Here is a 113,942-nt window from a genome sequence, read left to right as displayed (position 1 = left end):
TCGCAAAAGTGTCGGGCCCGCTGTCGCCTGATGCTCGCCTCTCTCTCCATAGATCTCAGACAAATCTGCAGAACGCGATCAGGCTGTCGAATGCACTTGTTTTCCATCAGGACGATGAGATCATCATCGTCTTTTCCGCGTCCACTGCGGCTGCCCTTGCCAGAAATATCAACGCAATGATGGACAGGATGTTGCACCTCAATATCCAGGTGGGGGCAAGCGTGGTTTACGATCTGACCGGTTTCCACTCGACGGCGAAAACTCAGGCCCAACGAGCGGCAGAATGCCTCGTGCGGCGCGGACAGTCCGGGATTTTGTCACATCAGGATATGGGGATCGAAGCTCTGCTGAGTGGGCGCGACCGGCATGAAATCATCGACTTTGCCCACGAGGTTCTCGCTCCGCTTCTGCACGATCAGAAACATGAATTTCTCTATGAAACCCTGCGCAGCTATATACGGGAGGGAAAATCCGCCACGCGTGCAGCTTCCTGTCTGAAGATACATAACAATACGCTATATCAACGACTTGCCAGAATCGAAATGCTGACCGGCCGGAAAATTTCAAACGCGGAAGACTTCACGCTGTTAAGCGTCGCCTGCCAGCTTTACTCAACTTACTCTGGCTGAGGTGCCTACGCGCCTTTTCACAAGCCGGATAGCGGGTGTTGTCGGTTCCCTGCGCGCGAGGCCGCGCCCCGCCGCAAGCCGGCCTCCAGGGCAGGACATGAAGGTGAAGATCCCGGAAATCGTTTGGCGAACAGCCCCAGGTGATCAGTAAACCTCGGGAACATACATTTCCGGAGGAACGGGATGGCGGGTGTAGTCGCTGTTGCGTACACGGTTCGGCAGGACGATGTCCGGCTTCGGCACATCTTCGTAAGGAATCTGGCCGAGAAGATGCGCGATGCAGTTGAGGCGCGCCTTTCTTTTGTCGACGGCCTGAACCACCCACCAGGGCGCTTCTGGAATGTGGGTTCGTTCCAGCATTTCTTCCTTGGCCTTGGTGTATTCCTCCCAGCGGGCCCGGCTTTCCAGATCCATCGGGGACAATTTCCACTGCTTCAGCGGATCGCTGATACGCATGTTGAAGCGGAATTCCTGCTCCTCGTCGGTGATCGAGAACCAGTATTTGACGAGAATGATGCCCGAATGCACGAGCATGCGCTCGAATTCCGGCACGGAGCGAAAAAATTCATCAAGCTCGTCGTTCGAGCAAAAGCCCATGACGCGCTCGACGCCGGCGCGATTGTACCAGGAGCGGTCGAAAAGTACCATTTCCCCGGCGGTCGGCAGATGCGCGGTGTAACGCTGGAAATACCACTGGTTCCGCTCCCGCTCGGTCGGCGCCGGCAGCGCCACGACGCGGCAGACGCGCGGGTTGAGACGCTGGATGACACGCTTGATGGCGCCGCCCTTGCCGGCGGAATCTCGGCCCTCGAACAGTACGACCATCTTCAGCTTTTTATATTGCACCCAGTCCTGGAGGCGAACCAGTTCATGCTGGAGCCGGAAGAGTTCGCGGAAATACGTCCTGCGATCCAGCGTCTCATCGGCTGACCGAGGCATGGTTTCGGCCACGAGATCGTCCAGACGGTCTTCATCGAGCTGCATTTCCAGCTCTTCGTCGAAGCTGTCGATGATTTCGTCCTTGATGCGGCTCAACTGGTTGTCTTCGATCATCTTGTATTTCCGCCAGCAAATGGTTGCGATACTGTCATCAAGCACGATCTTACAACAAGCGCATGACAGAGTGGCGGCGATCGTCCGAGAGCTCTTCGCACTCTGGCGGACGACCTTCCGGCAGGGGATGGTCTATGATGCCGCTTCCGCCGAAAACGCGGATTTGATGAGCGTTTCGGTATATTCAGCCGTAGGCTTGTTGAATATGGCGTCCGTTTCTCCCTCTTCCACGATCTTCCCGTTTCTCATGACGATGACGTAGTCCGAGATGGCCTTGATGACGGAAAGGTCGTGGCTGATGAAGATGTAGGAAAGGCCATGCGTCTTCTGCAAATCGCGCAGCAGGTCGATAACCTGTCCTTGAACGGATCGGTCCAACGCGGATGTAGGCTCATCAAGAATGACGACGTCCGGCTTGAGGATGATCGCGCGGGCAATCGCGATACGCTGACGTTGCCCACCTGAAAACTCATGAGGGTAGCGGTTGCGGGCTGCGGGATCGAGACCGACTTCTTTCAGTGCTGCGATTGCTCGCTTGTCCCGCTCCGCCCGGCTCAGCTGTTGCTCATGCACAAACAGGCCTTCGGTGATGATCTCCCCGACTGTCTGTCTTGGCGACAGCGAGCCATAGGGGTCCTGAAACACAAGCTGCAGATGCCGCCGCAATGGCCGCATGGCCTTTCGGTCAAGGCCGGTGATCTCCGTCTTGCCGAAGAAAATACGGCCATCAGCCACGATGAGACGTAGAAGCGCGCGACCGAGCGTGGACTTGCCCGATCCGGATTCGCCGACGATGCCGATGGTCTGTCCCTGGCGAAGGCTGATATTGACGTCGTCCACAGCCCGGAACCAGCTGGATTTCGCCAGGAAGCCACCTGGAATTTTATAATCGATCGTCACGTTCCGGCCGGAGAGGACGACCGGCGCCTCTGTGCCAACGGCCGGTTTGTGTCCACGGGGTTCAGCATCGAGAAGCATCTTGGTGTAGTCCGCCTGCGGGCGATCGAAGATATCTTCCGTCGTACCGGACTCGACAATCTCGCCGCGGCGCATGACGGCGACGCGGTTGGCGAAATGGCGGACCACGCCGAGATCATGCGTGATCAGGACGATGGCCATGCCGAAGCGTTGCTGCAACGACTTCAGAAGGTCGAGGATCTGCGCCTGGATCGTCACATCCAGCGCAGTGGTCGGCTCATCGGCGATCAGAATGTCCGGCTCGTTCGCGAGAGCCATGGCGATCATCACACGCTGGCGCTGGCCACCGGAAAGCTCATGGGGGTAGCTGTCTATACGCCGCTCCGGGTCAGGAATTCCCACAAGCTTCAGGAGTTCGAGGACGCGTGCGCGCGCTTCCTTCTTATTGCCACCCCTATGGTGGAGGATCGGTTCGGCGATCTGCGCGCCGATCCGGTAGAGAGGATCGAGCGAGGTCATCGGCTCCTGGAAAATCATGGTGATTTTCGAGCCGCGAATATTGTTCAGCTCGCTGACCGGCAGGCCGATCAGCTCGCGCCCTCGATATTTTGCCGAGCCCTCGATCATGCCGTTGGATGCAAGCAGCCCCATGATGCCCATCATGGTCTGGCTTTTACCGGAACCGGATTCTCCGACGACGGCGAGCGTTTCGCCCTGTTTGACGTCAAGATCGATGCCTTTGACGGCGTTCACCGCGCCGTCCGGCGTCGTGAAATCGACCTTGAGATTGCGCACGGTGAGGATGGTTTCAGATGTCGTATTCATGTCAACGATCCTTGGGATCCAGTGCATCACGCAACCCATCGCCCACAAAATTGAGCGAAAACAGGGTCAACACGAAGAAGATCGCCGGAAATATCAATAGCCACGGTGCCGACTGGATATTGTTGGCACCTTCGGAAATCAGCGCCCCCCAGCTCGTCAGCGGCGCCTGAACGCCAAGGCCGAGGAAGGAGAGGAAGCTTTCCAGAAGAATGACTTTGGGCACGACGACCGTGACGAACACGACGACGGGGCCGATCGTATTGGGAATGATGTGGCGGCGGATGATCTGCCAGTCGCTCAAACCCAAAGCCTGTGCGGCCCCCACAAATTCGCGCCGTTTCAAGGCAAGTGTCTGGCCACGCACGATACGCGCCATGTCGAGCCATTCGACGGCGCCGATCACCAGGAAGATCAGGATGAAGCTGCGGCCGAAAAACACCACCAGAACGACCACCAGAAAGACGAAGGGCAGCGAATAGAGGATTTCGACGAAACGCATCATCACATTGTCGACACGCCCCCCGATATACCCCGCCGTTGCGCCGTAGAGAACGCCTATCCCGAGCGAGACGAGGCTGGCCAGAATGCCGACGGCGATAGAGATCTGCCCGCCCAGCATCACGCGGGCCAGCATGTCGCGACCGTTTGAATCCGTGCCGAAGAAGAAGTATTCGCGGTTGACGTCGCCTTCCAGCTTCAGCGTTCGGCCCTCGTCTTCGGTGGCCACGACCTTGGTGTTTTCAAATTCGTTGGCGCGGTCGAAATAGCGGGTTGCGCGCGGGTCGATCGCGCTGCTGGAGGTGATGGTTGCCGTGAAGGTCTGCCCTTCCACGGAAAACTCCTTCAGCTCCACGCGCGCCCGGCCGGCAACGCCCTCCATCACGCCCTGGAGGTTGTTCACATCCGGGCGGGGCTCAAGGCTTGGCGCCACCGAGACATAGGATGAAAACACCTGGTCATAGGTATGCGTGAGGAAATGCGGACCGATAAAGGAGAAAAGCGTAATCAGCACGAGCATGATGGAACCGGCCATGGCGGCCTTGTTCCGTCTGAAACGCAGGGCTGCCAGCTGGAACAGGCTTCGGCTTTTCACCAGTGGTTGAGGGGCAACATTGCCGGAAATATCAGTCATGTCTGACCCTCGGATCAAGCAGGCCGTAGAGAATATCGACCACGAGATTGAACACGATGACAAAAATGGCGACGAGAACGACGGTTCCCATCACCAGCGTATAGTCACGATTGATAGCGCCAAGAACGAAGTAACGGCCGACGCCCGGGATGGTGAAGATCGTCTCGATGACCGCCGAACCCGTCAGAAGGGCGGCGGCGCAGGGCGCGAGATAAGAAACGACGGGCAGCATCGCCGCGCGCATCGCATGGAACACGACCACGCTGCGGGCCGGAAGGCCGTAAGCCTTGGCGGTGCGGATATGGTCCATCCGCAAAGCCTCGATCATCGCGCCGCGCGTCAGACGCGCGATAACCGCAAGCTGCGGCAATGCAAGCGCGATCATCGGAAGAATGAGATATCTGAGCGATCCATCACCCCAGCTGCCTGCGGGCAGAAGCCCGAGTATGACGGCGAAGATCAGAGTGAGAACGGGCGCGACAACGAAGTTCGGCACGGTGACGCCGATTGTCGAAATGGACATGATCGAGAAATCGAAGGCGCTGTTCTGCCTGAGGGCGGCCAGGGTGCCGGCAAGAACGCCGCCCACCAGCGCCAGCAGAAGAGCATAGCTGCCGAGTTCCAGCGAATAGGGCAGGCCCTTGCCGATCAACTGCGCGACGGTATTGTCCTTGTAGATATAGCTCGGACCGAAATCGCCGGTGACGGCATTGCCGAGATAGATGAGATACTGACGCCACAATGGCTCATCCAGATGATAGGTTCTCATCAGGTTTTCCATCGTTTGCGGCGGCAGGGGGCGTTCGAGATTGAACGGGCCACCCGGTGCGAAACGCATCAGGAAAAACGAAATCGTGACGACGATAAACAGGGTCGGCACGGCGCTCGCCAAACGGCGCAGGATAAACGAGATCATGGTTTTTCGGGCTCCGGCATGGCACGGTGGTGTCTGCCACCGTGCCAGCGCTGCTTATTCGGAAACGCTCAGGAAGCGGCTGAGGTGTTCGTTGGCAGCATTGTCGACCCAACCCTTGACGCGGCTGGAAACCAGCCAGAGATCGGCCTGCGTCAGAAGCGGGGCGATCGGCTGTTCCTTCATGAGGATGGTTTCTGCCTCATGCAGCAGCTTGGAGCGTGCCGCAGGGTCCTTTTCGTCATAGGACTTCTGCATCAGCGCGTCATATTCCGCATTGTTGAACTTGGAATAGTTGAAGGTCTTGTTGGAGGATACCGAAAGGGCAAGGAAGTTTTCCGCATCCGCATAGTCGGCAACCCAGCCAGCACGCGCGACGTTGAATTTGCCGCCTTCCTGCAGGTAGCCATAGTGCGAGGCGACGTCGAGGTTCACCAGCGACACCTTTGCGCCAAAGGTGTTCTTCCACATGTCGGCGATAGCCGTCGCGACACGTTCATGGTTCGGGTTGGTGTTGTAACGGATTTCGATGGCAAGCGGCTTGCCGCCCTCACCGTAACCGGCGTCCTTCATGAGCTTGAGCGCTTCGTCTTCACGATCAAGCTGCGACTGCGTGGCAAAATCGGCCTTTGCCGGTTCTCCATAGGAATCCATGCCCGGGGGAACCATGGAGTAGGCCGGAATCTGGGAGCCGCTATAGATTTCCTTGGCGAGGAAATCACGGTCCACTGCCATGGAGAGCGCCTGACGGACACGGACGTCGTTATACGGCGCTTCGCGGGTATCGAAGGTGTAATAATAGGTCGCAAGTGTCGGCGAAACGTGAACCTGCTCGCCATAGGACTTGCGCAGGCGGTCTATCTGGTCCGCGGAAAAATTGTAGGCGAGGTCCATTTCCTTTGCTTCGAAACGACGAACGGATGCGGCCTGGTCGTCGATCGGGTAAAAGATGACCTTGTCGATCTTGGTGTTTGATGCATCCCAGAAATTGGTGTTCTTGACGACCGTCAGACTGTCATTGGGAACATGCGTTTCGAGCTTGTAAGCACCGTTCGAGACCATGACGCCCGGCTTTACGAAGTTGGCGCCGTTCTTTTCGTAGCTCGCCTTCGAGATTGGCAGAGCCGTCTGGTGCGCAAGGAGCTCGAGGATGAAAGGTGTCGGGCGCTCGAGTGTGATCTCAAGGGTCTTGTCATCCACCGCCTTGACGCCAAGCTGGTCAACCGGCGTTTCGCCCTTGTTGATCTTCTCGGCGTTCTTGATCGGGTAAAGGATGTTTGCATATTTTGCAGCGGTCTTCGGGTCTTCGACGCGCCGGTAAGAGAAAACAAAATCTCCCGCCGTTACCGGAGTGCCATCCGACCACTTCGCATCCGCGCGCAGTTTGAAGGTGTAGACGGTGCCGTCCTCAGACAGGGTCCAGCTTTCTGCCGTGCCGGGAACGATCTTGCCGGCAGCATCGTAAACGGTGAGACCTTCATAAAGGTCTTTCAGGATGAATTCTTCGATGTTGATCGAGGTCTGTGCCTGATCAAGCGTCTGCGGCTCGCCTGCATTGCCGCGGTGCAGAACTGTTTCTGCAAGCGCGGGACTGGCCCCGATCAGAAGCGATCCTACCAGCAGGGCGGCGCGAGTTGTTGTTGTTATCGACATTGTTTTCTCTCCCCATGAAGATTTTTGAGTCTACAAACAAGGCGATATTGCTCCGAAGCGCAACCACAATAAATTGTGAATTCATGTGGAAACTGCGACTTTCACGTCGGTTGAGGTATCCGGCGACAACATGTCTCACGGCAAAGATGCCAACCCTTCAGTGGCGCCAATGCGGATTCCTTACGCTTTTTCGGCTTATTCTTTGTGGGCTCGCCGGGGAAAATTCCGCTCCATCGAAGCGGCCTTCAGGTCGTCATCCCTGATCCGTCCCGGTACGCACTAATCCACAAGCTCGTAATCGCCAGCTGTCGGCACCTGGCTGGACAGGCGGGGGCGAGGGTTCGAATCCTCTCGAGAGCTCGCGATATTCCGGTATCAAGAACGATATATCGTCGTGTCTCCAGGGCGGGCTTGGTTGCCCTGTCTGTGAAGCACATCCATGTCTTCCTCCAGGTGACGAATTCGCCTTTCGAGGTTTGATATTTCCTCGCCCTGAAGATCGTCCGCTCCCAGGAAGGCGTCTTCCCATTGGCGCCATTTTTGCAACAAGCGCTTTATCATGGTCCTACCCTTCATTGCCGGGGTTGAGGTGCCTTTCGGCCGCAAGGTCCTGAGCGTGAGGTATCATTATACCGTGAACGCGGTCAGCAAGATGGATGATCTCCGCTGGCGGGCGCAGGCCGGTCGCGATGATCGAAACACGGAGATTCGGGCCAAGACCTTCGTCAAAGGTCGCGCCCAGAACGATCTCGGCGCCGGCGTCGACTTCATCGCGGATAACGCTTGCTGCCTCGTCGACTTCAAAAAGCGTAAGGTCGCGGCCTGCTGCCAGTGAAACCAGAACACCCCCGGCGCCGCGCAGGGAGGCACTGCCGAACAGCGGATTGTGCACGGCTGCGCGGGCAGCGGTGGCGGCCCGCGCGGGGCCGGCTGCCTCTCCTGTGGCCATGACGCCGCGGCCCATGTTTCTCGTCACCGACCGGACGTCTGCAAAGTCGAGATTGATCAAGCCATCATTGCCGATCAGATCGACGACGGCGCTGATGCCGGAGTGGAGCACGTCGTCAGCGAGGGAGAATGCCTGTTTCAGGGGCGTTTGGGCATTGGAAATTTGAAGGAGTTCCTGGTTGGGAACCACGATCACGGTATCCGCCACCTCTATCAATTGATCGATACCGATCCTCGCCTGCCGGGCACGGTGATTTCCTTCGAAGCGAAAGGGTTCCGTAACGACCGCAATCGTGAGCATGCCGGCGGCGCGTGCCGCCGCCGCAACGACCGGAGCTGCGCCGGTGCCAGTTCCGCCACCCATACCCGCTGTCAGGAAACACATCTGTGTGCCCGATAGATGGGTCATCAGCGCCTCGATGGATTCTTCGGCGGCTATTCGGCCAATCTCGGGAAGGGAACCTGCCCCAAGACCTCCGGTGGCTTGAAGCCCGAGCTGGACGACATGATCGGCTTTCGAGGCCGAAAGCGCCTGCGCGTCCGTATTGGCTGCAATGAACTCCACGCCGCAGAGGTGACGCGCGATCATGTTGTTGACGGCGTTTCCGCCACCTCCACCGAGACCGACGACTGAAATCTTTGGCGTCCATGCGGCCTTTGAAATCAACGGCACCACGTTTGTCTCCATTATGCATTGATCGCTGTGGTTTGCAGCACTCCTGCCGCGCCGATGTCGTGGTCCCGCGAAATTTCAGGGGATCCAGCGGCGGAAAATGGCGCTGGCGTTCACGCCCCCGAAGCCGAAACCGTTCGTGATGGCGTATTCCATCGAAAGTGATCTCGACCTGTTGGCCACGATATCTATCCCGTCCGCTGCCGGGTCCGGCGTGTTGAGATTAAGCGTTGGCGGAGCCATCTGGTCACGAAGGGCGAGGATCGTGAATATTGCTTCCAGTCCTCCGGCCGCACCGAGAAGGTGCCCGGTCGCAGACTTCGTTCCGCTGACCGCGATCCGTCCGCCTGTGCCGAAAACCTTTTTGATTGCCTCTATCTCACCCCGGTCGCCGGCGGGCGTCGATGTGGTATGGGCATTGAGATGCTGTATGTCTTCCGGGCGAACCCTCGCCTGGTCAATTGCCGATTGCATTGCCCTTGCGGCGCCTGAGCCATCCTCCGGACCTGAGGTGATGTGGTAAGCGTCGGCCGATGTTCCATAGCCCACCAGTTCCGCCAGAGGTGTCGCCCCACGCGCGAGTGCATGGCTAGGGATTCGATCACCAGAATTCCGGCACCTTCGCCCATGACAAAACCATCCCTCATCATGTCGAATGGACGCGATGCCTGGGCGGGAACGTCGTTGAAACCGGTCGAGAGCGCCCGGGCTGCGGCGAAGCCGCCGAGGCTGACGACGTTGATGCAGGCCTCCGTTCCGCCGCAGACGGCAATGTCTGCCTCACCGGCGCGGATCATCCGCGCTGCATCACCGATTGCCTGGACGCCGGCTGCACATGCCGTTACCGGGGCGCCAAGCGGGCCTTTAAGGCCGTGCCGGATCGAAACCTGGCCGGCAGCGAGGTTAACAAGGAAAGAGGGAATGGTGAAAGGAGAGAGGCGACGTGGTCCCTTCTGATCGACGGTTCGCACCGCATCGGTTATCGCCGGAAAGCCGCCGATGCCGGAGGCAATGATTGTCGCAGTCCTGACGCGATCCTCCTCCGACACAGGCTTCCAACCAGCCTGGGCGAGCGCCTCGTCTGCCGCGGCAATGGCAAAGAGAATAAATCGATCGACCTTTCGTTGGTCCTTGTGTGCAACATACCGGTCAGGGCTGAAGCCCGCATCGGGCTCCTCTTCCAGCGAGGGCACCGCGCCTCCCGCCTTTGCAGGAAGGTCCCCGACGATGTCGTCGCCCAGCCTGCGGATCCCCGATTTTCCGGCCAGCAGGTTCGTCCAGGAGTTCTCGACGCCGGCACCGAGCGGGCTGACCGCTCCCATGCCTGTAACAACGATACGGCGCATTATGCTTCCATTCTACTGTTCGATATGTCGCGTTTCTGGCGATGCCAGCAACCGACCGGTTCAATCCTTCGGTGACGACACCATTTCCGACACATGTGCGCGGGCAGCATCCAGAAAACCGTCGGAGAGTTTTTTGTCCGCCACGACACGGGACAAGGTCACCGCGCCAACCATGAGAGACAGCAAAGCCATGGCTTCCTGCTCCGGCCGGGCACCCGCCGGCAGCATTTCCCGGAGAACCTGAAGATGCGCCTTGATGCCGTCTTCGAAAGGCTTTTTTACCTCGTCGCTCTGTCGCGCCGCATCCGCGCCAAGCGCGACCAGCGGGCACCCATCGGCGATCTCGCCTCGATGATCCGATGACAGGTAGAAGTCGACAACCGCCATCAGCGGATCCGGATGTCTGGCCGCAGCGGCCGACCATCTCCGCGTGGCGCTTTCGAGCGCCCGCCGGGAGGCCTGCGCTGCGAGGTCGTCCTTCGACTGGAACTGTTTGTAAAAACCGCCCTGCGTCAGCCCGGCGCCCTTCATCAGGTCCTTCAGGCCAATTCCGTCGAAACCATGCTGGCGAAACAGCCTGCTGGCGACATTGATGACTGTCTCACGGTTCGCCTCGGCCTGGGCTCTGCTTACTCTCATCGTTGGCTCCTTTAGATTTCGATTGACATCTATAATGCATTTAGATTTAAGATGCAATCTAATATTTCCATTCAGGCCGTCAAGAAGGGGTCTATGAGATGAAACGCAAACTGATTTTCACTGCGGCGGCAGTGGTGGCCCTGGCGGGCGGTGCCGCCATTAGCGTGCTGTTGCCGTCGAAGGCGCTCGATGCTGAGGCCGCAGATCCGCGAACTGCCGCGCCGCTTGTCAATCTGGCGACCGCGAGCATCCCGGGAAACGCCAGCCGCAGCTTCACGGGGACGATCGCCGCGCGCGTACAGAGCAATCTGGGCTTCCGCGTCCCGGGCAAGATTGTCGAACGCTTTGTCGAAGTCGGGGAACAGGTGAGAGCAGGCCAGCCATTGATGGGCCTCGATGCCACGGATCTGCGTCTTGCATTAACGGCAAAAAGAAATGCGGTTGCAGCCGCTCAGGCTACTTTCAATCAGGCGCAGGCCGATGAGCGTCGCTACAGCTCCCTCGTCAGGAACGGGATGGCCGCGTCGCCGCAGCGATATGAGCAGGCGAAAGCCGCGCTCGATACGGCAAAAGCGCAATTGGCGGCGGCTCAAGCCGACGCGGAGGTTGCCGAAAACGAAGCAGCCTATGCCGTTCTGGTGGCGGATGCCGATGGAACGATTGTTGAGACGCTCGGCGAACCTGGTCAGGTGGTTTCGGCGGGGCAACCGGTGGTGAGGCTTGCAAAAGCAGGCCCGCGCGAAGCGGTCATATGGCTTCCCGAGACGCTGCGGCCGGAGATCGGGGCCAAGGCCTTCGCATTGGTTTATGGCCGAGGCGGCAAGGAAAATGCCGTACTGCGCCAGATTGCCGACTCCGCGGACCAGCAGACCCGCACCTATGAAACCAGATGGGTACTGGAAGGCTCCGCCGCTGCCGCTCCGCTTGGGGCGACCGTTACCATCGAGATCACCAATCAGGACGCTCAGGATCACGCTGAGATTCCAATCGGCGCCCTTCTCGACGATGGCACGCGCACCGGGGTCTGGGTGATCGATCGGCAGTCCTCTGTCGTGAAATTCCGCGACGTGCGTGTCGAGCGGATGAGTGAAGAAAAGGCGGTCGTTACCAACGTCAGGGCCGGCGAAGTGGTGGTTGCACTGGGTGCGCATCTCCTGAAAGACGGCGCGAGCGTGCGCACGACTGCAGAAAAAGCACAGGCGGCAAATCAATGAACCTCAATCTCTCCGCCCTTGCCGTCCGCGAACGGGCCGTCACCCTGTTTTTCATCGTCCTTTTGGCCCTGGCCGGCATATATGCTTTCGTGAAGCTGGGACGCGCCGAAGATCCGTCCTTTACGATCAAGACCTTGACCGTGACGACCGTCTGGCCGGGCGCCACCGCACGCGAAATGCAGGATCTGGTGGCAGAGCCGCTCGAAAAGCGAATCCAGGAACTGGCCTGGTATGACAGGGTGGAGACGACCACTCGCCCCGGATACGCTTTTCTGACTGTTACCCTGAAGGACAACACGCCCCCGAATGTCGTCGGGGAAGAATTTTATCAGGCGCGAAAGAAGCTCGGCGATGAGGCGAGAAACCTTCCGCAGAGTGTCCTTGGACCTTTCGTCAACGACGAATATTCCGACGTCAGCTTCGGCCTTTATGCCCTGAAGGCAAAAGGCATGCCGATGCGCGATCTGGTCAGGGAAGCCGAAAAGATCAGGCAGGACATGCTCCATGTTCCCGGCGTGAAGAAGATCAATATTCTCGGGGAGCAGCCCGAACAGATTTTCGTGGAGTTTTCCTATGAAAAGCTCACGACACTCGGCGTCTCGCCGCAGGACATTGCCGCTGCCCTCCAGCGGCGCAACACGGTAACGCCCGCCGGATCGATCGATACGCAGGGTCCGCAGGTGTTCATCAGGTTCGATGGCGCCTATGACAGCGTCCAGTCGATCGCCGACACCCCGATCGTCGCTTCCGGCCGCGTTCTCAAACTGTCGGATATTGCAGATGTCCGTCGCGGATATCAGGAGCCGGCAAGCTATGTCATCCGTCATGACGGCGAGCCGGCCATCATGCTCGGTGTGGTCATGCAGCAGGGCTGGAATGGTCTGGAGCTTGGCAAGGCACTCGAGGAGCGCTCCGGCCGGATCGCACAGTCATTGCCCCTTGGCATAACGCTGACCAAGGTCAGCGATCAGGCCGTCAACATTGATGCGGCGGTGGGTGAATTCATGGTGAAGTTCGCCATGGCCCTCGGCGTCGTGCTCTTCGTCAGCCTCATTGCGCTCGGCTGGCGGGTGGGCATCGTTGTGGCTCTGGCCGTTCCGCTGACCCTTGCGGTCGTCTTCATCATCATGCTCGAGACAGGGCGCTTTTTCGACCGCATCACGCTTGGTGCATTGATCCTGGCGCTTGGCCTGCTTGTCGATGACGCGATCATCGCCATCGAGGTGATGGTCGTTAAGATGGAAGAGGGCATGGACCGCATCAAGGCGGCCGCCTATGCCTGGAGCCACACGGCGGCGCCGATGCTGTCGGGTACGCTTGTGACCATCATCGGCCTGATGCCGGTTGGTTTTGCGAGTTCCGCTGCCGGTGAATATGCGGGCAATATCTTCTGGATCGTCGGTTTCGCACTGATTGTTTCCTGGTTTGTCGCCGTCATCTTCACGCCCTATCTCGGGGTGAAGATGCTGCCGGAGATCAAGCCGGTCGCGGGCGGCCATCATGCGATTTACGATACGCCGAACTACCGGCGTCTGCGCGGCGCGATCGAGTTTGCCGTCAAACACAAGTTCCTGACCTGCGGTTTCGTGGGTATCGCCATGGCGCTCTCCATTGTCGGCATGGGTGCGGTGAAACAACAGTTCTTCCCGACGTCCGATCGCCCGGAGGTTCTGGTCGAAGTCCGGATGCCGGAAGGAGCCAGCATCGAAACGACGACGGCGACCGTTGAAAAAATCGAGAACTGGCTGAAGGCGCAGCCGGAAACCAGGATCGCGACCAGCTATATCGGTCAGGGTGCCCCACGTTTCTTTTTTGCCATGTCGCCGGAGCTGCCCGACCCCGCATTCGCAAAGATCGTCGTCCTCACGTCGGATGCCCATCAACGAGAGGAACTGAAGCACCGTCTTCGTCAGGAGATTGCCAATGGCCTCGCGCCCGAGGCCTTCGTCCGCGTGACGCAACTGGTTTTCGGTCCTTACACGCCTTTCCCGGTCGAGTTCCGCGTCAAGGGACCCGACCCGGACGAGTTATACAGGATTTCGGAGCAGGCCCTTGCCGTCATGAACACCGTTCCGGATGTGAGGAATGCCAACCGTGATTGGGGAAACAGGACGCCTGTCGTCCGGTTCGTTCCGGATCAGGACCGCCTGAACCTTATCGGTCTCTCACCCGCGGAAGCCGCACAGCAAATCCAGCTTCTGCTGAGCGGTGTTCCAATCACGCAGGTGCGGGAAAACATCCGGAACGTTCCTGTCGTCGCCAGAAGTGCGGGTGAAATACGCCTGGATCCCTCGCGGCTTGCGGATTTCTCGCTCATCAGCAGAGATGGAAGAGCCATTCCGCTCGATCAGATCGGTCATACGGAAGTCAGGTTCGAAGAGCCCATCCTGAAACGGCGCGACAGGACACCGGTAATAACGGTCCGGTCCGACATCAACGAGGCGACACAGCCACCGGAAGTGTCGCAGCAGGTCATGAACGCTCTTCAACCGCTGATCGCCTCGCTGCCCGCAGGTTACAGCATCGAGATGGGCGGAAACATCGAGGAGTCGATCAAGGCCAATAACGCCCTGGTGAAAGTGTTCCCGCTGATGATCGCCGCGACCTTGATCGTGATCATCCTGCAGGTTCGCAGCCTGTCCACCATGACAATGGTCATGCTGACGGCTCCCCTTGGACTGGCGGGGGTGGTACCGACGCTCATTCTCTTCAATCAACCCTTTGGCTTCAACGCCATTCTGGGTCTCATCGGGCTCGCAGGTATCCTCATGCGCAATACGTTGATCCTGACGGAGCAGATCAAGGAGAACAAGGCGGCAGGTCTTGATGATTATCACGCCGTGATTGAAGCGACCGTGCAAAGAACGAGGCCGGTCATCCTGACGGCGCTTGCCGCGGTCCTCGCCTTCATTCCCCTGACGCATTCGGTTTTCTGGGGTTCGATGGCTTACACGCTTATCGGTGGAACGGCGGTGGGCACGCTCATCATCCTGCTCTTCCTGCCCGCTCTCTATGCGGCGTGGTTCCGGATCAAGCCGCCTCGTAGCGAAGCATCGCCGGCGGCAGTCGAAGACTATCAGCACTCACTCGCTGCCGAGTAGTGCCTCAGTGCCCTTCGCGGCGGCACCTCGCCGCAAAGGGCACCAATCAACCGACCGCGCGATGTCCGGGCCGATCATGCTCCCAGGGATGGCAATCGCGTGAACCTCATCTAAGGATTGTAAAGGAAAAACAGATGCAGCACATAGACGATGCGAGAAAGATCGCCGTCACTCAAAGGTCGGATGCTTCCGTCGGAAGGCGGGCCCTCATCACAGGCGCATCGAGCGGCCTCGGGGTCGAATTTGCCGAATTGCTGGCGGCGCAGAAGGTTAACCTCGTGCTTGCGGCCCGGCGCAAGGAGCCGATGGAAAAACTTGCCGACGACCTTCGCCGAAAACATGGCGTCGACATTCTTGTCGAGCCAATTGACCTTGCCGCACCCGGAGCCTCGGCCCGCTTGAAAGACAGCCTGGACGAGAAGGCGATACAGATCGACATTCTGGTGAACAATGCCGGATACGGGCTGCAGGGGGAGTTTCTGGAAACCCCGATCGAGCGCACCACCGATATGATTCAGCTCAATATCACGGCGCTCACCGAACTGAGTTATGTTTTCGGCCGGGACATGGCGGCCCGGGGATCGGGTGAGATTCTTCTGATCGCCAGTCTATTGGCTTTCCAGCCTGTTCCTACCTATGCTGCCTATGCAGCGACCAAATCTTACGTGCTGTCTTTCGGTGAAGCTTTGCACGACGAACTTCGCACGCAGGGCGTGGTTGTCACCAGCCTTTGCCCGGGACACACGGAAACAGGATTTGATGCGGCTGCGGGTGCCCAGGCCTCACCGATGCTGCGCCTGCTCACCATGAAACCCCGTCCCGTCGCAGAGGCCGGACTTCAAGCCCTGTCGAAAGGAAAGGCGTCTGTTATTGCCGGCTTCATGAACAACATCGTTGCGTTTTCAAATCGTCTGACGCCACGCTCAATGCAGCGGGCTTCGATGCGAAAAGTAATGGCGCCGTAGAAGCGGAAAATGCGGCGGACCGCATTGTCAGTTGTTTGGGAAGCCGGTGTTGATCAGGCCTAGCGTTCAAGCTCCAATGCCTTTTCCAGCACCGGATCCCGGCCGCTCACATAGTCGCTGAAGCTGAGATCGACAGGGATGTCGGGTGCAAGAGAGATATTGCGGGAGCCAAATGCGACGGTTGCCCAGTAACATGTGCGGACATCGTTGCACCCTTGCTCGTAATCCTCGAATTCGGAACTGTAGCGGACGCTTATCCTTGAGTTCGGCAATGTTATCTTATCGCCTTCTGCCCAGAATTGACCGCCATCTCCCATTCTTTCGCCGATCAGGGATACCTTCTCGCCGCCGCTTCCCTTTATCAGGGCGGCGGTGACGATACCTGCGGAGAAGGTCGCGCGTCCCACGAGAACGGAAATCCGCCCTCGGTCGGGCAGGAGCCGGGGCAGGGCCTGTGCGAAGAGAATGCTGTTGAAGAAGTCACCGCCATTGTTGAGACGAAGATCGACAACGATGTGTCCCGGTTGGAAAGGCAGGATGTCCCTGTGGATGATGCCGGCGAATTTTTCGACCAGTGACGTGTCGTCGATACTGCGGGCCGTATCGTTTCTGATGTAGAGCGTGGTCTTGCCGTCATCCAGAAAGGACGCGGTCACATCGCCCCGCCTGGTATACAGGCGAGGTCTTGTCTTTAACGGGTCGAGCACATGCGGCCAGCGCCCTGCCACCTCGTCCGCATCCGGAATGAGGACAGAATAACCCCTGTTCAGCCCCATCCTGCGCTCGTCGCCCGGGTCTTCCCCTCCAATCGGTAAATACACCGTTTCCAGGGTGCCGTGCCCGAGATCGAGCGTCAGCGGGGTTTTTGTGGTGCTGTCGATGACGCCTATGTGCTGGAGCACCCGGGGCGTCACCAGATAACCGGGGCCGAGGAAGCGGATTCTCTGATCCGTTCCGGCAAGATAGGGCTTGAGCCGTTTTTCGGCCTCCGCTGCGGTCAAGGAGCCGATCTTTTCCACACGCGCTCCGAGCAGGCGGGCATAATCCGGATGGGCCTTTACAACGTACAGGCCATCGGCAAACCACCACATACGAATGGGCAGATCGCCGCCCAGAAAAGCGCCGATATTGGCATTCGTATGCCCGTTTCGGGCGATCGCCACGGATCGCATGATCTCCATCGCGAAGGCTTCGGCGGTCAGTTGCCCGATCGTGCTTTCGATGGACGTAACGTGACGCTCGAATGCTTGCCGTTGATCCGGGCTGAAGCTTTTATCCAGCGGAGCCCATTGCTGCTTCAGCACCGACAGATCTTCCCGCATCTGCCGGGGCGTCAGCGGAATCTCGCCGGCATGGCCTGTCAGGGGCAAAAGCAGGATTGCGAGAAGGCAAGGGACAAGGTTACGATGTGAGGTACTTCCCATGGCGTCAACCCTTTATCTCGCACGCCCGCAAATGATGACGTCAGTTATGGTTGCTCAAATCCATGTAGGCGGGCTCGAAGACGTGGCCATCGGGGTCGGCGAAGGTCCGAAGATACATGAAGCCCAGATCCTGCGGCTCTCGCACATCCGCTTGACCGCCCGCTTTTGCCGCGGCCTCAACCATGGCATCGACCTCTTCGCGGCTGTCACGCGAAAGGGCGATCAGCATGCCGTTTGTCGCATGGGCATCGGCGATCGGCTTGGCAGTGAAGGACTTATAATAGTCGTGCTGAAGAAGCTGGAACGTGATTGTGTCCGACCACACCATCGAGCTTGCGTCCTCATTTGAGAACTCTTCGTTCTTCACACAACCGATAGCCTGGTAGAAGGCGGTCGAAGCAGCCAGATCTTTCACCGGCAGGTTCAGGAAAATCGTCTTGGCCATTGTCTTTCTCCTCATGTTTAAACGGGGTTACAGGAAAGTCTGCTGGAAGATCTCACTCGGATGGATGCAGATGACTTCCAGCGGGTCAGTGCCGATATTCTCGAAGCGATGGGGGATATTGGCAGGCCCCACGACGATATCCCCCGACGAGCCGCGCATCCGATGCTCGCCGATGGTAAACTCGGCCTCGCCTTTGCGCACGACCCAGGTCTCGGCATAGGGGTGGACATGCAGATCAGGGCCGCGACCCGGATCGACATTGACGAGAAAGATGGACACGGCGCTTCCGTATTCGCACCCTTCGTAACGTACCGTCCGGCTCTCGCCCGGTTTCGGTTCCTGATGGCGACGGATTGAAAACATCTGATCTCCTCCCTGAGGCAGAATTATCTTCGCGAGAAGATATATTTCCGATTTATCTTCCTGTCAAGATATGTGTCTTCTCGCAAAGATATATTCACGGGGCGGGCGAAGCCGTATATGGTTTTCCAGATTGGTGATGGGGTGGTGAAATGAAGCAGGCGAGGCCGGACGTGACGGCGCAGGGGCCGATCGAAGCTGACGGGGAAGATCATGTCGACCGTCTCCGTGGCCAGTGGGCGCGGGAAGTGCCGGATATCGATACGGAACCCATGGCCATTTTCGGCAGGGCCAAACGGCTCAGTAATCTTGTGGCGCCGTCCATCGAGGCAACCTTTGCCCGCTTCGGCCTTGACCGAGGGGAGTTCGATGTCGTCGCGACTTTGCGCCGGGCAGGGCCGCCTTACCAACTGACGCCGACGGAAATGTACACGACGCTGATGCTCTCGTCGGGCGGTCTGACGCATCGGCTTGATCGATTGGAAAAGTCTGGCCTTATCGAGCGCAGAAAATCGAAGCTGGATGGGCGCAGTGTTATTGTGTGCCTCCTGCCGGCCGGCATCGAGCTGGCGGAAAAGGCGTTTCGCGAAGACATGGCGAATGAGCTGGGTTTTCTGCAGGGCCTCAGTCCGAAGGAGCGCGCCAACCTCGCCGCGCTGCTGAAAAAGCTGGTATTGGCTATCGATGCCCGGTTGTAGTCAGCGAGTTTGGTCGGGTCGAGTAATCTATATTTTTAGTAGATTATAAAATCGGGCAACGATCTTTCAACAATCGCCTGCACAATAAAAGATCGTGCCGTGCAAAAGCGGCCTCCCATCATGCATCCTCCATGAAAATCCGCACTTTTTCATTGGACGGCGATCATGCCACTTTCCCACATCACCCATTTTTCGTTTCTGATCCCCGGCAATTACGATGATGACGATCCATTCGCGGGACTGGAGAGAACCTTGCAGCTTTTCGAGCGGGGCGAGGAACTTGGTTATCACAGCGCCTGGATACGCCAGCGGCATCTCGAGCGGGGCGTCTCTTCGGCAGCGACGTTTCTGGCGGCGGCTTCCCAGCGGACAAAAACCATCGGTCTTGGTACGGCGGTTATCCAGCTCGGTTATGAAAATCCGTTTCGCCTGGCCGAAGATCTTGCAACGGTTGACGTGCTTTCGCGCGGCCGGCTTAATGTCGGGGTTTCCGTCGGCGTACCTCCCTTCGCGCATCTGATCCGGGATTATACCGATCTTGCGCCGGAAGCGGACTATAGCCACGGCCGGGCGGAGAAGCTGGCGCGAGCATTGAGATCGGAACCCCTGTCAAGCGAGACGGAAGCCGGCAATGCCGCCGGGGTTCAACTGCCGCGCATTCGTCCCGTTGCAAAGGGATTGACCGATCGCCTGTGGTATGGCGGCGGCTCGCAGAATTCCGCCCGCTGGGCCGGGCAGGCGGGCTTCAATCTTCTGACGGGTAATATTGTCAGCGGTGAGAACACCGACGATTTCCATACGGCGCAAAGTGCGTTGATAAACCGTTTCCGGCAGGAATGGGCCCATGCCCATACACCGCGCGTTGCTCTTGGCCGCGTGATCCTGCCAACCGACAGCGCAAGCCCGGCGACACGCCGCCGCTACGCCGAATTCGTTGCAGGGCGAAACGGACGCACGCAAACGGCGCACGGGCCACGCCGTACGCTTTTCCTGCCGGATATCGTCGGAACGGCGGAGGAGATCGTCAGAACATTGGCGCAGGACCCGGTCCTGCCGCTCGTTTCGGAATTCCGCCTCGAATTGCCTTATGAATTTGAGGCAGAAGACTACCGGCAGATTATCGAGGACTTTGCCCGTATCGTGCCGCAACTGGCCGATCGGCGGCCTGTTTTGAAAGTGGCAGGCGGCCACTAATCCTGTTTATTCCCGAAAGCTATTCGTAGCCGTGCTGCGGTCTGAAAGAGCCCGCTACGGTCTCCGTGGGCGGAAATTTTGGCAGAGCATCGGGTGGGATGCCCCCCAAAGACCTTGGTCCATTAAAAGTTCGTTTGACCCCATCGTACTGGCTATCGTGTACGCAGGTAGGCAGCCACGCATCGTTTGAATGACGGTTGCGAAAGGCTCTGCGAAATACCGAGTGTGCCATGGACCTGCCGAAGATAAAAACGCTGATCGATTTCGTTGGACGGACGAATGTCACGGAGCTGACGGTTGCGGAAAAAAAAGTGACGGTCCGGATTTTCCGAACCGTTGGTCAGGCCGCAACCAGTGTCGACACGAAATCGGCCGAAGGTGAGATCGCCGGGCCGGCTTCTCCTGCTGATGGCGCATCTTCCCCCGTGGGCGCGAGTTCGACCTTCACCGTCAAGGCGCCGGTTTTTGGTGTTTTGCATCGTTCACCCGCTCCGGGTCAGCAGCCATTCGTCAATGCCGGTGATCGCGTTGAAGAGGGGCAGACCCTCTTCATCATCGAGGCGATGAAGGTCTTCAACACCATTGCCGCGCCGCATGCGGGCCGAATTGCATATTTGACGGATGTCGATGGCGGCGAGGTCGAGACGGGCGATGTGCTGGCGGAGATCGTGTGATGGTGGAGATCTTCAAAAATACGACACCCGCCGAAAAGCGTTTCGATACGGTTCTGATTGCGAACAGGGGTGAAATAGCAGCGAGAATTCAGCGCGCCTGCCGCGAGCTCGGGTTAAAAACCGTCGCAATATGCTCCGAAGCGGACAGGCAGGCATCTTATGTCCAGACTGCCGACAATTTTCTTTGCATCGGCCCTTCCAGCGCAGGCAAAAGTTATCTCAACAGGGATGCCATCCTGCTTGCCGCGCGGCTGACCTCCGCCGGGGCGATCCATCCCGGTTACGGGTTTCTGTCCGAAAATGCCGCCTTTTCCGAGGCGATCGAAAAAGCCGGCCTTGTTTTCATCGGGCCGGATGCCTCATCGATTGCGACGATGGGCGACAAGATCGCTGCGAAACGGGCGATGATTGCCGCGGGTGTGCCCTGTGTTCCGGGCCCGGATACGGCATTGCCGGATGACCCGGCTGCCGTCGAAAGCATTGCGCAGGATATCGGTTATCCCGTCATCGTGAAGGCTGCCGGCGGTGGCGGCGGCCGGGGTATGCGGGTGGTGCCGGATGCCGCTTCCCTGCATGAGGCGATTGCCACGACACGCGAGGAAGCTCGTCAGGCCTTCGGTTCGCCGGCACTCTACATGGAGAAATTCCTCCAGCATCCACGGCATATCGAAATACAGGTCCTGTGCGATACTCACGGACATGCGGTTTGGCTGGGGCATCGCGATTGTTCGATGCAGCGCCGCCACCAGAAGGTGGTGGAGGAGGCGCCGGCGCCCGGCATCTCGACGGATGTGATCCGATCTGTCGGACACGCCTGCGTCGAGGCCTGCCAGCAGATCGGTTATCGTGGCGTCGGAACCTTCGAATTCCTCTATGAGAATGGGTCCTTCTATTTCATCGAGATGAATACGCGTCTGCAGGTCGAGCATCCGGTCACTGAAATGACCAGCGGGATCGATATCGTCCAGGCGCAGATCAGGGCGGCGCAGGGGGAAGAACTGGATCTGCGCCAACAGGATGTGGGATGCGAAGGCCATGCTTTCGAATGCCGCATCAACGCCGAAGATCCGCAGAGTTTTCTGCCTTCCGCCGGTGTGGTGACGGGCCTTTCTTTGCCCCAGGGGCAGGGTATTCGTGTCGATACCCATATCCATGAAGGCTACCGGGTTTCTCCCTATTACGATTCCCTGATCGCCAAGCTGATCGTCCACGCGCCAACCCGCAGCGAGGCTATGGCGAAGATGCGCGGGGCACTTGCCGAGACGTCGATTGATGGCATTTCGACCAATCTGCCGTTCCTGCGCGCTCTCTTCGATGACGATGCCTTTGCGCGGGGTGAAACGGACATTCATTATCTGGAGACATGGCTCAAGCAACGGAGGGTGGCATGACTACGCTCGACCTCGCCGATACCGCCACCATCGCGGCCCTGACCGAAGCCCTGACGGCGGCGGGTGTGGACGGAATTGAAATCTCAACGCCCAAGGGTCATTTGCGCCTCGTCGTCTCCACGGGCAACAGTGCGCAGGCGGCTTTGGTGGTGAAAACCTCAACAGCTGAAACCGCTGCGGCGACGGTGATTGTCAAGGCACCGATGGCGGGCCGTTTCTGTTCCTCTCATCCTTCGGCATTGGCTGAGACCGGTCATCTCCCGCGCGCTGTTACCAGTGCCGATATTCTCGGCTTCATCCGCATCGGCTCGGTTCTGCTTCCCGTATCCTCCGGCCGTCCCGGCGTCGTGAAGAGGCGGCTTGCGGAGCCGGATGCGCTGGTCGGGTTCGGCGACCCCCTGTTCGAAATCGAGCCTCAATCATGATTGCCACGCCGAATATTCTTGCGCCGCTGCATGACATCCTGCCCCTCGCCAAGGGAGAGGCACGTATTTCCTTCATCGGCTCCCGTTCCTTCCTGCTCGAAGCGCCCGGCGAATTCGATCTGCCCGCACAACGCTGGATCTGGGCCTTGTCGCAAACGATCGGCAACTGGCCGGATGTTGCGGAAATCATCCCCGGCATGACCAATCTTCTGACGATCTTCAAGGAAACGCCCGATGACCCCGACAGTGTCGTGGGGCGGTTGCTGGATGCATGGAACAGCGCCCGGAGCGTGGATCTGGCCGGCAAAACCATCGAAATCCCGGTGCATTATGGTGGGGAATACGCGACCGATCTTGCCGCCATCTGCGATTTTTCCGGGCTGAGTGACCGTGAGGTGGTGCGCCTGCATCATGAGGCGACCTATCGTGTCTTCGCATTGGGCAGCGCCCCCGGTTTCGGTTATCTGCACGGTCTCGATCCCCGGATTTACATGCCCAGAAAAACGGTGCCATCCATCCGGATGGAAAAGGGCTGCGTGACCATTGGCGGTATGCAGACCGGTGTGGCGATGCTGACGGGCCCGAATGGCTGGAATTCCCTCGGTCATGCCGAACTGCAGATGTTCGACCCGGCATCTTCGGTGCCTGCCCTGATGGCGCCCGGCGATATCGTGCGGTTCGTGCCGGCGAGGATCGAGCTATGATCGAGATCATCGAAGCAGGCCCCTTCAACACGGTGCAGGATCTCGGACGTCCGGGTTATCGCGACATCGGCGTCTCCGCCGGTGGCGCCATGGACCCGCTCGCCGTCAAAATCGGTAATATCCTTCTCGGCAATGCCGACGATGCCGCCGTTGTCGAGGTCCAGACCTTTCCGTTCAAAATGCGGTTTGAAGCCCGTGCGGCCTTCGCGGTCACGGGGGCAGATGGCCAGGTGTTGCTGGATGGCAGGGAGTTGCTTCCATGGTGCACCCATGCGGCGGCCGAAGGTCAGGTTCTGGAACTGAGACAGCCGCCGCGCCTTGCCCGCGCCTATATCGCTCTTGCAGGCGGTGTGGATGTTCCGGTGCTGATGGGGTCGCGGAGCACGGCGCTGCGCGGCGGGTTTGGCGGCAATGCCGGGCGGCCTCTTGTCAACGGCGACAGGCTGAAGATCGGTGTGGTCCCGGATGCGCTGCCGCTGCCGGCAAGCGGTATTGCCGTTATCGAACCTGCCATTGCCCTGCGTGACGTGTTTGCTCCGGCAGATGAAGGTGTCTTGCAGATCCGCGCGATACCGGCTGGCGAACATGGGTTGTTTGCGTCCGATGGCGAGGCTTTCTGGAACCAGACATGGCGCATTTCATCCCGCAGCGACCGCACCGGCTATCGTTTGTCCGGGGAGCCGATCAAGCCGACGGAGACAATTGAAATGCGCTCCCACGGGGTCGTTCCGGGTGTGGTTCAGGTGCCGCCGGGGGGAGAGCCGATCATTCAGATGAGTGACGCCAACACGGCGGGTGGATATCCCAAGGTTGCCGGCGTGATCGAATGCGATCTGTGGCGGCTTGGTCAGGCGCGGATCGGTAGCCGGTTGCAATTCGTGCGCTCCACCCATGCGGAAGCGCGAGCCGTCGAACAGGTGGTTGCCGCCTATGTCGAGGATGTTCGGCAGACATCACGGATGGTCAAGCGGGCGCTGAGGGCAATGGCCTGACGGCAGGTGAACGGATCGAAGGAGAATGTGATGAAGATCGATCTGAATTCCGATATGGGCGAGGGTTTCGGTCCTTACCGGTTGTGCGATGACGAGGCGATGATGAAGATCGTGTCATCCGCCAACATTGCCTGTGGTTTTCACGGCGGCGATCCTGACACGATGGTCCGCATGGTGCGTCTGGCGAAAGCCAATGGTGTCGGCATCGGCGCCCATCCGGGATTGCCGGACCGCGCCGGTTTCGGACGGCGGGAAATACCGTTCCAGCCCGACGAGTTGCGCCAGCAGATGCTTTACCAGCTCGGCGCACTGATGGCGATTGCCGGGGCCGAGGGCATGAAGGTCGGCCATTTCAGCTTTCACGCCGCGATGGGCAATATGGTCAATCGCGTTCCCGCACTGGCCGGTCTGATGATGAACGCAATTGCTACCGTCGATCCGGGGCTCGTGGTGTTCGTTACGCCCGAAAGTGAAATCGAAAGGGCGGCGAAACGCGCCGGCCTCAAGACGCTGGCACTGTTTCTGGCGGATCGTGCCTATGATGCCGACGGCAAGCTCGTGGCGCGGGGATTGCCCGGTGCATTGGTCAAGGACGAGGCGTCGGTGCGTGCGCGGGTTCGACGGTTCCTGACGGATGGTCAGGTCGAGGCCATCGATGGCACGATCATCGCCATGCCTGCGCGCTCGATCCTCGTCCACAGCGATACGCCCGGTTCTCTGGAGCTTGCACGCATCATCCGCAGTGAAATCGAGGCTTCCGGCGCCACTCTTGCGCCTGCGGCCGAACTTGCGGCCTGACCGGGTCGCTGTCTGTTGTTTCCATCTCATCGAAAGATTACCCAGATGCCTTCCACCGCCGATCGCCTGAAAAATGTTTCCATCTCCGCTTCCGCCGCCATGACCCAGCGTGCCAGGGAACTGGCCGCGAAGGGGATCAAGGTCGTGAGCCTTTCCTCCGGCGAGCCGGATTTTCCAACCCCCGCCCATGCCATCGAAGCCGCGCATGCCGCGGCGCTGAATGGTGAAACGAAATATCCGCCGATGGATGGAACGGTGGCGATGAAAGCCGCGATCAGCCGGAAATTCAAGCGCGACAACAACCTGACCTATGATGCCAGCCAGATCGTCGTCTCAGCCGGCGGCAAGCAGGTGATCTTTAATGCCATGCTGGCCACCTGCAATCCGGGTGACGAGGTGGTCATCCCCGCGCCGTCATGGGTCAGCTATGCCGATATCGTCAAATTTGCCGGTGGCGTTCCGGTGCCTGTGCCCTGCTTCGAGCAGGCCGGTTTCAAGTTGCGTGCGGAAGATCTCGAGGCGGCGATCACGCCGCGTACCAAATGGCTTTTCCTGAATTTCCCCAGCAATCCGACCGGTGCAGCCTGCTCGCGGAAAGAGATGGCGGCGATTGCCGAGGTCATGCTGCGTCATCCCCATGTGTGGATATTGACCGACGATATTTACGAACATCTCGTTTATGACGGCTTCGAATTCGGCACGATCGCCGATGTGGAGCCGCGGCTTTACGACCGCGTGCTAACCATGAACGGTGTGTCCAAAGCCTATGCCATGACGGGCTGGCGGCTTGGTTATTGCGCCAGTGGCTCGAAGGAACTCATTGCCGCCATCAGCAATGTCAACGGCCAGAATGGCGGCGGCATCACCACCGTCACACAGGCGGCAGCCATTGCCGCACTGGATGGCCCACAGGATCTGCTGGCGGAAAGAGCCGCCATCTATCGGGAGCGGCGCGACTTCGTCCTTGGCCAGTTGGCCGAGATCGACGGCCTGCGTTGCCACAAGCCGGAGGGTGCCTTCTACATCTATCCGAATATTTCCGGCCTCATTGGCAAAACCACCAAGGGCGGACGCAAGATAGAAAGCGACGTCGATTTCGTCATGGCGCTGGTGGATGAGCATCACGTCGCCACGGTGCAGGGTGCCGCCTATGGCATGAGCCCCTATTTCCGCCTTTCCTATGCCACCAGCACGGAGATGCTGCGCGAAGGATGCGCGCGTATCGCCCAGTTTTGTCAGGACATGCGCTGATTGATGCAACATATCTCCCGGTCCGGTGTGACGAGACCGGGAGATGTTTACAGTTTCAGCTTCTCGGTCAGTTCCACAAGAATGTCCTTCACGGCAAAAGCCGGCTCGGACAGGGAGTTCTGATCGGATGTGCAGAGGGACAATGTCTCTTCTATGCGCGGCGACAGAAGCCGGCAGACGAGCGGTTCGCTTGTTTCCGAGACGATACGGTCGGCTATCGCCTTTGGCATGATAGTGGCACCAAGGCCGCTTGCGACGGCGCGGGCCAGCGTCCTGACGATCTCGACTTCCGCAACGACCTTGAGATTGATCCGGCTGCGCGTAAATGCGGTGTCCACCGCGCGGCGCACGAAATTGTAGCTCGGCGGCAGCAGCATCGGCAGCCCGTCCAGTGCACCGATGGGCACAGGTTTCATATCCGCTTCGATTGCGAAATCGCGGTGGGCGACAAGATAGAATTCTTCACTGAGGACAGGCTCGAAGCGCACGCCCTTGATCGGGCCGACGCCGTGAATCAACGCCATTTCCAGACGGCCGTTCATGATCATCTGGCTGTAGGTCTGTCCGACACTTTCCGTCAGGTGGATCAAAATGCCCGGATGCCGTTTTCGCGTCTCCGCCAGCAGCTCGACGGAGAGCGTGGCGGCACTGCTGAAAGGCACCAGCCCGACCGAAACACGTCCCGCAAGCGAATTGCCCGCCGCTGCGGCATCGACCTGCGCCTGTTCCATCTGCCGCAGGATGATTTGCGCATGGCGGTAAACCGCATGTCCCGCATCCGTCATCGTCACGCCCTGCTGGCTGCGAATCAGCAGTTTCTGACCGAAATGCTCTTCGAGCGCGGCCAGCTGCTGGCTCAGCGCCGGCTGGGCAAGGTGCAGAATATCGGCCGCACGCGTGATGCTGCCGCTATCCACGATGACGATGAAGGATTTGAGACGTCTGATATCCATTGCGATGATGACGATTTCGGTTGTGCTGCGGCAAATCTACAAGGTCGCCCCCGTTTTGCAATGCGAACCGGGAACCGGAATTGTCCGCAAACCTGTGCGAAGCGGATTTCCTTAGGCTTTTTGCCCGGAAACCATGGCGCTTCGGGCTCCATAAAAGTTGCTTATTACTCCAAAAGTAATCGGTCTTAGGCAAGCAAATAAAGCTTCGCTAATCTCTATGGCAACGAAAAGGGGATCAGAATGCCATTTTCCGATTACAAGACCGCTTTGGTCACTGGCGCATCATCCGGTATCGGTGCCGCAGTCGTCGAGCGGCTGCGCCGCGAAAACATTGAAGTCCATGCCATCGCCCGCAGTGCCGATGCATTGAAGGAACTCGCCGAGCGGACCGGCTGTATCGCGCATGTCATCGACGTGACGGATCGTGCTGCGATTGCCGATCTCGCAAGCCGGGTGCCGTTTGATATTCTGGTCAACAATGCCGGCGTCGATCGCCCGAAGAAGTTTCTCGAGGCGGATGAAGCCGACATTGATCTTCTGGTCGACGTCAATCTACGCGCCGTCCTTCATATCTGCCGGCTGATCGTTCCGGGCATGGTTGAGCGCGATCGTGGCCACGTCATCAATATCTCATCCATCGCCGGGAATTATAATTTCGGCGGCAATTCCACCTATCACGCCGTGAAGGCTGGCGTTGCCATGCTCTCGAACCAGCTGCGGATCGACGCATTCGGCAAGCGCGTGCGCGTGACGGAAATCTGCCCCGGCCGCGTGGCGACGGATATCTTCAACCACGTCCACGGCAATGATCCAAGCGTACGAGAGCGCTTCATCGACGGTTTCGAATTGCCGAAGGCGGAAGACATTGCCGATGCGATCGGTTTTGCCATTGCTGCGCCGGTCGCGGTCAATATCGGCCATATGGAAATTACCCCGACATTGCAGGTCATGGGCGGCCTTCAAACAGCCAAGCCCCAGGCCACAGCCGAGGACGGCGCAAAGAAGGAGCAGAAGCCGTGAGCGGCTTTGACCTTTCGGCTATCCTGAGCAATCAGGAATATATCGCGATGCTGGTGCACGGCATCGAGATGACCTTCATCATCTTCATAGGTTCGTGGTCGCTTGCCATGTCGCTTGCGCTCATCCTGCTCTGCATCCGATTTTCGCCTTCCCGCTTCGGGGATCGGCTTGTCGCGGCCTATGTTTCCTATCACCGCAACGTGCCGACACTGGTGCAGTTGATGTTGTGGTACTTCGGTATTTTCACGCTGTTGCCTTCCGGCCTGACAGGCTGGTTGACGGACCATAATGCTGAAGCGATCTTCGCTGTGGTCGGTCTCGGCCTGTGTCAGGCGGCTTATTTCAGCGAGGATCTGCGTTCCGGTCTACGCTCGGTCAGTCCGGGGCAGATGGAAGCGGCAAAGGCGCTGGGACACAGCTATCTCTCGGCTATGCGTTTCATCATCATGCCGCAGGGTGTGCGCAATGCGCTGCCTCCGCTCATCAATCACAGTGTCTCCCTGTTCAAGAACAGCAGTCTGGCGCTTGTCATCGGCGCGTCTGAATTGACCCATGCGGTCAAGGAAATCGAAAATCTGAGTTTCCAGACCTTCGAAATCTATCTCGTCGGCACGGTTCTCTATCTCTTCTTCTCGCTGTTGATCATGGGGGTCGGTGCCTATCTGTCCATGCGCCTTGATCCGGCCTGGAGGGCGCGCGCATGATCGGGGATATCGTTACCATCATTCACGATTACTGGCTGCTGCTGCTGATCGGCCAATATCCGAATGGCCCTCTCGGCGGGCTCGTGAATACGCTCATTCTCTCCGCACTCGCCATCGCGCTCGCTTTTCCGGTGAGCATCCTCATGGCGCTGGCGCGTTTGTCGGCATGGCGCGTCCTGCGCTGGCCGGTGACGGCATTGGTCTATGTCACGCGCGGCGTGCCGTTGCTGATGCTCATCCTGTGGACCTATTTCCTCATCCCGCTCTGGACCGGTGCCGACGTGCCCAGTTTCGCCATCATGCTGGCAACGCTTGTCGTCTATCAGGGCGCATTCCTGAGTGAAGTGGTAAGGGCCGGTATCGTCGCCCTCGGTGTCGGGCAGATGGATGCGGCAAAAGCGCTTGGCCACAGCTACGGCAGTGCGATGCGCTTCATCATCCTGCCGCAGGCGCTCTACAACATGATCCCCAGCATGATCTCGACCTTCGTGGCGACGATCAAGGACACGACGCTCGGTTATGTCATCAACGTGCCTGATCTCACCTTCGCAGCGAGCCAGGTGAACAACCAGCTTCTGACGCAGCCCTTCCAGGTATTTCTCATTCTTGCGGTGGTCTATTACGCCCTCTGCTGGAGCCTGACCTATCTCGCAAATGCCGTCGAACGCCGCATCGCCCGCCGCCGTGCCGGCGTGGCGGGCCGCCCGCATCAGCCGTCCTTGACGCAGGCCAAAATCTTAACGGAGCAGCCATGACCACGACCGCATCATCGACGCCCCAGCAGACGATCCGCATCTCGAATGTCTGCAAGAGTTATGGCGACTATCAGGTCCTCAAGAATATCGACGCCGAAGTGGCGCGCGGTGAGGTGGTCGTCATCTGCGGCCCTTCCGGCTCCGGCAAGTCGACCCTGATCCGTACCGTCAATCGCCTGGAGGAAATCAACAGCGGTTCGATCACGCTTGATGGGCAGGACATTCACGCCGCCACGCGCACCAAGGAACTGAACCTTCTGCGCAGCCGCATCGGTTTCGTGTTCCAGAACTTCAATCTGTTTCCGCATCTTTCCGTTGTCGAAAACGTCACGATTTCGCCAATCCGCGTAAAGGGCGTCTCGCCGGATATCGCACGGCAAAAGGCACTCGCTCTGCTTGAGCGTGTCGGTCTCGCCGACAAGGCTGGCGCTTATCCCGGTCAATTGTCCGGCGGGCAACAGCAGCGTGTGGCGATTGCCCGTGCGCTTGCCATGGAGCCGCCCGTCATGCTGTTCGATGAACCCACAAGCGCGCTCGATCCGGAAATGGTCGGCGAAGTGCTGGCCGTGATGAAGGGCCTGGCGGCGGAAGGCATGACCATGCTCTGCGTCACCCACGAAATGGGCTTCGCGCGTGAAGTTGCGGACCGCATCTGGTTCATCGACGCCGGCGAAATACTCGAAAGAGCGACACCGGAAGAATTCTTCAAGACACCCCGCCATCCGCGCGCGCAGCGGTTCCTCGCCGATCTGCGTCACTGATAACAGCCAATAATATAAAAGGAGAACAGCAATGAACTGGAAATGCCTTACACTTACCGCCGCAGTTTTGGGAACGGCTGCCGCTTCGCCCGCCGCAGCGGATCAACTCGATACCATCACGGCGAACAAGACGCTGCGCTGCGCGACCTTCGCGGATGTCGTTCCCTTCGCCGCGCCGGATCCGAAAACCCGCGAGATGGCCGGTTTTGATGTCGATCTCTGCAAGGCCATCGCGAAGGAACTTGGGGTCAAGGCGGAGATCAAGCCCGTATCTGTCGAGGCCCGCGTTCCCGAAGTGAAGCTCGGCCGCGTCGATATCACCGTTGCCAATCTAGCCTATACCCAAAGCCGCGCCGAGCAGATCCAGTTCAGCGATCCCTATTATCTCGCCAAGGAAATGCTGATCGTTCCGGTTGACGATGCCGGCAAGAAAAAGGCCGATTATGAAGGCCAGCGTGTCGCTTCGACCAAGGGCTCGACCTCGGAAATGTCGATCAAGCTCAACAAGTCGGAGCCGTTGACCTTCCAGGATACGGCGTCTGCCTATCTCGCCGTTCAGCAGGGCAAGGCGCGCGGCATGGTGGCCAACACCATGACGACCACAAAATTCGTCAATGAATCCAAGACCAAGGGCAAGCCCATGCGGATGATCGAAGAGCCGATGCTCTATCAGCCGATCGGCATCGGCATGGCGAAGGACAACCCGGCCCTGACCGCCAAGATCAATGAAATTCTCCGCAAGCTCGATGCCGATGGCGAGATCAACACGATCTGGAACAAGTGGCTCGGCCCGGATACGGAATACAAGATGACCCGCACCGACAAGGTCGTCCCGCTTTCCGAGCTGAAGTTCGACCCGATCCCCTGATCTGCCGGCTTAGCCCGCAGCAGCGATTTCAATATTCACCTGAACTCAAATGCAAGCGGCGGGACGTTCCCGCCGCCAGCCTTACCGTGGGAGGTTTTATGATCCACATCAAAGATATAGCAGAACGGCCAAGCAAGGCGGACATCGAAGCGCTTTCGAAGTTTTCGCCCGCCACCATCCATGAGGCGCAGGGTCGAAGGGGTGCTTTGTCCTCTCGTCTCAAGCCAGTCGATTACCGGATGAAGCTGTGTGGTCCCGCTTTCACCGTCAGATGCGCGCCGCGTGACAACATCATGCTGCAGCTTGCGATCAACTACGCCAAGCCCGGCGATATCATTGTCGTTTCGTCCGGCGAATATGAGGAAGCGGGTTCGTTCGGTGATGTTCTGGCCAATGCCTGCCTCGCAAAAGGTATCGGCGGTTTGGTGACGGACACGGGCGTGCGCGATACGCTGCAATTGCGAGACCTCGGTTTCCCGGTGTTTTCCCTCAGCGTCTGCATCAAGGGAACCGTCAAGGAAACCATTGCGGCAGTCAATGACAGCATTATCGTTGGCGGCGAAATCATCAATCCGGGCGATATTGTCGTTGGTGATGCCGATGGTCTGGTCGTGGTCCGTCGCGCGGAAGCGCAGGAAGCCGCACGGCTGTCGCAGGCCCGCGAAGATGCCGAGGCTGGTTTCATAGAGGCCTATAAACAGGGCAAATCGGTAATCGAGGTCAGTAATCTGGAACCGGTGCTGAAGGCCAAGGGGCTGGTTGTCGACATCTGAACGTGAAGGGCGGGCTCGGCCTCATGGGCCTGAGCCCCGCCGGCGGCCGACTGGGCGCCGGTACGCGACATGCCGCCGGCGGGCTTCAGTCTTGGTGGTCAGCGGCGTCGTGCTTCACTGAACTGGAGCGGTTCCCGGGCCAGGCCGTTAGCGCGACGTCGATCAAGGCCTTCAATCTCACCGTACATGCACCATCGCAGGCCTGCGCGGACATGCCCTGAATGATGGCGCCATAAAAACGTGCAAGCGTGTCCGTGTCGGTTTGTTCCGGAAGTTCGCCTTCGCTGACGGCGCGATCGAACCGTGCCTTGAGAATCTGCATCGACGCCTCGCGCAACGCGGCCGTTGTGCGGGCGACGGAGGCGTTTTCTTCAGAATGCTGGAGAACTGCGGTCGAAACGATGCATCCGCGCGGTTTGTCGGGCTGCGTGTCTCCTTCAGCAATGTCATATAGATAGGCGGCGAGCGCCTCGTGGGCCGGTATCGGTGCCTGCAATATTTCGGAGCGGCGCTGGCTTTGCTGCGCAATGCTGTGATCAAGCGCCAGACGGAACAATTCCTCCTTCGAACCGAAGGTCGCATAAAGAGACGGCGGCGTGATCCCCATCGCATGGGTAAGATCCGCTATCGAGGTTCCCTCGTAGCCACGCTCCCAGAACAGCCGGGCTGCGATATCAAGCCCCGCATCCCTGTCGAGCCGGCGCGGCCTGCCGCGTTTTCGCATCGTTTCAGACATTATTGTATCGATCGCTATAAAAATATTGACAGATCATGAGTGCCTCTTATTATATCGATCACTAGTTAAATCGCAACGGAGTGATCCATGTCTCAACGACTATCGAACAAAGTAGCCCTGATAACGGGAAGTTCACGTGGTATCGGCCGCGCCGCCGCGCTGGCATTTGCGAAGGAGGGGGCAGCCCTTATCGGCGTTCACTACGCTGCGAATGTGGAGGCGGCACAGGCAACGATCCGCGAGATCGAGTCCCTCGGCTCGAAGGCAGTCGCCCTCAATGCCGATCTTCGCCAGGGGAAGGTGGCGACAGACAGCCTTTGGGAGCAATTCAAGGAGTCCGCGGTTGCCTTCACGGGCTCGCCATCGCTGGATATTCTGGTCAACAATGCGGGTATCGCGCCGGCTACGCCGTTGAAAGAGACGACCGAAGCGGCGTTCGACGAGTTGATGACGATCAATTTCAAGGCGCCCTTCTTTCTCATTCAGGCTGCGGCTGACCATATCCGCGATGGCGGCCGCATCATCAATGTCTCGACCGGTTTCACCCGCATCGCGGCGCCGACGCATCCAGCCTATGCGGCATCCAAGGGGGCGCTTGAGACTTTGACGCTGGCGCTTGCCCCGGAATTCGGACGGCGCGACATTACGGTCAACGCGGTACTGCCGGGGGTGACTGAGACCGACATGAACGCCGGATGGCTGGCGGCGCCGGAAGCCCGCGCGGGTGCGGAAGCCCTGTCTGTATTTTCCCGTCTCGGCCATGCCGACGATATTGCGGACGTCATCACATTCCTCGCATCGACGGATGCCCGCTGGACCACGGGACAGATGATCGACGCGACAGGCGGTGCGCGGCTTTGAGCCGAGGCTCTGCAAATAACCCCGGACGAGCGGCGTCGGGCGGTTTCGCCCGGTGCCGCGAGCGAGGTTTTGCTTGATCCGCATCGCCTGATGATCGTGAAAACAGGGAAATGCCGGATTGTGAGGGTGGCAGCGCTACCTGTTGTCATCCACTATTTTTGCTGCTTTGCAACATCATATGCAGGTGACTAAGTTGACCCGTCTCTTGGGAGGGTGGCAGTTCGTGTCAACATCTACGAGGATCCTGGATGTCATCCACTCCCGATCTGGAAACCGTCGCCCGCCGTGGCGGCAAATTTCAGCGCATGGCGGCTCGCATACCAACCTACCTGACCGACCTGCGGGAAAATCCGGCCTGGCTGCCAATGTTCATGCTCGCCCGCACGATGCCCTTTCGCAAAGCACACTGGCTGACCGCCCGCCGCGTGCCTCGTTCCGTGGAAACAGTGCCCTCGATGTTCGGGAACCTCAAGCCCGAAGTCGTCGCGGACGAGTTGCGGCGTACCGGAATTTTTACCGGTCTGCCGCTGCCAAAGGATATCCAGCAGGAGCTTTTCAGGTTCGGCTGTGAAACGCCCTGTTTCGGCAATTTCGAACGGAAGCTCGAATTGCTTGCCGGAGAGCATGCGGAGGCCGAGCAGCGTTTCGGGCGGACCATCCTGAGCGGGCATCATTTCGAGAGGGTGATGCAATGTGATGCCGCACTGGCGGTTCAAAGAGATCCGCTGCTTCTCGATATTGCCAGACACTATCTCGGTGGTGAAGCCAAGCTGATCACGACACGAACCTGGTGGAGCTTTCCAACAAAATCAGCATCGGAAGAGGATTTGAGCCGCGCCTCCTTTAAATATCATTTCGATCTCGATGATTGGCGCATGCTGAAATTCTTCTTCTACCTCTCGGATGTCGATAGCGATGCCGGCCCTCACATCTATGTCCGCGGCAGCCACAATCGCCGGCGGCTGAAGCATCAGCTCACACTTCTCGTGGGCCATCCCGCAGAGGAAGTGCTGGAATATTACGGGTCCGAGAACGTTGTCGAATTGACCGGCAAGGCGGGAACCGGCTTCGTTGAAGACCCCTTCGGCTTTCATATGGGGACACCTGCCAAAACCACGCCACGCCTGATGATGGAGGTGGGCTTTGGTGTCTCCAGGCCGTCAAAGCGGCGCTATCATGGCGAGCCGGTCGTCCGCTAGGTCATTCGCCAACCGGCAGGCAGATGACATTCAGCCTGCATTCATTGCCACTGAAGAGAATAGATACTCGCCGCGCCCGCCAGCGCGGAAAGGCTCCGGGTACGAAAGACGAGTCTGTGTACCCGGAGCCTTCACGGACATGCGCGCGCGGTTTAGACCCTCGCCACCTGTTTACTGGTTGATTTGCGGCTCCACGAGCTTTGCAAGTTTGCGCAGGGACTCCTGCCAGCCCAGATAGCAGGCGTCGGCGGGAATGATGTCCGGCACGCCCTGCTGCTCGATGTTCACCTCGGTGCCGGATGCAACGGCCTTCAGGCTGACGGTGACTTTCATCTCGCCGGGCAGGTTGGGATCATCGAACCGGTCCGTATAGACAAGACGTTCTCCCGGCACGAGTTCAAGATAGGTGCCGCCGAAGGAATGGTTGTCGCCGGTCGTGAAATTTCGGAAGGACATCCGGTGGTTTCCGCCGACTTTCGCGTTCAGTTCATGAACGGTGCAGGTAAACCCGAATGGCGGGAGCCAGCTTGAAATTGCGTCCGGTTCGAGGAAGGCGCGATAAAGCTTCTCGGGTTTGGCGGCGAAGACGCGGTGTAGACGAATGGTGCTAGGCATGGTTTCTCCTCCTGTTGATGCATTGTCATTCAACGTGGTCGATCAGTCTCCGGGCTGAAGAGCAGCCGGATATAGCGGTGAAGGTGGTCGAGGCTTCCGACGGCCTGCTGTGGGTCGCCGCTCGCCTTTGCCAGAATGAAAGCGCCCTGGATGACGGCCTGGATGTGCAGGGAAAGGCTTTCGGCGGTAAATGTCCTTGCGACGCCATATTGGTCCATGGCGGCCTCGATATCGGCAACCAGCGTGCCGGCATGACCCGAAATGCTGTCCCAGCATGCCTCGCGGATCGCATCGCTGGTTTCATAGACCTCCTGCGCCATCGTGCCGACGAAGCACGTAAAATCCGGCAGCTCGCCCTGGATCAATTGTTTGCGGAAAGCGACATAGTTCAGCAGGCGCTCCAGCGGGTCAGGCGCATCATGGTAAGGTGCGGTTTCAAACACCGCGCCGGTAACATGCGACCAATGATCCGCTGCCGCGACGGCCATCTCCTCCTTGCTGGAGAAATGGTGAAAGAATGCGCCCTTGGAAAGGACGGCTTTCGCGCAGACATCGTCGATTGTGGCTGCGGCATAACCCTTGGTCCGAATGACGGCGAAGGCCGCCTCCAGCAAGCTCGGTCTGGTTGATGGGTTCTGCTTCCGTGCCACGTTAAGTCTCCCTTGGGCAATTAAATACAGACTAGTTGGTATTTAATCAATGGAAATTTTTCACCGAAGAGATATCCCCAACCGAAACGGCTCGTGCGCTCGCCGGTATCGACATCAGAATGCTTTTGGCGGTCGGCAGCGGGGGCACCGAAAACGCATGTGCATGGGGAGACATCCGACCCGCCGGCGCGTTGTGGTGGCGCCCTGATTTCGAGGGATCAAACAGCGGGGCCGCGCATGAGGCTGCGCAATGATGGGTGTCGCCGGGAAGCGTGCGATATTACGGGTTAGCAGTCTTCGGCAAAGCCGGGCCATGGTCGAAGCACTCGATCAGCATTTCGGTCAACACCCGGATTTTTCGCGCAGGATGCTGCCCGGGCGGTCTGACGACATATATTCCCGCAGGCGGCGGTGGAAAACGTTTCATGACCGGAACCAGCGCGCCCGAGCCCAGATGATCTCTTATGAGATCGACAGGGAGCACGGCGATACCCAGGCCGGCTGCTGCGGCGACAGCGAGAGCCGCTCCGTTGTCGGCCTTGAAACGTCCCTGCGGGCGAACGGTTATCACCTTGTCCCCATCCATCACCTGCCAGACTTCCGTTCCCTGCATGAGAGCCTGATGGGCGACGAGTTCCTCCGGGGTCTCCGGAGAACCATGGACCTTGATATAGTCCGGGCTTGCAACGAAGGTCCCGTGGAGGGGACCGACGCGTCTTGCGACCAGGTTCGAGTCATGAAGAATGCCGACCCTGATCGCACAATCATATCCTTCCGCGATGAGGTCGACGAAACGATCGCTGTAACAGGTCTGGATCTGGAGTTGAGGATGCCGGAGCGCCATTTGCGCGATCACTGATGCGAAATGCGTCGGGCCAAAGGAAAGAGGCGCGGCAATCCGCAGGCGTCCACGGAGTTCACCGGCCGGCAGGATTGTCTCCCTCGCCACATCGATTTCGGCCGAAATCCTTGCCGCATAGTCCCGGAATGTTGCGCCAGCCTCTGTCAGAGAAGCGCCGCGGGTGGATCGCGCCAGAAGCTGCACCCCAAGCTCCGCTTCAAGCCGCACGAGCCGGCGGCTGACCATCGACTTGGAGACGCCCAGTCGCAGCGCGGCGGAGGTGACACCACCTGCGTCAGCGACTTCGACGAATGTCCGGAGATCTTCGATATCCACTCGGTGTTCCTCATTCTGCGACACAGCTTAGCATAGACAGGGACTACCGCAGCATAAACAGGAATGACAAGTTCGTTCTGCGGCAGCGTCTCGAAGGGCGCATGCCTCTTGAGCAAATGCGCTTTCAATAAATCGCCAACACAGGATGAAACCATGACCTTTCGTAACGGCCTTGATTCCCTTCTCCGTCCCGAAGATTCCGTCCTTGTTCTGATCGACCACCAGCCTTACCAGCTGGCGAACCTGAACAGCCACGATCCGCAAGCGGTGGTCAACAGCACAACTGCGCTGGCGAAGCTGGCAAAAGCCTTCGATGTTCCGACCATTCTGACCAGTGTCATCGCGGCGCGCGGCGGTCTTCTCTTCAAGCAGATCACCGACGTATTTCCGGGCCAGGAGGTCATCGATCGCACCTGGGTGAACACCTGGCAGGACGAGAATGTGGTGAACGTCGTCAAGGCGACCGGCCGCAAGCAGCTGATCATCGCCGGCCTGTGGACCGAGGTCTGCGTGGCGATGCCTGTGATCCAGGCCGCCGGCGAGGGCTGGGACGTGACCGTGATTACCGACGCATCGGGCGGGATTTCGAAGGAGTCTCACGAAGTCGCTATCCAGCGGATGATCGCGGCTGGCGCGAACCCGATGACAGTAATGGCGCTCGCTGGCGAATGGCAACGCGATTGGGCCCGCACCGGACATGTCGAGCAGCTGACCGAGATCCTCATCCAGCACTTTGCCGGCAGCGGCATCGCCTATCTCTGGGAACAGCAGCTGCTCAATACGCCGGTACCGGCCACCCAAAGCGGTCACTAAAGACAAAGGCACGATGGGGTCGAATGACCCATCGCGACAGTGCGGACGGTGTGTTGAACCACAGCGTCCGTTTTTCATGACAGGTGGACGTGTCTGAAGCCCCGGCGGCTTGATGGTGGGCGTGATGAATTTCCGGCATCTGTCAGCCGCCATTACTGGATCACAAGCGCAGTGCCCGCTGGTCAGCCAGCCTCCCTTTACGTACAACTCCATTGCTTCCGTGTTGCGAACGCGGTCAGGCTTGCAGTTACATTTTATCCGTAAGGGGACCCTATGTTCGAGAAGTGTGTTTGGCACAATGAGCCGCAGCAATGGTCGCTCAGCGACGGGGTCCTGCAGCTAACTACCGACAAAAACTCCGATTTCTGGCGGGAGACCTATTACGGTTTTACGCGTGATAGCGGGCATTTCTTCGGAAGGCAGTGGCAGGGCGATTTCACCGCTTCGCTGCGTGTTCAGGGCAATTATGAGGAATTATACGATCAGGCGGGGATCATGGTCCGGATCGACGGATCCCGTTGGATCAAGGCTGGCATTGAGCTATCGGATGGCGCTGCCTGCATAGGCAGTGTCCTGACCGTGGATCGCTCCGACTGGTCTACAACCGCCTATTCCGGGGACCCGCGCGATCTTTATCTTCGCGTCACGGTTGCCGATGGTGTCTTGCGCCTCCAGACCTCTGGAGACGGCATCCGGTGGCCTCTTCTCAAACTTTGCCCGTTTCCGGAAGCTCAGTTCTATCAGGTTGGTCCGATGTGCTGCACACCCGAGCGTGAGGGCCTGGAGGTGACGTTTTCGGAGTTTCATATAGGACCTCCACTCCGTAAGGCTCTTCATGATTTGACGTGAGGAATGTCGGGAACGCCATCCCGTCAGCGGCCGTAGCCGCCTGCGCGGGCCCGTGACAGGGGGAAACTTCCCCCTGAACAGCTTGCGACCCGACGCATTTTTCAAGAACCGGATGCGATGCCGGTCACGCTTTGCCGGGTTTGGGGAGAACCAGATCGCCAACCGTGTAGGTGTGGAATTCGCTTTTCGAAACCGTGTCCAGCTTGCGGAATTTTTCAACGAATACCGGATCGGAAAAGAACTCATCGACATTGCCGGTTCCCTGAATGGCCTCGACGTTGACGACCGTCTGCCCATCCGTGCTTTTCGCAAGGCTGCTCCAGAGGAACCCTTCTTTCCGTTCAGCGACGTAGTGTACGACATCCTGAATGATGGCGAAGGCTTCTTCCTGTTTTCCGGGGTGAGCGTGAATGACGTTGACAACGAAGGTCGTGGGGGTGGGAGAGCCCGTAAAAGCTGCAAGAGGTGTCGTTTCCATAAATATCTCCATTTGTGAAGCCGGGGCCAATTTCGCCGCGGCCGCATCTGGATATCGGAAGGGAAATAGCGGATAAACGGGCTGCTATTCTCAACATACAGGAAGAAAATTCCTTAATCGCGGATCATGGACAAGCTCGGAACACTCGGCATATTCATTCAGGTCGCGGAAGCGGGAAGCTTCGTGGCGGCCGGACATCGTCTCGGCATCTCCGGATCGGCCGTCGGCAAGGCCATCGCCCGTCTGGAAGATGAACTGGGCGTGCGATTGTTCAATCGCTCGACACGCAGCATGACCCTGACGGAGGATGGCGGTTTCTTCCTCGATACATGCAGACGCATCCAGTCGGAATATGAGACCGTTCAGGCGCAGCTATCGCGATCGCAGGCCGCTCCGCGCGGGCAGCTGCGCGTCAGCCTTCCCCTGGCGGGCATGCTCCTGATGCCGACAATATCGGCCTTCATGAATACCTATCCAGACATCAATCTCGACCTGGATTTCACCGATCGCCTGGTGGATGTCATCGAGGAAGGGTTCGACGCCGTCATCCGGACCGGCGATATCAGGGATACACGGCTGATGAGCCGCAAGCTCGGCATCTTCAAACACAGGATCGTGGCGGCACCCGGCTATCTCGAAGCGCATGGCTGGCCGGCGGTTCCCGAGGATCTCGCCGGGCACCGCTGCCTCCATCACCGTTTCGCGAATTCCGGAAAGTTTGAACCGTGGCCGCTGGTTCGCGACGGATGCGAGATCAGGATCGATCTGCCGGTCGCAACAGTTGCCAGCACGCTGGAGCCATTGATCTACCTCGCGGAGCGATCATTCGGGATCACCTGTCTTCCTTCATTTGCCGTGGCATCCGAAATCGCCCAGGGGAAACTGGTTTCGCTCCTGGACGACTACGTGGCCGATACGGGAACTTTCTGCGTACTCTGGCCGACCAATCGATATCTTTCTCCAAAGGTCAGGGCGTTTGTCGACTACATGGCCGCCAATCTTTTCGCCAGATGATCGCAAGAATGGTGAAACGAGTACCAGCCACGACTCCCGGTGATGGCTGCGAACGGGAAGAGGCCCAGGCGGATCTTGCGTCGACGATCAAAGCAACTTTCGCAGAAATATTCTCGCATGCTTATCGGGGGGATATCGCTCCAGCTTGCCGAACACGGAGTATCCTTGCTTTTCATAGAAACCTGGAGCCTGAAAGCTGAATGTGTCGAGCCAAATCCCGACGCAGTTTTCGTCCTTCGCCCATTGCTCCGCCTGCGCCAGAAGCTTCGCCCCCAGTTGCTGGCCCCTCATGGCTTCGGGCACGAACAGCAACTCGACGAACAGCCATTCATAATAGCATTTCGCCCACAGGCCACCCTGGATTCTGCCCTCATCATCGCGCAGTAAAATTGCGAGCGGCTTGTAGCCATCCTCTCCCGCCTTCGAATCATTAAAGGCGAGCAGGGGGTTGAGGATTGCATTGCGGTCATCTTCGTTTGGATCGAGCTTCATTTCCAAAACAGGCATTCCGTATCTCCATTCAGCCGATGCGCTCGCGAAAACTGATCGCCGGTGTTACTGACCTCTATCCCGAGCACTCACAGGGTGCGGCGAAAATGATCCCTGATGAATACGGGAAGATCGTTTGACGGTGGTGTGAAAGGCACCTGATACATCATGTCGCCGACAAAACCACGGTGATAGGTGGCATGATTGACGACGTGAAGCACGATTTGCTCGCGGGTCATGACGCCTTCTCCTCCGCCAACAAATTCGAAATGAACGGCTTTGGCGAGGTCCTCGTCCGACCATGTGTCGACAAGATCGATATACCAGCGGTCCATGCCCTGCACCGCGTCCCACAAATCGCCGATTGCCGGTGTATGCTCGGTGTTGCGCGCGGTGTAACCGTGTTTCTTTCCCTGCAGGTGGTGCCTGAAAATATCGTCCACCACATAAACATGGTTCAATGTATGCACCATGTTTCCGAACCGGGTCGGCCGCTGCCGAAGAGCCTCGCCATCCGGCAGCTCCATCACGCTGCCGAAGGTCAGCCCATTCGCCCAGGCCTTGTAGCGAACCAGCATTTTCAGGGTATCTGCCGCCGATGCGGCGTGCGCGTGGGTTGGGCTGAGCGAGGCGGAAGACATGCTGGAACTCCTTGGTGGTTTGCAACTTCAAAGCAACGATCGGGTCGGTCCGGCGCTGCCTGCGCCGGGCCGGAAACGGTTTTGCGGGTCGGCCATGGAAATATGATCCATGCCTGTCCCGAACCGCCAATGTCCGTGGACCGGGATCAGAGCGATCCGTGCTTTTCCTGTAAAAGCCGGATGGCAAGATGCTGGAGCAGAATGATCGTCTTGGCATCGCGAATGTCGCCACGATCGATCATCCGCATCGCCTCCGGCAGGGGGATTTCGAGCACATCGATATCTTCTCCCTCGTCAGCGGAACCGCCGCCTGCACCCACTTTGTGTGTGTCGGCATATTCGCCGTGGAAAAAGGCGAGATATTCGGTGACCGAGCCGGGGCTCATATAGATATCGAACAGGTGTGTGAGTTCGGAAACCTCGTAACCGGTCTCCTCCATCAGTTCCGCACGCATTCGCGTCGCCGGTTCTGCGCCTTCGAGCAGCCCTGCCGGTGTCTCGATCAGCGATTCCAGACCGCCATTCAAGAGAACCGGCAATCGGAACTGGCGGGTCAAAAGGACATGGCCGTTTGCCGGATTGTAGAGCAAGCATGTCGCGCCGTTGCCGCGGTCATAGGCCTCCCGGGTCTGCTTCTGCCAGCTTCCGTCCCGCAGCCGGAGTTCATATTCATACTTGGTCAGCCGACCCCAATCATCCGCCAACACGCGTTCGGCAATTGGGCGGTAAACACTGTCATTCATCAAGTCACCTCGTTTTCATCTGTCTTTCAAAGGCCGAGCAATCGGCCTTCGACATGTGTACGTGTTTCACCACCCACCCATATTACGCCGGTCTCATCGCGGCTCAGGTAAACGCGACCGTGCCGGCCGAGACGCGTCCCCTGAGCGGCGACATAATCTGCCGCGACCGTGCCCGTGGCAAACAGCCATTGCGCCAGCGAGGCATTGAGGCTTCCGGTGACGGGATCTTCGGCGATGGCGCCCAGATGATCGCTGAAGAAGGCGCGAACCTCAAAGGCAGCCTCGCCGCCTTTCGCGTGGGGGCCAACCACACCGACATCAATGCGCCCGGGCCAGCTGCGAACCGGATCAATGGAAAGCACCTTTTCGGCCGATGCCAGCCTGATCCCCAGCCATCCGGGACCATTATCGATCCAGGCGGCATCAAGGACGTCATGAGCCTCGATCCCCAATAGTTGCCGCGCCTCTTCCAGCTCAGCCGGCGTCGGTGCACCGGAACGGACAAGCGGCGGGGCGGCAAAGGAAAGCCGCCCATGCGCGTGCCGGATCGGAACCAGCCCGGCACCGCATTCCTGAATGATGCCCGTTTCGTTTTTGGGTGAACCGTTGGCAGACAGCCAGGCGTGGCAACTGCCCAGCGTGGGGTGCCCGGCAAAGGGCATTTCCCGGTCGAGCGAAAATATTCGGACCCGGTAGTCAGCCTTGGGATGGGTGGGCGGCAAGAGAAATGTGGTTTCAGACAGGTTGAACCACTGCGTTAACCGCTGCATTTCATCGGTCGTCAGGTTGTCGGCGCCCGTGACGACGGTCAGCGGATTGCCGGAAAGCGGCCCGGCGCCGAACACATCGATCATATGGATAGCAAAAGTCATGACATCGTTCTTTCAGTTCGGATCAACGGGCGGTCGCGGACGGAGAGTGGGCCTTTAGCTCTACCAGACAAGCAGTTTGAGACCCGCAACCGCAAAGACAGCAGAGAGCACGGATTCGATCCAGCGCCGTAATCTGGTATAAAGTGCGATCATCGAGGAGGTCGAGAAAAGCAAGGCATAACCACCGAACACGGTGACGCCGAGAATGGCGCAGCCGCCGATGATTGCCGGTAGCATGCCGGCAGGCGCGTCCGTGCGAAACCCGAGCGACATGATGGCTATCCACGACAGAATGGCCTTGGGGTTGCCGATATGCATGAAAAGCCCCTGCCGATAGAGCGATCGATAGCGCGGCACCGCGCGCTCCGTGATCGTCCCTGCAAAATCGGAGACCGGTTTGAGGGCTGATCTGCCGGCACGGAAGGCCAGATACAGCAAATATGCCCCACCAACGATCTTGATGACGAAAAGCGCCTGGGCATAGGCGGTGAGCACGGCGGACAGGCCGGTCGCCGTCAGGATCGCCCAGAACAGTGAACCGGTGATGACGCCTGCTGCCAAAGCAAGGGCCGGCAGGCGCCCGTCACGCATCGCCGTTGCCATGATTGCCATGTTGCTTGGCCCCGGGCTGGCGGTGGCAATGAGGTAGGTGCCGTAGACGAGGGCGAGCTGGCTGGCGAACATTCGGGCTTTCTCCGGAAATCAGACGTTTTCCGCATTAGTGCGGGAGATCGCCGCGATGGACGATATGGACCTTGTTGCCATCGGGATCACGCAGATAGGCGCCGAAATAGCCGTCGCCATAGTGCGGGCGCGGACCGGGGCCGCCTTCGTCCGTTCCTCCGTGAGCCAGACCGCCGGCATGGGCCTCGCTCACCGCTTCTTTCGACGGTGCCAGAAAGGCGACCATGCCGCCATTACCGGCCGTTGCCGCTTCGCCATTGAAGGGATGATAGACATAAAACCGCGGCAATGGAGCGTGCGCTGTCACCCAGCAAAGGGCCGCAGGCCCGCCATCGGGCGTGATGGCCCGGCGTATCAGGCCAAGCGGCGCGAGCAGGGCATCATAGAAACGTCCCGCCCGCTGAAGATCACGCGTTCCAACGGTTACATGGCTGAACATTCAAACCTCAATACGCAAGCGGTGGTGGCCGGCAGGCGCCGCAAAATGTGGATTTCATTTGGCTTCCTCATAGCTCATGTTACACTTGCTGTTTATTGAAATAGTGTAACGTGACACTTTTAAAGAGGCCGCGACCTTGCTGCTGCAATCCCCCTGGACCCCGCACCTCGCAAACATCGAGGCGAATGCCGCCGAACGGCTGGTGTTTGCGCTTGCCGATGACATTATCGAAGGGCGGCTGGCTGGCGGCGACCGTCTGCCCGCCCATCGCGACCTCGCATGGAAACTGGGCGTGGGCCTCGGCACGGTGACGAAGGCCTATGCCGTGCTCGAACGGCGCGGCCTGACGCGCAGCGTCAAGGGGCGGGGAACATTCGTGGCGCTTCAGGAAGCCCATAACGACCGGCAGATCGACCTCTCGTCCAACGCGCCGCCCGCCACGCTCAACGCCCACATTCTGGCAAAAACGCTGACCGGCATCGCGCGCAGGATCGATGCGGATCATTTTAATCTCTACGCTCCGCCCGCCGGGCATGTGGAACATCGGCGCGTGCTGGCCCGCTGGTTCGAAACGCTGGGTCTGCCCGTTGATCCATCGCATCTGGTGCTGACGAGCGGCGCCCGCCAGGCGCTGGCATTGGCCTTCGATCTTGCCTGTGGCCCGGATGGCCTGCTGCTGACCGAGCGGATCACCTATCCAGGCGCGCTCGCACTTCTTCGGCGCAAAGGGTGCCGGGTGCAGGGTGTGGAGATCGATGCCGAGGGAATGGTGCCCGACGCGCTTGCCGAAGCGCTCAAGGGCGTGGAACCGCACGGCGGCAGGGCGATTTATCTGACGCCGACATTGCACAATCCGACAACTGCGACGATGGGCATGGCGCGGCGGCAGGCCATTGTGGATATTTGTCGCCGGGCGGGCGTCTCGATTATCGAGGACGGTGTTTATGCGGCATCCGATCCGGATTTTTACCCATTGGCGGCATTGGCTCCCGATATTTCGTTTCATGTGAATGGATTGTCCAAGTCGCTCGGCCCCGGTTTGCAGATCGGCGTGCTGGCGCTGCCGGCGGGACGGAAGGATGCAGCGGAGCGCCTGTTGCAGGATGTGCCCATGGCTCCCTCGGCACTCTCCTGCGCGGTAGTCGAGGACTGGCTGACGACCGGCGTCATCTCGTCGATCCAGCGCGATCTGCGCCATGAGGCGCGGCGACGCTCCAGCCTCGCGGTTTCCCTGCTGGGTGCGAGTGAACTTGTCTCGCACCCCGATGCATACAATGTCTGGTTACCGATGGAACGCGAGGCCGCCAATCACTTCACATCCATCGCCGCAGCGAACGGCATAAGGTTGACCCCTCCGGATACCATGATGGTGGATAGGCAGGATCAGGCAAGCGGCATCCGGCTTTGCCTCGGCGGCCCCGCATTCGATGACCTGACCGGGGCGTTGACCACGCTTGCGGGGCTGCTGAGGCGGCTGGCGTGACGCCATCGAAACGCAAAACCACCAGCACGACAATCAGACAAGAGAGCCCGTACAGACATGGACCGTTACCCGATCGTACCGGATGAGAATGCGTGGGAGCCCTGGAGCCCTGCTGAGCTGTCCCGGCGGCTGAGCGGCGTATCGAGACCCTGGTGCGTCGTTGGCGGCTGGGCTCTAGATCTGTGGCACGGGAGGAAAATGCGCGAACATGAGGATCTGGAATTCACGATCCTGCGTGAGGATCTGGGCGTTTTCCGGCATGAACTGAAGGATATGGAATTCTACACCGTCAATGACGGCGTGCTGGAACTGCTGCCGGCGGATCGGGAACCGGCGATGGAGATCTTCCAGATATGGTGTTTCGATCGCATTGCCGGGTGCTGGCGCGCCGACATGATGATCGAACCCGGAACGAATGACATGTGGGTCTATAAAAGAGACCCGGCAATTACCGGGCCCCGTATCGAGATGGTGTCGTTGACGGCAGATGGTATCCCTTACCTCAATCCCTCCGCCGTGCTCCTGTTCAAGGCGAAGCACAGGCGCCCGAAGGATGAGGAAGACTTCATGAATGCCCACCCGAAACTATCCCCATCGGAGCGCCGGTGGTTGAGGGATTGCCTTGATCTCCTGCATCCCGGTCACGAATGGGCACTCGTGTGAGATGACAGGAAACAAGCGCGCGAAAAACACCTTGAGCCTTCGCAAGGCCGGGCACGGTGTCGAATCGGACAGGGATTTTCGCGCGACTATGGCTTGTATCCCAGGCATCGTTGGTCGAGGTCAAAACATCCGGGGGATGACATCGGTCGGTCCATGTTTGTCCATCAGCCTGTGCTTCAGCGAACCCAGCACATGAAGGGCGATCAGGACCAGGAGGCTATAGGCGCCATATCGATGAAGCGTCTGGAAAACCACGAAGGCGCTGTCGTTCTTGGGAAGCAGTTCCGGCAGATGCGATATGACGAAGAAGGGGACACCATCGCTCTGCGAGAAGCTGCTGGAAAGCGAGTATCCGAGGAGCGGAACGAGAAGGGTCAAAAGGATCAGAAGCCGGTGCACCACATGTGAGAGAGTTTTCTCCCAGGGCGCCAGAACCGGCGGGGTCGAGGGCAGGATTTTGCTGTAGCGCCAGCGAAGTGCAAGGTGAACGAGCGCAAGCAACCAGACCATAACGCCGAACTGCTTGTGGTTGGGATAGAAAAACGAGGCGGTCGCCATGTCGCTCTCCGGCAGGCGCGTCATATACCAGCCGGAGGCGATGAGGCCGATCACCAGCGCGGCCCTTACCCAGTGCAGACAGCGGATCGGCAAGGGATATCTCACCGAAGAACCCTTTATTGTGACATCTGACATCCGAATATTCTCCGTAATGAACGTCCATCCTGATTGGATAGACCTGGGTCAATTGTGGCTGGGAGGCTCAATGGCTTGCCCTTGCATTCCTCAGGGCGAAGAAAACTGCCGCCGAAAGAATGGCGATCAATGCGCCCGCCGCCGTCAAAAGCAGGGCATGCGCCCTGGAAAACGCGTTCTTGCCGGCGGCCACCAGCGACCCGGCAAGGTCGTCGGGAAGCTTGCCGGCCAATACATAGGTATCTCCGATCGACCGGCTTGCCGCTTCCACAAGCTCGACCGGAATGCCGGAGGGCGCAGTCATCGCGCCGGCATAGATTGCCGACAATGCCACGCCGAAAAAGGTGATGCCGAGGCCCGCACCGAGTTCATAGCCAGTGGCTTCCAGTGAGCCCGCCGCGGCAGCTTTTTCCGCCTCCACCGCTCCCATGATGGCGATCGATGAGGCGGTGAGGCCAATGCTCAAGGCCAACCCCAGCACTGCCAGCAAAACCGGAACGAGGACGCCGGGCCGATGGAAATCGGACTGCGCCAGCGCCACAAGGGAAATGGCCGCGGTCGAAAGGGACAGCGTCGCCACTGCCCTGAGGCCGAAACGATTTGACAGAAAGCCGGCGACCGGACCGCCAGCGGCGGCCGCAACCATGATCGGCAGCATGAAAAGACCTGCGTCAAGCGGGGATTTGCCAAGGACGAACTGGAGTTCCTGCGCGAGCGTCAGTTCCACACCGGCAAGCGCCCCGGCGGTCACGATCGCCATGCCGACGCCCGTCACGATGGCGGGCCGTGAAAACAGGGACATATCGAGCATGGGTTCCGCGACAGCACGTTGACTTCTGACGAACAAAAGGAGAGCCGCGGCGCCGACAGCCAGGGCAAGAACAATGACCCAGAGCGGCTCCTTGCCGCCGAATCCGGATTTTGCGGCAAAGACCAATCCGATAATGCCGACAATCAGCAACATCGCCTGGCCGATCTGCCATCGACCCGGAGCGTGATGCTCTTTTCGCGGCAGGGCAAAGGCGATGATCGGAAAGATCAGAAACAATACCGGCACGTTGATCAGGAAAACGGAACCCCACCAGAAATGCTCCAGCAGAGCACCGCCCACGAGCGGACCGACGGCGGCGCCCGCCGCTCCGACCGTTCCCCAAAGCCCCAGCGCCATGGCCCGTTCGCCCGGGTCCTCGAATGTACGCCGGATGATGCCGAGAACGCAGGGCATGATCATCGCAGCACCGAAGGCGAGCAGAATCCGTCCGCCGATCAACATTTCGGGCGTCACCGAAAAAGCCGCCACGATCGAGGCCATTCCGAAAATCGCGAGGCCGCACAGCAGCAGTTTGCGGTGGCCGATACGATCGGCAAGCGTTCCCATCGGCACGAGCAGGCCGGCCATGAGCAGGGAATAGATATCGATGATCCAAAGCACCTCCGTTGTCGATGCCTGCAAGGCCAGGGTCAGCGACGGCACGGCGATATGGAGGATCGTCATGTCGAGAACAACGGGCAGGAAAGCGAGCATGACCGCAAAAAGGATCAGCCATCTTCGCTTCTGCAACTGTGCGGGAGAGGGGACACCATTCGGGTCGAGGGAGACCGTCATTTTTTTCACCAGTAATTACGCATATTTGCCGGATTGCGGATATCGCGACCACCCATCTGCGGGCGGGCGATGATCTGTTCCACCTTTCGCTCTTACCGGCCCGGCTTTGCATTTTGATGGAGGGAATGTGGAGGATATATGGAGGCGAAGGAAGGCTGCGGTTCGGTGCCGTCTTCCCTGGCTGTCACGGGATCGGCTGCCCGAGCGATATCTCGAACATGGCGCCTGCCTTTTCCGAAGGCGCATACCGGATCTTTCCGTCATGTGCCTGGACGATTGCACGGACGACGGAAAGGCCCAATCCGTTTCCTCCCTGCAAACCGGATTGCGTTCCCCTCTGAAAGGGTTCGAAAGCCCATGGGGCGATATCGCTCCCAAGTCCGGGGCCCTCATCAATGACGCGAATGATGGCCACATCATTCTCGACGGAAAGCATTATGTCGATCGCGCCTCGCACCGCATAACGGCGGGCATTGGTCACAAGTGCCAGAAGCGCCTGGCGGATGCGCATTGCATCGACACGCACCGTCACATCGCAAAGGTTGAGCCGGAGTTCGAAACCTTCACTCTTCAGCGAAGGCTCCATGACCATCGCCAGCTTGCTTATCTCTTCCCCGAGCCGCACCGGCTCGATCTGGAGGTCGAGGCGACCGCTATCGGCGAGCGTCACGGTTCTCAGATCCTCCACAAGTCTGGCAAGCGAATCCACCTGCAGAACGAGCGCCTGCAACGACGTTTCGTCAGGATCGAACACGCCATCGATAATGCCTTGCAGACGGCCTTTCAAAATCGTCAGCGGCGTGCGCAATTCGTGGGCGATGGTAGCATTCCATAGCTGCATATCGGCCGCCATGTCCTGAAGGCGTTGCGCCATGGCGTTGAAGTCTCCGACGAGATGTGCGGTCTCTCCAAGCGAGTGATCTCCGGGAGACGCGCGCGCGGACAGATCGCCATCCTTGATGCGCCTGGCGCTTGAAGCAAGGGATTCCAGCGGCTCCAGAATGCGCCGGGCCAGCCTTACCGATGCGATTGCCGCGACGATGAGGGCGATGAAGATCAGCACCGACAGGATGATGAAATCGACGCCCGTCAACCAATTGTCCGTCGATTCCGACCAGGGATAGAAATAGAATATGATGCTGAAGGCGATATAGGTGCCGAAGAATACGACGAGACCGGCGATGACGGTCATCGCAGACATTGCAAGCAGGATCTGTCGGCTGAGGCCCTTCAGCATCATGGCTCGACCGCGAGCCGGTAACCGATGCCGCGTATGCTGACGAGCATGCCTTCACCGCCCGATTGTTCGAGTTTCTTGCGCAACTTGCTGAGGTGGCTGTCCACGGTACGGTCGAGCGCGTCGGAACCCGGAAGGCAGGCATCGACCAGTTCGCCGCGCGTAAACGCCTTGCTGGGTGTTCTGGCAAGATGCGCAAGCAGCCTGAACTCGGTCAGGGTCAGGGAAAGCGGGGTCGCAACGCCATCCTTTTCGATACGCGCCTGATAGCTGTCGAGATCCAGTGTCAGATCTCCGACCCGTATCATCGGTCCGGCCTGGCTGAGGCCCGCCCGCCGCAACACCGCCTTGGCGCGGGCCACGACCTCGATCGGATTGAATGGTTTCACGATGTAGTCGTCCGCACCGATCCGCAATGCCTGCAGCCGGTCGACATCCTGATCGAGAGCGGTGATCATGATGACCGGTGTATGCCCGCGCCTTTGAATCTCCGCGAGGACTTCCCAACCATCGAGGCGCGGCATCGTCACATCCGCCAGGACGATATCCGGCTTCAGGGACCGATGCAGGTCCAGCGCCACCTTGCCGTCACGGGCGTGAACGGTTCGAAATCCTTCCCTGATCAGATAGGCCTGAAGGATTTCGGCAATTTGAACGTCATCCTCGGCGATCAAAACCAATGCTGCCATGATCTTTAAGCTCCTTGACCCATCAATGCCATCGAACGCATCCGCAGTCGAGCGCCGACCGCGCGCCTCCACAGAACCGCAACACGGCGTCCACATAAGCCACATCCAGAGGCCTTAACGGTAGGCACCCGAAGCCTGTTTTTTAAATGGATGAACAATGCCTATGCGATGCCTCCCGCGCCCTGTGACACTTGGCACGCTGCTGTTTTCGGCCTTCTTGCTGTCCGCCTGCAGCGAAGACCAATCCGGCCGCGAAGGAACCGACGCCGAACAGGCGCAGCCGGCGCGCGTCAGCGTCATGTCGGTCCAGCCTGAAAGCGTAACCGTCTATGACGAACTGCCGGGGCGCGTTTCCGCCTATCGCACTGCGGAAATCCGTGCCCAGGTCGGCGGCATCATTCAGAAGAAGCTTTTCAAGGAAGGAAGCTTCGTCGCGGCGGATACGTCCCTTTTCCAGATCGACCCGGCCCCGTTTTCAGCCGATGCGGATGCCGCGGCGGCCGTGCTGGCCCGCACGGAAGCCGAGTTCTTGAACGCACAGGTAAAATTCGATCGCGCCGGATTGCTTTCATCGCAGAAAATCGCGAGTGCGGAATCATTCAACAATGCCACGGCGGCGCTGGCCCAGGCAAAGGCAAGCGTTGCGGAAGCCAAGGCCAATCTGGCCAGGCGGAAACTCGAATTGTCCTATGCGACGATCCGCAGCCCCATCGAAGGCGTGATCGGTCAGTCCTTCATGAGCGAGGGCGGGTTGGTCTCGTCCGCGGCAACCTCGCCGCTCGCCGTCATTTACCAGATCGATCAGGTGTATGTGGATGTGCGCCAGTCGGCCATGAGCCTGGAACTGCTTCATGACATGGCATCCGAATCCGGCATTGCGGACCCGGAAGGCTTGCCGGTCAAAATCCTGACCATTGCCGGCAATCCCTACCCGTATGCCGGAAAGGTGCTGTTTGCCGATACATCCGTTGATGTCGCCACCGGCAGCCTCGGTATCCGTATTCTGGTTCCCAACCCTCAGAAACAATTGCTGCCGGGGATGTACATCCGGGCGATGGTTCCGCGCGCGATCTATGCCGACGCGCTGATGGTGCCGCAGGAAGCCGTCATCCGTGATCCGTCCGGGCGGCCGCAGATCGTCGTGGTGGACGCCGACCAGACCGGTAACCGCCGGACCATAGAGGTGGGAGCGCTGGTGAACGGCAGGTACATGGTCACGCGCGGGCTTTCCGGCGGGGAAACAATCGTCGTGCTGGGACAGGATCGCGTCCAGCCGGGCCTGCGGCTGGAAACATCCCGGAGCCAGCCTCTCACCAATGACATTAAAAGCTAAGGAGCGGATGACCAATGCCGCAGTTCTTCATCAACAGGCCGGTTTTCGCCTGGGTCATAGCCATCCTTATCGTGATCGCCGGCGTGATTTCTATCCCGCAGCTTCCCGTCTCGCGGTTTCCCGTCATCGCACCGCCCAGCGTTTCCATCTACGCCACCTATACGGGGGCGACGCCGCAGACAATCAATGACAGCGTCACGAGCCTGATCGAACGGGAACTGTCGAGCGCGAAGAACATTCTCTACTTCGATTCATCGGCGGACAGCTCTGGAAGCGCCACGATCACCGCCACGTTCAAGCCCGGCACCGATCTGGAGCTTGCGCAGGTCGATGTTCAAAACCGGTTGAAGGCGGTGGAGCCGCGGTTGCCCGAGCAGGTGCGCCGTGCCGGCCTGACCGTTGAAGCCGCTTCCGCCGGCTTCTTGATGATCGTTTCTCTCAAGTCCGCAGACGGTACGCTCGACGCACTGGCGCTGGACGACTATCTCGTCCGCAACATCGCGCCTGAACTGAAGCGCGTAACGGGCGTCGGCCGTGTCCAGTCTTTCGGCTCCGAGGCGGCGATGCGCATCTGGCTGGACCCTGCACGTCTCGTTTCCTATTCCATTTCGATGGCGGAGGTCACGCAGGCCATCCAGTCGCAGAATGTTCAGGTTACGCCCGGCCGGCTTGGCGAGGCGCCCGCTCTTCCAGGCCAGAAGGTCAGCGTTCCGCTCAGCGTCTCCGGCCAGTTGCAGACGCCGGAGGAGTTTGCTGAGGTCATTCTGCGCTCCAATCCCGACGGGTCGAAGCTGACACTGGGGGATGTGGCAAAAATCGAGGTCGGATCGCAGACATCGAGCTTCTCCATTCTCGATGGAGGCAAGCCTGCAACGGCCGCCGCAATCCAGCTTGCGCCGGGCGCGAATGCAGTCAACACATCCAGCGGCGTAAGGGAGCGTCTGGCGGAACTGTCGAGCACCATGCCCGCCGGAATGGAATATGCCATTTCTTACGACACGGCACCCTTCGTGAAGGTTTCAATCCAGAAGGTCGTCCAGACGCTTCTGGAGGCCATGGGCCTCGTATTCCTGATCATGCTGTTGTTCCTGCAGAACATTCGATACACGCTCATTCCGGCGATCGTCGCCCCCATCGCCCTTCTCGGAACCTTCGCGGTCATGTTGGCGATCGGCTATTCAATCAACGCATTGACCATGTTCGGCATGGTGCTCGCCATCGGCATCATCGTCGACGACGCCATCGTGGTCGTCGAAAACGTCGAGCGCCTCATGGCGACCGAAGGGCTTTCACCGCGCGAGGCAACCCGCAAGGCGATGACGGAAATCACCGGGGCGGTGATCGGCATCACCCTTGTCCTGACCGCCGTCTTCCTTCCCATGGGCATGGCGAGTGGCTCCGTGGGTGCGATCTATCGCCAGTTCACGGTGTCCATGGCGGTTTCTATCCTGTTTTCAGCCTTTCTGGCGCTCAGCCTCACGCCTGCGCTTTGCGCGACCCTGCTCAAGCCGGTAAAAGAGGATCACCACCATCGCAAAGGCTTCTTTGGCTGGTTCAATCGCGGTTTCGATCGCCTGACCGGGCGTTACGCCGGCTGGGTGACAATCCTCATCCGCAAAACCGGGCGGGTCACCCTGGTTTACGCGGCCATTGTTGGCGCGGTGGTCTATGGATACGGCACGCTCGCCACCGCCTTCGTTCCGGACGAGGATCAGGGATCCTTCATGACATCCTTCACCCTGCCGGCGGACGCCACCGCCGAGCGCACGCGTGCGGTCGTGGATCTCTTCGAAAACCATGTAAGAACGCGCCCTGACATCGACAACAACCTGACCATCACGGGGTTCGGCTTTTCCGGCTCGGGGCCCAATACGACGATGTCCTTTACCACGCTGAAGGAATGGGGCACACGCAAGACCGGCGTCGATGAAGAAGTCGCCGCCGCGACCACGGCCATGTCGGCAGCCGATGAAGGGCAGATATTCAGCCTGAAACCGCCTGCCATCGACGAATTGGGCAGCACGTCCGGCTTTGCCCTGCGCCTTCAGGACCGCGCCAATCGTGGAGCGGAGGCCCTGAACGCGGCTGCGACCGAGCTTACCCAACTGGCTGCCGGGAGCAGGTTTCTAAAAGACGTCCGTGTCGACGGTCTCCCGAGCGGCCCCAGCGTGGCGTTGAAAATCGACCGCCAGAAGGCCGGTGCGCTCGGTGTTTCCTATGCGACGATCAGCGACACGCTGGGCGGTGCGGTGGGCTCGACCTATGTCAATGATTTTCCTCGCGATGGCCGGTTGCAGCAGGTGATAGTCCAAGCCGAGGCTGCAAGCCGCATGCAGGTGGATGACGTCCTGAACCTCCATGTCAGAAACGATGCCGGCAAGATGGTTCGCCTCTCGGAAATCGTTACGCCGAAGTGGTCGACAATTCCGCTGCAGTTCACACGCTACAATGGATATCCCTCCACCAGCATTTCCGGCTCCGCGGCCCCCGGCGTCTCAAGCGGCAAGGCGATGGAGGAGATGGAACGTCTCGCCTCGAGGCTTCCGAAAGGATTTGCGCTCGAATGGACGGGGCAATCGCTCCAGGAGCGTCAGTCGGGAGCACAGGCGCCGTTGCTGATGGCCTTTTCGTTCCTGATCGTTTTTCTGGTGCTGGCGGCATTGTATGAAAGCTGGACGGTGCCGTTGTCGGTCATGCTTGTCGTCCCGCTCGGCATTGTCGGCGCCGTCCTTGCCGTTCACCTGCGGGGGCTGGAAAACGATGTTTTCTTCAAGGTCGGACTGATCACCCTGATCGGGCTTTCGGCCAAGAATGCGGTGTTGATCGTTGAATTCGCCCGCAAACGCCAGCAGGACGGACAGGCTGTCGCCGAGGCGGTCATCGAAGCCTCGCGGTTACGCCTGCGTCCCATCGTCATGACCTCGCTCGCCTTCACCCTTGGCATCGTGCCGCTGGTGATCGCCAAAGGCGCAAGCTCCGAGACACAGAATGCCATTGGAACCGGGCTTTTCGGGGGGATGATCTCGGCAACGCTTCTCGCCGTGTTTTTTGTTCCTGTCTTCTACATCATGGTGGCACGGCTTTGGTCCGCCGCGCGCAGCCGGGCTTAGGGGGTGGATCGCTCTTGAGAGATGGATCAGGCAAATCCGCGAGGCCCGCGCCCGGTTCGGCTCTCGGCCTCCGGGCGAGGGGCGTTGCGATGAGAGCCGTATCCATGCCGCATCAGGCGATCTGTTCGAGTGGATGGATCTCGATGTGGGCAATCGTTCCCGGCGGCAGTTGCGTATTGAAAAGACGGATGGCGTCGCCGGACATGTGTCGCTCCCATAGTTGGGGGGACGCCCACTCCTCGATGAAGACGTAAACGCCCTTCTGGTTGAGGTTGCGATGGAGACGATAGGAGAGGCATCCCTCTTCGGCCCCCGTGGCGAGGGATAGTTCCGTCGCATATTTCTCGAATGCGCCTTCCCTGCCGGGCGTTATCATGACGCGGGCCATGACTTTGATGCTGCTGGTCATTTTTGTCCTGTCGGGCTGCTGAATTTCGGGATGAATGATATCGGGGCGCCGCTCCGGATCGGGAGCGGCGCTGGTTATCGCATGGAGCCGGAACGGGCAGGCTTATTTCAGGCGCTTCAGCAGCTCCTGGGCGACCGCCGGGGCGGAAGCGGGGTTCTGGCCAGTAATCAGTTCGCGGTCGGTCACGATGTGGGACGTGAACGGCGTCTGGTTGCTGCTGAAATTGCCTCCGGCCGCTTCCAGTGCCGTCTGCGGGTAGAATTTCATTTCGCCGCCATTCAGCAGGCCCTTGGCGATGCCCTCTTCCTCATTGCTGATGACGGTCATCTTATAACCGGCATAGATCCAGCCTTTGGCCTTTGCTGTATCGCCTGTCTCAAGTTTTGCGGTGAAGGCCGTCGCATCGGGCAGGGTGGAGAGCAGGGCGATCGGTCCATGGCAGGCAAGGGCCGTGGTCTTGCCCTTGGTATGGAAGTCGGTCAGGAGCTTGCCCAGTTCCGGGCTGACCAGAAGATCCTGCATCGGGGCATGGCCGCCTGGCACATAAACGGCATCGAAATGGTCGTAACCGATCTGTTCGACGCGGGCGAGGCTGACGACTGGCGATTTTTCCTTCGAGGTCAGGTTGAGCTTTTCGAGCAGCGCACTGTTCTCTTCCATGGCGGCAACGTCGCCACCGAAATGCATCTTGTCGACCGAGGATTTATCGAGAGTAGGGGCGCTTCCCTTCGGCGTGGCGAAAGTAATGTCGTGGCCGGCGTCCAGCAGCGCCTTTACCGGCTGCATCAGCTCGTTGAGATAAAAGCCGGTCTCGAAAACCTTGCCGTCCTTGAGATCGAGACGGTCTGAATCCGAGAGGACGACCAGGACATTGGCTGCCTGTGCGCTGAATGCGGCGGTTCCAAGAGCAAGGGCGAGGGCGAAGGTGCGGATGGGTTTCATGTTTTTCTCCAGACATGGGCACTCCCTGCCCCGCATGGGCGGGGAGCGCTGATATGTTATTCGTGGTGTGGTGATGCCGTTCAGGCGGTCAGGAGGTCGCGCAAGGCTTCGCCGACGCCGGTCGCCGATTGCGGGTTCTGGCCCGTGACCAGCCTTCCGTCGACAACGACCTTCGCCGTCCAGTCGGCGGCCGGATGATGATGTGCACCACGCGCGGTGAGCGTGCTGGCCAGCAGGAAGGGAACGGTCTTGTCCAGCTTGACGGCCCGTTCCTCGTCATCGGTGAAGGCGGCGACATTCTTGCCGGCGACGAGATGGGCGCCGTTGCTGAGCGTGACATTCACCAGGGCCGCCGGGCCGTGGCAAACAGCAGCGACAACGCCGCCCGCCTCGTAAATGCCGCGGGTGAGGCTGTTGACCGCCGGGCTTGTCGGAAAGTCCCACATCGCGCCGTGCCCGCCGGCGAAAAAGATCGCCGCGTAATTTTCCGGGTCAAGATCGGCAAGGCGCGACGTGTTGCGGATGGCGTGGCGGAAGCCCTCGCTGTTCCAGTAATGCGCATTGGTGGGGTCATTGAGGTCGAGGCCGTCGATCGGCGGTTCGCCGCCATCGATCGAGGCGAATTCGACCGGGATGCCAGCAGCATCGAGGACCGCGAGCGGGTGGGTGACTTCACCAAGGTAGAAGCCGGTGGGTTCACCCGTCTCGCCCTTGGTGCCGTGGCTGGTGAGGACGAAGAGAACCGGTTTGATAGGCTGAGTTGCGCTTGTCATGAATTGCTCCTGACATCAGAGGATGAGACTGGATCGCATTTGATGAGGTAAATGTATTGAAGCCTACCGAGTGGATAAATGGGCCTTCGAGGAATTCATTTGTTCTCAGATGGATGAAATCACTTTGTTGGCGCGATGATCGGGGATAAGACTTGCCCAAGGGAAGCTGACTTATTCGCAAGGGACCAAAATGGGGCGGCGGTTTGATCATCTCGGCGACGTGGAGGCATTCATCATCGTTGCCGAAAAAGGTTCGATGACGGAGGCAGCCGTTGCGCTTGCGACGACGGCATCGGTTCTCAGCAGGGCGATCACCCGTCTGGAAACCCGGCTTGGCGCGCAGCTGATGCGGCGAACCACACGGCGCCTGAGTTTGACGGATGAAGGCCGGGCCTATCTCGAACAGGCACGCGCGGCGTTTTCGATGATTGACGATGCGGAACGGGCAATTCAGGGGCCGACGGGAGCCTCATTGACCGGCCATGTCCGCATCAGCGTGCCGACGACCTATGGCCATTACCGGCTGCCTGCCATGCTGGAGCGTTTCATGCAGGCCTATCCTGAAGTCCAGATCGAATTGAGCATCACCAATCGCAATGTCGATCTGGTGGCGGAAGGTTACGATCTGGCTATCCGTCTCGGCCCCTTGCCCGACAGTGGGCTTGTGGCGCGCAAACTGGAGGACGCGCCGTTACGTCTTGTCGCCGCCCCGCATTATCTCGAACGGGCGGGCATGCCCCTGCATGTCGAAAACCTGGCTAAACACCAGTGTCTGCCTTTCGTGATGCCGAGCACGGGGCGCTGCGCGCCGTGGCTGTTTCATGTCGAAGGCCGCGATCTGGACTGGACGCCACCCGGCCGCATCCGTGTGTTTGACGATGTGCTGGGTGTCGTGTCTTTGGCCGAAAGCGGTCTTGGTATCTGCCAGACCTATGATTTCATCGTTCGCGACCGCGTCAAAGAGGGGCGTCTTGTCGAGGTGCTGGACCATGCGCAGGGCCGCTCCCGGCCTTTTTCGCTGATCTTTGCCCCGCACCGGCGCCTGTCGGCCGCGACACGTGCGCTCATCGACTTTCTCGTGGAGAGATAATCGCGAGCGGGCTGTGTTGCCGGTTTCAGAATTCGACGACTTGCCGAACGGCGCTTCCGTCGTGCAGGCGGTCGAACCCTTCATTGATGTCTTCGAGTTTCAGCCTCCCGCTCAGAAGGCGGTTCACCGGCAAGCGGCCATCGCGATAAAGGGCGATGAAGCGCGGAATATCCCGCAGAGGTACGCAGGTGCCGATATAGCTGCCCTTGAGCGTCCGCTCCTCACCGACCAGTTGGACGACATTGACCGGCAGGGCCGCACCCGGCGGCGGCAGGCCGGCAGTAATGGTTGTGCCGCCGCGACGGGTCATCCTGAAGGCGTTTTCGAGGGCGCGAATGGAACCGGCCATCTCGAAGGCATAGTCGGCACCGCCGGAGGTGATTTCGCGAACCTGTTCCACGGCATCCTCATCGCGCCCGTTCACGACGGCGGTCGCGCCAAGTTCGCCGGCAAGCGCAAGCTTTTCCTCGGAAAGATCGACGGCGACGATCTTGCTGGCGCCCGCTGCCCGGGCTCCGAGAACCGCGGCAAGGCCAACACCGCCAAGCCCGATGACGACGGCGGTCGAGCCGGCCCTGACCCTGGCCGTATTTACCACGGCGCCGACGCCCGTCAGAACCGCGCAGCCGAAAAGTGCTGCCTCGACAAAGGGCAGGTCCCGTTCGATCTTGACCAGTGAATTGCGCGACACGACGGCATATTCGGCGAAAGCCGATACACCAAGGTGATGATGGACGGCCTGACCATGATAGTTCAGGCGGCTGGCGCCACCCAGCAGCCTGCCTGCGGCATTGGCGGCGGCGCCCGGTTCGCACAACGCGGGCCTGCCTTCCGCACAGGGCAGGCAATGACCGCAACTTGGCATGAAGACCATGACCACATGATCGCCGCGCTCAAGATCGCGCACGCCTTCTCCCAGCGCCTCGACGACGCCTGCCGCTTCATGCCCGAGCGCCATCGGCATCGGGCGGGGCCGGTCACCGTTGATGACGGAAAGATCGGAATGGCAGAGGCCCGCGGCGCGGATGCGGACGAGGACTTCGCCGGGCCCGGGCGGAGCAAGCTCGATCTCTTCGATCGCAAGCGGTTTGCTGGTGGCGTAAGGGCGAGAGATATTCATCTCTCGCAATATCGCGGCTTTGACCTGCATTCTTTCTCCCTCCACGTATAGTCGTTCATCAACGCCATCTTTCCACGGCATTGATAGCATGCGCAATTCCATCAACCGCTATACCCGGTCCCTGCCGACATGTTCGGCGAGGAAGTCTATGAATGCGCGGATGCGGGTCGCAAGGTGCTCATGTCCGGCGAAGACGGCATGGATTTCTTCGATGTCTTCGGGATTGTAGTCCTCCAGCACCGGCACGAGTGTCCCGGCATCGATATCGGGCTGGACATGGAACTGGCCCACGCGGCCGAGACCGCTGCCGGCAAGACAGAGCCGGCGCATGATCATGCCGCTGTTGACGGAGCTGTTACCGGATACCGGCAGGCGGTAGATTTCCGTCGATCCCGGATTGCGGAACGGCCATTCATTGAGGCTGCGACGGAAATTGAAGCTGAAGCAATTATGGGCTGAAAGATCGGCCGGTATTTTCGGCATGCCATGCCGTTCGATGTAAGCCGGAGAGGCGATGATGACCCGCCGGCTGTCGAGAAGTTTCCTGGCTTTCAGGGACGAGTCATCCATGGCCCCGGAGCGGATGGCGATATCCGTCCGCTCCTCGATCAGGCCAATGATGCCATCGGTCAGCGAGATATCGAGCTGGACTTCGGGATAGAGTTCCAGAAAGGCCGGGACGAGCGGGAGGAGATACCGTTCGCCGAAGCCAACGGAAGCGTTCACTCGCAACAATCCCCTCGGCACCAGTTTTCCGCCCGCCGCCACGATCTGCTCCGTCTCGGCGATGTCTGCCAGAATTCTCCGGGCCCGTGCCAGATAGACCTCTCCCTCCGGCGTCAGCGTCATCATGCGGGTGGAACGGACGAGCAGGCGGGTTCCGAGCCGGTCTTCGATGCGGGTGACGAGCTTGCTGACGGCCGATGGCGAGAGTTTCAGGCGTCGTCCCGCTGCCGAAAAACTCTGCAATTCCGCAGCACTTACAAACACTTCCATTTCACCGGTGCGATTGTCCATGTGCCCGCCTGTGAATTTAATTCAAAGCTATTTATCCAATAGTGTCGATTATCACGCAAGCCCTCTTCGACCATATTGCATCACAGCAATTCCAACCGACAGCAACGCTGTCCCTGCAACCCTCACCCGGGCGGTGAGCGGAGAGGAACCTGTCATGCCCCTAGCCATCTTCGCCTTGACGATCGCGGCCTATGCGATCGGAACAACGGAGTTCGTCATTGTCGGCCTTCTGCCAACGGTGGCGAACGACCTTCACATCACCCTGCCGCTTGCCGGCCTCATCGTCAGCGTCTATGCGCTCGGCGTCACCTTCGGCGCGCCGATCCTGACGGCGCTCACCGGCAAGATTGAAAGAAAGCCGCTCCTGCTTGGCCTTATGGCCCTGTTCATCGTCGGCAACACCGTCGCGGCCCTGTCGCCGAGCTATGAGCTTCTGCTCGTCGCCCGCGTTCTTGCGGCCTTCGCTCACGGTGTCTTCTTCTCGGTGGGCTCTACCATCGCCGCCGATCTCGTGCCGGAAAACCGTCGCGCCTCCGCCATCGCCATGATGTTCATGGGTCTGACGGTCGCCATCGTCACCGGTGTGCCGATCGGCACCTATATCGGTCAGGTCTTCGGCTGGCGTGCGACCTTCTGGGTGGTGGCCGCTCTCGGCATCGTTGCCCTTGCCGGTATTGCTGCCCTGTTGCCGAACACGCTGAAAAAAGCCCCTCCGGCGAGCATTCTCGATCAGGTCCGCGTGCTCGGTTCCGGCCGCCTGCTGATCGTCTTCGCCATGACCGCACTCGGCTACGGGGGCACCTTCGTCGCCTTCACCTTCCTGGCGCCGATCCTTCAGGATGTTACCGGCTTTTCGGAATCCAGCGTCAGCCTGATCCTTGTGCTCTACGGCATTGCCATTGCTGCCGGCAATATCGGCGGCGGCAGGATCGCCAACCACAATCCGGTCAAGGCACTGATCGGCCTCTTCCTGGCGCAAGCCATCGTGTTGCTCGTCTTTTCCTTCACGGCCGTCTCGCCGGTCCTGACCCTCATCACGCTGGTAGCTCTCGGTTTCCTGTCCTTTGCCAATGTCCCGGGCCTGCAGCTTTATGTCGTGCAGCTCGCCAAGGAACACCGCCCGGGTGCCGTCGATGTTGCCTCGGCGCTGAACATCGCCGCCTTCAATCTCGGCATTGCCATCGGTGCATGGCTCGGCGGTCTGGTCGTTGAATCGCCGCTGGGCCTCGCAGCAACCCCGTGGGTTGGCGCCATCCTCGTCGCGGTCGCCCTGCTGCTGACCATCTGGAGCGGCGCACTAGACCGCCGCGCGGCCCCCGTGCTGAAGGCCGCCTGATGCCTGAAGGCCCGGCGTATATGCGCCGGGCCGACCCCACCCGATTTATTCTGGAGAATTCTGATGTCCCCTTCAAACACAGGCCATTCTTCCGCGCTTGACCTCATTCGCAAACCCGCAGGTGGCCTGACGCTCGGCATCGAACTGCCGCTCGACAATGACTGGTCACCGGAGCGGGAAGAACAGCGCGCACGGGAAGGCCGTCCCTTCGGCGTTCCCGATCTCACCCGCTATCCCGCTCTCATCCGCCAGGTCGACCGTTCCGGTTTTGCCGCCGTGTGGATGCGCGACGTGCCGGTCTTCGATCCGAATAATTTCGGCGATGCCGGTTCGGTCTATGATCCCTTCGTCAATCTCGGCTACCTCGCCGGTATCACCGAAAACGTGGCCCTCGGCACGGCGGCCATCGTCCTGCCGCTACGCCATCCGATGATGGTCGCAAAGGCCGCAGCCTCCGTCGATCAGCTTTCCGGCGGCCGGCTGATCCTCGGCGTCGCCTCCGGCGACCGGCCGGTGGAATATCCGCTGCTCGGTCTCGATTTCGAGGGCCGCGGCGAAGCGTTTCGTGGTGCCGTCTCCTATCTGCGCGATGCCTGGAAGACCGGTGGTCTGCCGCTCGGGGACGGCCGGATCGAACCGAGCCTCGATCTGCTGCCGAAGCCGCAGCAGTCGCAGATTCCGATGATCATTGCCGGGCAGGGCCAACAGTCACCGGACTGGATCGCCGCCAATATGGAAGGGCGGTTCGTCTATCCCAACGGGCTGGAGCGGCTCGCCGCCCAGGCGCGTGATTGGACCGCTACCCGTAAAGGTCTCGGCCTGCAGCGCGGCGCTTTCGTCAGCGCTTTTCATCTCGATCTCGCCGATGATCCGGACGAGCAGCCGACACCGCGCCGTTTTGGCGCGCGAATTGGGCGCAATGCCTTCATCGACCATCTCAATGCGCTGGAAGACGCCGGCGTCGATCATCTCGCACTTCTGCTGCGGCCTTCGCGGCGGCCGCTCGATGAGGTGATCGACGAATTGTCGCGCGATGTCCTGCCTGTCCTCAACCGCCAATCCTCCCCGGCGAAGACCGCTGCGGAATAACCAAGGAGAAACCAATGCACAACGTAACCGCCAATGGCGCCACCATTCCGGCCCTCGGCTTCGGCACCTTCCGCATGCCCGGTCCCGATGTTCTCAGGATCGTTCCGCATGCGCTGAAGGCCGGTTTCCGCCATGTGGATACCGCGCAGATTTATGGCAATGAAGCGGAGGTCGGCGAAGCCATCGCCAATTCCGGCGTCGCTCGCGGTGATATCTTCCTGACCACCAAGGTCTGGGTCGAGAATTACGGGCATGACGCCTTCATCAAATCCGTCGATGAGAGCCTGAAGAAGCTGAAGACCGATTATGTCGATCTGCTTCTGCTGCACTGGCCGAATGAAACGGTTTCGCTTGCCGAGCAGATCGGCGCGCTGAACGAGGTGAAGGAAGCCGGCAAGGTTCGCCACATCGGCATTTCCAACTTCAACACTGAATTGATGGCTGAATCGGTCAAGCTCTCCAAGGCCCCGATCGTCACCAACCAGATCGAATACCATCCCTACATCAACCAGGACGTCGTCATCGCTGCGGCGAAGAAGGCCGGCATGTTGATCACCGGCTATTATGGCATGGCCGACGGCAAGGTCTTCAACGACGCCGTCCTCAAGGACATCGGCGCAAGGCACGGCAAGTCGGTCGCGCAGGTGGTTCTGCGCTGGCTTGTTCAGCAGGAAGGCGTCATTGCGCTGTCCAAAACGGTTGGCGAGGCCCGCGCTGTCGAGAACTTTGCGATTTTCGACTTCGCACTCTCTGCTGATGAAATGGCCGCCATCCATGCTCTGGCTGTTCCGGGTGGCCGCATCGTATCGCCCGACGGCCTCGCGCCGGTCTGGGACAAGGCTGCCTGATATCCGCAGGGGAGGGGCGTTACGCCTCTCCCTTCATCTGTTCAAATGCCTATCGTGGATGAAACGCGTCTTCGACAGGAGGAACGTTCGCTTCGTCTATTGATACCCTCAGAGATCGAGACCGATGAGGGCCTGCCGCATCACATAGGCGTCGACATCGACACCGGTCCAGTATTTGATGCCGATGACACCCTGATTGACCAGCATGCCGAGACCATCGGCCGTCTTGCAGCCCGCGGCTTCGGCGGCACGGATCAGCCGCGTGCGCGGCGGATTGTGGATGCCGTCGGCAACGACCATGGAGGGGCGCAGCGTTCTTAGATCGATGTCGGGCAAGCCGTCTATATCGGGATAAAGGCCGACCGAGGTGGCGTGAATGACGATATCCGTCTCCTCTGGAATGGCGAAGGTGTTCTCCCATGCGGCGAAGACGGCGGCGGCGGGCGTCTTTTCATCGATCAGCCGCGCCACGGTTTCACCACGTTCCCGGTTGCGGTTGACGATGGTGATATGCGCCGCACCGGCGAGTGCCACCTCGACACCGACCGCACGCGCCGCTCCACCGGCACCGAACAGCACGACCTTCTTGCCCTTCGGATCGACGACATCGCGAAGCGCCTTGACGAAACCCTTGCCATCAGTGTTTTCGCCGATCAACCTGTCGCCCCGCCGGACGATGGTGTTGACCGCGCCGATGATTTCTGCGGATTCGCCCAGGCCGTCGAGATGCTCTATGACCGCGACCTTGTGGGGAATGGAGCAGTTGAACCCGGCCCAGCCCATGGCGCGCGCGCCCGCCACGGCATCCTTCAGGTTTTCGGGGCTGACCTCCAGATTGATATAGCGCCAGTTCAGGCCGTGATGCTGATAGGCAGCCTCGATCATGGCGACCGTCGGGTTTTCCCCGGCCGGCATGGCGAAGGAGCCGGTGATCTCGGCGAGGAAGTCATGGGGCATGGTTGTTCTCCGTGGATGAAATGTCATGGGCGCGAAGGCCTGCAAACCGGCTTTCGCGAATATGATCGCCGACCCGCAACGCCTGTGCCGCAACGGAGAGCGCTGGATTGAGCGCGGCCGAGGACGGGAAGAACCCGGCATCGACGACGTAGAGATTGGGGTGATCGTAGGTCAGGCAGAGGGAGTTTAGCGCCGCCTCGTTCGGGTCGTCACCCATGCGGACGGTGCCGCATTGATGCGACGGCGCTTCGATGCCGAAGGAATGGCCGAGAACGACGGGAAAACCATTTTTCCTCAATAATGAACGCATATGCCGCACAAATCGCTCATGGGCTTCCCGGTCGCCCGGACGGTAGGCCACCTCCGCGCCATTTTCCCCCAATGGCTTTACCCGGCTGTCATATTTCGGCGTGTCCTCCGACATGACGAGGAAATCGACGCTGTGGCGGGCAAGAAGATTGGCAAGAGGTCTCGGCATCCAGGGATAGGCCGCGCGGATCATCGGGCCCTGAATATTGCCCAGCATCTGGACATTGCCGCGGGCGGCCTCATCGCCCGGCGTGCCGTCATAAAAATCGTTGAGCGACATGGTTTTCGGGAAACGGGTGTCGTTGACGGTGAATGGCAACAATCCCATCAGCCCGCTTAAATGGTGGTTCATCAGGTAACGACCGACGACACCGGAGGAATTGGCAAGGCCGTTCGGGTTCTTCTCGTCTGCCGAACGAAGCAGGATGAGGGCGGAATTGATGGCCCCCGCCGAGAGAACGAAAAGCGGCGCCTCGATTGTCGTGATTTCGCCAGCCCGTTCGATTGCCGCCGCCACGATATGTTTGCCATCGGCATCGGCAATCAGCCGGCGCACCCGCGCGCCGGTCAGCAGCGAGACATTTGGGTGTTTTAACGCCGGGCGCAGAAGCCGGGTCTCGGCATCGCCCTTGGCATCGAAGCGGCACACGAAGGCATCGCAGGTGCCGCAGCGTCGACAGAGGCCGCCGGGGCCATAATCGATTGCCGAGGGCATGTGGAAGGGGCGCAGCCCCAGCCGCTCGAAGCCCTTCGACACGCGCCCGATGAGGGGTTCGTGGGGGATCGGCGCATGCATGTAGGGTGCCGAGCGCGGCGGCTCGGTCGGATCGTCTCCGGCCCTGCCCCTGACGCCGAAAAGCCGTTCGGCCTCGGTATAAAACGGTTCAAGCTCCGCATAGGACACGGGCCATGCGGGCGAAACCCCATCCTCATGCGCAACTTCGCGGAAGTCGCGGTCGCGAAAACGGAACATGGCGGTTCCGTAGAATTTGGTATGGCCGCCGACATAATAATATTGTCCGGGACGATAGTTGCGCCCGGTTTCATCGCGGTAGAGATCGGTGGTGCGATATCGGTTTTGAACGAAAACGGCTTCCGCATCGGCATTTTCGGGTTCGTTCGGTAGTTTTTCTCCCCGCTCGATGATCAATATCTTCGCACCCGTCGCGGCGAGTTTCAGTGCGACCGAGCTTCCGCCGACGCCGGAGCCGATGATGACGATATCGGGTTTACCGTGTGGATCCCCCTGTGAGCTGAAAGACATGTCTCCTCCTCGCAATGCGCTTTTTGGCCGAGGATAGTGATTGCGGTTGGATCGGCCATTCCCGCCTGCCGCGTTTTCTTGTATGATTGCCGCATTCTTCTGCCACGATTTGCGAGAAAGGTCGAAAGAGATGGAGCCATGGTTCGAGGCCGTCAGCGTCCCGGCCGATCGTTCTTGGCTGCTGTTCGATCGCCGCCTGCCGGAATTTCCCTTCAACTGGCACTACCATCCCGAATTCGAGCTGACCCTGACGCTCAACAGTGCCGGCATGCGTTTTGTCGGGGATTCGGTGGAGAGCTACGGCGATGGCGATCTCGTTCTTCTCGGTCCGAACCTGCCGCATGCCTGGCAGTCGCAGGCATTGATAGAGACGCCGGGCGTTCATCGTGCGGTGGTCTGCTGGTTTACCCGTGACTGGATCGAGGGACTGATCGCGCTGACCCCGGAACTGACCGCCATCAAACCCCTGCTGGAAGAAAGCGGCCACGGCATCTGTTTCGGGGAGGCGGAGCTGGTGAAAGTGCGGGAGCGTCTGGCGACGCTGCATGAAATCGCGCCGGAACAGCAAATATTGACGCTACTTGGTGTCCTAGTCGATCTTTCCCGGGCATCAGACCGCAGGCCGCTTTCGAGCGGAGAAACGAGCGCCAGCACCGTGCCGCGCGACCGGGCGCGCATGCAGCGGGTGCTCAGTCACATTCATGCCCACTATACCGGAACCATCAGCATCAAGCCCCTGAGCGAGATCGCGCATCTCAGCGACAGCCAGCTGCAGCGGCTCTTCAAACGCTCGACCCGCATGACGATCAGCCAGTATGTCGGCCAGCTGCGCATCGGCGGCGCATGCCGCCTGCTTGCGCAGACGGATCGATCTCTCGCCCGGATCGCCGAGGAGACCGGTTTTTCCGACCCCGCGCATTTTTCGCGCCAGTTTCGCGCGGCCAGGGGCATGACGCCCGGCGACTACCGGCGGCAGTTTGCATCACGTTCCCGGGTGAGCGACGGTTGATGTCTCAATTTTCCCGAGGCTTGCAAAGCAGATGGGCGGAAGTTGCACTCCGCGGCGTCGTCAAAGCGGCTGTGGTGCCAGCTTCGGCAGGGTAAACCTTTCGCCGAAAAAGTGCAGCCACAGGCGCTCGAGGATGTAGCCGTAGACGGCGCCGGACACCGAGAGCTTGCGCAGAATGTCGATGGATGCGCTGGGGACGGAAGCGACCCTGCTGTTGCGCACGGCGAAGATGGCGCCGTAGGAAAATACGCCCACCATATGGCGCTCGGCCTCCGCCGCCAAATCATCGAGTCCGGCCAGGTCGAGGAAGTGGCTGGCAATATTGGCCCCTTCAGGCAGGCCGTGGATGGCGCGGTAGACGTTGCCCATACCCCAGGCGCCCTGATCGATGAAGTCGATCGGCCCCCAGGTCAGCAGCGAGAACCGTTCGAGGCGCACGCGCGGTCTCCCGAAAAGGCCACGCTCGTATTCGGAAAGAAGGAGCGGCGGCGGCACATTTTTCTCTGAGAGCCATTGCCACGACATCGGTTGTAGATCGGCCCAGCTTTTTCGGGTGTGCAGCAAGCCAATGAAGTCCGGGCTGTGTTCGAAAGGACCTGCCTGGGCATAGACGGTGAAACCGTCATCGTCCCGCACATTGGTCAGCATATGATGGAGGTATGTTTCCGACTCCCGCCCTTCATTGGGACGATCGATGATCTGCGACGCGCGCTGCTGTATGCCGGGCGCTTCGATTTTATCGCCCTTGTTGTAGATGATGACTTCGAAGTCATCGGGGATGAGCTTTATCCAGTCCAATGGTTCGCGATAGCGGGCAAGCACGACACGATTCATCAAGGGCCTCCAGAGCGCCGCAGGAACCTGAAAGGAAGCCTTCGCATCCGCCAGTTCCGACTTCAGCCTATGACATGAACATCTTGCTCGAGGCTGGTTGTAACCCGGGTAAACCCGCACCCACCGGCCCGGTTTTCGCCTCGGTGTTTTCCGGCACAGCCTGTACTGCCGTGGCCCTCGGCAACCATGCAACATTGGCCAAGGCGGCGATGCGACACGCCGGACGATCGCCACCGAACCATGCCCCGGTGAAGCGGACCGCCGGGTAACGGCGGTCCGTCGTCATGGATCAGTGGCTGGCTTCCTTCGCCGCCTTTTCGATGACCGCGGCTACCTTTTCGGGCTGCGAGGCGAAGACCGCATGGCTGGCCTTGATCTCCGTCACATCGCTGCCGGCACGTTTTGCCATGTCGCGCTCGAGATCGGGATTGATCGAGCGGTCCTCGGTGGCGACGACCGACCAGCTCTTTTTCGTCTTCCAGGCGGGATCGCCGATCTTGGCCGAGAAAGCTTCCTTGGCGGCGAAGACCTGCGATCTGGCGAGGAATGCGGCCTCGTCCTTCGGCAGGTCGGCGGCGAAGTCGTTCGCGAAGGCGGCGGGGTCGATATAGAGAAATTGTCCGTCCTTCGTCTCACGGATGTTCATGCCGCCGGCCGGCTTGGAACTTGCAAGGCTGAGCAGGCTTTCGCCCTTATCCGGCTGGAAGGCCGCGACATAAACGAGACCGGCGACATTGGGATTGTGTCCCGCTTCGCTGATGACCATGCCGCCATAGCTGTGGCCGACAAGCAGCGTCGGGCCATCCTGAAGATCGAGTACCCGGTTGGTCATGGCGATATCGTCAGCGAGCGAGGTGATCGGTTCCTGTACGATCGTGACGTTGAAGCCCCGCTTTCCGAGGATTTCGGTCGCCTTGCGCCAGCCGGAGCCGTCGGCGAGTGCGCCATGCACGATGACGATGTTCTTCACCTCGGCAGCCTGTGCGGCGAAGGCGATTGCGCTGGTGGCGAATGCGAGTGCGAGGGTTGCGATGTAACGGCGGTTCATGGGTCAACTCCTGTGGTTTGGTATCAGGTTGGGGAAGGGGTGGTTCAGCCGAAGGTGAAGGCGTAGGCCTCCACACCCGGATCGAGGAAACGGATTTCGAAGTTCCGTGCTTCCACGTCTGCGGACTGGCGGACGAGCTGGTAGAGTCTGGTGGATGTCACGGAGCCGTTGCCATCGGCATCGGTGTCGGCACCGTGGTTGGCCCCGGGGGCCTTGCCGTCGATCGTTACCTGGAAGCGGACAGGCTTGCCGGAGGGGCCCGGTCCGAGAACCAGATGCAGGTCGCGGGCGCTGAACCGGTAGGCGATACCACCGCCCGGCTGGTCGAGCGTTGCCTGCTCCGCACCCACGGTCCAGGTTCCGGAAAGGCCCCATTGGTTGAGGCCCGGTTCGGCGACCGAATAGCTGGTGGCGGCATCGGCATGCAGGGTTTCCCGCGAGGCGAAACTGGTGGCACGCTTGTAGCCGAGATAGGTTTCGCCCGAGCGGATATTCTCCAGATCAGGGCTTGCCTCCGCGCCCTTCGCATCGGGCGTCACCGGCGCGCTTGCCGCCATCTCGCTGCCGGCCTCGCGCAGCAGGTCCTGGATTGCCTGTTCGGTCTGGGGATAATTGCCTTCGCCGAAGTGGTGGTAACGGATCTGGCCCTTGGCATCGATCAGATAATGGGCCGGCCAATAGCTGTTCTCGAAGGCGCGCCAGATCTTGTAGTCGTTGTCGATCGCCACCGGATAGCCGATCTTGAAATCGCCGATTGCCTTTTTGACGTTGTCGATCTTCTTTTCGAAGGCGAATTCCGGAGCATGCACGCCGATGACGACAAGTCCCTGATCCCGGTATTTGTCTGCCCAGGCACGCACATAAGGAATGGTGCGGATGCAGTTGATGCAGGAATAGGTCCAGAAATCGATGAGCACGACCTTGCCCCGCAACTGTTCGTTCGTCAGCGGCGGCGAGTTGAGCCATTCGACTGCGCCGTCGAGCGAAGGTGCGCGGCCTTCGACGGGCAAGTCGCTGCGGAACGGCCGCGAGGTATCGGCGGCCGTGACCACCGCGCCATTGCTGGCGACCTCCGACGGTGCGCCGGACGCCTGCCTTGCATGCAGCCGGTCAAGCACGGCCTGTTCGAAGGAGGCGGTGCTGGCATAGGAAAGGCGTGCCAGAAGTCCGGTATCGAGGCCGAGCGCGATGACCGAAACGCCGGCCAGAACGGCAGCTCCCAGGACCTGGCGGATTCGCTCGCTGACACCGAGGGAACGCTTCATGCCCGCAAAGATCCTGCCGCCGACAAGCAATGCGACGGCAAGCGAGGTGGCGGCGCCGGCGGCATAGGCCGTGAGCAGGAAGGTTGTCTCGAGGTTTGCGCCCTGCAGGGCTGCGCCCGTCAGCACGAGGCCGAGGATGGGGCCTGCGCATGGCGCCCAGAGCAGGCCGGTGGCAATGCCGAGGACCAGCGAACTTGCGGCGGTCGGCGTGGAACCGGCGCGGCCCGAGGCATTCAGCAGCCGGTTGCCGAAATCGACGACCGGCTGGGTGACGATGCTCGCGATGCGCGGCGAAAGAAGGCTGACACCGAAGACGGCGAGGAGCAGCAGGGCCGCGAGGCGACCATATTCATTGGCATGGATCGCCCAGCTTCCGCCGACCGCCGCAAGCGTCGCGACGAGTGCGAATGTGGCGGCCATACCGGCCAGCATGGGCAGGGTGCTGCGCATGAAGGGCTGCCCGGCGCGGGCGAAGACGAAGGGAAGGATAGGGAGGATGCAGGGGCTGAATATGGTCAGCGCACCTCCAAGATAGGCAATGATAAGAAGCGTCATCATCGTTTCCTTTGAAACCGGGGTTCGGGCTCTGGGCGGCGATGCGGCTCGACCAGCAATGGAGCCAATCTGGTCGAGGTGACGTATCCCGGATGTGTCCGGATCCGGGTCGAAATGTATCGGTGTGTAGGAATTGTGCTTGCGCCCTACAGAGTGAAACATGGGGGGCTGTCAGGCTCTACGGTCGCTTGCGGCGGAAGTGATCTTCCGTGGGGGAATACGGGCCGGCTCCCCGGATCTTGTATGGGAAGATATCGTTCCGGCCCGTTGTTACCCTTTGATACATTTCGGGCATTCCGTGAAACATGCCGGATACGCCGATCCTCCAAACCGTTCCCCGTCAAAAAACATCGCTATCAGCGACAAACGAAGGAATGTTCCATGACGAAGATCGAAAAGGTTCTCTATACCGGCAAGACGCACACCACCGGCGGCCGCGACGGTTTTGCGCGCAGCGACGATGCCGAGCTCGACATCAAGCTGTCTCCTCCCGGTACCGCCCGGCCGGGCACCAATCCCGAACAGCTTTTCGCAGCCGGCTGGTCGGCCTGCTTCATCGGCGCGATGGGGCTTGCCGCAGGCAAGCGCAAGCTCAGGCTTCCCGCCGATACCGCCGTTGATGCGGAAGTCGATCTCGGCACCACGGACGGCGCCTATTTCCTGCAGGCCCGCCTGAATGTCAGCCTGCCCGGCCTCGATGCGGAACTCGCCCGGGCGCTCGTCGAGGAAGCCCACCAGACCTGCCCCTACTCGAAGGCGACCCGTGGCAACATTGATGTCGAGCTGAACGTCGCGTGACCTTCATGAAAAGCAGCATCATTGTCGCCATGCTGGCGGTCGCCATTTTCGCGGCTCCCTGCGCCTATGACGCATTCTCGCCGGAGCCATCGCCGCTCGCAGGTCTCGTCGCGGTGTCGGCGATCTCGGGGTGATTTACAGCAATAATCCCGCCCAACCCCGTTTGCGGAACACTGTCGCAAAGGGTTGGGCGGGTGATGGCCGATTTTTGATCGTCAGGCTTTCACGAAGGCCAGCAGATCGGGGTTGAGGACATCGGCGTGGGTGGTCAGCATGCCGTGCGGATAGCCCTTATAGACCTTCAGCGTGCCGTTCTTCAGAAGCTTGACCGACAGTTCCGCGGAAGCTGCGATCGGCACAACCTGATCGTCGTCGCCATGCAGAACGAGCGTCGGCACGGTGATCGCCTTGAGATCTTCCGTCTGGTCGGTCTCGGAGAAAGCCTTGACGCCATCGTAGTGGGCCTTGGCGCTACCCATCATGCCCTGACGCCACCAGTTCTGGACCACACCGGGATAGACTTTGGCATCCGGGCGGTTGAAGCCGTAGAAGGGGCCGGCCGGGACGTCGAGGAAGAACTGGGCGCGATTATCGGCCACACCCTTGCGGAAGCTGTCAAAAACCTCGATCGGCAGGCCACCCGGGTTTGCCGGCGTCTTCAGCATCAGCGGCGGAACGGCTGACACGAGCACGGCCTTTGCGACACGGCCCTGCGGCTGGCCGAATTTGGCGACATAACGGGCAACTTCGCCACCACCGGTCGAATGGCCGATATGAACGGCGTTCCTGAGGTTCAGATGTTCGGCCACGGCGGATGCATCGGCGGCATAATGATCCATGTCGTGGCCGTCGCTCACCTGCTGGGAGCGGCCATGACCACGGCGATCATGGGCGACGACGCGGTAGCCATTCTGGACGAAGAACAGCATCTGGGCATCCCAGTCGTCTGAAGACAGCGGCCAGCCATGGTGGAAAACGATCGGTTGGGCGTCTTTCGGACCCCAGTCCTTGTAGAAAATATCCACACCGTCTTTGGTTTTGACGAATGATTCGGTCATGGGAAATACTCCTTCGTTCGGTGTTTTGGTAGTTTTTGAAAAAGCCAGCGATGGCATGGCCATGGCGGTGGAAAGGGTGGCGCCGACCAGCAGGATGTGCCGTCGGGAGATTGCCAGTTCGATCGGATTGTCGGTCATCTCGTTTTTCCTGCCTGCATGCGGAGAGAGGCGTGCACCGGAGGGTGCAGCTTGATGTCTTCAGAGCGTGCGGCGTGTCGTTTCGAACAGGAACCACGTGCGACGCTCGGTTTCGTCGATCCAGTTTTCGATCAGGCTGGTCGTGGCATGATCGTTATGGTCCGATGTCAGTGTATGTGTTTGCCGCAGGATTGCCGTCAGCTGCTTGTTGTCCTCGCGAAGCTCGGCGAGCATGTCGTCCGGCGTGACGAAATCCGCATCATTATCAAGCAGGCGCTGGAGACGGCCGATTTGGCCGATGGAGCGGATGGTCGTGCCGCCGATCTTGCGTGCACGTTCGGCAATATCGTCCGTCATCGCGAAGATCTGTGCGCCCTGCTCGTCGAGCAAGGTGTGGTAATCGCGAAAATGCGGCCCGGAAACATGCCAGTGGAAATTCTTGGTCTTGATGTAGAGCGTGAAAACATCCGCCAGAAGCGCGGTCAGCGCAGCGGAGATGTCGCGGGTAGCATCGGCGCCGAGATCGGTCGGCGTTGCGAGTGGAAGCTTGCGGTTTCTGGTGGCTGTAACTGTGTTCATGATCTTTCTCCTTGTGCAGTCGACCGCCCTTCACCGAGCGCCCGTCCTGCTGCTGTCTGATCGGCTTCAAGGATATGAAGAAGAACGACCCTGGAGAAATCGGCTGCTGGTACAGTCGATCCGATACTTAAGTGTAGTTTCTCCAAACGCGGGCACGGAGTAGCTTTTGCCCATCGCCCCGCCCTGCCCGAAGGGAGGCGATTGGCTCCTGGTAGCCAGCATCTCCGGTGTCCCCCTCCCTCCGGAGCGCGGATCTTCCCCTCGATCCGCTAAGGCCGTCTTCCCCGCCGGAGACGGCCTTTTTTATTTCCTGTCCCCGTCGAAGGCTGGCAACCTATGCATGGGTATTATGTTTACCACGCGTGCTTGCGGTTATTTATCTGTCTTGGAAACCCCGCTCAAAACCGGCTTCAAGGAGTTGCAGACATGGAAGATCAACGCCCGGACGGTATCGAACAATATGATCAGCCTGCCGGTGGCTGGGGGGCGCTCAAGGCGGTTGCGAAAACCCTCGCACACCAGCAAATCGTCGCGCAGGGTACGATGACGCTGCTCAAGGCGAACCAGCCGGAAGGTTTCGATTGTCCCGGATGCGCCTGGCCCGATCCGAAACACACGTCCTCCTTCGAATTCTGTGAAAACGGGGCGAAGGCCATCACATGGGAATCCACGGCCAAACGGTCCGGGCCGGAGCTTTTTGCGCAGCACACCGTTTCTGAACTGTGGGAGTGGACGGACCACAAGCTGGAGGATGCCGGCCGGCTGACCGTGCCGCTGTGTTACAATGCGCAAAATGACCGGTACGAGCCAATCGCATGGGAAGATGCATTCGGCTTGATCGCGAAAGAACTGAACAGGCTCGACCACCCAGATCAGGCCGAATTCTACACATCCGGCCGCACTTCCAACGAGGCCGCCTTCCTCTACCAGCTCTTCGTGCGCGCCTATGGCACGAATAATTTTCCCGATTGTTCCAACATGTGTCATGAGGCCACCAGCGTCGGACTTCCAAAATCCATCGGTGTTGGCAAGGGCACCGTGACGCTCGAGGATTTCGATTACGCCGATGCGATCTTCAGCTTTGGCCACAATCCCGGCACCAATCACCCGCGCATGATGACGACGTTGCACAATGCCGCCCGCCGCGGCGTGCCGATCGTGGTCTTTAATCCGCTGAAGGAAAGAGCGCTGGAGCGGTTCGCCGCTCCGCAGGACCCGGTGGAAATGGTTACGCTGTCATCGACGCCGATTGCATCCGCCTACCACCAGCTTCGCACCGGTGGCGATCTGGCGGCGCTCAAGGGCATCATGAAGGCAGTGTTCGAAATGGATGCCGAAAGCCTTGCGGCGGGTGGTGAAGGTGTGCTCGACCGTGCCTTCATTGCAGAACATACGGCAGGCTTCGAAGCGCTCCTGAGCGATATCGGCGACACGCCCTGGGAAACCATCTGTTCCATCAGCGGACTGACGAAGGAGGCGCTAAGAAGCGTCGCCGAAATTTACGTGAAAGCTTCGAACGTCATCATCTGTTACGGCATGGGCATCACCCAGCACGCCAAAGGCACGGGCAACGTGCAGCAGATCGCCAATCTCCTGATGCTTCGCGGCAATATGGGCCGGCAGGGCGCCGGAATAGCGCCCATCCGCGGCCACTCCAACGTGCAGGGAGACCGGACGGTCGGCATCACGGAAATCCCTAGCAAGGCATTGCTCGACGGAATGGAGCGTGCTTTCGGCTTCCGGCCTTCTGCAGAAAAGGGGCACAATGCCATCGAATCGATCGAGGCGATCGCTGCGGGGAAATCCAGGGCATTGATATGCCTCGGCGGTAACCTCGCTGTCGCCATGTCCGATCCGGGCGTGACATTCGAGGGAATGCGCAAGCTTGATCTTGCCGTCCACATCGCGACAAAGCTCAACCGCTCGCATCTCCTGATCGCCGGAACCTCCCTTATATTGCCGTGTCTCGGGCGCACGGACCTCGATACGCAGGCCTCGGGCCCCCAGGCCGTTACCGTCGAAGATTCCATGTCCATGGTTCACGCCTCGCGCGGTTTTCTCAACCCGCCGGGGGAACTGCTGAAATCGGAACCGGCCATTATCGCCGGCATCGCCAGCGCAACCCTGGGAAATCGCCACGGCATAGACTGGGACTGGCTGATCGCCGATTACGACCGCATCCGTGACAAGATCGAAGAGGTGTTTCCCGACTTTCGGGATTTCAACAGACGGGTGCGTATACGCGGAGGTTTCCGCCTTGACGTCGCGGCCTCCTTCCGTCGCTGGAATACGGAGAACGGCAAGGCCAACTTCCTCATCGCCACCGGCCTTGATGAAGATCCGCTCATCGGTAATCCGGATGCGCTCGTTCTGACCACGATCCGCAGCCATGACCAGTATAATACGACGATATATGGCATGGATGACCGCTATCGCGGCGTGTTCGGCCGCCGGGACATCGTTTTCATGAACCGGGACGACCTCGCAACACGCGGGCTGAAGGATGGAGACCGCATCGACATCCACGGCCTCGGATCAGATGGAGCGGGGAAGCATCTCGTGCGCGGTTTCACCGCCGTCGCTTATGACATCCCCAGAGGATCGGCGGCGGGATATTATCCGGAGATGAACGCCGTCGTCGCCCTCGGTCACTACGACCGCCTGTCCGGTACGCCATCCTACAAGGGCGTACCGATTACGATAAGTGCAGCCGGCGATTGATCGGCGATCCGGTTTCGTCTGCGATGAACAATCGCCACCCGGTCGCCATTCATTCAAAAATGGAGTGCATTTTTCAAAGTCGCAGCACAATATCCCCGATATTCCTTGCGGGCAGAAGCGCATGGGGACCAAGACCTATGTATAGGTTAGGTTGTGGTCAAAAAACCGTATTGTCGTGAAAAATCGCATCGGGGGAACAATGTCGATTGCGTCAACGATATTTCGCTCTCGCGAGCCTGGAGGCGGAGCACATCATCTCGCCTTCGGTCTGGCGGCCGTGGCGCTGGCCGCCATCGTGTTCTATATCGACACCTATACCGACATAGAAAGCGCAATTGCGGTGCTCTATGTGATCACGGTGCTGCTGGCCGCGCAGGCGATCACGCGCTTTGGCCTGATCGTGATCGCCTCTGCCTGTGCGATTCTTTCCCTTTTGTCCTATGCGATGACCCATGCGCAGGATGCCGATCTGCAATCGGCGCTTCGCCTCGTCGTCGCGCTTGCGGCCCTTATCGTCACGACGATGCTGCTTTTAAAAACAGAAACGGCCCGATTGGCGTTGTTGTCCATCAATGCGGCGCTGAAGGAGAGCGAGGAGCGTTACCGTTCGATTTTCGACCGCACGCGCGTGGCGCTCTGGGAACGCGATTATTCAAGGCTCCATGCCTTGCTGATGGGTCTCAAGCAGCAGGGCGTTGTCGATATGCGGGCCCATGCCCGCGCCAATCCGGGCTTTACGGAACAATGCATCGAACTCATCACCATCGTTGCCTCAAACGAAGCCGGCAAGGAGATGTTGGGTTATGATTCCTCCATTAGCGGCACGTTGAAACAGTCCGTCGTTTCTGCCCCCGACAAGTTCCTGGATACGCTGCAGGCGATTATCGACAATCGGCGCGTTTTTGAAGACAAAGTCGTTGTGCGCACCGAGGGCGGCGAAGAGAAGCTGGTGCTTCTTTCCATCAGCTTTCCCGCGGAAGCTTCCTCCTTCAATCGGGTGGTGGTGAGCATGGTCGATATCACCCAGCGGGAATTGGCCCTTCAGGCTCTCGCCGAGGCGCAGGCTGAACTGACCAGGGCGTCAAAGGCTGCGGCCGTGGGTGCCATGTCCGCCTCGCTGGCCCACGAACTGAACCAGCCGCTTGGCGCCATCGTCGTCAATGCGCAGACATTGCTGCGCTGGCTGGATCGCGATCCACCCGATCTCGGGGCCGCGCGCCGCTCGGCCGAACGCATGATCCGCGACAGCCAGCGCACCAGCGAGATCATCGAGAATACCAGAAGCCTGCTGGCCCATACCGGCGGCAAGGTTGAAACCTTCGAACTGGACGATTTCATCGATGAAACGCTGGTCCTCCTTGAACATGATCTGGCGCGCAGCGGAACGACGGTCAATGTCGAAAAGGAAAATACCCCACCCGTAAAGGCGGTGAGGATTGAATTGCAGCAGGTTCTTATCAACCTGCTCACCAATGCCATCCAGGCCATGGACGAGGCAGGCGTCAGCGACCGCACGATAATCGTGCGAAAGGAAAGCCAGGGCGCCGACAATATTCGCGTCACCGTACGGGATAACGGGCCGGGCATCGCTGCCGAGATCAAGGAAAAGCTGTTTTCGCCCTTCTTTACGACAAAGGCGACGGGAATGGGCATGGGCCTTTCCATTTGCCGCACCACACTGGAAACCCGCGGTGGTCGGCTGGAGGGTGACAACCACCCACTAGGCGGCGCGGTATTTGCCATTTCCATACCAATCAGCCCGGAGGTGGAACATGCCTGAGCCACGCAAGGCAGCCAAGGGGCCACCATCATCTCCGGTCGTGTTCATCGTCGATGACGACGTGTCGATGCGGGAAGCCCTTACCGATCTTTTTCGGTCGATGAAATTCGATGTCGAAGCTTTCGAGAGTGCGGCGGCTTTTCTGGAGAAAGCCAATCTCAATCGGCACGGCTGTCTGCTTCTGGATGTGCGGCTTCCCGGTATCAGCGGCCTCGATTTCCAGATGCAGATGGAACGTCTCGGCAACGGCATGCCGATCATATTCATGACCGGTTTCGGCGACATTCCCATGAGTGTGCGGGCGATGAAGGCGGGCGCCGTGGATTTCCTCACCAAGCCTTTCAAGGAGCAGGATATTCTGGACGCGGTGACGACGGCCCTGGAACGCGATGCCTCGCGGCGTCGCGAAAGCGAGCAGAGTGCCGCCGTCGCGTCTCTTGCCGGGCAGTTGACCCCGCGCGAGCGCGAGGTCATGGGCGCCGTCGTTCGCGGACTGATGAACAAGCAGATCGCTTACGAACTTGGAATCAGCGAAGTGACGGTGAAATTGCATCGAGGCAACGTCATGCGCAAAATGGAAGCGAGATCCGTTGCCGATCTTGTCAGGAAATCAGAGTTGCTTGGTTGGCGGCAGGGCCTACCTGTATCTTAGTATGGTACCATTTAAATGGGCATGGGCGCATAGAAGAGATCAAGAAAACTGAAAAGGTCGCTTCATTGCCCCCTGTACCCATTATTGCCGTCGTCGACGATGACCAAGCTATCCGCGAAGCCATGGATGATCTCATCATGTCCTTCGGTTACGAATGCCGACTGTTTTCCTCGGCTGAGGAATTCCTGAAATTCGAGGAGCAGGCGGCAATCGACTGCATCGTCGTGGATGTGAAGATGCCGGGGCTTTCCGGTATCGAATTGCAGAGCGAGCTGAACCGGCTCGGTAGTCATCCGCCGATGATCTTCGTGACCTCCTACGAGGATGAGCGCACCCGCAACGCCGCCTTGAATGGCGGTGCCTTCGCCTTTCTTCGCAAACCGGTCAATATCGGCGCTCTGATGGGCTGCCTGGAGTCTGCCCTCGGCCAACAGCCCTGACCGCATCGTATTTCACCCATCGTCGTTTCATGCTCGGATGCCTTGCCGTCTGGGCACACATTGCCGTTGTGCGGGTGAGATTTCGCGACCGCCAACCTTTCGCCAAATGAACCTCCGCATTAGGGAGACGTTGTGTCTTCCTGCTCATCCGTCCTGGCGAACTGTCGGGACTGATAGGCTGCGGCAGCCGTCTCGGGCGCCTTGCCGGCACCGACCTGTATACTTGGTTGAGCGAAGGCAATGCCGTTTTTCTGAAAGGCCTCGCGCAGCATCGCATAGGCCGAGCGGCGGATGAAACTTTGCTGGCTGGTCGGCACGGTGACCATGGCGAAGCTGATGGCGATCCCGTATTCGCCGAATTCCTCGACGCCCTTCATTTTCAATGGCTGGATGAAGAGGGGGCCAAGTTCCGGGTCGCCCAGCAATTCCTGGCCGATCGCCTTGCCGATCTTGCGGGCCTTCTCGATATCCGTGTCATAGGGCACGGTGACGGAAAATTTTATCTTCGACCAGTCCCGGCTCATGTTCTCGACCGCGCCGAGTTCGCCGAAGGGGACAGTGAAGAGCGGCCCACGGTGATGGCGAAGCTTGACCGAACGAAGGCTGAAACCCTCCACCGTGCCCTTGTAGTTCTTCGCCTGAATATATTCACCGACCCGGAAGGCATCGTCAAAGAGGTAGAAGATGCCGCTGATGACATCGCGCACCAGCGCCTGTGAGCCGAAACCGATTGCCACGCCAAAAATGCCCGCACCGGCTATCAACGGCCCGATATCGACGCCGAGTTGGCCGAGGATGACGAGACCTGCGATGATGGAAAGCGAAACCGCCAGCACATTGCGCAGGATCGGCAACAGGGTGTGAAGGCGGGTGGCATGGGTCTCCTCTGTGGGATTGTCCGTTTCCGCCCCGGCCGGGGCCGGCATGAGGTTGCGATCGATGGCCGCCTTGGTGAGATGCCACACCAGATCGGCGAGCAGCACTATGACGATGCTTTTCAGAAAACCGTAGAACAGGGCAACTGTCTGCGGATCGCCGTGGCCGATCATGTGACCGTCCATGTCCCAGACGGCGGCGATCCAGGCAATGGCAAGCCCGGTGATCGCCGCCCTCGCTCCACGAACAAGCAGGATGCTCCGGCTGTCTGATGCCGGCACGAGAAAATGGGCCGCGATGTAGCCACGCACGGCATGGCCGATGGCGCGCATCATTGGTGGAAGCAGGAGGATATAGACGCCGATCCAGAAAGCTGTCCTGAGATCGAGGCACCACAGCAGCCAGACACCGGCAAGATGAAGGCAAAGCAGGATCCTTGCCGCGATGCTTCGTTCAACCTTGTGCCAGACGAGTTCGACCGAAAGCCCAAGGATGATGCAGGAAACGAGAAAGGCAGACGCCTGAAGAGCGTCGGCATCAATTTCGAGGATCGTGCCCGTCGCCGTCGAGGCCGTCATTGCAAGCCCAAGGCCGACGATTGTCTTTAACCGCCCGTGAATTTCCGGATGGGCGGCATGCCCGATAGCCGTTGCCAGAAGGCGATGGGCGACGAATGCCAGCAGATAACAGGCGGCCACCAGCCGAAGCAGTGGCGGCCATTCGATCGCGAATAGCAAGGCCGCCATGAAAGCCGTGAAAACAACGGTCGGCAGATAGTGTTCGATGCCCTTGCCGTGATGTTGCCATTGCCAGTGGAAAAACCATTCCGCCGTCGTTCCGAGCGCAATGACCAAGAAAAGAATCATGGAGGCCATGGCGTGGCCGTTGCCCGTTGCGTCCGCCCGCAGGCGAAGGAAGGTGCGCTCGATTTCGCCGGGAATATGCGGCATTGCCGAGATCATGGTCTGGAAACGATCACGCGCGCGTTCCTCCCACGCCGCCATTTCCCGCGCCAGATCGCCCACCGAGGTTGCTTCATGGGTGCCGGTCTCGACAGGTGCTACGGCCCCGATTTTTTGTGCGGCCTGCGTTTCGATCCAGCGGCGGATTTCGGGATCCGCGAACAGCCGCATCAGATCATCGACCTTCTGCGGTGATGCCACGATGGGCGAGGCGGCTTTCTCCTCCGCATCCGGGAACGGCGCCTGCGCCAGGGCGGGAATTGTGCTGAGAAACACAAATAATGCCGCGAGCCATGTCATGAGTGCTTCCGCCATCTTCGGTGCAATAGGTCTTGCGGCGTAAGGTGCTTTCGCCATCCGCGCCGCAGGCTTCCATTCTTCACGATCCATCTCATGCACCCGTCTTCGATGGAGAAATAAGATGCCATGCCGGCGGCGTCGTCGCCCAGCCATACGAACGGGTCGCTCCTGCTGGCAACTCGGCGCATCCAGCTAACCTTTTGGCCTGGGCGTATAAATGATCCGGTTATATCGGCGTCCCCATGCGTCACGCTATGAGGTGACGGGCGCGTTTGCCCGTTACGCCACGATGCAGTTCAAATTGACGCTTGCCAGCCATAACTCAGACAATTATAGTCCGCGTTATGGCTCATATGACGGTAGGTGTGGAATACGGGTTGCATTGTCTCCTGTGGTTGGCGAGTTCACCCGGCGCTCCGCTCAGCAGTCGCGATCTGGCTGAGTTGCAGGGAATTTCCCCGAGCTTTCTGGCGAAGATATTTCCGAAGCTGGAGAAGGCGGGGATCGTGTCCGCATCCGAGGGGATCAAAGGCGGATATCTGCTGGCAAAGCAGCCAGGAGAGATCACCGTTCTGGAGGTTGTTGACGCCATTGAAGGCAGAAAGCCTCTGTTTGACTGCCAGGAAATTCGTGGCCGCTGCGCCGTATTTCGGCAGCGTCCGCCATCATGGGCGACCAAGGGCGTGTGCGCGGTCCACGCGGTGATGTTGCGTGCGGAGAAGGCGATGCGGGATTCGCTGGCGAGCCAGACTCTGGCCGATATAGCCGGCGATTTCGGTCGCAAGGCCCCGCCGGAATTCTCCGAGGATATCCGCCAATGGCTTGCCCTCAAGGCCAGTCGGCGGACCCGCCGGACCGGTGCGGCAGATGGGTCGTTGCCCTGACCTGAGAATGGAGCAGAAGACTGGATTGCCGGTCGGCGCCGAAGATACGGCCGCCGCGGCCGGTGGGCATGTGGTGAAGCGGGATGAAGGATACAGTCACTTTGGCCGATAACGACGCTTTTCACGTGTTGATGCGCATTCGACCTTGGCGCGATGCGGCTGGTGAGCCGTGCATCGTTGTGCCCGCAATCCGCCATTTCGGGAGATGATGAATGGCAACCTTGACTGCCGCTGCGGATGAACCGCTGGTTCTCGTCGTCGATGATGACGAGGACGTTCGCAACTCCCTTCAGGAACTCATGGAATCGGTTGGCCTCGGTGTCGCCTGTTTTTCCTCGCCCAGGGAGCTGTTGAACGCCGGCCTTCCCGACCGGCCGGGCTGTCTGGTGCTGGATGTGCGCATGCCGGGCGCAAGCGGCCTTGACCTGCAGCAGCAGCTTTCGACGCGTGGCGTCACGAAACCCATCGTCTTTCTCACGGGGTATGGTGATATCCCGATGACCGTGCAGGCCATGAAGGCCGGCGCTGTCGATTTCCTGACAAAACCGGTGCGGGACCAGACCCTGCTGGACGCCGTGATCGCCGGGATACAGCGCGACGTGGAACAGCGGGCGCAGGCGGAAAATATCCACCAGCATGTCACCCGGTTTGAGACCCTCACACCCCGTGAACGCCAGGTCCTCGGTGAAGTGGTACGGGGTCGCCTCAACAAGCAGATAGCTTTCGAACTCGGGATAAGCGAGATTACGGTGAAGCTCCACCGCAGCAATGTGATGCGCAAGATGCGGACGACCTCCGTTGGCGAACTGATCCGCGCCTGGGATTCGTTGCCCTCCAGCTTGCGTGAAAAGCCGCAGGCCTGAGCCTGAACAACGCCGCCTTGTTTACGGTCGTCATGCCCGTGGCCCTTGCCCGGGCGTGAGGCAGCGCCTTGTCGCGGGCTGTCTGCATCGGGGTCAATCGAGGCATCTAATCGCCCGATCTATCCTACCTGTACTCTGGGACTAGGTGGCCGATGCCTCCGTTCGATAGGCGAACGGCCTGCCGTGACGCATTCTCGCCAACGGAAACAGCTTCGCCTGCCGAAGAGGCGCCTCGGCAAAGGCACGCCGGCAGCGGTTCCGGAAACCCAGATCAAACTTGAAACCAGGAGATTGAACATGAAAATCGTCGTTATCGGAGGGACCGGCCTCATCGGTTCGAAGACTGTCGAACGGCTTCGCAAGAAGGGGCATGAGGTGCTTGCCGCTTCTCCGAATTCGGGTGTGAACACCGTGACGGGAGAAGGCCTTGCCGGCGCATTGGCCGGCGCGGATGTTGTCGTCGATCTGGCGAATTCGCCGTCCTTCGAAGAAAAGGCCGCCATGGATTTCTTTGAAGCGGCCGGCCGCAATCTTTTTGCAGCAGAAAAGGCCGCCGGCGTTCGTCACCATGTCGCGCTGTCGGTTGTCGGCACCGACCGCATGCAGGAGATGGGATATTTCCGCGCCAAGCTGCGCCAGGAAGAGCATATTCGCGAGTCGGGCGTGCCTTACACCATCGTGCATGCGACGCAGTTCTTCGAATTCGTGGGCGCCATCGCCCAATCGGCCACCGAAGGCACGACTGTTCGTGTGCCGTCCGGCGCATTCCAGCCGATCGCGGCAGACAATGTCGCCGACGCCATGGCTGACGCGGCACTCGGGGCGCCGGTGAACGGTGTGATCGAGATCGCCGGTCCAGAGCGCGCACCGATGAACGAATTCATCGCGCGTTACCTCAAGGCCACCAACGATCCGCGCAGCATCGTCGCTGACCCGCGCGCCCGCTATTTCGAGGTTTCCATCGACGACCGGACCTTGGTTCCTGATGACGGCGCCCGCCTCGGCGCTATCCGCTTCGAAGACTGGCTGGCGCTCTCCGCCGCCCAGAAAAAATAAGCGGCTCCCGCCCGCAAAACCCTATCGGCTCCGCCGGTCTTTCGGGACCGCGGGCCTCCATTTCCAGGAGACGAAAAATGATCAGAACACTTCTCTGCGCAACCGCTCTCGTCTTTGCTTCCGTGGCTGCGGCCACGGCGCATGACACCAACCGCGGCGAAAACGTAAAGGTGGTCTATGACCAGCCGTTGCCGAATGTGCCGGGCAAGAGCTTGAAGGGCGTGCTCGTCGAATATGCCCCCGGCGGCACGTCGCCGGCCCATACGCATCCCAATTCCGCATTCATCTACGCGACCGTTCTTGAGGGCGCGATCACCAGCCAGGTCAATAATGGGCCGGTGACCATCTATCGTGCCGGCGAGAATTTTTCCGAATATCCGGGCGATCACCACGCCGTCAGCGAAAATGCAAGCAAGACGGAGCCCGCACGCCTGCTTGCCGTGTTCGTGGTCGATACGAACGAAACCAATCTGACCGTCTACGAAAAATAAGCCGACTGCGAAGAGTGCGATCCTCGCCGCACTTTCACAGCGGGATGGCGCCGGCAAGCGGCGCCATCCCGGTTCCAATCACAGTCAAATCGATAGTCCCGGCTGCGCCAGTGAGCGCCGTCAGGAGGAATTCATGCGTATCGAAAAACTCTATCCCATGACGTCGGCGCGCCTGATGGTGATCGACATTGCCGCCACGCTGCGGGTGGCAGCCCAGACGCTTTCCAACCCGGGAATCGGTCTCGCCGTCGTCCGCGAACAGGGCGGCAAGGCGGCGGGTGTGCTCAGCAAGTCCGACCTCATCCGGCATCTGATGGATGGGGAGCAGGGGGCGAGCGTCGAAGCGCTGATGAGCCGGAACATCATTTCCTGCAGCCCGGCCGACGAATTGCAGACGGCATGGCAGGTGATGGTGGACAATCGCGTCCAGAACATGCCGGTCCTTGATGCGGATGCAAGGCCACTCGGTGTCCTCGATATGCGCGATGCCCTGAAAGTGCTCTTCGAGCAGGAACAGCTGCAGGAACACATGCTGGCGAATTACATCGCCGGCATCGGTTACTGACCACCGGAGACCGGGAGGACCACGATGCTGCAGGCATATATGGGTGAAATCGCCGCTGCGCCGCTGGCATGGCTGATCATTCTCGGCCTTGCCGGAATGGCAGTGTGGAAGCGCATCGGTCCGCTGCGCTCCAATCTGCGGCTTGTGGTGCAGATCGCCTTTTTCGGGGCGATGACCTCCGTTCTCGTTCTTGGAAAAATTCCGCTCGGCCCACCGAAAGACCTGTGGGCCGGCGATGAGCATGCCGTTTTTATTGTCTTTGCCCAATTGTTGTGGTGGCTCCATCTCTCCTGGGCGGTTATCGGCTTCGTGCGGATCTATCTGGTCCTGGAGGGCAGGCCGCGCGAGGCGCGTCTGTTGCAGGATATCGTCGTCGGCGTCGTTTATGTGTGCGTTACGCTGTCCGCCCTTGCTTTCGTGTTCGGCGTTCCGGTCGGGACGCTGGTCGCAACGTCCGGCGTCATCGCCATTGCCCTCGGCCTTGCCCTGCAGAACACGCTCGGCGATGTCTTTTCCGGCGTCGCTCTCAATCTCGGCCATACCTATGCGCTGGGCGACTGGCTTCTTCTTGAGGACGGCACGGAAGGGCGGGTCATTGCCAGCACATGGCGTTCGACGCAGATCCTGACGGGGGCGAACAATATCGTCGTTCTGCCCAACAGCGTTCTTGCCAAGCTGAAGCTGACCAATGTCAGCCGGCCCGACGAAACGCATCTTCTCAAGATGACGGTGCGGCTGGTGCCGACACATGCCCCATCCATCATCGAGGAGGCCATGACGACGGTTCTGGCCGGTTGCAACTCGATCATGAGGGAGCCACCGCCGCTGGTTTCCCTGAGCGGTCTGGATGCCACCGCTCTGGAAATCCATCTGTTTTTCCGGGTGAGCAATCCGATGCTGCGAATAAAGGCCCAGAATGAGGTGATCGACCGGTTCTATCGCCATTGCCGATCCATCGGATTGCAGCTCGCAATGCCGCCTTCGGCGATCGCCATCCTGAACGGCGTTGCGTCGGCGGAAATCTCCCGGGGGGCTGAAGCCACCTTGCAGGAGGTCATAGACGAAAATCCGTTCTTCTCAAGGCTGACCGGCGCCGAAAGGGAAAAACTGGCGCAGTCGGGCAGCGAACGCGAATATCGCCAGGGTGACATCATCGTTGCGCAGGGGCAGGCCTTGCCGTCGATGATGATCATCCGCACCGGCGTCGTCTCGATGCAGCACGGCGAACAGGAAAAAAGACGCCTTTCGCCGGGGGATTTCTTTGGCGAAACCGGGTTGCTTGCGGGAATGGACGAAGCCTACACCTTGCGGGCGCTGACGCGGGTCACCGTTTACGAAATCGATCAGAAAAGTTTTGCGGGCCTTCTCGCCGACCGTCCGGCAATAGCCGAGGAGGTTGCGGCAATGCTGTCGGCAAGCTCCGGTGACAGCGGCCAGCTGCCGCTTACGGAGGCGAAACACCAACGCAACGCCTCCGCCTTCCTGAAATCGATCCGGACCATTTTCAGCACCTGAATGCAGGAATGATTGCTACGGGAAATGCGCCGGCGACCCGCGCCTGCGCGCGGCAGTTGCCCGCCAAATCCTTGCCCTATCCTTCGGAACAGGTGTTCTTGTGGCAAGCTCCGGTATACCGTTCTCACCAGATAGCTGTGCTGCCATCTCGGTTCAATGCGCATCACGGCGATCTCAAACAGAATGGGATCGGGTTGAGGCATGTCGAGGTCTGCGGGAAGGTCGGGGATGGATAATGCGGGATCGGCAAGGCCACCCGATATCGATGCCGTTGAGGCGGCGAAGGTCGTCGAGCGCATTATCGGCAACGCCTGGGCAACCGATACCGACGGCAATTTCATTTACGTAACGCCGGCCGCACTCGCCTTTTTCGGCATAAGCCTTGAAAGTCTCAATTCGCAATCGGGTGACAGCGCGTTCGGCTGGAAGGGTGTCATCCACCCGGAAGATTACGAGTCGGCTGCCGCCGCCTGGCGGCGATGCCTGCGGACGGGCGATCATTACAATGTCGAGCACCGGATGTTGCGTGCCACGGGTGTCTATGGCTGGGCGCGTAGCACCGGTCAGCCGCTACGCGACGGCAACGGCGTAATCCTCGGATGGTACGGCACGGTGATCGACATGGCCATGCCGTCCGGGGAGGAAAATCGCGACGATACCTCCGCCGGTCTGTCTCCGCAGGATGTTCTCCGGTCGATGGACACGGTCCATCCTCATGACCGCGCGGCTGTCGAACAGGCGGCGGCACGCGCCTTCTTTCACGGCATCCCGCAGGTCGGAAGTTACCGCCAGCTTCAGGCGGATGGCAGCTATCGCCGGGTCGAATTCCGGCTTGAGCCGGAAAACGGCGTCGGCGTCGATGTCGATCCGGCAGTGACGCGGCAGGGCGAGCCATGGATGAGGGCCAGTTCCCTCGGTGAGACGCGCAATGCGGTTCAGGCCGCTCTTGCCATCGAGAAACTCTATGGCGACGCCTGGGCGATCGACGCGATCGGGCAATTTACCTATGCAACGCCCACCTTGCAGACCTCGATCGCCATGGGGCTCGACGACCTTAATGCTCTCCTGGACGGCAAGCCGTTTCTCGACGGCGGCAGGCAGGGCTGGCAGGGCGGCATCCACCCCGACGACAGCGACAGGGCGGCGGAAACATTGCGCCGTTGCCTCAGGTCGGGGGAGCACTGGAACTGCGAATACAGGGCCCTGCGTGCCGGTGGCAGCTATGTCTGGCATCGGGCCGCGGCGCGCCCGACGCGTGACGAGCAGGGCCGGATCACGGGATGGTATGGAACCGCGCTGGATATCGATGTCTATAAGCGGACCGAAGCGGCACTTCGCGAACGCGAACGGCAGCTGCAATTGCTGATCGACACCGTGCCGGCGCTGATCTGGAGCACGATGGCCGACGGAACGCCGGCCTATGTCAACAGGCAGTTCACGGAAGTAACCGGCGCCACGCTTGAGGATATCACGGCGCCAAACGGGTCGCCATCGCTTGGCGTCGTTCATCCGGAGGACAGGGCGGCGGCGCGGGAGGCCTTCCTGCGTTGCGTAGAGGCCGGCGTTCCCTATCTTCAGCGATATCGCCAGCTTCGGGCCGGCGGCGGCTATCGCTGGACCGAAACGCGCGCGGAACCGTTGCGGGATGAGATGGGCACGATCATCCACTGGTATGGCGTGAGCTCCGACATTCATGACCTCATTACCACGCAGGAAGCGCTGCGCAAAAGCGAGCAGCACCTTCAGCAGCTTGTCGAAACGCTGCCGGCGCTGATCTATTGCGCCCTGCCGAACGGTAAACCCATCTATCGCAGCCAGCGTCTGCGCCAGTATCTCGGCTTCAACCTTGAAGATACTGACGGTTTCGGAAAATCCCGGCTGGATGGCACACTTGACGCGGTCATCCATCCCGATGATCTCGCTGTCGTGAAAGAACGGTATGGCCATTCGCTGGCGACCGGTGAACCCTATCTGCTGCGACACCGGCTGCGGCGTTTCGATGGCGTCTACCGCTGGGTGGAGACCCGCGCCTCAGCCATGCGCAATAGCGAAGGCGAAATTGCGCAGTGGAACGGCATCTGCCTTGATATCGAGGATCAGGTGCGGGCGCAGGAGGAGCTGAGCCGAGCCCAGGAAAACCTCACGCGTTCCAGTCAGGCGGCGAGCCTTGCAGAATTGTCGGCTTCCATCGCGCATGAGGTGAACCAGCCGCTCTCGGCGGTGATGAACTATTCCAGCGCCTGCCAGCGCTGGCTCACTGCCGAACCGCCAAATATCGAACGCGCGCAGAAAACGCTGCAACGTATCGTCCAGAGCGCCAATTCCGCGGCCGATGTGGTGGGCCGCATTCGCGCGCTCTTCAGGCAATCGACGGATAAGCGGGACAGCACCGAGCTTGGCGCCGTCGTCAGGCAGGCACGCGACCTGCTTGCGGAGGAAGCGGGCCGGCGGCGCATCAGGGTGGATATCGAAGGGGAGAGCGGTCTTCTGGTCGTCCCGTTCGACCGGGTCCAGATCCAGCAGGTGCTGGTCAATCTCATGCGCAACGGCATGGATGCCATGGCTTCCGTTTCGAGCGACCGTGTGCTCCAGGTCCGCGCTTTCCGGGCGGGCGACATGGTGCGGATAGAGGTCCGGGACCGGGGGAGGGGCGTTCAGTTCCCCGACCGGATTTTCGAGCCCTTTTTCACCACCAAGGATCAAGGCATGGGCATGGGCCTTGCAATCTGCCGGTCGATCGTCGAAGCGCATGATGGTCAATTATGGGCGGAAAAGAACGAACCGCGCGGCGCCAAATTCGTTTTCACCCTGCCGCTCGACATAGCAAAGATGCCGTGATCCGGTAGCCGGTCCGGAGGGAGGACGGTATGAACAGGCCTGTGGTAGCGATCGTTGACGACGACGCAAGGGTGCTTGCTTCTTTGGTGGAACTCCTGGAATCGGCGGGATATGCAACTTGCAGCTTTCTCTCGGGCGAGGCGTTGCTGGCCTTCGGGCTTCAGGGCGTGGATGTGTTGATCACCGATATCGGCATGCCCGGCGCCGACGGTTTCGAACTCCGCGATCTCGCAAGACAGGCAAACCCGGAATTACCCGTCTTCCTGATTACCGGGCGGCACGAAATCGCCGACCGGCCCCGGCCCCGGGGCCTCGGCGGTTTTCTTCGCAAACCTTTCGACGGAGATGCCCTGCTTGCGGCCGTTCGCGACGTCCTGGATGCCGGGCGGAGCTGAGCCCAATCCGTATTTGCCAAAACTTGCCGCGGCCCACGACATCATAGCTGTTGCAGCGGTTTTGGTGGCGCGGAAAGCCTGTCGCCTTCCCCTGGGAGACCAAGAGTACGAACGAGGCCGCCCGTCTTGATGGCAAGCGATCACGACCTGTTTCATGGCCCATCGCCGAAAGGTCAGGGTGGCCATGGCGCAATGCTCGGTCTCGTAAACGAACGGGACAGTCAATCCTGTTCCTGGGGTTAGTCCGCCCCCTCCATTAGCGCAATCGACCGTCAAAACCCATCTCCATACACTGCGCCGCATGGTCCGTGCCCCCCACGTTCCACTCCCCGCAGAACAGGAGCGCATCATGACGCAGATAGAAGCAAATTCCCGCAGGACGGGTCAGCAGGAGACAAATATGAGCTTGGACACCACCTCACATACCGGCAGGCTGGCGCCTGAAGAACTGGTTCCTTCGCGTTATGCGGTGAAGATCGGCGAGATCGAAGTGCTGGTGATCAGCGACGGCGTGCTGCCGCTTCCGACCAAGATGCTGGGACACAATGTCGACGCGGCGGAACGCGCCGTCTGGCTGGACAATATGTTCCTGCCGCAGGAAGCCTTCGACTGGGCGCTGAACGCGGTCGTGGTGCGCAGTGGCACACAGGTTATCCTCATCGATGCCGGTCTCGGGCTGGATCCGGAATTGAACCTGCCGCGGGCCGGGCAACTGGTCAAGCGACTGGAGAGCGCCGGCATCGATCTCGGGTCGGTAACCGACGTCGTGCTGACCCATATGCATATGGACCACGTTGGCGGGCTGCTCGTGGACGGCGTTAAGGAACGGCTGCGGCCGGATCTGCGCATCCACGTGGCCGCCGCGGAAGTCAAATTCTGGGAAGCACCCGATTTCACCCATGTAAACATGCCTCCCGGCTTCCCGGATGCACTTCGCGCAACCGCCAAGCGCTTCGCCAAGGAATATCAGGACCAGCTGCGGCTGTTCGACGATGAATACGAGGTGGCTCCGGGTGTCGTCGTCTCGCGCACGGGCGGCCATACGCCCGGGCACAGCGTGGTGCGCGTTGCCTCCGGCAAGGACCGGCTGATGTTTGCCGGTGATGCCGTCTTCGCGGTCGGTTTTGAGCATCCCGACTGGTTCAATGGTTTCGAGCACGACCCGGAAGAGGCTGCCCGCGTCCGCGTTCGGCTTCTGCGCGAGCTCGCAGCGACAGGTGAACTGCTGGTCGCCACCCATATGCCGTTCCCATCGGTCGGCCACGTCGCGGTCGATGGCGATGCCTTCCGCTGGGTGCCGGTCTTCTGGGACTACTGATCGCCTATTAGCCCAGGGATCAACCAAGCGACCGCATGCGATCGGGCCGTCCGCCCATCGCATGCGGTTTTCCGCCGTCACCACCGTCTATCTCAAGTAGAGCCACGGCCACCTGTGCCAACAGGGCCGGACCGATCCGGTGCGTCAAGGAAACAGACGACCTACTCAAGATATTCGACTTATTCGCTCCTTTCTTCGCGCAGCTTGTTCTTTTCTTGTCTTAAATTGCTTTTCCTCGCCGACGGGCATGTCGGAGGAGTAGCGCTGCTTGTCGTCCGTGCATGTCCATGCCACTTTTGAGCGAGGACAGGATGATCGCGGCCGTTTGTTCCGCTGACACGAGAGACGTCAATGCCCGATACTCGCACGGATCATGACAGCGTTTCCGCGGGTCAGCATCATTCCACGATGAGGGGCTGGTACGCGGTGAGCATATTGCTGGTCGCCCTGCTGATCTCCTTTACCGATCGGTTGATCATCAATCTGGTTGTCGATCCGATCAGATCGGAGCTCACGCTCTCCGATTTCCAGATCAGCCTGCTGCAAGGCGCCGGCTTTGCCATCGTCTTCGCTCTCGCCGGATTGCCGAGCGGGCGATTGGCCGATTCGACAAACCGGCGCAACCTGATCATCGCCGGCATAACCCTCTGGTCGTCCGCCACGATCGCCTGCGGGCTGGCCGTCGACTTCCGCTTTTTTCTCGCCGCCCGCGTCGCCGTGGGCCTTGGTGAAGCAGCGCTGATACCCGCGGCGTCATCGTTGATCATCGATCTCTTCGCGGCTCGCCAACGCGGCACGGCGCTTGGCATCTTCGCCCTGGGTGCAACCTTCGGCACGGGCGCGGCGCTCTTCTTCGGAGGCCTGATGCTGGCCTGGATTACGGCGGGTCTGTTCGAGACGATACCGCTGGTGGGGACGCTGTCACCCTGGCGGCAGCTTTTCCTGCTGGCGGGCCTTCCCGGCATTCTTCTGGTGCCGTTCCTCTTGCTCATCAAAGAGCCCCTGCGTCGCCGCAGCTCGGGTTTGCTTCCACTGTCGGGCGTCGCGGCGCGCCTCATCGCCGATAACGGCACGGTGTTGCGTGTATGCATGGTAAAGGGAGCGCTGGGCATGGGAGACTATGCCCTGATTGCCTGGTTACCCACCCTCCTGCAGCGCGCATACGGCATGTCGCCGCTCGAGGCAGGAAGCCTGCTCGCGCTTTCGATCACCACCAGCGGCGTGATTGCATCACTGGCAGGAGGCACACTGTCGGACTCGTTCGTACGACGCTGGGGTGTGCAGACGCGGGTGGTGCTGCTGCTGGGTTGCTATACGCTGACCACCATCGGAGCCTGCGTGATATTCTTTGTCGAGACCGGCGAGCACGCCGCAATCGCATTCGCCATTTGGGCATTGGGCTCGATCGGCGGCTATGTGATCGGGCATGTCGTGATGCAGGAAAGCGTGCCGAATGAGATGCGCGCAACCACGATCGCGCTATCGCTGGCGGTCACCGCGCTGATCGGCATCGGCCTGGGCCCGACCCTTGTGCCATTGGTGGCCGAACACATCTACGGCGGCGAGGGCGCCCTTCAGTCCGCGATGGCAACCGTCAGCCTTGTTGCAGCGCTCGTCGCATTTGCCATCGTCTGGCCGCCGGTGCGCAAGGGCATCGTGGCGCTCAGGGCACAATTCCCGTGAGGCTAGCCGAAATGACAATCATACCGACGGCCCCGCGTCGAGCAGAGCACGAGCGCGGCGCAGATCACCGGTTAAGAATCCCTCGGTGAACTTCTCGTGTACCGATCGCAGCATCTCCTCGGCAGCGCCATTGCCGCCGCGTGTTCGCCACAGCTTGACCAGACTCATCGAAGACCGCAATTCCCATGACAGCGCACGATCATCCCGCGCCAGTTCGATCGACTGAAGATAGCAGTCCACCGCCCTCTCCCATGCGGTCGGGTCACCGAACCGGATCACGTTCCCCTTGATCCGGAGGATCTCCGGGATGCCGACGACCTGTCCAGTACTCCGACATAGTGCGATTGCCTCATCGATGGCGGCGAGCCCACCCTCAAGATCGCCGTTGCGCGCGAGAGCCTCGCCGTAGTTGGTCAGGTAATTCGGATATCGCATGCGGAAGCCGCCGTCCCGCACCTCGGCAAGGGTCTCGCGGAAGGCGGGCAGGTCTATGGGCCGGCCGACGTAGAGGTTCAGCCGGTTACGCGGGCCGATCGCCATGGCCCGCCAGATCGTCAGCCCGTGCCTCGTCGCATGCTGGACGCCGAGCTCGAGGTAGCGATATGCCTCTTCGTAGTCGCGGATATACATCGCTATGATGGCCGAACCGTGCAGCAAGGCATAACAGAGCGAGACGGCATAGTTGGAAGCTTCAGCCTCCTTCAATTGCCGCCTTGCGATTTCCACGGCCTGATCCGGAAAACCTTGCAACCACAGCACTGTCGCCAGCGCACCCTGCGCCGTCAGCCGCTGATCGAACTCGAACCGCACGACGTCAGGGCGCAAATGGCGGCCGACCGGACGCTGGACGATACGCTCAAGCCTTTGCCGCGCGGCTGCGAGGACGCCGAGCCATGATAGCGCCGACCCGGCCTGTGCATCGGCATCACCGGCGGCGGCGGCCTGCCCCTTCAATGTCAGCGCGCGCATTTTCTCGGCGACGGCAATGGCCGAATGCGAATCCCCCGTCCACAGTTCGAATTCTGACAGGCCACGCAGGCACTCAAGTTGCAGGTCGACATCACCGAGCTCTTCGGCGATGCCCAGCGCCTTCGTGAGGGAAGCTTTCACCCGGACGAGCGGTCCGCGGGTGTGCAGCAGTGTTGCGCCGAGCGTCAGGTTGAGGAGCAGATCGTCGCGGGTATTCCGATGCGGGCGAAAACGTTCTTCTAGCGCAAGCTCGACTGCCTCTCGGCATTCCTCGACCAGAGACACCTGCTTACCGAAAGGGATCGACGCGACGGTTAGCTTCACCGCCAGCGAACCCTCAGTCGAGCCGGCATAAGCCCAGCGCAACGCACTGCGGATATCGTCGACCTTGCCGCCATGGCGCGACAGCCAATCCGCGTTCGGAAGCTTTTCGGCATCGTTGTTTGCCTGCCCCAGGAGCTCGAGACAGTGAACAGCGTGACGCTGTCTGGCTTGCTCAAGCTCGCCTTCTTCCGCCAGCTTCTGAAGCGCATAGGCGCGCGTTGAGTCGAGTTGACGGTATTCCACCTCGGAACCGCGGACTTCGGCCGAGATGAGCGATTTCGATACCAGATTCGCCAGGCACTGAGCGACCTCGACCCTGTCGATGTGTTCGTCAGTGGCGACGGCGATCGCCGAACCCAGACCGAATGCGCCCGCAAAGACCGCTAGCCTGCGCATCACCACGCGTTCCGAAAGCGGAAGAACCCCGTAGCTCCAGTCGATGGTAGCACTAAGGGTACGGTGCCGTTCGATATTACCCCTGTGCCCTTCGAGCAACCGCAGGCGATCATCGAGCCTCGCGAGCAAACCGGCGACGCCGAAGGCATCGATCCTCGTTGCGGCAAGCTCGATCGCCAGCGCCACACCATCCAGCTTGCGGCAGATTTCAGCGACGAGCGGAGCCTCGGCGTCGCTAAGAGTGAAGGTTTCAAGCCGATCAACGGCACGCTCGACGAAGAGTTCCACGGCCGGAAAGTCCATGGCTTTTGCTGCCGTCAGGGCCATCGTTTCGCTTGGCGCTCCAAGCCCAGGCAACCTGCGCACGCGCTCGCCCCTCACGCGAAGTGGTTCGCGGCTGGTCGCCAGGATACGCACCCCGACTGCTTCCGCCAGGATGCGATCGACGATTGCAGCGGCAGGCTCGATAACATGCTCACAACTATCGAGCAGCAGGAGCATATGACGATCACGCAGGAACTCAATCACGGCAGTCTGAATGTTCGCCGAATGGGCCGCAAGACCCGAGGTCGTTGCTATGGCGCTCGCAATCAGCGAAGGGTCGGTGAGCGCGGCGAGATCGATAAACCACACTCCGTCCCGCATTTGCCCGATTGCCTGCTCCGCTACCGCGAGAGCCACTGTGGTCTTGCCAACGCCGCCCGCACCAACGATCGATACAAGCCGGGTGTTTTCCAGTTCGTGGCGAAGCGATTTGATGGCGTCATCGCGGCCGACGATGCGCACCGTTGCGGTCGGAAGGTTGTGAGTGCGTTCCAGAGCAGGCACGCTTTCGGTAATCGATTCTGCCAAATCGGAAACTTCGACGGGTGCGACAAATCGATAGCCGCGACCAATCACGGTTGAAATGTAGCGGGGCTTGGCTGGCTGGTCGCCGAGGGCGCGTCGCAGTCCCGCCATGTTGACCTTAAGGTTGCCATCCTCGACGAAGGTATTTGGCCAGACCCGTGAACGCAGCTCGTCTTGGCTAACGATCTCGCCCGCATGCTCCACCAGCACGGTGAGAATATCCAGCGCGCGACCGCCAATGCGCACGGGCTGCTCGCCGTGCATCAGAAACTGGCGCCTCGGGATTAGCCGAAAGGGACCAAAAACATAGGCTCGGTCCGACGGTCGTGGTGGATCGGTCTTCATGTGGCTTCGACTACGTTGTTCCCAGGTTCGCCAGCATAGCACGCGAATTCCGTGGCCGTGTATTCCAGGAGAGCCGGCAAAAATTTAACCTCGATTAACTCGCCAGCCGACGTTGCCGCGGTGATACTTCCCGCATCGAAACCAACACGCCTGACCTTGCACCAGGGCGACCTGATCGAGGCGCCACCGTGACGGAGGGGCTCAATGTTGCAAACCCATGATGACAGGAAACAACGGTCCCCGACGTCAATGGACGTTCCCGCAAGGTGGCGTAGGCTCACGATCGAACGTCGACAAATCGACGCCGGCGTTCAGACCTGCGTTCGTCCGCAAAACATGGAGATGGTCTATCTCGCCGCGGACCGGTTACATGCCCATCAAATCGCTGATGCCCGATTGCTGGCAGGCATGGTGCGAGCGGGAACCGGCTGGCTGGTCCCCTCGGATACGAACGAAACTCTGCTCGACCTCGACGGCACCAGCCGATGCCTGATCATCTTTCTCCCAAATGCGTCGCGAGACGAGGGTCCTTGCGATGAGCATGGCGTCGAGCCGGCAATGATCTGGATCGACAGCGCTCTGTATGACCTCACCGGGCAACCGGCCGAACGCTCCGGCCACCGGTTCGCCTGCCAGCCCGAGGCGCCGCCGGTGGCCCACTTGATCAACCGGGCCAACGCCGACCGCGGGTTGCACCGCAGACCTGCTCCGACCCTCGATCCAAGACGGCTTTACCGAGTGCTCGACTATCTGGAAGCGAACTTCGCACATGATATACGCCTTGAGGATCTCGCCCGCGAAGCCTGCCTCAGCCCGTTCCATTTCTCACGGCTGTTTCGCGAGGCGACCGGTTTTTCCCCTCACCGGTATGTCGTCGAACGGCGCGTGCGCGCGGCATGCTCCCTGCTCGAAGCGGGCGAGCATCCACTTGCGGAGATAGCCTTCGACTGTGGCTTCGGATCGCAAGCGAATTTTTGCCGGGCCTTTCTGAAAGTTACGGGATTGACGCCGCGCCGCTACCGCGAGAGGCACAGGGTCAACCGATCGTCGATTCAGGCATGAATTCAGCAATATCTGCGTGAGACGTCGCAAATTCTCGAAATATTCCGCCCAACCTGGCCTCTACTCTCAAGTCGTTCGCAACCACTGGCCCGACTGGCTAGAGGAGATGGGAATGTACAACGATACCAATTCGAAGACAGTAAGCGAAGCTGCACCCGTCACGAGCGACGAACGGTTCGACGCTGTGGTAATCGGTTCGGGTATGGGTGGCCTGTCTGCCGCCCGCATGCTCGCCGAGTTCGGAGAGAAGCGCGTTCTGTTGCTAGAGCAGCACTATACGCTTGGCGGTCTCACGCACGAGTTCACACGTGAGGGGCGCTATCATTTCGGTACCGGTGTCCACTACCTCACCGCCGGTCCGAGCATGGCGCTGAATTTCCTGGCTGACGGGCGCGCTCAGTTCCAGCGATTGCCGTACGACTACGATGTGTTGCATTTTCCAGGTTTCGATTTTGCCGTTCCTGCATCGGAGGCCGAATTCAAATCACGGCTCAAGTCGCGTTTTCCGGAAGAAGCAGAAGCGATCGACCGCTTCTTTGCCAAGGTTCGATGGGCGTCGTTGGGTCTGCTTGCGCGCAATGTCGCCGTGTCGCTGGCGCCCATTATTCGAGCCGTGACCCTGCCGATTATCGAATTCCTGTTTCGGGATACGTTTCAACCGATCAGGGACGTTGTCTCGCGCCATTTTCGTGATCCGGAGCTCAAGGCAGTCGTCTCGGCACGCTGGGGTCTCTTCGGTCCGCCGCCGGCACAAAGTGCATTTGGCACACATGCGGTAATTGCGATCCGCGCCTTCATGGACGGCGCAGCCCACCCAGTCGGCGGCCCCAGGGCACTGGGCCGCGCCATCATAGACGGGCTCGAACGGCGCGGCGTTGAGTTGCGCCCGCGTCAGCGCGTGGTCGCAATCGCCGTCAACAACCGCTGTGTGACGGGTGTCGAGGTCGAGGACATGTCGAGCGGCGGGCGGTATTGTGTGGCTGCACCGTGTATCGTCTCGGCGGTCGGCGTGCGCAACACGGCAGCGCTGCTCGATGCGGAATCCGCGGCTCCTTGGCATCGCGAACTCAACAAGCTGCCGCAGGGCATAGCCACGCTCCTGTTGTTCATCGGGCTTGCGCGATCACCACGCGAACTCGGTGTCGCCGGCGAAAATCATTGGTTTATGCCTGATCACGACGACGACCTCGGTGCGGCCCTTCCTATCGGTGACGGCGTGCTTTTCGTTTCGTTCTCGTCACTCAACAATCCGGCGGCACGCGCACATACGATGGAGGTGATGCACTTCGTCGACCCCGAAGTGTTTCGAAAGTGGTCGGGCACGACTGAGAATGATCGACCGGAAGACTACCAGGAGTTCAAGGCGACGGTCACCGAACGGTTGCTTGACCGCCTCGATGCGGCATGGCCAGGGTTTCGTGCATTGGTTGCTTTTGCAGAGTTGGCGACGCCTCTGACCTTTAAGACCTACCAGAACAGCTTCGACGGCGGTTTCTATGGCCTCCCAAACGTCCCTGAGCGGCTGCGCTCGCGTCTCGCCCGATGCCGAACCGACATCACAGGCCTCTATCTGTCGGGACAGGACGCATGGAACGCCGGTATCGAAGCGGCATTGTGGGGCGGCATACAGGCGGCGAATGCTATACTCGCCCCCCGCCAGATACGACGGATGTGGAGTGCACTCCGGTCGCCCATCGTCCCGCTGAAGCTTCCATGGCAAGGCTATATGCGGGTCACGCTGATCCAGCGTCTGACACCGACGGTAAAGAAGATCCGCATGGAGCCTCTCGGCGGCGGCAAGATTCCCTTCACCTTTCGTGCCGGCCAGTACCTCACCCTGGAACTGCCGGTCGAGAACGGCACGATCGAAAGATCCTACTCTATTGTGAGCGCACCGACAGAGCTTGAGTTTGTCGACATCGCAGTGCGGCACTTCTCCGGCGGACTGGGTTCGACATTCCTTCACCGGGAGCTTTTGCCGGGTGAGGCGTTGCGCTTGTCCGGGCCGGCCGGTGATTTCACGATTGATCCAGACCGGGACCTCGGCGACGGCCATCTCCTGCTCATTGCCGGCGGTATCGGTATCACGCCGATGATTTCCGTTCTCGGGGCGGCGGCCTCCACTGGTTATCGCAGGCGCGTAACGCTGCTCGCATCGTTCCGCTCCGACGTGGAAAACCTCTTCCGCGAAGAGATTGAAGCATTCCAGGCGATGCTACCGGGCTTGGTCGTAAGGACGATCATCACCCGGACCGGCCCTGCGTCAAGCACGTCGTCCGGACGGCTGGATCGGGAAGCACTTTGGCCACATGTTCCGGGTGTCGGACGGGTTCACCTATGCGGTCCGGATGCCTTCATGAGCGCAATGATTGCAATACTGTCCGAGTTGCAGGTTCGGCGCGACATCATCCATACCGAGGCGTTTGTTTCCAGCCGCCTCTCGCAGTCTCTCGCCGAGCAGGCCCAGACGATCAGGCTCGAGGCGGTTGAGGCTGCAGTGGCCGGTTTCGCGATTGAAGTGCGCAATGGTCGTGCTTTCCCCTGCGTGCCGGGGCAGACCTTGCTCGCTGCTGCCAACGGCGCGGGCATCCCGTTCGCGCAATCCTGCCATGAGGGCGTCTGCGGAAAATGCCGCACGAGCATTTTGTCCGGCCCGTTCGCTTTCGCCGGAAGTGGAACATTCTCGGATGCCGAGATCGCTGCCGGGTGGGTGTTGGCCTGCCAGACGCTGCCGCGGGGGGATCTCGAAATCAACTTGGTGCCGTCAGCAACGAGCAGCACGGCTGACGCTGCGTCGGCCACCCATACCTGACTCCCAAATGCCGCTGCCGCGTGGGCAGCCGGCACAGTCCGAGAAGGAGATTTCCATGTCCGCCAAGAAAGCGATCGCTGTTGCCGCCATCAGCATGGTCGGAATGGTCGTATCGGCGTTCGCGCAAGACACGCCAACTATAGTGTTGGTGCACGGAGCTTGGGCGAACGGGTCGAGTTGGGCGAAGGTCGTACCGCTGCTCGAGGCGCGTGGCTTCGATGTCGTCGCCGTTCACAATCCGCTGCCCTCCTTCAAGGCTGATGTAGAGGCCACGCGCCGTGTCATCAACGACCAGCCCGGACACGTCATCCTCGTCGGCCACTTTTCATCATGGCCTCGGGCAAAACCTCTTGTTTGACGAAGAGCCGAACTTTGCAGGAGTGAGACAATGGCGAAAATCCTTTTCGTGACAACGAGCCACGACCGTATGCTCGACGGCGAACGCACCGGCCTCTGGCTGGACGAGTTCACGATCCCCTATCTCGCCTTCACCAGCGCGGGCCACGCGGTGACGGTCTCGTCTGTTGCCGGTGGCCTGGTACCGATCGATCCGCGGAGTGAGCCAACGGCGTCGCAGGTCGCGACCTGGGCTCTCGCCATCGAAGGATTGGATGCGACCCCGGCGTTCCATGTTCTGTATGCCGACAAATTCGATGCGGTATTTATACCGGGCGGTCACGGCACAATGTTCGACATGCCGTACAATCGCGCGCTCCACGCGCTGCTCTTCAGCTTTGAGGCAAGCGGCCGTGTCATCGCCGCGATCTGCCACGCGCCCGCGGCCTTCACCGGCATGCGTCGTCCCGACGGCACCCCCTTCGTGAAGGATCGTACCCTGGCCGCCTACACCGACAGTGAGGAGCGCGCCGGCCAACATGCTGCCAACGTGCCTTTTCTCTTGGAGGAGCGCCTCAGGGGCCTGGGCGCTCGACAGGTGATCGGGAACGATTTCGAGCCGAACGCGGTCACCGACGGTCGCCTTGTTACCGGACAGAACCCGCAATCCTCCGCAGCCGTGGCGACGCATGTGATGAAGTTGCTGTAAATCGCGGAGACATGGTTATCGCTCGCATCCCCATCCTATCAGCCTCCGAGCACTGGCCGGGAACAAGGAGTGCCTAATGTTCAATGCATGGGGCACCCCAGTCCGTTGGGAGAGCCGGATCGCTAATATAGCAAAATCGGTCAATCGATCCGCATGATCCGCAAATACATCAAGTCTGGGCCGGACATAAGCTCCAGGTAATAGTTGCCCGCAGCAATAACTGATCTGAATTGGAGGAAAACAAGATGAGTGTTCGCAATTCGCTTGGTGATCGATTGCAAGGTGTTCAACACTTCGGACTGACAGTTCAGGACATGGAGCGAGCTTACGCGTTCTATACGGAAGTCCTCGGCGGGACCGAGATCATGCGCGACGGAGATTTTCAGGGAGAGAGAATCCACAACACGCTGCTTACCGATCAGGAAATCGAGGCGCGAGCACGACAGGTGAACCCGCGCACGATGGGCATTCCAGACCTTCGGAGCGGCGCCCAACGCCTGGATGTGCGCTTTATTCAGTTCGACAATGTGGTGATCGAACTGCTGAAGTACCGCGACGCGGATCAACCTGCCAACGGAAACTCAGCTTTTGCCGAGCCACTTGACCATATGAGTCCCGCCTTTCCTCGCATGATGCATATTTGTTTCCATCTCGGCGACGATGTGGACTTCGATCTGTTCATCGCCGACCTCGAGGCGGAGTGCGCGCGGCGTGGAATGGTGCAGGTGAGGGCGAACCGCACTGTGACGGTCATCACCGAGGAGGAGCGTCGCAACGCTCCGAGGGACAGCAATTCCAACCCGATCACGGAAGGCCAGTCGGAAGGCTGGCGGCTGATCTACTGCAAGGGTCCCGAAGGCGAGCAGCTCGAATTTGTGCAGGCTCTGGGGCCTGTGAAGGCAAAATTCACTTCTGCCCGGGAAGCCTGCCAGCGCGGTTGAGGCTCATCGTATCCCGATCCACACACATCACGGCACTTCACACGGGGAATTCATCAATGTTTGATATCCGATACGAGACAATACCCTCCGGTGCCATCGCAGTGGTGGCCCAGGTGAGCGCCAAGGCCGGAAAGGAGCAGGAACTCCGATTGGCAACGCTCCCTTTAGTGTCCCAAGTGCGCAACGAGCACGATAACATCCTCTATTTTCTGCATGAGGATCACGAACAGCCGGGCCATTTCGTCTTCTACGAAATATTCGCCAGTCGCGAAGCTTTTGAAGCCCACAATCGGACCGAGCACGTGCAGAGTTGGTTCAAGCTGTTGCCCGACCTTGCTGAAGGTGGAGTGGAGGTCATGCAGCTCACGATCCTTGGCCAGTGACGGGCATACGAAATGATTGCTCCAGCCCCCACGAACTCGCCCGAACCAGCGCCTCCGGCGCTGGCTGGAAGTCGTTCTCTGAACGACAGGCCGGACAGGGCGTGGGATAAAGGGCTGACGCTGTTCGCGCTCGCTCTCGGCAGTTTTGCCATCGGCACGTCCGCCTTCGCGAGCATGGGCATCATCCAGCTATTCTCGCAAAGTTTGAATATTTCTTTGCCCGAGGCGATCTGGGCGATCAGTGCCTATGCCGCGGGAGTGGTAATCGGGGCGCCGCTCCTCACTATCGGCGCCGCGCCTATGAATCGTCGCACGCTTTTAATGCTGCTCATGGCCATATTCCTTGCGGGAAGCGTGCTTTCCGCCCTGGCGCAGGATTTGACCACACTCCTGATTGCCCGATTTATTTCAGGTGTCCCGCATGGAGTGTATTTCGGTGCCAGCGCGGTTGTTGCAACCCACATCATAGGGCTTGGTCATGGTGGCAAGGCCTTTGCTATCATCATGGCCGGGCTGACCGTCGCTACCGTTATAGGCGCCCCGGCCGTGACCTATATCGGGCAGGTTTGGGGATGGCGGGAGGCTTATGCAGTCGTCGCCACGATGGCGGCGATTACTACGGTTACGCTCTACCTCCGGGTTCCGCGCACCGCAGCGCTGAATGGACAACCAGTCAGTATCAAAATTGCCGCTCTGCGAAGCGGTGCGGCATGGGGATTAATGGCGGTGGCCGCGACAGGAGTGTCGAGCATTTTTGCGGTTTATACAGTCATCGCACCGGTGGTCACCGAGGTTGCCCGATTGCCGCAAGGAACAATCCCGGTCGCGCTTGCGGTGTTCGGCACGGGGATGACTATCGGAAATGCAGTGGGCGGTGTTCTCGCAGATCGTTTCGCCACGCGTGGCATCACCTTGGGCTATGGCTGCGCCCTGGGTTTCCTGGTGATGCTCGCGTTGGGAGGCGCCCAACCCGCGGTGCTACTTGTGAGCCTGTTTGGGGTGGGTGCGTCGATCATGACCGTCATCCCCACGGTTCAGGTGCGCCTGGTCCGCTTCGCGCCGGAGGCTCCATCCCTGATGGGTGCATTAAACGTGGCCTCCCTCAACGTGGCCAATGGACTGGGCGCCTGGGTTGCCGGCACTACGGTCGGAGCCGGTGGGAGTTATCTTTCGGCAGCGTGGTCCGGCTTCGTTCTCACGGCGTTGGGATTATTCATCTTTGTTCTGACGTTGCAGCGTCGTTGCAAAGGGGGATAGTGCTGCCGCCGATCCCCGGTAGACTGGTTGCACCAAACTCGATCGCCTGTGCTACAGCGTCGTGAATGGCCGCTTCCGGCGAAGATCGATGTTTCCGCGCCAGCTTCCATAAGGCCGGGAGGGTCGGCTGAACGGTCCCGCAATGATCTGCGGGACGGTCGTGAATATGAATGTGGACATGCCGCCGTCTTTTACTGATGCCATTTGACGAGAGGCTGATAGTGATGCGGCTGACGCATAACGACAAGGTCCTTTCGTCGGACGATGTTTGTTGGATAAGGTGTGTCGAGATTGGTGGTATCGACGGCTGCAGCGGCAATCCCGTCCTCATCCAGGATTGCTGATTCCTGGCGCGGAAAAGCAAAGGAATCCGGCCCGAACACCGCACTCTTGCCCAGGTATCCGCGCGCTGCATCGAGCACGTTGGCGAAGGCGAAATAGACGTTGTTCTCGCCGCCGCGCACGCGCAACGCATGCCAGTGAAAGGGGTCGGCACCTTTGGGAATCGGGTAGTTATGCGGGATCTTCGTGCCGGCGTGGCTGCCGGTGAACGTGCCGGCGATCGCGGAGGGGCAGGCGACCAAATCGCATCCCATGAGCGAGAGTGAACGGATGGCTTCCGGATAGAGCGCGTCGTGGCCCACCGCCAGGCCGACGCGGCCGATGGCGAGATCGTAGACTTTCCATTCGTCCCCAGCCGTCGCCCAGCTGTCGGCAATGCCAAGATGTGTCTTGCGGTAGCTGCCCACAAGTCCCTCGGGTCCTGCAAGGATCGCGCTGTTGTAGATCTTGTCTCCATCCGCTTCGGCAAATCCGGCGACGAGATAAAAGCCGAGCTTCATTGCCAGGCGAACGAAGGCGGATACGGTTGGGCCAGAGAGCGGCTCTGCCCGGGTTTGGGGAGCCTCAAGTCCGGTCAGCGACAATTCCGGGAAAACCAGAATATCCGGCGCTGTCGTTACCTTCGCCTCGGCTGCGAGCGTGGTGATGCGGGCAATATTGTCTGCGACGACGGAAGACGGGGCGAACTGGGCGACGGCTGCACGCGATGTTCGTCCGCGCGGGATGGGCTGATAGCCATAGAGACGGAAATAATCGCCTGGATTCCAGGTGAAACTGTTGGTCATCATGTTCATGTAAAGCTCGGGCCGGCGGGACTTGAAGACCGGTTCGCTCAAGACCTCACGGTGGCGGGCACGGGCAAGATCGACCGTGCCATAGGCAATCCCGTCGCCTGTATCAATCGATGCGGCAACCGTTCCGTCAGGCTCGATCAGGCAGCTGCCGCCGGAAAACTGCACGGTTCTTTCCAGTCCCCACCGGTTGCTTTCGATGACATAGCAGGCGTTTTCAAAGGCGCGGTTGATCCAGTAGGGCGCCGGCGTGCGCTCCTGCAGCCAGTTGGAGATGTGGCAGATGATGTCGGCACCGGCCAGAGCCTCCAGCCGCGCCGTCTCGAAGAAGTGCAGATCCATGCAGACCAGCATCGAGATCCGGCCGATCTCCGTTTCGAAGACCTCGTGGACGATATCGCCATTGGCGGCCCATTTCGGCTCGGCGATATAGGGATGCGACTTGCGGTGCCGGCCAACGACGCCCTCGGGCCCGATCAGAACGGCGGTATTGTAATAAAGGTCGCTCGCCGGATCGACTTCCGGCATGCCGACGACGATGTAGCACCGGTGTTTGCTGGCAATGGCCTGGAAAACATCGGTGGTCGGTCCGGGAATAGCCTCGACGAAAGGTTTCACTTCAGCCCTGTCGAACCAGCAATAGCCGGTTGTTCCCATTTCGGGGGTGACGATCAGGCGCGCACCCGCCTCTGCCGCTTCCTCGCAAAGGGCCGTCAGCCGGCTAATATTGCGTGCCTTTTCGAACATGGTCGGTTCGAACTGGATGGCGGCGGCGGTGTAGCTCTGTGTCGATGTCATGGTTGTCCCCATTGTCTCTACGAAAGGATATTCGGCTGTTTCAGACAGCCATATGCCGATGAACAAGCGCGTCGGAGAGCGTGTCGATGGCGCCGGCCGCGACCACACCTCCTTTCTCCAGCATTGCGAAATGGTGAGACGCGTGCCGCGCAAATGCGACGTTTTGCTCGACGAGAACGATCGTCATGCCGATCTCGCGATTGAGCCGGATGATGATCTTTTCAATCTCCTCGACGATAGAGGGCTGGATGCCTTCGTTGGGTTCATCGAGAAGCAGCACTTTCGGATCCGCGGCCAGCGCGCGGGCGATGGCAAGTTGCTGTTGCTGACCGCCGGAAAGCACGCCGCCCCGGCGATCGAGATTGGCCATCAGATACGGAAAAAGTTCCGGCACCAGCGCTGGAATTTCGCGTTTGCGATCGGTACGCGCAAAGGCGCCCATCAGGATGTTCTCGCGGATGGTGAAATCGGGAATGATCTCCCTGCCCTGGGGGACGTAGGCGATACCGGCCCTTGCCCTGATATGCGTTGGGGAAGAGGCGATGTCTTTTCCTTCCAGATGCATCTCGCCCGTCATCCGGTCGGTCAGCGCCATCAGGGTTTTCAACAGCGTCGTCTTGCCGGTGCCGTTGCGGCCAAGGATGGTCGTGATCTTGCCGGCCGGAATATCGAGTGTGACCCCGTGCAGGATATGGCTGCGGCCGTAGTAGCTGTGCACGCCTTTTAATGACAGCATCAGGATATTCCTTTCGAACCGAGATAGGCTTCACGGACTTTCGGATTGCGCTCGATATCTTCGACGCTTCCTTCCGCCAGAACCTCTCCGAGATGGAGAACGGTGATGTACTCGGCGATCTCACGGACGAACCCCATGTCGTGTTCGACGACGAGGATCGTATGGCGACCTTTGAGATTGTTGATGATTTCTGCGGTCTTGTGGGTTTCCGCCTGGGTCATGCCGGCTGTCGGCTCGTCGAGCAGAACCACCTTGGGATCCTGCACGACGAGCATCCCAAGCTCCAGCCACTGTGTCTGACCATGGCTGAGATAGGCGGCTATCGTATCCTGTTCAGCCTCAAGGCTCGTGAGTGCCAGAACGTCGTCCACACGGCTTGCCTCGGAACGCGAAAAGCCTAACCGGAGATTTGCAAAGACCGAAGGGTTTCTACAATTGGCGACCTCCAGGTTCTGACGCACCGTCAATTCACGAAAGACGCTGGGGATCTGGAATTTCCGCCCAATTCCAGCGCGTGCAATTCTGTGCTCTGGCCAGTTGGTGATGTCGGTGTCGTAGACGAAGACCTTGCCCTGCGTGCTGTGGGTCTTGCCGCTGACCAGATCCATCAAGGTCGTCTTGCCGGCGCCGTTTGCGCCGAGCAGTACACGCAACTCACCATCGCGGACCGTGATGCTGACATTGTTGACGGCTCTGAAGCCGCCGAAATCGACGCTGAGACCGTCGATGGTCAATGCGATTGCACTCATATCACAATGCCTCGCTTTGTTGCTGCAACGATGAAGACGCCGCGCCTGGTTTGAACCGGCGGACAAACTGGCGCAGCACATCATGTGCAAGGCCGCCAAGGCCGCGTGGCAGGAACAGAACGACAAGCACGAAGATGAGGCCGATGATCGCTTTCCATGCCTCGACCAGCGCTTCGGTCTCGCTGACCTCCGCCTCGATCATGTTGATCAGGATCGCGCCGATACAGGCGCCGAGCAGGGACGAGCGACCGCCAACGGCTGCCCAGACGACCATCGTCACCGAGAAGGACAGATCCATGAACGTCGGGGAGGCGAATTCCGCGACGACCACGTAGAGCATACCGGCAACACCGGCGATGCCCGCCGAGATGACAAAGAAGAACACCTGATAGAGTGAGACGTCGAAGCCGAGATAGCGGGCGCGCACCTGGTCATCGCGGATCGCCTGCAGGATCATGCCCGCGCGGGTTTCGACGACAAGGCGGGCGCCGATGAGCGTCAAGGACAGGCATACGGCACACAGATAATAGGTCGCCCGGCTGTAGGGATCGAATTCGATGCCGCCGATCGTCAGCCAGCCGAGATCGGTCAGGCCGTTGAAACCATTTGTAATCGGTTGCGCGTCGACCATGACGAGGCGGACGAGAAGGACAAGCGCCAGTGTGATGATCGAGACGAAAACGCCGGAAATGCGCTTGCGGAACACCAGCATGCCAAGCGCGCCGGCAATCACCACAGGAAGCACGATACCGAGCACGAGACCCACCGACTGGCTTTGAAACGGAAGCCAGAGGAAGGAGCCCTTGTTGATGCAGCAAAGTTCCGTTGGGGCGCCGGGCTCGGCATTCCACAGCATGAAATCCGGAACCGGCTTATCTGAGCCCTGTTGCAGACTGGTCGGGCTGGACAGCTTCAGTGACATGGCGAGCATGTAGGCGCCCAGGCCGAAAAACAGCCCCTGGCCGAGATTGAGAATACCGGCATAACCCCATGTGAGAGCGATGGCGACGCCGAGCATGCCGTAGACAAGATATTTCGAAATGCGGTTCAGCCAGAATTCGTCGCCGAAAACGGGTGCTGCGAAAATTACCGCGATGAAAAGCACATAGGTGGCGATCTGGAATTTCCGTTCGTTGCTCATGTCAGCGCCCCTTGAACGAGAACAGCCCGCTGGGCTTGATGAGAATGACGAGGATGACGACCCCGAAAACGACGGCGCGCGCCAGAATGTCGTTTGTCCCGATGGCCACCACCGCATTGATTTCGCCCAGAAGCCCAGAAGACAGGATTGTGCCGAAAAGGCTGCCGACCCCGCCGGTCACCACGACCATGAAGCCGTCGACGACCATCGTCGTGCCCATGTCGGGAAAAACGGTCTTGAAGCCGGACATCATGACGCCGGCGACGCCGGCAAGACCGGAACCGAAGGCGAAAGTCATGGCGTTGACGCGTTTTACGTTGATGCCGCAGGCTGCGGCCATTTTGGGATTGCGGATGATGGCGCGCACCTGCATGCCCGCCGTCGTCCGGTAGAGAATGAACCATGTCCCAAGCGTCAGCGCGACCGTTACAGCGATGATGAAGGTGCGGTATGCATTGATGTCCGTACCGGCAAGTCGGAACGTACCCTGCAGGAACGACGGTACTGCGACGTTCTGCAGACCAGTTCCCAGACCTTCGACATGAATGCCGAAAAAGGACAGGCCGAATTCGAGCCTCACGGCTTGCTGTAAAAGAATGGCAATGCCCCATGTGGCGAGAAGTGTGTCCAGCAGACGGCCGTAGAGCCGCCGGACCACCACGCGCTCGATCACGAGGCCGAGCAAGGCCGTCGTGACGAAGGCCAGAGGGATTGCGAGCAGCAGGCTTGCTTTCAGCCAGATGCCCGAGAGGACGGCAACATAGGCGCCGATCATGACCATCTCGCCATGGGCCATGTTGATGACGCCCATGGCGCCATAGGTGATGGCAAGGCCAAGCGCCACCAGAAGAAGGATCGAGCCGAGACTGAGGCCGATAAAGAGAATGTCGAGCATAACGCCACCGTTCGTGAAAAGGGCGGGTCAGACATCTTTCCTGCTCCTCGCCAACCCGTTTGGGGGGTGAGGAGCAGAGGAAAAGCGCAGATCCGCCTTGCCGAAACATGATCCCGCCGCGCATGGACGGCGGGACGACGCGGGGAGGGGTCAGCCTTTGAGCTTTGTTGCGTCGAGACCTTTGCCGGTGCAGAACAGATTGCTTTCCGTCTCGCCATAGGCCGAATAAGGCAGCGGCTTGATCGGCGCCGGGTAGGCGTTGACAACCTTGCTCTGGCCGTCCGCCTGCCATTGCCCGATGCGTGGCGTCAGCCAGCAATGCAGGTTGTCGGGATCGGTGGTCACCTTGCCGCCGGGCGCGTCATAGGTCTGGCCGCGAATGCCGGCCCGGATCGCGTCAGCTGACAGGTCGCCGGATTTTTCGACCGCCTGCTTCCAGAGGAAAACCTGAAAATAGGCTGCCTCAAGCGAATGGTACGTTACGGCTTTCGGATCGTTGACGAATGTCCTGAAGCGTTCAATGAAGCTCTTGTTTGCCGGTGTTTCGATTGACATGAAATAGGGGAATGAGGTGTAGCTGCCCGCCGCATATTCGGCGCCCATGGCCGCGATCTCGATTTCGGACGTCACCGTCGCGCAGATCGGGATAACCTCCTGCGAAACGCCCTGGTTCTTGAACTCGCGGTAGAAGGCGATGATTGAGTCGCCGACCACGTTGGAAAGGACCACGTCTGCACCGGATTCCTTGATCTTGCTGACCATGACGGCCCATTCCGAGTGGCCAAGCTCCAGATATTCGTCCGCTACCCATTCTGCGCCGGCCGCCTCGATCAGTTTCTTGGAAACCTTGGCCATCTCACGGGGATAGACATAGTTCGAGCCAACGATGAAGAACTTCTTCTTGCCCAGTTTCTCGACGATCCAGGGAATATAGTTGGAGAGCTGCTGGTTCGGAACAGCGCCGGAATAAACGACGTTGCGCGAGCACTCGAAGCCTTCGTAATGCGTCTGGTAGAATAACATCGCGCCGCGCCGTTCGAAGATTGGCAACACCGCCTTGCGGCTGGCAGAGGTATGGCAGCCGAATACGGTGGAGATCTTGTCCTTGAGGATCAGCTTGGAAGCTTTTTCGCTGAAAGCCTTCGGATCGGATGCTCCGTCTTCGACGATAACCTCGACCGGGCGGCCGAGAACGCCGCCCGCCGCGTTGATTTCGGCGACGGCCATCATGACGCCGTTGGCGAGAAGCTTTTCGGCGACAGAAAGCCCACCCGTCTGGGAGTAGAGCGCACCGACCTTGATGGCGTCGGCTGCAAAGGCCCGGTTGCCCAGAGCCGGCAGGGCGAGGGCTGCGGAAGCGGTGGCTGCGGTTTTCAGAAATTCACGTCTGTTGAACACCATCTTGGTTCCCCTTTTTTTGATTGGCGCACGCGGTGGCACTGCCTGGCTCAATGGCGAGGCTTTCATGCCGAAAAATAGGTTGGAAGGCTGACGTCACTGTCAGCAGACAACAAAAAACCCGCGAGGCTTATCACAGCCTGCGGGCACCCTTGCCATCACCGCATCACGGCTGCGCCGCGTGCAACAGCGGCACATGGCTTCGCAAAACGAAGGGATGTGCCGGAGGTGTTTATTTGAAACACATGAAAAACTAATCATGTTTTTGGGAAGGGCGCAAGAGCTGTTCGGCGTTGATAATCGAATTGGCGATTTCATCGATCGGCACGCGCCGGGCCATCGCCTGCTCGCGCATTTCGCGATACGCCTCATTCTCGCTCGTGCCGCGATTGGCCATCAGAATGGCCTTGGCTCGGGCCAGTTTCTGGTCGCCCAAAACCTTGCGCTTATATTTGCGCGCCTCCTTGACGAGCTTCTGGCGCTCAAGCCACAGGTTGCGGGCAATGGCGAGGTTGGTTAGCAGACCAAACGGTTTTATCGGTCTCTCGACAATGGCGAGCGCGCCGCTTTCCAGAACGATCTGCAACGTCGAGGGGTTTTCGTAACCGACGATGGCAAGCATGGTCGGAGCCGGGTTGGGGAAACATTTCAGCAGGCGTTCGATTTCCGGTCGTGCCTCGTCTTCCATGGCAAGGAAGACGACATCCGTGCCATGTGGCAATTCGGCGGGCACCGGCCAGAGGCAACTGACCGTACAGCCGATACGGCGCAGGTGATCGACGAGAAACTCTCCTTCGGATGTCCGGGGATGGATGACCAGAACCTTGAGATCGCGCAAATCTCTGAGAAGGGCGAAAGACATCGTCGCTCCCTCTCAGACCTGAACACGATGTTGGAAAGTCTGCGTCAAGTCTGGGCGATATTCGCGCATGAACGGATCTGGCGCCACCCGCAGCGACGGGTCATAGACGATGTCGTAGCTACCCTGTGCATTCACCCTTGCCACTCTTGGCCATAGATGCGTGTGGTTTGTCTGCCGGTCGATCTTCACAGCGCCCTGCGGCGCGTCGTACTCGACCTCATAAAGGGCTGGCAGAAGCTGCTCAAGCCCATCGCCACCGGCCCGCTGCAAGGCTGCGGCATAAAGATAGACCTGGAAATAGGCCGCTTCAGCCGGAGCCGTTGGCAGCATTTCGCGGCCGTATCGCTGTTGGTAGGCCGAAACGAAGGCGCGGGCGCGGGGGGTATCCAGAGAGGCGAAGAAGGGAGCTGCAGTAATATGCCCCTCGGCCACGTCCGGTCGTATGCGGATCACGTCGGCCTCGCTTGTCGATTGACTGGCGATCGGCATCGTTGCTGCATGGAAACCCGCCTCCTTGAACGCCGTATAGAAGGGGATGATACCGTCGCCAACGATCGTCGAATAGATGACATCGGGCTTTGCTGCTCGAATGTGCCGGATGATCTTGGCGACGTCCTCGGTTTTTAGGTTAAGCGGGACATACATCTCGTCCAGAACCTGCCCGCCCACCTGAAGAAAGAGGTCGCTGATCGTCCGGTTCGATTCATAAGGATAGACGTAGTTCGATCCCACGAGAAAAACCCGCTTCCCATAATGCGTGGTGAGGAAATCGACCAACTGAACGGAATTTTGATTGGGGGCGGCTCCAGTGTAGATGCAGTGCCGGGAGTATTCGAAACCCTCGTACAGTGTCGGGTAGAACAGCAATGCGTTGCGGGCCTCGATGACGGGCAGGACTGCTTTGCGGGTGCTCGACATGTGGCAACCGAAAACGACGCGGACCCGATCTTCGTCGCAAAGCCTGACCGCAAGCTCCTTATAGAGATTGGGTGTCGATTGCGGATCGTAAGCCACGGGCTCGATCACCCGGCCAAGCACGCCACCTGCCGCATTGATTTCTTCGATCGCCAGCAAGCTCGCGGCCCTCTGGGTTTTTTCCACGGCTCCGGTCACGCCTGTTTCGGAGAAAAGTACACCGACCCGCCAGCTTTCTGAATTCATCATCGCCACCAAAAAATAAAAAAGCTCCCGCCCGTTTCCGGTCGAGAGCTACCCTGCTCATGGAATATAAGCGGCCCAGTGGGGCCTGCCAGCTGATAGTGGCAGTTTCTTTGCCAGGTGACAATAGTGGAACGAAAGCCCGTGCTGGCTACTCGTGTGAAGCATCAGGGGCAGCACCAGACGGGCTTCAGGTGTTCTGTGTGTGACAGTGTTGATGGCTCACCTTAACAGCGCGACAAGCGGGGCCAGCAGCGCATTCCGCAGTCCGGCCACCGACGATATCGGGCGGCGGTCCTCATCCGAGCGGAATGTAGTCTTGAAATAAAGACAGTTCCGCTAGCCGGTTAAACGTAAGCGTCCGGTTAACTGATTTTCCATGCATGAATGGCGTTTCCCGTGTCTGTGATGCTAGAGTAACAACTCCGGCATAAAAGGGTTGGGCTTTTGATGCGTGCAATCGCTTTGTTTCTGGTCGGAGCTTTTGCGACGCCGAGCTACGGTCAGGGTCCGGCGGAACTCGGGCCCAATTCAAATGAGCATCCTTTCCAGTGCGGAGCGGCCTTTGCGATCATGGCGAAGGTTTACCAAGAAGCTGGAGATGCCAAGCGGTCCGCAGGCTATCAAGCAAAATTTGACAAGCTGGCTACCAAAGCGGAAGGCATTTTCGAGCAATCTCATCGATCCAAAAGGGATGCAGAAGCTTATATGCAAAAGCATGTAGATTCCCTGGCCGCTGTCGCTGAGAAAGACGCCGCGCTTGTCATTAAATTTACGCGACGTTGCGACCAGCGCTTTCCCAGTTAGGCAGATTGGCTTCAGTATTCCATGGCAGTCGCCTGCCGATCTCATTGATCGGACGATCGGCAATTCGGGCCGGAGACAGCAGACTATAACGGATGGTTCTTCGGCTAATAGCTTGGCTTCACAGCCCGCCGCCTAACCCATTCACCCCGCGGTTGTCACTAGGTCCATCCGATCGCTTAATGATTTAGGGCGAGCGATTACAGCAGAATGGCAGCAAATGAATGCATGTTGCATGTCGCATCGCGTGTTGCACGGAATTGCCGTGGCTGTGGGGGAGTGGTCGGAAAATAAGGGGTAACAGCGTGCGACATGATGCGACAAGGATTGCGCCAAATAAGACGCCATGTTCCAAGTGTAGCGCTATGAAATTATTGAAGAAAGCGTTGGCTGGGGAACCTGGATTCGAACCAAGATCGACGGAGTCAGAGTCCCTAGCCGCCATCTGTAATGCCTCTGCTTTTTCTCCAAACGTGGAGAAAACGCCAGATGAAAAATCAAGGCGTTACGGAAGAAATTCCAACGAAAAACGAGCCTGATAATGACCGGATCAACGAGGCTGCTCAGTGGCTTCATGATAACCGTTCGACCTGCGCAGATCGTCTTATCCCGGCTCTGAAAGAGCGCTTCGGCCTTCGCAATATCGAGGCGATTGAAGCCGCCAAGATTGCACGCGGGCTTGATTATGCGAGGTCGCTCTAATGGCTGCACCTCGCTCCGTCCGTAAGAAGCTCGCCCAGCAGCGAGCCGAAGAGAAACGCAATCAGTTGATTGCGAATGCCGAAAAGCGCCTTCCTAAGCGCATGGCGGCCATCTACGCCAAACAGAAGGAACA

Annotated in this window: 106 protein-coding genes and 1 pseudogene (1 of these 107 running past the window's edge); 58 read left to right on the top strand and 49 right to left on the bottom strand. The window is 59.8% G+C overall.

Translation table 11 applies throughout. The features are described 5' to 3' along the window. Window positions 1-629, top strand: partial view of a helix-turn-helix domain-containing protein gene (locus QD336_RS19955; RefSeq protein ID WP_499171890.1) — the final stretch only. It extends 1,276 nt beyond the left edge of the window; only the last 629 of its 1,905 coding nucleotides appear in the window; its start codon lies off the left edge, out of view; it ends in the stop codon at window positions 627-629. 144 nt (window positions 630-773) lie between these two features. Here the strand turns inward: QD336_RS19955 and ppk2 are convergent, their stop codons facing one another. The 8 genes and pseudogenes from ppk2 to QD336_RS19915 all read right to left on the bottom strand — a co-directional run bounded on the left by ppk2 (window position 774) and on the right by QD336_RS19915 (window position 10,729). Further along, a complete protein-coding gene (gene ppk2, locus QD336_RS19950) occupies window positions 774-1,682 on the bottom strand; it encodes a polyphosphate kinase 2 (RefSeq protein WP_499171889.1) in 909 nt (302 codons plus the stop codon). 132 nt (window positions 1,683-1,814) lie between these two features. Next, window positions 1,815-3,425 (bottom strand): ABC transporter ATP-binding protein, encoded by a 1,611-nt coding sequence (locus QD336_RS19945; RefSeq protein ID WP_499171888.1) that lies wholly within the window; start codon window positions 3,423-3,425, stop codon window positions 1,815-1,817. Window position 3,426: 1 nt separating this feature from the next. Next, window positions 3,427-4,557 carry an ABC transporter permease gene (locus tag QD336_RS19940; RefSeq protein ID WP_499171887.1) on the bottom strand — a complete coding sequence of 377 codons (1,131 nt, stop codon included), beginning with the start codon at window positions 4,555-4,557 and terminating at the stop codon, window positions 3,427-3,429. Beyond that, entirely contained in the window at window positions 4,550-5,473 is a 924-nt protein-coding gene (oppB, locus tag QD336_RS19935; RefSeq protein WP_269344682.1) for an oligopeptide ABC transporter permease OppB, read from the bottom strand. The genes QD336_RS19940 and oppB overlap by 8 nt, the downstream gene beginning before the upstream one ends. A gap of 54 nt (window positions 5,474-5,527) precedes the next feature. Beyond that, the gene (locus QD336_RS19930) at window positions 5,528-7,123 is read right to left on the bottom strand and encodes a peptide ABC transporter substrate-binding protein (RefSeq protein WP_499171886.1); all 1,596 of its coding nucleotides are present in this window, start codon (window positions 7,121-7,123) and stop codon (window positions 5,528-5,530) included. Window positions 7,124-7,688: 565 nt separating this feature from the next. After that, window positions 7,689-8,759, bottom strand: coding sequence for a cell division protein FtsZ (gene ftsZ, locus QD336_RS19925; protein WP_499171885.1), 1,071 nt, complete (start codon window positions 8,757-8,759; stop codon window positions 7,689-7,691). 63 nt (window positions 8,760-8,822) lie between these two features. Continuing rightward, window positions 8,823-10,090, bottom strand: a pseudogene (gene fabF / locus QD336_RS19920) (beta-ketoacyl-ACP synthase II). A gap of 60 nt (window positions 10,091-10,150) precedes the next feature. Further along, complete coding sequence (locus QD336_RS19915) at window positions 10,151-10,729, bottom strand: TetR/AcrR family transcriptional regulator (RefSeq protein WP_499171884.1); 579 nt, start codon at window positions 10,727-10,729, stop codon at window positions 10,151-10,153. 98 nt (window positions 10,730-10,827) lie between these two features. On the opposite strand from QD336_RS19915, the gene QD336_RS19910 reads away from it, so the two are divergent. The 3 genes from QD336_RS19910 to QD336_RS19900 all read left to right on the top strand — a co-directional run bounded on the left by QD336_RS19910 (window position 10,828) and on the right by QD336_RS19900 (window position 16,009). Continuing rightward, window positions 10,828-11,943, top strand: coding sequence for an efflux RND transporter periplasmic adaptor subunit (locus tag QD336_RS19910; protein WP_499171883.1), 1,116 nt, complete (start codon window positions 10,828-10,830; stop codon window positions 11,941-11,943). Next, entirely contained in the window at window positions 11,940-15,044 is a 3,105-nt protein-coding gene (locus QD336_RS19905; protein WP_499171882.1) for an efflux RND transporter permease subunit, read from the top strand. Before QD336_RS19910 ends, QD336_RS19905 begins: the two co-directional genes overlap by 4 nt. Window positions 15,045-15,178: 134 nt before the next feature. Next, on the top strand, window positions 15,179-16,009 hold the full coding sequence (locus tag QD336_RS19900) for an SDR family NAD(P)-dependent oxidoreductase (RefSeq protein WP_499171881.1): 831 nt from the start codon (window positions 15,179-15,181) through the stop codon (window positions 16,007-16,009). Between the two features lie 59 nt (window positions 16,010-16,068). Here the strand turns inward: QD336_RS19900 and QD336_RS19895 are convergent, their stop codons facing one another. From QD336_RS19895 to QD336_RS19885, 3 genes are read right to left on the bottom strand one after another with little or no spacing between them, the layout of a single operon-like run. Beyond that, entirely contained in the window at window positions 16,069-17,433 is a 1,365-nt protein-coding gene (locus tag QD336_RS19895) for a S41 family peptidase (protein WP_499171880.1), read from the bottom strand. A gap of 40 nt (window positions 17,434-17,473) precedes the next feature. Then, window positions 17,474-17,878 carry a VOC family protein gene (locus tag QD336_RS19890; RefSeq protein WP_269344691.1) on the bottom strand — a complete coding sequence of 135 codons (405 nt, stop codon included), beginning with the start codon at window positions 17,876-17,878 and terminating at the stop codon, window positions 17,474-17,476. Between the two features lie 27 nt (window positions 17,879-17,905). Then, window positions 17,906-18,241 (bottom strand): cupin domain-containing protein, encoded by a 336-nt coding sequence (locus QD336_RS19885; RefSeq protein ID WP_269344692.1) that lies wholly within the window; start codon window positions 18,239-18,241, stop codon window positions 17,906-17,908. Between the two features lie 149 nt (window positions 18,242-18,390). Between QD336_RS19885 and QD336_RS19880 the strand changes: the two genes are divergently transcribed. From QD336_RS19880 to QD336_RS19840, 9 genes are all read left to right on the top strand, one after another. Continuing rightward, the gene (locus tag QD336_RS19880; RefSeq protein ID WP_499171878.1) at window positions 18,391-18,936 is read left to right on the top strand and encodes a MarR family winged helix-turn-helix transcriptional regulator; all 546 of its coding nucleotides are present in this window, start codon (window positions 18,391-18,393) and stop codon (window positions 18,934-18,936) included. 165 nt (window positions 18,937-19,101) lie between these two features. After that, the gene (locus tag QD336_RS19875) at window positions 19,102-20,130 is read left to right on the top strand and encodes an LLM class flavin-dependent oxidoreductase (RefSeq protein ID WP_499171877.1); all 1,029 of its coding nucleotides are present in this window, start codon (window positions 19,102-19,104) and stop codon (window positions 20,128-20,130) included. Between the two features lie 230 nt (window positions 20,131-20,360). Continuing rightward, window positions 20,361-20,804 (top strand): acetyl-CoA carboxylase biotin carboxyl carrier protein, encoded by a 444-nt coding sequence (locus QD336_RS19870; RefSeq protein ID WP_499171876.1) that lies wholly within the window; start codon window positions 20,361-20,363, stop codon window positions 20,802-20,804. Then, window positions 20,804-22,195, top strand: coding sequence for an acetyl-CoA carboxylase biotin carboxylase subunit (gene accC / locus QD336_RS19865; protein WP_499171875.1), 1,392 nt, complete (start codon window positions 20,804-20,806; stop codon window positions 22,193-22,195). Before QD336_RS19870 ends, accC begins: the two co-directional genes overlap by 1 nt. After that, on the top strand, window positions 22,192-22,620 hold the full coding sequence (locus QD336_RS19860) for an acetyl-CoA carboxylase (protein ID WP_499171874.1): 429 nt from the start codon (window positions 22,192-22,194) through the stop codon (window positions 22,618-22,620). The genes accC and QD336_RS19860 overlap by 4 nt, the downstream gene beginning before the upstream one ends. Next, window positions 22,617-23,324 (top strand): 5-oxoprolinase subunit PxpB, encoded by a 708-nt coding sequence (gene pxpB / locus QD336_RS19855; RefSeq protein WP_499171873.1) that lies wholly within the window; start codon window positions 22,617-22,619, stop codon window positions 23,322-23,324. The genes QD336_RS19860 and pxpB overlap by 4 nt, the downstream gene beginning before the upstream one ends. After that, window positions 23,321-24,316: a 5-oxoprolinase subunit C family protein gene (locus QD336_RS19850; RefSeq protein WP_499171872.1), complete on the top strand. Its 996-nt coding sequence runs from the start codon at window positions 23,321-23,323 to the stop codon at window positions 24,314-24,316. The genes pxpB and QD336_RS19850 overlap by 4 nt, the downstream gene beginning before the upstream one ends. A gap of 30 nt (window positions 24,317-24,346) precedes the next feature. Further along, window positions 24,347-25,114, top strand: a complete 768-nt coding sequence (locus QD336_RS19845; RefSeq protein WP_499171870.1) for a 5-oxoprolinase subunit PxpA — start codon at window positions 24,347-24,349, stop codon at window positions 25,112-25,114. Window positions 25,115-25,159: 45 nt separating this feature from the next. Beyond that, the gene (locus QD336_RS19840; RefSeq protein WP_499171869.1) at window positions 25,160-26,365 is read left to right on the top strand and encodes a pyridoxal phosphate-dependent aminotransferase; all 1,206 of its coding nucleotides are present in this window, start codon (window positions 25,160-25,162) and stop codon (window positions 26,363-26,365) included. 47 nt (window positions 26,366-26,412) lie between these two features. Here QD336_RS19840 and nac read toward each other — a convergent pair whose 3' ends face one another. Next, the gene (gene nac, locus QD336_RS19835) at window positions 26,413-27,318 is read right to left on the bottom strand and encodes a nitrogen assimilation transcriptional regulator NAC (protein ID WP_269344702.1); all 906 of its coding nucleotides are present in this window, start codon (window positions 27,316-27,318) and stop codon (window positions 26,413-26,415) included. Between the two features lie 240 nt (window positions 27,319-27,558). Between nac and QD336_RS19830 the strand changes: the two genes are divergently transcribed. The 6 genes from QD336_RS19830 (at window position 27,559) to QD336_RS19805 (ending at window position 32,199) form a co-directional block, all read left to right on the top strand. Further along, window positions 27,559-28,338: an SDR family oxidoreductase gene (locus QD336_RS19830; protein ID WP_499171868.1), complete on the top strand. Its 780-nt coding sequence runs from the start codon at window positions 27,559-27,561 to the stop codon at window positions 28,336-28,338. Beyond that, entirely contained in the window at window positions 28,335-29,042 is a 708-nt protein-coding gene (locus QD336_RS19825) for an amino acid ABC transporter permease (RefSeq protein WP_499171867.1), read from the top strand. The genes QD336_RS19830 and QD336_RS19825 overlap by 4 nt, the downstream gene beginning before the upstream one ends. Next, window positions 29,039-29,797 carry an amino acid ABC transporter permease gene (locus tag QD336_RS19820; protein ID WP_499171866.1) on the top strand — a complete coding sequence of 253 codons (759 nt, stop codon included), beginning with the start codon at window positions 29,039-29,041 and terminating at the stop codon, window positions 29,795-29,797. Before QD336_RS19825 ends, QD336_RS19820 begins: the two co-directional genes overlap by 4 nt. Further along, window positions 29,794-30,558: an amino acid ABC transporter ATP-binding protein gene (locus QD336_RS19815; RefSeq protein WP_269344706.1), complete on the top strand. Its 765-nt coding sequence runs from the start codon at window positions 29,794-29,796 to the stop codon at window positions 30,556-30,558. Before QD336_RS19820 ends, QD336_RS19815 begins: the two co-directional genes overlap by 4 nt. Before the next feature lie 31 nt (window positions 30,559-30,589). Next, window positions 30,590-31,426 (top strand): ABC transporter substrate-binding protein, encoded by an 837-nt coding sequence (locus tag QD336_RS19810; RefSeq protein ID WP_269344707.1) that lies wholly within the window; start codon window positions 30,590-30,592, stop codon window positions 31,424-31,426. Between the two features lie 98 nt (window positions 31,427-31,524). Beyond that, a complete protein-coding gene (locus tag QD336_RS19805) occupies window positions 31,525-32,199 on the top strand; it encodes a 4-carboxy-4-hydroxy-2-oxoadipate aldolase/oxaloacetate decarboxylase (RefSeq protein WP_499171865.1) in 675 nt (224 codons plus the stop codon). Window positions 32,200-32,284: 85 nt separating this feature from the next. On the opposite strand, the gene QD336_RS19800 is transcribed toward QD336_RS19805, so the two are convergent. Next, window positions 32,285-32,935 (bottom strand): TetR/AcrR family transcriptional regulator, encoded by a 651-nt coding sequence (locus QD336_RS19800; RefSeq protein ID WP_499171864.1) that lies wholly within the window; start codon window positions 32,933-32,935, stop codon window positions 32,285-32,287. Between the two features lie 87 nt (window positions 32,936-33,022). Between QD336_RS19800 and QD336_RS19795 the strand changes: the two genes are divergently transcribed. Together QD336_RS19795 and QD336_RS19790 are read left to right on the top strand one after the other, a co-directional pair. Then, on the top strand, window positions 33,023-33,796 hold the full coding sequence (locus QD336_RS19795) for an SDR family oxidoreductase (RefSeq protein ID WP_499171863.1): 774 nt from the start codon (window positions 33,023-33,025) through the stop codon (window positions 33,794-33,796). Between the two features lie 248 nt (window positions 33,797-34,044). Then, window positions 34,045-34,995 (top strand): phytanoyl-CoA dioxygenase family protein, encoded by a 951-nt coding sequence (locus QD336_RS19790; protein WP_499171862.1) that lies wholly within the window; start codon window positions 34,045-34,047, stop codon window positions 34,993-34,995. Between the two features lie 171 nt (window positions 34,996-35,166). Here QD336_RS19790 and QD336_RS19785 read toward each other — a convergent pair whose 3' ends face one another. From QD336_RS19785 to QD336_RS19775, 3 genes are all read right to left on the bottom strand, one after another. Then, complete coding sequence (locus tag QD336_RS19785) at window positions 35,167-35,610, bottom strand: SRPBCC family protein (protein ID WP_499171861.1); 444 nt, start codon at window positions 35,608-35,610, stop codon at window positions 35,167-35,169. A gap of 29 nt (window positions 35,611-35,639) precedes the next feature. Next, entirely contained in the window at window positions 35,640-36,260 is a 621-nt protein-coding gene (locus QD336_RS19780) for a TetR/AcrR family transcriptional regulator (protein WP_499171860.1), read from the bottom strand. A 280-nt stretch (window positions 36,261-36,540) separates the two neighbouring features. Further along, on the bottom strand, window positions 36,541-37,437 hold the full coding sequence (locus tag QD336_RS19775; protein WP_499171859.1) for a LysR family transcriptional regulator: 897 nt from the start codon (window positions 37,435-37,437) through the stop codon (window positions 36,541-36,543). Between the two features lie 153 nt (window positions 37,438-37,590). On the opposite strand from QD336_RS19775, the gene QD336_RS19770 reads away from it, so the two are divergent. Further along, a complete protein-coding gene (locus QD336_RS19770) occupies window positions 37,591-38,250 on the top strand; it encodes a hydrolase (protein ID WP_269344714.1) in 660 nt (219 codons plus the stop codon). A 273-nt stretch (window positions 38,251-38,523) separates the two neighbouring features. After that, entirely contained in the window at window positions 38,524-39,099 is a 576-nt protein-coding gene (locus QD336_RS19765; RefSeq protein WP_499171858.1) for a DUF1349 domain-containing protein, read from the top strand. Window positions 39,100-39,223: 124 nt separating this feature from the next. Here the strand turns inward: QD336_RS19765 and QD336_RS19760 are convergent, their stop codons facing one another. Next, window positions 39,224-39,577: an antibiotic biosynthesis monooxygenase gene (locus QD336_RS19760; RefSeq protein ID WP_499171856.1), complete on the bottom strand. Its 354-nt coding sequence runs from the start codon at window positions 39,575-39,577 to the stop codon at window positions 39,224-39,226. A 126-nt stretch (window positions 39,578-39,703) separates the two neighbouring features. On the opposite strand from QD336_RS19760, the gene QD336_RS19755 reads away from it, so the two are divergent. After that, window positions 39,704-40,591 (top strand): LysR family transcriptional regulator, encoded by an 888-nt coding sequence (locus QD336_RS19755; protein WP_499171855.1) that lies wholly within the window; start codon window positions 39,704-39,706, stop codon window positions 40,589-40,591. A gap of 87 nt (window positions 40,592-40,678) precedes the next feature. On the opposite strand, the gene QD336_RS19750 is transcribed toward QD336_RS19755, so the two are convergent. The 6 genes from QD336_RS19750 to QD336_RS19725 form a co-directional block, all read right to left on the bottom strand. Beyond that, window positions 40,679-41,098 (bottom strand): GNAT family N-acetyltransferase, encoded by a 420-nt coding sequence (locus tag QD336_RS19750; protein WP_499171853.1) that lies wholly within the window; start codon window positions 41,096-41,098, stop codon window positions 40,679-40,681. 71 nt (window positions 41,099-41,169) lie between these two features. Continuing rightward, complete coding sequence (locus QD336_RS19745) at window positions 41,170-41,721, bottom strand: DinB family protein (RefSeq protein ID WP_499171851.1); 552 nt, start codon at window positions 41,719-41,721, stop codon at window positions 41,170-41,172. Between the two features lie 146 nt (window positions 41,722-41,867). Further along, window positions 41,868-42,464: an NUDIX domain-containing protein gene (locus QD336_RS19740; RefSeq protein ID WP_269344722.1), complete on the bottom strand. Its 597-nt coding sequence runs from the start codon at window positions 42,462-42,464 to the stop codon at window positions 41,868-41,870. A 26-nt stretch (window positions 42,465-42,490) separates the two neighbouring features. Further along, window positions 42,491-43,336: a PhzF family phenazine biosynthesis protein gene (locus QD336_RS19735; RefSeq protein WP_499171849.1), complete on the bottom strand. Its 846-nt coding sequence runs from the start codon at window positions 43,334-43,336 to the stop codon at window positions 42,491-42,493. Window positions 43,337-43,396: 60 nt separating this feature from the next. Further along, the gene (locus tag QD336_RS19730; RefSeq protein ID WP_499171847.1) at window positions 43,397-44,020 is read right to left on the bottom strand and encodes a LysE family translocator; all 624 of its coding nucleotides are present in this window, start codon (window positions 44,018-44,020) and stop codon (window positions 43,397-43,399) included. Between the two features lie 34 nt (window positions 44,021-44,054). Beyond that, the gene (locus QD336_RS19725; protein WP_499171846.1) at window positions 44,055-44,459 is read right to left on the bottom strand and encodes a VOC family protein; all 405 of its coding nucleotides are present in this window, start codon (window positions 44,457-44,459) and stop codon (window positions 44,055-44,057) included. Window positions 44,460-44,595: 136 nt separating this feature from the next. Here QD336_RS19725 and QD336_RS19720 point away from each other — a divergent pair, with 136 nt between their 5' ends. After that, complete coding sequence (locus QD336_RS19720; protein WP_499171845.1) at window positions 44,596-45,942, top strand: aminotransferase-like domain-containing protein; 1,347 nt, start codon at window positions 44,596-44,598, stop codon at window positions 45,940-45,942. 57 nt (window positions 45,943-45,999) lie between these two features. Beyond that, on the top strand, window positions 46,000-46,605 hold the full coding sequence (locus QD336_RS19715) for a nucleotidyltransferase domain-containing protein (RefSeq protein WP_499171844.1): 606 nt from the start codon (window positions 46,000-46,002) through the stop codon (window positions 46,603-46,605). Between the two features lie 120 nt (window positions 46,606-46,725). On the opposite strand, the gene QD336_RS19710 is transcribed toward QD336_RS19715, so the two are convergent. The 4 genes from QD336_RS19710 to QD336_RS19695 all read right to left on the bottom strand — a co-directional run bounded on the left by QD336_RS19710 (window position 46,726) and on the right by QD336_RS19695 (window position 50,830). Then, window positions 46,726-47,298 carry a cytochrome b gene (locus tag QD336_RS19710; RefSeq protein WP_499171843.1) on the bottom strand — a complete coding sequence of 191 codons (573 nt, stop codon included), beginning with the start codon at window positions 47,296-47,298 and terminating at the stop codon, window positions 46,726-46,728. Window positions 47,299-47,365: 67 nt separating this feature from the next. Continuing rightward, the gene (locus QD336_RS19705) at window positions 47,366-48,904 is read right to left on the bottom strand and encodes an MFS transporter (protein ID WP_499171842.1); all 1,539 of its coding nucleotides are present in this window, start codon (window positions 48,902-48,904) and stop codon (window positions 47,366-47,368) included. A gap of 184 nt (window positions 48,905-49,088) precedes the next feature. Further along, window positions 49,089-50,144: an ATP-binding protein gene (locus QD336_RS19700; RefSeq protein ID WP_499171841.1), complete on the bottom strand. Its 1,056-nt coding sequence runs from the start codon at window positions 50,142-50,144 to the stop codon at window positions 49,089-49,091. Continuing rightward, window positions 50,141-50,830 carry a response regulator gene (locus QD336_RS19695; protein ID WP_499171840.1) on the bottom strand — a complete coding sequence of 230 codons (690 nt, stop codon included), beginning with the start codon at window positions 50,828-50,830 and terminating at the stop codon, window positions 50,141-50,143. The genes QD336_RS19700 and QD336_RS19695 overlap by 4 nt, the downstream gene beginning before the upstream one ends. A 157-nt stretch (window positions 50,831-50,987) precedes the next feature. Between QD336_RS19695 and QD336_RS19690 the strand changes: the two genes are divergently transcribed. Next, a complete protein-coding gene (locus tag QD336_RS19690) occupies window positions 50,988-52,163 on the top strand; it encodes an efflux RND transporter periplasmic adaptor subunit (protein ID WP_499171839.1) in 1,176 nt (391 codons plus the stop codon). Window positions 52,164-52,177: 14 nt separating this feature from the next. Then, window positions 52,178-55,273: a multidrug efflux RND transporter permease subunit gene (locus QD336_RS19685; protein WP_499171838.1), complete on the top strand. Its 3,096-nt coding sequence runs from the start codon at window positions 52,178-52,180 to the stop codon at window positions 55,271-55,273. Between the two features lie 112 nt (window positions 55,274-55,385). Here QD336_RS19685 and QD336_RS19680 read toward each other — a convergent pair whose 3' ends face one another. From QD336_RS19680 to QD336_RS19670, 3 genes are all read right to left on the bottom strand, one after another. Further along, the gene (locus QD336_RS19680) at window positions 55,386-55,682 is read right to left on the bottom strand and encodes a putative quinol monooxygenase (protein WP_499171837.1); all 297 of its coding nucleotides are present in this window, start codon (window positions 55,680-55,682) and stop codon (window positions 55,386-55,388) included. 102 nt (window positions 55,683-55,784) lie between these two features. Further along, on the bottom strand, window positions 55,785-56,624 hold the full coding sequence (locus QD336_RS19675; RefSeq protein WP_499171836.1) for a type 1 glutamine amidotransferase domain-containing protein: 840 nt from the start codon (window positions 56,622-56,624) through the stop codon (window positions 55,785-55,787). An 80-nt stretch (window positions 56,625-56,704) separates the two neighbouring features. Then, the gene (locus tag QD336_RS19670; protein ID WP_499171835.1) at window positions 56,705-57,397 is read right to left on the bottom strand and encodes a type 1 glutamine amidotransferase domain-containing protein; all 693 of its coding nucleotides are present in this window, start codon (window positions 57,395-57,397) and stop codon (window positions 56,705-56,707) included. A 190-nt stretch (window positions 57,398-57,587) separates the two neighbouring features. Between QD336_RS19670 and QD336_RS19665 the strand changes: the two genes are divergently transcribed. Beyond that, complete coding sequence (locus QD336_RS19665; protein WP_499171834.1) at window positions 57,588-58,487, top strand: LysR family transcriptional regulator; 900 nt, start codon at window positions 57,588-57,590, stop codon at window positions 58,485-58,487. 25 nt (window positions 58,488-58,512) lie between these two features. Here the strand turns inward: QD336_RS19665 and QD336_RS19660 are convergent, their stop codons facing one another. Both QD336_RS19660 and QD336_RS19655 read right to left on the bottom strand, forming a co-directional pair. Next, entirely contained in the window at window positions 58,513-59,637 is a 1,125-nt protein-coding gene (locus QD336_RS19660) for a zinc-dependent alcohol dehydrogenase family protein (RefSeq protein ID WP_499171833.1), read from the bottom strand. 78 nt (window positions 59,638-59,715) lie between these two features. Beyond that, window positions 59,716-60,624, bottom strand: a complete 909-nt coding sequence (locus tag QD336_RS19655) for a LysR family transcriptional regulator (RefSeq protein WP_499171832.1) — start codon at window positions 60,622-60,624, stop codon at window positions 59,716-59,718. 154 nt (window positions 60,625-60,778) lie between these two features. On the opposite strand from QD336_RS19655, the gene QD336_RS19650 reads away from it, so the two are divergent. The 3 genes from QD336_RS19650 (at window position 60,779) to QD336_RS19640 (ending at window position 63,897) form a co-directional block, all read left to right on the top strand. Then, window positions 60,779-61,960 carry an MFS transporter gene (locus QD336_RS19650; RefSeq protein ID WP_499171831.1) on the top strand — a complete coding sequence of 394 codons (1,182 nt, stop codon included), beginning with the start codon at window positions 60,779-60,781 and terminating at the stop codon, window positions 61,958-61,960. 63 nt (window positions 61,961-62,023) lie between these two features. Continuing rightward, entirely contained in the window at window positions 62,024-63,049 is a 1,026-nt protein-coding gene (locus QD336_RS19645; RefSeq protein WP_499171830.1) for an LLM class oxidoreductase, read from the top strand. 14 nt (window positions 63,050-63,063) lie between these two features. After that, window positions 63,064-63,897 (top strand): aldo/keto reductase, encoded by an 834-nt coding sequence (locus QD336_RS19640; protein ID WP_499171829.1) that lies wholly within the window; start codon window positions 63,064-63,066, stop codon window positions 63,895-63,897. Window positions 63,898-64,005: 108 nt separating this feature from the next. On the opposite strand, the gene aroE is transcribed toward QD336_RS19640, so the two are convergent. Next, on the bottom strand, window positions 64,006-64,854 hold the full coding sequence (aroE, locus tag QD336_RS19635; protein ID WP_499171828.1) for a shikimate dehydrogenase: 849 nt from the start codon (window positions 64,852-64,854) through the stop codon (window positions 64,006-64,008). After that, window positions 64,844-66,427: a GMC family oxidoreductase N-terminal domain-containing protein gene (locus QD336_RS19630; RefSeq protein WP_499171827.1), complete on the bottom strand. Its 1,584-nt coding sequence runs from the start codon at window positions 66,425-66,427 to the stop codon at window positions 64,844-64,846. The genes aroE and QD336_RS19630 overlap by 11 nt, the downstream gene beginning before the upstream one ends. Before the next feature lie 130 nt (window positions 66,428-66,557). Here QD336_RS19630 and QD336_RS19625 point away from each other — a divergent pair, with 130 nt between their 5' ends. Beyond that, window positions 66,558-67,436 carry a helix-turn-helix domain-containing protein gene (locus tag QD336_RS19625; RefSeq protein ID WP_499171826.1) on the top strand — a complete coding sequence of 293 codons (879 nt, stop codon included), beginning with the start codon at window positions 66,558-66,560 and terminating at the stop codon, window positions 67,434-67,436. A 60-nt stretch (window positions 67,437-67,496) separates the two neighbouring features. On the opposite strand, the gene QD336_RS19620 is transcribed toward QD336_RS19625, so the two are convergent. The 3 genes from QD336_RS19620 to QD336_RS19610 form a co-directional block, all read right to left on the bottom strand. Beyond that, window positions 67,497-68,270 (bottom strand): hypothetical protein, encoded by a 774-nt coding sequence (locus QD336_RS19620; RefSeq protein ID WP_499171825.1) that lies wholly within the window; start codon window positions 68,268-68,270, stop codon window positions 67,497-67,499. A 289-nt stretch (window positions 68,271-68,559) separates the two neighbouring features. Continuing rightward, entirely contained in the window at window positions 68,560-69,318 is a 759-nt protein-coding gene (locus QD336_RS19615) for an alpha/beta fold hydrolase (protein WP_269344770.1), read from the bottom strand. Between the two features lie 44 nt (window positions 69,319-69,362). Further along, a complete protein-coding gene (locus tag QD336_RS19610) occupies window positions 69,363-71,138 on the bottom strand; it encodes a cytochrome c biogenesis protein DipZ (RefSeq protein WP_269344772.1) in 1,776 nt (591 codons plus the stop codon). A gap of 381 nt (window positions 71,139-71,519) precedes the next feature. Between QD336_RS19610 and QD336_RS19605 the strand changes: the two genes are divergently transcribed. Both QD336_RS19605 and QD336_RS19600 read left to right on the top strand, forming a co-directional pair. Then, entirely contained in the window at window positions 71,520-71,936 is a 417-nt protein-coding gene (locus tag QD336_RS19605) for an organic hydroperoxide resistance protein (protein WP_269344773.1), read from the top strand. A gap of 5 nt (window positions 71,937-71,941) precedes the next feature. Then, on the top strand, window positions 71,942-72,070 hold the full coding sequence (locus tag QD336_RS19600; RefSeq protein ID WP_499171824.1) for a hypothetical protein: 129 nt from the start codon (window positions 71,942-71,944) through the stop codon (window positions 72,068-72,070). A gap of 81 nt (window positions 72,071-72,151) precedes the next feature. Here QD336_RS19600 and QD336_RS19595 read toward each other — a convergent pair whose 3' ends face one another. Beyond that, on the bottom strand, window positions 72,152-73,132 hold the full coding sequence (locus tag QD336_RS19595) for an alpha/beta fold hydrolase (RefSeq protein ID WP_499171823.1): 981 nt from the start codon (window positions 73,130-73,132) through the stop codon (window positions 72,152-72,154). A 60-nt stretch (window positions 73,133-73,192) separates the two neighbouring features. Next, entirely contained in the window at window positions 73,193-73,711 is a 519-nt protein-coding gene (locus tag QD336_RS19590) for a Dps family protein (protein ID WP_269344777.1), read from the bottom strand. 426 nt (window positions 73,712-74,137) lie between these two features. Between QD336_RS19590 and QD336_RS19585 the strand changes: the two genes are divergently transcribed. The 4 genes from QD336_RS19585 (at window position 74,138) to QD336_RS19570 (ending at window position 79,304) form a co-directional block, all read left to right on the top strand. Further along, complete coding sequence (locus tag QD336_RS19585; RefSeq protein ID WP_499171822.1) at window positions 74,138-76,432, top strand: FdhF/YdeP family oxidoreductase; 2,295 nt, start codon at window positions 74,138-74,140, stop codon at window positions 76,430-76,432. A gap of 199 nt (window positions 76,433-76,631) precedes the next feature. Beyond that, window positions 76,632-78,212, top strand: coding sequence for a sensor histidine kinase (locus QD336_RS19580; protein ID WP_269344779.1), 1,581 nt, complete (start codon window positions 76,632-76,634; stop codon window positions 78,210-78,212). Next, window positions 78,205-78,864 (top strand): response regulator transcription factor, encoded by a 660-nt coding sequence (locus QD336_RS19575; RefSeq protein WP_269344780.1) that lies wholly within the window; start codon window positions 78,205-78,207, stop codon window positions 78,862-78,864. The genes QD336_RS19580 and QD336_RS19575 overlap by 8 nt, the downstream gene beginning before the upstream one ends. 65 nt (window positions 78,865-78,929) lie before the next feature. Next, window positions 78,930-79,304, top strand: coding sequence for a response regulator transcription factor (locus QD336_RS19570; protein ID WP_269344781.1), 375 nt, complete (start codon window positions 78,930-78,932; stop codon window positions 79,302-79,304). Between the two features lie 119 nt (window positions 79,305-79,423). Here QD336_RS19570 and QD336_RS19565 read toward each other — a convergent pair whose 3' ends face one another. Next, window positions 79,424-81,442 carry a mechanosensitive ion channel family protein gene (locus QD336_RS19565; protein WP_269344783.1) on the bottom strand — a complete coding sequence of 673 codons (2,019 nt, stop codon included), beginning with the start codon at window positions 81,440-81,442 and terminating at the stop codon, window positions 79,424-79,426. Between the two features lie 344 nt (window positions 81,443-81,786). On the opposite strand from QD336_RS19565, the gene QD336_RS19560 reads away from it, so the two are divergent. From QD336_RS19560 to QD336_RS19515, 10 genes are all read left to right on the top strand, one after another. After that, window positions 81,787-82,326: an RrF2 family transcriptional regulator gene (locus tag QD336_RS19560; protein ID WP_269344785.1), complete on the top strand. Its 540-nt coding sequence runs from the start codon at window positions 81,787-81,789 to the stop codon at window positions 82,324-82,326. A gap of 212 nt (window positions 82,327-82,538) precedes the next feature. Beyond that, window positions 82,539-83,189, top strand: a complete 651-nt coding sequence (locus QD336_RS19555) for a response regulator transcription factor (protein WP_269344787.1) — start codon at window positions 82,539-82,541, stop codon at window positions 83,187-83,189. A gap of 297 nt (window positions 83,190-83,486) precedes the next feature. After that, window positions 83,487-84,245, top strand: coding sequence for an SDR family oxidoreductase (locus QD336_RS19550; RefSeq protein ID WP_269344789.1), 759 nt, complete (start codon window positions 83,487-83,489; stop codon window positions 84,243-84,245). Window positions 84,246-84,322: 77 nt separating this feature from the next. Then, window positions 84,323-84,736, top strand: a complete 414-nt coding sequence (locus tag QD336_RS19545; protein WP_269344791.1) for a cupin domain-containing protein — start codon at window positions 84,323-84,325, stop codon at window positions 84,734-84,736. A gap of 133 nt (window positions 84,737-84,869) precedes the next feature. Further along, entirely contained in the window at window positions 84,870-85,301 is a 432-nt protein-coding gene (locus QD336_RS19540) for a CBS domain-containing protein (RefSeq protein ID WP_269344793.1), read from the top strand. A gap of 24 nt (window positions 85,302-85,325) precedes the next feature. Further along, the gene (locus QD336_RS19535; protein ID WP_269344795.1) at window positions 85,326-86,816 is read left to right on the top strand and encodes a mechanosensitive ion channel family protein; all 1,491 of its coding nucleotides are present in this window, start codon (window positions 85,326-85,328) and stop codon (window positions 86,814-86,816) included. Window positions 86,817-87,044: 228 nt separating this feature from the next. Then, window positions 87,045-89,654, top strand: coding sequence for a PAS domain-containing protein (locus QD336_RS19530; protein ID WP_269344796.1), 2,610 nt, complete (start codon window positions 87,045-87,047; stop codon window positions 89,652-89,654). 29 nt (window positions 89,655-89,683) lie between these two features. Beyond that, window positions 89,684-90,049 carry a response regulator gene (locus tag QD336_RS19525; RefSeq protein WP_269344798.1) on the top strand — a complete coding sequence of 122 codons (366 nt, stop codon included), beginning with the start codon at window positions 89,684-89,686 and terminating at the stop codon, window positions 90,047-90,049. Window positions 90,050-90,398: 349 nt separating this feature from the next. Further along, window positions 90,399-91,367, top strand: a complete 969-nt coding sequence (locus tag QD336_RS19520; protein ID WP_269344799.1) for an MBL fold metallo-hydrolase — start codon at window positions 90,399-90,401, stop codon at window positions 91,365-91,367. A gap of 351 nt (window positions 91,368-91,718) precedes the next feature. Then, complete coding sequence (locus tag QD336_RS19515) at window positions 91,719-93,050, top strand: MFS transporter (RefSeq protein ID WP_269344801.1); 1,332 nt, start codon at window positions 91,719-91,721, stop codon at window positions 93,048-93,050. Between the two features lie 18 nt (window positions 93,051-93,068). Here QD336_RS19515 and QD336_RS19510 read toward each other — a convergent pair whose 3' ends face one another. Then, window positions 93,069-95,852 carry an ATP-binding protein gene (locus QD336_RS19510; RefSeq protein WP_499171821.1) on the bottom strand — a complete coding sequence of 928 codons (2,784 nt, stop codon included), beginning with the start codon at window positions 95,850-95,852 and terminating at the stop codon, window positions 93,069-93,071. 285 nt (window positions 95,853-96,137) lie between these two features. Between QD336_RS19510 and QD336_RS19505 the strand changes: the two genes are divergently transcribed. From QD336_RS19505 to QD336_RS19475, 7 genes are all read left to right on the top strand, one after another. Next, on the top strand, window positions 96,138-96,995 hold the full coding sequence (locus QD336_RS19505; protein ID WP_269344804.1) for an AraC family transcriptional regulator: 858 nt from the start codon (window positions 96,138-96,140) through the stop codon (window positions 96,993-96,995). Window positions 96,996-97,107: 112 nt separating this feature from the next. Beyond that, the gene (locus tag QD336_RS19500; RefSeq protein ID WP_269344805.1) at window positions 97,108-99,807 is read left to right on the top strand and encodes a 2Fe-2S iron-sulfur cluster-binding protein; all 2,700 of its coding nucleotides are present in this window, start codon (window positions 97,108-97,110) and stop codon (window positions 99,805-99,807) included. A 55-nt stretch (window positions 99,808-99,862) separates the two neighbouring features. Next, entirely contained in the window at window positions 99,863-100,165 is a 303-nt protein-coding gene (locus tag QD336_RS19495) for an esterase/lipase family protein (protein ID WP_499171820.1), read from the top strand. Window positions 100,166-100,195: 30 nt separating this feature from the next. Next, complete coding sequence (locus QD336_RS19490) at window positions 100,196-100,852, top strand: type 1 glutamine amidotransferase domain-containing protein (RefSeq protein ID WP_269344808.1); 657 nt, start codon at window positions 100,196-100,198, stop codon at window positions 100,850-100,852. A 245-nt stretch (window positions 100,853-101,097) separates the two neighbouring features. Beyond that, window positions 101,098-101,793 (top strand): VOC family protein, encoded by a 696-nt coding sequence (locus QD336_RS19485; RefSeq protein WP_499171819.1) that lies wholly within the window; start codon window positions 101,098-101,100, stop codon window positions 101,791-101,793. A gap of 56 nt (window positions 101,794-101,849) precedes the next feature. Further along, entirely contained in the window at window positions 101,850-102,176 is a 327-nt protein-coding gene (locus QD336_RS19480) for a putative quinol monooxygenase (RefSeq protein ID WP_269344812.1), read from the top strand. 12 nt (window positions 102,177-102,188) lie between these two features. Next, window positions 102,189-103,433 carry an MFS transporter gene (locus QD336_RS19475; protein ID WP_499171818.1) on the top strand — a complete coding sequence of 415 codons (1,245 nt, stop codon included), beginning with the start codon at window positions 102,189-102,191 and terminating at the stop codon, window positions 103,431-103,433. Between the two features lie 191 nt (window positions 103,434-103,624). On the opposite strand, the gene QD336_RS19470 is transcribed toward QD336_RS19475, so the two are convergent. The 8 genes from QD336_RS19470 to QD336_RS19435 all read right to left on the bottom strand — a co-directional run bounded on the left by QD336_RS19470 (window position 103,625) and on the right by QD336_RS19435 (window position 112,309). After that, window positions 103,625-105,376 carry a nitrilase-related carbon-nitrogen hydrolase gene (locus tag QD336_RS19470; RefSeq protein WP_499171817.1) on the bottom strand — a complete coding sequence of 584 codons (1,752 nt, stop codon included), beginning with the start codon at window positions 105,374-105,376 and terminating at the stop codon, window positions 103,625-103,627. A gap of 28 nt (window positions 105,377-105,404) precedes the next feature. Next, a complete protein-coding gene (gene urtE / locus QD336_RS19465; RefSeq protein WP_269344816.1) occupies window positions 105,405-106,100 on the bottom strand; it encodes an urea ABC transporter ATP-binding subunit UrtE in 696 nt (231 codons plus the stop codon). Beyond that, window positions 106,100-106,849 (bottom strand): urea ABC transporter ATP-binding protein UrtD, encoded by a 750-nt coding sequence (urtD, locus tag QD336_RS19460; protein WP_269344817.1) that lies wholly within the window; start codon window positions 106,847-106,849, stop codon window positions 106,100-106,102. Before urtD ends, urtE begins: the two co-directional genes overlap by 1 nt. A gap of 1 nt (window position 106,850) precedes the next feature. Beyond that, window positions 106,851-107,990, bottom strand: coding sequence for an urea ABC transporter permease subunit UrtC (urtC, locus tag QD336_RS19455; protein WP_269344820.1), 1,140 nt, complete (start codon window positions 107,988-107,990; stop codon window positions 106,851-106,853). Between the two features lies 1 nt (window position 107,991). Next, entirely contained in the window at window positions 107,992-108,885 is an 894-nt protein-coding gene (gene urtB, locus QD336_RS19450) for an urea ABC transporter permease subunit UrtB (RefSeq protein WP_499171816.1), read from the bottom strand. 150 nt (window positions 108,886-109,035) lie between these two features. Next, the gene (locus tag QD336_RS19445) at window positions 109,036-110,286 is read right to left on the bottom strand and encodes a transporter substrate-binding domain-containing protein (protein ID WP_269344823.1); all 1,251 of its coding nucleotides are present in this window, start codon (window positions 110,284-110,286) and stop codon (window positions 109,036-109,038) included. 250 nt (window positions 110,287-110,536) lie between these two features. Continuing rightward, window positions 110,537-111,145, bottom strand: a complete 609-nt coding sequence (locus tag QD336_RS19440; RefSeq protein WP_269344825.1) for an ANTAR domain-containing response regulator — start codon at window positions 111,143-111,145, stop codon at window positions 110,537-110,539. Window positions 111,146-111,157: 12 nt separating this feature from the next. Beyond that, window positions 111,158-112,309: a transporter substrate-binding domain-containing protein gene (locus QD336_RS19435; protein WP_499171976.1), complete on the bottom strand. Its 1,152-nt coding sequence runs from the start codon at window positions 112,307-112,309 to the stop codon at window positions 111,158-111,160. Window positions 112,310-112,753: 444 nt separating this feature from the next. On the opposite strand from QD336_RS19435, the gene QD336_RS19430 reads away from it, so the two are divergent. Next, on the top strand, window positions 112,754-113,110 hold the full coding sequence (locus tag QD336_RS19430) for a hypothetical protein (protein WP_269344827.1): 357 nt from the start codon (window positions 112,754-112,756) through the stop codon (window positions 113,108-113,110). 486 nt (window positions 113,111-113,596) lie between these two features. Then, window positions 113,597-113,809 (top strand): hypothetical protein, encoded by a 213-nt coding sequence (locus QD336_RS19425; RefSeq protein ID WP_499171815.1) that lies wholly within the window; start codon window positions 113,597-113,599, stop codon window positions 113,807-113,809. Window positions 113,810-113,942: the final 133 nt, after the last annotated feature.

The organism is Rhizobium sp. BR 250 (assembly GCF_047445855.1).
Classification (GTDB): Bacteria; Pseudomonadota; Alphaproteobacteria; order Rhizobiales; family Rhizobiaceae; genus Agrobacterium; species Agrobacterium tumefaciens_I.
Note: the sequence above shows the minus strand (reverse complement) of the source record. Positions and strands in the feature narration are given on the sequence as shown.

Bases quoted from the DNA above. Each gene is read 5' to 3' on its own strand.
- ppk2 (WP_499171889.1), bottom strand. From the start codon at position 1,682: ATGATCGAAGACAACCAGTTGAGCCGCATCAAGGACGAAATCATCGAC.
- QD336_RS19945 (WP_499171888.1), bottom strand. From the start codon at position 3,425: ATGAATACGACATCTGAAACCATCCTCACCGTGCGCAATCTCAAGGTC.
- QD336_RS19940 (WP_499171887.1), bottom strand. From the start codon at position 4,557: ATGACTGATATTTCCGGCAATGTTGCCCCTCAACCACTGGTGAAAAGC.
- oppB (WP_269344682.1), bottom strand. From the start codon at position 5,473: ATGATCTCGTTTATCCTGCGCCGTTTGGCGAGCGCCGTGCCGACCCTG.
- QD336_RS19930 (WP_499171886.1), bottom strand. From the start codon at position 7,123: ATGTCGATAACAACAACAACTCGCGCCGCCCTGCTGGTAGGATCGCTT.
- ftsZ (WP_499171885.1), bottom strand. From the start codon at position 8,759: ATGGAGACAAACGTGGTGCCGTTGATTTCAAAGGCCGCATGGACGCCA.
- QD336_RS19915 (WP_499171884.1), bottom strand. From the start codon at position 10,729: ATGAGAGTAAGCAGAGCCCAGGCCGAGGCGAACCGTGAGACAGTCATC.
- QD336_RS19910 (WP_499171883.1), top strand. From the start codon at position 10,828: ATGAAACGCAAACTGATTTTCACTGCGGCGGCAGTGGTGGCCCTGGCG.
- QD336_RS19905 (WP_499171882.1), top strand. From the start codon at position 11,940: ATGAACCTCAATCTCTCCGCCCTTGCCGTCCGCGAACGGGCCGTCACC.
- QD336_RS19900 (WP_499171881.1), top strand. From the start codon at position 15,179: ATGCAGCACATAGACGATGCGAGAAAGATCGCCGTCACTCAAAGGTCG.
- QD336_RS19895 (WP_499171880.1), bottom strand. From the start codon at position 17,433: ATGGGAAGTACCTCACATCGTAACCTTGTCCCTTGCCTTCTCGCAATC.
- QD336_RS19890 (WP_269344691.1), bottom strand. From the start codon at position 17,878: ATGGCCAAGACGATTTTCCTGAACCTGCCGGTGAAAGATCTGGCTGCT.
- QD336_RS19885 (WP_269344692.1), bottom strand. From the start codon at position 18,241: ATGTTTTCAATCCGTCGCCATCAGGAACCGAAACCGGGCGAGAGCCGG.
- QD336_RS19880 (WP_499171878.1), top strand. From the start codon at position 18,391: ATGAAGCAGGCGAGGCCGGACGTGACGGCGCAGGGGCCGATCGAAGCT.
- QD336_RS19875 (WP_499171877.1), top strand. From the start codon at position 19,102: ATGCCACTTTCCCACATCACCCATTTTTCGTTTCTGATCCCCGGCAAT.
- QD336_RS19870 (WP_499171876.1), top strand. From the start codon at position 20,361: ATGGACCTGCCGAAGATAAAAACGCTGATCGATTTCGTTGGACGGACG.
- accC (WP_499171875.1), top strand. From the start codon at position 20,804: ATGGTGGAGATCTTCAAAAATACGACACCCGCCGAAAAGCGTTTCGAT.
- QD336_RS19860 (WP_499171874.1), top strand. From the start codon at position 22,192: ATGACTACGCTCGACCTCGCCGATACCGCCACCATCGCGGCCCTGACC.
- pxpB (WP_499171873.1), top strand. From the start codon at position 22,617: ATGATTGCCACGCCGAATATTCTTGCGCCGCTGCATGACATCCTGCCC.
- QD336_RS19850 (WP_499171872.1), top strand. From the start codon at position 23,321: ATGATCGAGATCATCGAAGCAGGCCCCTTCAACACGGTGCAGGATCTC.
- QD336_RS19845 (WP_499171870.1), top strand. From the start codon at position 24,347: ATGAAGATCGATCTGAATTCCGATATGGGCGAGGGTTTCGGTCCTTAC.
- QD336_RS19840 (WP_499171869.1), top strand. From the start codon at position 25,160: ATGCCTTCCACCGCCGATCGCCTGAAAAATGTTTCCATCTCCGCTTCC.
- nac (WP_269344702.1), bottom strand. From the start codon at position 27,318: ATGGATATCAGACGTCTCAAATCCTTCATCGTCATCGTGGATAGCGGC.
- QD336_RS19830 (WP_499171868.1), top strand. From the start codon at position 27,559: ATGCCATTTTCCGATTACAAGACCGCTTTGGTCACTGGCGCATCATCC.
- QD336_RS19820 (WP_499171866.1), top strand. From the start codon at position 29,039: ATGATCGGGGATATCGTTACCATCATTCACGATTACTGGCTGCTGCTG.
- QD336_RS19815 (WP_269344706.1), top strand. From the start codon at position 29,794: ATGACCACGACCGCATCATCGACGCCCCAGCAGACGATCCGCATCTCG.
- QD336_RS19810 (WP_269344707.1), top strand. From the start codon at position 30,590: ATGAACTGGAAATGCCTTACACTTACCGCCGCAGTTTTGGGAACGGCT.
- QD336_RS19805 (WP_499171865.1), top strand. From the start codon at position 31,525: ATGATCCACATCAAAGATATAGCAGAACGGCCAAGCAAGGCGGACATC.
- QD336_RS19800 (WP_499171864.1), bottom strand. From the start codon at position 32,935: ATGTCTGAAACGATGCGAAAACGCGGCAGGCCGCGCCGGCTCGACAGG.
- QD336_RS19795 (WP_499171863.1), top strand. From the start codon at position 33,023: ATGTCTCAACGACTATCGAACAAAGTAGCCCTGATAACGGGAAGTTCA.
- QD336_RS19790 (WP_499171862.1), top strand. From the start codon at position 34,045: ATGTCATCCACTCCCGATCTGGAAACCGTCGCCCGCCGTGGCGGCAAA.
- QD336_RS19785 (WP_499171861.1), bottom strand. From the start codon at position 35,610: ATGCCTAGCACCATTCGTCTACACCGCGTCTTCGCCGCCAAACCCGAG.
- QD336_RS19770 (WP_269344714.1), top strand. From the start codon at position 37,591: ATGACCTTTCGTAACGGCCTTGATTCCCTTCTCCGTCCCGAAGATTCC.
- QD336_RS19765 (WP_499171858.1), top strand. From the start codon at position 38,524: ATGTTCGAGAAGTGTGTTTGGCACAATGAGCCGCAGCAATGGTCGCTC.
- QD336_RS19760 (WP_499171856.1), bottom strand. From the start codon at position 39,577: ATGGAAACGACACCTCTTGCAGCTTTTACGGGCTCTCCCACCCCCACG.
- QD336_RS19755 (WP_499171855.1), top strand. From the start codon at position 39,704: ATGGACAAGCTCGGAACACTCGGCATATTCATTCAGGTCGCGGAAGCG.
- QD336_RS19750 (WP_499171853.1), bottom strand. From the start codon at position 41,098: ATGCCTGTTTTGGAAATGAAGCTCGATCCAAACGAAGATGACCGCAAT.
- QD336_RS19745 (WP_499171851.1), bottom strand. From the start codon at position 41,721: ATGTCTTCCGCCTCGCTCAGCCCAACCCACGCGCACGCCGCATCGGCG.
- QD336_RS19740 (WP_269344722.1), bottom strand. From the start codon at position 42,464: ATGAATGACAGTGTTTACCGCCCAATTGCCGAACGCGTGTTGGCGGAT.
- QD336_RS19735 (WP_499171849.1), bottom strand. From the start codon at position 43,336: ATGACTTTTGCTATCCATATGATCGATGTGTTCGGCGCCGGGCCGCTT.
- QD336_RS19730 (WP_499171847.1), bottom strand. From the start codon at position 44,020: ATGTTCGCCAGCCAGCTCGCCCTCGTCTACGGCACCTACCTCATTGCC.
- QD336_RS19725 (WP_499171846.1), bottom strand. From the start codon at position 44,459: ATGTTCAGCCATGTAACCGTTGGAACGCGTGATCTTCAGCGGGCGGGA.
- QD336_RS19715 (WP_499171844.1), top strand. From the start codon at position 46,000: ATGGACCGTTACCCGATCGTACCGGATGAGAATGCGTGGGAGCCCTGG.
- QD336_RS19710 (WP_499171843.1), bottom strand. From the start codon at position 47,298: ATGTCAGATGTCACAATAAAGGGTTCTTCGGTGAGATATCCCTTGCCG.
- QD336_RS19705 (WP_499171842.1), bottom strand. From the start codon at position 48,904: ATGACGGTCTCCCTCGACCCGAATGGTGTCCCCTCTCCCGCACAGTTG.
- QD336_RS19700 (WP_499171841.1), bottom strand. From the start codon at position 50,144: ATGATGCTGAAGGGCCTCAGCCGACAGATCCTGCTTGCAATGTCTGCG.
- QD336_RS19695 (WP_499171840.1), bottom strand. From the start codon at position 50,830: ATGGCAGCATTGGTTTTGATCGCCGAGGATGACGTTCAAATTGCCGAA.
- QD336_RS19690 (WP_499171839.1), top strand. From the start codon at position 50,988: ATGCCTATGCGATGCCTCCCGCGCCCTGTGACACTTGGCACGCTGCTG.
- QD336_RS19685 (WP_499171838.1), top strand. From the start codon at position 52,178: ATGCCGCAGTTCTTCATCAACAGGCCGGTTTTCGCCTGGGTCATAGCC.
- QD336_RS19680 (WP_499171837.1), bottom strand. From the start codon at position 55,682: ATGACCAGCAGCATCAAAGTCATGGCCCGCGTCATGATAACGCCCGGC.
- QD336_RS19675 (WP_499171836.1), bottom strand. From the start codon at position 56,624: ATGAAACCCATCCGCACCTTCGCCCTCGCCCTTGCTCTTGGAACCGCC.
- QD336_RS19670 (WP_499171835.1), bottom strand. From the start codon at position 57,397: ATGACAAGCGCAACTCAGCCTATCAAACCGGTTCTCTTCGTCCTCACC.
- QD336_RS19665 (WP_499171834.1), top strand. From the start codon at position 57,588: ATGGGGCGGCGGTTTGATCATCTCGGCGACGTGGAGGCATTCATCATC.
- QD336_RS19660 (WP_499171833.1), bottom strand. From the start codon at position 59,637: ATGCAGGTCAAAGCCGCGATATTGCGAGAGATGAATATCTCTCGCCCT.
- QD336_RS19655 (WP_499171832.1), bottom strand. From the start codon at position 60,624: ATGGACAATCGCACCGGTGAAATGGAAGTGTTTGTAAGTGCTGCGGAA.
- QD336_RS19650 (WP_499171831.1), top strand. From the start codon at position 60,779: ATGCCCCTAGCCATCTTCGCCTTGACGATCGCGGCCTATGCGATCGGA.
- QD336_RS19645 (WP_499171830.1), top strand. From the start codon at position 62,024: ATGTCCCCTTCAAACACAGGCCATTCTTCCGCGCTTGACCTCATTCGC.
- QD336_RS19640 (WP_499171829.1), top strand. From the start codon at position 63,064: ATGCACAACGTAACCGCCAATGGCGCCACCATTCCGGCCCTCGGCTTC.
- aroE (WP_499171828.1), bottom strand. From the start codon at position 64,854: ATGCCCCATGACTTCCTCGCCGAGATCACCGGCTCCTTCGCCATGCCG.
- QD336_RS19630 (WP_499171827.1), bottom strand. From the start codon at position 66,427: ATGTCTTTCAGCTCACAGGGGGATCCACACGGTAAACCCGATATCGTC.
- QD336_RS19625 (WP_499171826.1), top strand. From the start codon at position 66,558: ATGGAGCCATGGTTCGAGGCCGTCAGCGTCCCGGCCGATCGTTCTTGG.
- QD336_RS19620 (WP_499171825.1), bottom strand. From the start codon at position 68,270: ATGAATCGTGTCGTGCTTGCCCGCTATCGCGAACCATTGGACTGGATA.
- QD336_RS19615 (WP_269344770.1), bottom strand. From the start codon at position 69,318: ATGAACCGCCGTTACATCGCAACCCTCGCACTCGCATTCGCCACCAGC.
- QD336_RS19610 (WP_269344772.1), bottom strand. From the start codon at position 71,138: ATGACGCTTCTTATCATTGCCTATCTTGGAGGTGCGCTGACCATATTC.
- QD336_RS19605 (WP_269344773.1), top strand. From the start codon at position 71,520: ATGACGAAGATCGAAAAGGTTCTCTATACCGGCAAGACGCACACCACC.
- QD336_RS19600 (WP_499171824.1), top strand. From the start codon at position 71,942: ATGAAAAGCAGCATCATTGTCGCCATGCTGGCGGTCGCCATTTTCGCG.
- QD336_RS19595 (WP_499171823.1), bottom strand. From the start codon at position 73,132: ATGACCGACAATCCGATCGAACTGGCAATCTCCCGACGGCACATCCTG.
- QD336_RS19590 (WP_269344777.1), bottom strand. From the start codon at position 73,711: ATGAACACAGTTACAGCCACCAGAAACCGCAAGCTTCCACTCGCAACG.
- QD336_RS19585 (WP_499171822.1), top strand. From the start codon at position 74,138: ATGGAAGATCAACGCCCGGACGGTATCGAACAATATGATCAGCCTGCC.
- QD336_RS19580 (WP_269344779.1), top strand. From the start codon at position 76,632: ATGTCGATTGCGTCAACGATATTTCGCTCTCGCGAGCCTGGAGGCGGA.
- QD336_RS19575 (WP_269344780.1), top strand. From the start codon at position 78,205: ATGCCTGAGCCACGCAAGGCAGCCAAGGGGCCACCATCATCTCCGGTC.
- QD336_RS19565 (WP_269344783.1), bottom strand. From the start codon at position 81,442: ATGACATGGCTCGCGGCATTATTTGTGTTTCTCAGCACAATTCCCGCC.
- QD336_RS19560 (WP_269344785.1), top strand. From the start codon at position 81,787: ATGGCTCATATGACGGTAGGTGTGGAATACGGGTTGCATTGTCTCCTG.
- QD336_RS19555 (WP_269344787.1), top strand. From the start codon at position 82,539: ATGGCAACCTTGACTGCCGCTGCGGATGAACCGCTGGTTCTCGTCGTC.
- QD336_RS19550 (WP_269344789.1), top strand. From the start codon at position 83,487: ATGAAAATCGTCGTTATCGGAGGGACCGGCCTCATCGGTTCGAAGACT.
- QD336_RS19545 (WP_269344791.1), top strand. From the start codon at position 84,323: ATGATCAGAACACTTCTCTGCGCAACCGCTCTCGTCTTTGCTTCCGTG.
- QD336_RS19540 (WP_269344793.1), top strand. From the start codon at position 84,870: ATGCGTATCGAAAAACTCTATCCCATGACGTCGGCGCGCCTGATGGTG.
- QD336_RS19535 (WP_269344795.1), top strand. From the start codon at position 85,326: ATGCTGCAGGCATATATGGGTGAAATCGCCGCTGCGCCGCTGGCATGG.
- QD336_RS19530 (WP_269344796.1), top strand. From the start codon at position 87,045: ATGGATAATGCGGGATCGGCAAGGCCACCCGATATCGATGCCGTTGAG.
- QD336_RS19525 (WP_269344798.1), top strand. From the start codon at position 89,684: ATGAACAGGCCTGTGGTAGCGATCGTTGACGACGACGCAAGGGTGCTT.
- QD336_RS19520 (WP_269344799.1), top strand. From the start codon at position 90,399: ATGACGCAGATAGAAGCAAATTCCCGCAGGACGGGTCAGCAGGAGACA.
- QD336_RS19515 (WP_269344801.1), top strand. From the start codon at position 91,719: ATGCCCGATACTCGCACGGATCATGACAGCGTTTCCGCGGGTCAGCAT.
- QD336_RS19510 (WP_499171821.1), bottom strand. From the start codon at position 95,852: ATGCACGGCGAGCAGCCCGTGCGCATTGGCGGTCGCGCGCTGGATATT.
- QD336_RS19505 (WP_269344804.1), top strand. From the start codon at position 96,138: ATGTTGCAAACCCATGATGACAGGAAACAACGGTCCCCGACGTCAATG.
- QD336_RS19500 (WP_269344805.1), top strand. From the start codon at position 97,108: ATGTACAACGATACCAATTCGAAGACAGTAAGCGAAGCTGCACCCGTC.
- QD336_RS19495 (WP_499171820.1), top strand. From the start codon at position 99,863: ATGTCCGCCAAGAAAGCGATCGCTGTTGCCGCCATCAGCATGGTCGGA.
- QD336_RS19490 (WP_269344808.1), top strand. From the start codon at position 100,196: ATGGCGAAAATCCTTTTCGTGACAACGAGCCACGACCGTATGCTCGAC.
- QD336_RS19485 (WP_499171819.1), top strand. From the start codon at position 101,098: ATGAGTGTTCGCAATTCGCTTGGTGATCGATTGCAAGGTGTTCAACAC.
- QD336_RS19480 (WP_269344812.1), top strand. From the start codon at position 101,850: ATGTTTGATATCCGATACGAGACAATACCCTCCGGTGCCATCGCAGTG.
- QD336_RS19475 (WP_499171818.1), top strand. From the start codon at position 102,189: ATGATTGCTCCAGCCCCCACGAACTCGCCCGAACCAGCGCCTCCGGCG.
- QD336_RS19470 (WP_499171817.1), bottom strand. From the start codon at position 105,376: ATGGGGACAACCATGACATCGACACAGAGCTACACCGCCGCCGCCATC.
- urtE (WP_269344816.1), bottom strand. From the start codon at position 106,100: ATGCTGTCATTAAAAGGCGTGCACAGCTACTACGGCCGCAGCCATATC.
- urtD (WP_269344817.1), bottom strand. From the start codon at position 106,849: ATGAGTGCAATCGCATTGACCATCGACGGTCTCAGCGTCGATTTCGGC.
- urtC (WP_269344820.1), bottom strand. From the start codon at position 107,990: ATGAGCAACGAACGGAAATTCCAGATCGCCACCTATGTGCTTTTCATC.
- urtB (WP_499171816.1), bottom strand. From the start codon at position 108,885: ATGCTCGACATTCTCTTTATCGGCCTCAGTCTCGGCTCGATCCTTCTT.
- QD336_RS19445 (WP_269344823.1), bottom strand. From the start codon at position 110,286: ATGGTGTTCAACAGACGTGAATTTCTGAAAACCGCAGCCACCGCTTCC.
- QD336_RS19440 (WP_269344825.1), bottom strand. From the start codon at position 111,145: ATGTCTTTCGCCCTTCTCAGAGATTTGCGCGATCTCAAGGTTCTGGTC.
- QD336_RS19435 (WP_499171976.1), bottom strand. From the start codon at position 112,309: ATGATGAATTCAGAAAGCTGGCGGGTCGGTGTACTTTTCTCCGAAACA.
- QD336_RS19430 (WP_269344827.1), top strand. From the start codon at position 112,754: ATGCGTGCAATCGCTTTGTTTCTGGTCGGAGCTTTTGCGACGCCGAGC.
- QD336_RS19425 (WP_499171815.1), top strand. From the start codon at position 113,597: ATGAAAAATCAAGGCGTTACGGAAGAAATTCCAACGAAAAACGAGCCT.